The organism is Acinetobacter calcoaceticus DSM 30006 = CIP 81.8, assembly GCF_000368965.1.
Classification (GTDB): domain Bacteria; phylum Pseudomonadota; class Gammaproteobacteria; order Pseudomonadales; family Moraxellaceae; genus Acinetobacter; species Acinetobacter calcoaceticus.
Genome location: NZ_KB849784.1, coordinates 175,655 through 269,824, shown reverse-complemented (window position 1 = coordinate 269,824; position 94,170 = coordinate 175,655). Strand labels below are relative to the sequence as shown.

Below are 94,170 nucleotides of genomic sequence, written 5' to 3'. Positions count from 1 at the left end.
AAGATCATTAAGAGATTATGAAGAACAACTTGTGTGGATTTTTACTGATTGATTGATCGAAATATTATCATTGATTGATTGGTTTAAATTACTCGAAGTTTATTTGAGCGAAATTTAAGTCAGAAAATTGATGAGCCAGAATTGGCACCTTGTCTTTAATAAGGTGCAAAATGATTTTTAACTGAAGAGTTTGATCATGGCTCAGATTGAACGCTGGCGGCAGGCTTAACACATGCAAGTCGAGCGGAGTGATGGTGCTTGCACTATCACTTAGCGGCGGACGGGTGAGTAATGCTTAGGAATCTGCCTATTAGTGGGGGACAACATTTCGAAAGGAATGCTAATACCGCATACGTCCTACGGGAGAAAGCAGGGGATCTTCGGACCTTGCGCTAATAGATGAGCCTAAGTCGGATTAGCTAGTTGGTGGGGTAAAGGCCTACCAAGGCGACGATCTGTAGCGGGTCTGAGAGGATGATCCGCCACACTGGGACTGAGACACGGCCCAGACTCCTACGGGAGGCAGCAGTGGGGAATATTGGACAATGGGCGCAAGCCTGATCCAGCCATGCCGCGTGTGTGAAGAAGGCCTTATGGTTGTAAAGCACTTTAAGCGAGGAGGAGGCTACTGAAGTTAATACCTTCAGATAGTGGACGTTACTCGCAGAATAAGCACCGGCTAACTCTGTGCCAGCAGCCGCGGTAATACAGAGGGTGCAAGCGTTAATCGGATTTACTGGGCGTAAAGCGCGCGTAGGCGGCTAATTAAGTCAAATGTGAAATCCCCGAGCTTAACTTGGGAATTGCATTCGATACTGGTTAGCTAGAGTGTGGGAGAGGATGGTAGAATTCCAGGTGTAGCGGTGAAATGCGTAGAGATCTGGAGGAATACCGATGGCGAAGGCAGCCATCTGGCCTAACACTGACGCTGAGGTGCGAAAGCATGGGGAGCAAACAGGATTAGATACCCTGGTAGTCCATGCCGTAAACGATGTCTACTAGCCGTTGGGGCCTTTGAGGCTTTAGTGGCGCAGCTAACGCGATAAGTAGACCGCCTGGGGAGTACGGTCGCAAGACTAAAACTCAAATGAATTGACGGGGGCCCGCACAAGCGGTGGAGCATGTGGTTTAATTCGATGCAACGCGAAGAACCTTACCTGGCCTTGACATAGTAAGAACTTTCCAGAGATGGATTGGTGCCTTCGGGAACTTACATACAGGTGCTGCATGGCTGTCGTCAGCTCGTGTCGTGAGATGTTGGGTTAAGTCCCGCAACGAGCGCAACCCTTTTCCTTATTTGCCAGCGAGTAATGTCGGGAACTTTAAGGATACTGCCAGTGACAAACTGGAGGAAGGCGGGGACGACGTCAAGTCATCATGGCCCTTACGGCCAGGGCTACACACGTGCTACAATGGTCGGTACAAAGGGTTGCTACCTAGCGATAGGATGCTAATCTCAAAAAGCCGATCGTAGTCCGGATTGGAGTCTGCAACTCGACTCCATGAAGTCGGAATCGCTAGTAATCGCGGATCAGAATGCCGCGGTGAATACGTTCCCGGGCCTTGTACACACCGCCCGTCACACCATGGGAGTTTGTTGCACCAGAAGTAGGTAGTCTAACCGCAAGGAGGACGCTTACCACGGTGTGGCCGATGACTGGGGTGAAGTCGTAACAAGGTAGCCGTAGGGGAACCTGCGGCTGGATCACCTCCTTAACGAAAGATTGACGATTGGTAAGAATCCACAACAAGTTGTTCTTCATAGATGTATCTGAGGGTCTGTAGCTCAGTTGGTTAGAGCACACGCTTGATAAGCGTGGGGTCACAAGTTCAAGTCTTGTCAGACCCACCATGACTTTGACTGGTTGAAGTTATAGAAAAGAAGATACATAACTGATGATGTAAGCTGGGGACTTAGCTTAGTTGGTAGAGCGCCTGCTTTGCACGCAGGAGGTCAGGAGTTCGACTCTCCTAGTCTCCACCAGAACTTAAGAGAAGTTCGGATTACAGAAATTAGTAAATAAAGATTTAAATCTTGGTTTATTAACTTCTGTGATTTAAGTATCACGGTATTAAGCATGACCTGACGAAGGCATGTTTATTCATTAACAGATTGGCAAAATTGAGTCTGAAATAAATTGTTCACTCAATAATGAAGAGAGAGGAAGTAATTCTGATCTTGGAATTAATTGAGAACTAGCAAATTAACTGAATCAAGCGTTTTGGTATATGAATTAGATTGAAGCTGTACAGTGTTTAAATACACAGTACTTCAAACTGTAAGAGATTGATGAGAAATCATTGATCATGTCTTATTACTCCTTGTAGGTAATAACGACTGTTTGGGGTTGTATAGTCAAGTAATTAAGTGCATGTGGTGGATGCCTTGGCAGTCAGAGGCGATGAAAGACGTAATAGCCTGCGATAAGCTCCGGGGAGGCGGCAAATATCCTTTGATCCGGAGATTTCTGAATGGGGGAACCCACCTACTTTAAGGTAGGTATTGCAACATGAATACATAGTGTTGCAAGGCGAACGAGGGGAAGTGAAACATCTCAGTACCCTTAGGAAAAGAAATCAATTGAGATTCCCTTAGTAGCGGCGAGCGAACGGGGATCAGCCCATTAAGTTATGTGTGTTTTAGTGGAACGCTCTGGGAAGTGCGAACGTAGAGGGTGATATTCCCGTACACGAAAGGGCACACATAATGATGACGAGTAGGGCGAGGCACGTGAAACCTTGTCTGAATATGGGGGGACCATCCTCCAAGGCTAAATACTCCTGACTGACCGATAGTGAACCAGTACCGTGAGGGAAAGGCGAAAAGAACCCCTGTGAGGGGAGTGAAATAGATCCTGAAACCGCATGCATACAAGCAGTGGGAGCCGACTTGTTCGGTGACTGCGTACCTTTTGTATAATGGGTCAGCGACTTATATTCAGTAGCGAGGTTAACCGTATAGGGGAGCCGTAGAGAAATCGAGTCTTAATAGGGCGTTTAGTTGCTGGGTATAGACCCGAAACCAGGCGATCTATCCATGAGCAGGTTGAAGGTTGGGTAACACTAACTGGAGGACCGAACCCACTGTCGTTGAAAAGCCAGGGGATGACTTGTGGATAGGGGTGAAAGGCTAATCAAGCCTGGTGATAGCTGGTTCTCCCCGAAAGCTATTTAGGTAGCGCCTCGGACGAATACCATAGGGGGTAGAGCACTGTTTCGGCTAGGGGGTCATCCCGACTTACCAAACCGATGCAAACTCCGAATACCTATGAGTACTATCCGGGAGACAGACTGCGGGTGCTAACGTCCGTAGTCAAGAGGAAAACAATCCAGACCGCCAGCTAAGGCCCCAAAATCATAGTTAAGTGGGAAACGATGTGGGAAGGCATAGACAGCTAGGAGGTTGGCTTAGAAGCAGCCACCCTTTAAAGAAAGCGTAATAGCTCACTAGTCGAGTCGGCCTGCGCGGAAGATGTAACGGGGCTAAAACTATGTGCCGAAGCTGCGGATTTGACTTTTAAGTCAAGTGGTAGGGGAGCGTTCTGTAAGCCGATGAAGGTGTATTGAGAAGTATGCTGGAGGTATCAGAAGTGCGAATGCTGACGTGAGTAACGACAAAACGGGTGAAAAACCCGTTCGCCGAAAGACCAAGGGTTCCAGTCCAACGTTAATCGGGGCTGGGTGAGTCGACCCCTAAGGCGAGGCCGAAAGGCGTAGTCGATGGGAAATTGGTTAATATTCCAATACTTCTGTGTAATGCGATGAGAGGACGGAGAAGGTTAAGTCAGCCTGGCGTTGGTTGTCCAGGTGAAAGGAAGTAGGCATGCATCTTAGGCAAATCCGGGGTGCTCTATGCTGAGATCTGATAGCAAGCTGTACTTGTACAGCGAAGTGGCTGATACCATGCTTCCAGGAAAAGTCTCTAAGCTTCAGTTACACAGGAATCGTACCCTAAACCGACACAGGTGGTCAGGTCGAGTAGACCAAGGCGCTTGAGAGAACTCTGCTGAAGGAACTAGGCAAAATGGTACCGTAACTTCGGGAGAAGGTACGCTGTTGTTGGTGATGGAACTTGCTTCCTGAGCTGATGACAGCCACAGAAACCAGGCCGCTGCAACTGTTTATTAAAAACATAGCACTCTGCAAACACGAAAGTGGACGTATAGGGTGTGATGCCTGCCCGGTGCTGGAAGGTTAATTGATGGGGTTAGCGTAAGCGAAGCTCTTGATCGAAGCCCCAGTAAACGGCGGCCGTAACTATAACGGTCCTAAGGTAGCGAAATTCCTTGTCGGGTAAGTTCCGACCTGCACGAATGGCATAATGATGGCGGCGCTGTCTCCAGCAGAGGCTCAGTGAAATCGAAATCGCTGTGAAGATGCAGTGTACCCGCGGCTAGACGGAAAGACCCCGTGAACCTTTACTGCAGCTTGACATTGAACTTTGACCTTACTTGTGTAGGATAGGTGGGAGGCTTTGAAGTTGGAACGCTAGTTCCAATGGAGCCGTCCTTGAAATACCACCCTGGTAATGTTGAGGTTCTAACTCTGCCCCGTAATCCGGGGCGAGGACCATGTCTGGTGGGTAGTTTGACTGGGGCGGTCTCCTCCTAAAGAGTAACGGAGGAGTACGAAGGTGCGCTCAGCGTGGTCGGAAATCACGCGTAGAGTATAAAGGCAAAAGCGCGCTTAACTGCGAGACCCACAAGTCGAGCAGGTACGAAAGTAGGTCTTAGTGATCCGGTGGTTCTGTATGGAAGGGCCATCGCTCAACGGATAAAAGGTACTCTGGGGATAACAGGCTGATACCGCCCAAGAGTTCATATCGACGGCGGTGTTTGGCACCTCGATGTCGGCTCATCTCATCCTGGGGCTGAAGCAGGTCCCAAGGGTATGGCTGTTCGCCATTTAAAGAGGTACGCGAGCTGGGTTTAGAACGTCGTGAGACAGTTCGGTCCCTATCTACCGTGGGCGCTGGAAATTTGAGAGGATCTGCTCCTAGTACGAGAGGACCAGAGTGGACGAACCTCTGGTGTACCGGTTGTGACGCCAGTCGCATCGCCGGGTAGCTATGTTCGGAAGGGATAACCGCTGAAAGCATCTAAGCGGGAAGCCTACCTCAAGATAAGATTTCCCTAGGACTTTATGTCCTCTAAAGAGCCGTTCGAGACTAGGACGTTGATAGGTTGGATGTGGAAGCATAGTGATATGTGAAGCTGACCAATACTAATTGCTCGTGAGGCTTGACTATACAACACCCAAGCAGTTGTATATAAAGCATCAATCGATTCATTAATATGCAAAGCAACTTGATTTAGTTATACGCTTAGCTAAAATGAACAAAATATAGTAAGACTCAATCAGCCCATCTGTAAAGATTTGGAAAACGCATCGGCAACCAATAAGACCAATGCAAGTATCCATACCAGTTGTGCTGGCGACCATAGCAAGAGTGAACCACCTGATCCCTTCCCGAACTCAGAAGTGAAACCTCTTAGCGCTGATGGTAGTGTGGGGTTTCCCATGTGAGAGTAAGTCATCGCCAGCTCATTATTCAAACACCCTCAACTTAACAGTTGAGGGTGTTTTTTTATGCCAGGAAAATTCAAAATGTTAGAATATTTTGGAATGAATTATGATATAAACCAAATACCTTAAAATGATAACAAGAGTATGAATAATGAAATTTGTAGGATTAAAAATATTTGTCTGTATGCTCGCTATAACACTGGGTAGTAAATCTATCTATGCTAATGAAGCTGTAGAAAGTTTATTCAGCACAAAAGCTTTTTTAAATATTTGTGTTAGTTCGAGAGGAAATCCAGAAATAATAAATAAACAAGCAAAAAATATGGGTTTTATTCAAATGCCTAAAGAGTATGCTGTACATTTTTTAAAAGATTATAATGGGAACGCTTGGATGATAAACTCTTCAGAAGGAAAGTTTGTTATTACTCAACTCGATAATGGCGTATGTTCATTATTTATAAATAAAGGAGACTCAACTGAAATTCAGAAGAGTTTAGAAAGTTGGTTGCCCCCCAAATCTACTGGTTTAACTTATAAAAAGGAAATATCTAAAGATAAAAAATTGACTACAACAAATTATATTATTTCTAAAGGTGGAAAGGCTTTAGAGACATGGATATATACTAGTTCATCTGAAAAAAATGCTTCACTAGTTGCTGTTATTTCCCATCAAATGAATTAATTAAAACAATTTAATGTATAGAAGAGCCAACTTTTATTAAAAGAGCTCTTCTAAAATTGATTATTTCAACTGTCTACGTGCATGTTTTAAAGCAGTGCGAAGACCTTCTTCTAGAGTTGGGTGATAAAAGGGTTTCTCTAAAATATCATTTAAAGTTAAACCTTCACCTATTATCCAGCTTAATAGGTGAGCCATATGTTCTGTTGCTTCTGTAAATAACTCAGCACCGAGAAGCTTCTGACTTTCTTTCTCTATATAAACCTCAATGCCTCCTTTGTTTTTTCCAAGGACGATAGCTCTACCTTGCCGTTCATAAGAAGCTTCGCCTGTAATAAAGTCTATACCAGTGTCTTTTAGTTGTTTATAGCTTTGTCCAACAATAGCCATTTCTGGATCACTAAATACAATTCCTAATGGGGTAAGAGTCTTAACTGAATTGACTTGAGGGTAGTTTAAACAGTTATGAACAACTTTTTTCCCCTCATGTGCTGCTTCATGTTGTAATGGTGTTGAGGTATAAGCATCACCGACAATAAAAATTGGATAGGTCTCTAATTGCTTGGTTGTTGCATTTATAGGTAATGACTTAATATCTTTAAAAGAATCATCAATATTTTCTAGTTTTAAAGTATCAAGCAAACTTGAACGGCCTGTTGCAACTAGAACATATTCAACTTTAAGAATTTTCTCTTTTTCTTCAAGTTTATAATTTAATATGACACCTTCAGAATTACACTTGACTTCATTTGGTAAAGTCTCGAATAGAATTTTTAACTCTTTCCCTAGCTCTTTTTGTGCAAGTTGTTGAAGTTTTGAGCTAGTCAGTATTCCAATTCGTTTACTGCGAGCAAATATAGTGGTTTCTACCCCTAAACGATGTAAGGCTTGTGCGATCTCGAGGGCAATTACACCACTACCAATGATAGCAATAGATTTAGGTAGTGTTTTTAATTCGAATATTTGATCTGTTGTTATAAGTTGATCACCGAGTTCTTGCTTCCAAGTTTGATCATAATTAGGAGTTGAACCAACCGCCAGAATAAAACTTTTTGATTGGTACTGTTTCCCGTTAACTTCTACAGTCTGTGCATCAATAAAATGTGCTTTACCAGAAACTTTATGCTCAGTCGGCCATTGATCTACATCTTTTAATGTTGCACCTGTAAAGCGATCACGTAGTGTTTGTACATGTTGCATAACCTGATCAGTATTAATTTTTGCAGATATATCTAAAGCAACTTCTTGAGCATTTTGAATGTCAAACATACGGTTTGCTATAGAGATGAGGACTTTACTTGGCATACAGCCTACACGAGCACATGTCGTATCCCATGGCCCATCATTTATTATTAAAAGATTATTAGTGTGTTTAGCTGCTTCTTTATATGCGCTAATACCAGCGGTACCTGCACCAATGATAATAATATCGAACATTTTTCATTCAGCTATTTTTAATAGATAAATAGAATATATAGAAAAACCCTCATCAATAGAGGGTTTGGTTCTAATTATTTAGCTTTAAAATGTAAAGGTTTGCTCAAAAGGTTTTTTTAATTTAGTTGATACGGTGCCATTTTGATTGGTAGATTGACCTTCAATACTTATGCCATTAATTAAATGTTTAAAGTTCAAAGTGGTTCCGTTCATACTTTGTTTAAAGGTAAATATATCTTTTCCTTCTAGATAAATACTGCCATTAAATTTTTGTGTATTAGTCGTTGGAGCTTCATTCTCAACGCGACTTCCTTCAAGGCTACTAATATTAGGTAAGCTTAGGATTTGATTGCCAGATTGACTCACCTTATATGTCGCATTATTTGTGTTTCCTGCTGTTGAGTTCACGATAAATGAGATTGGTTCTGCAAAAGGAACATTAGAGTTATCATTGATAAGTACGTTGAAACCAGAACCACCCTGAACTACATAGAGATCACCATCTGTTGAGGTATTATCTTTATATACACTCATTGCGCCGGTAGTAACTTCTTTTTCAGTTGGTTGGCCTGTTTCTGGATCTTGAACAAGAGTAGTTGTAGTAATTTTATAATCACTTGTTGTTGAATTAATTAATACAAATCTTTTTTGCTTGGTTTGTTCCAGTCCCCATGACTGTTGGAATGGATATGCAAAGGCTCCAGTAATTGTTACATCCTGGAAGTTTTTATCATTATTTTCATTTTCAAAAATATAAATTCTGGTATTTGATTGATAATCCTCTAAATTTGGAGATGTATTATCGCTTGCCAGTTTAATATTCTTTAAATCATCTGCTGTAATATCAAAGTCCCAATCATTATAACCAGAGAGCAAGGTTTTAATTTCTTCACCTTTAAATACATAGCAGGCGCGGTAGTCTGTAGTACTCTTAATAAAGCATTTATCACGATAGTGGTCGGAGTACTTGGTAAGATCTACTTTTCGAATATCTAATGTTAACTTGAGTGGACCTTGTGCGAAGGTATCTAATGCGTGATCAATATAACCTTTTGATAATTTTTCATCATTAAGATCATATGCACCAAATAAATATTTCCCTTCTTGCTTTACGCTATTTAAAACAGAAGTCGCCAACTCTTGATCTGTTGATGGTGTGGTTGGTGTTGTCGTAGAACCAGAGTTTGAATTTTGGTTATAGTAGCCATCACTGCCACCCCCACCACAAGCTGTCAAAAAAGCAGCTAAAGTAACCCCACATACCCCATGAGTAAGTTTCATCATTATCCCCAATTAAAATGATAAGTTATTTAAAATAATTTTTTAGATTTATAAAATAACATATATTTCATGAGGTTGCTCATTATATTTGTGGGAAAGCTATCCGATCAAATTCGTGTACCCATAGTTACTCCAACTGTAGGCTTTACTTGCATTGATGAGCATGCTGTAAGAATTAAACAGGTTAAAAGAGCAAATATAAATTTATTCATGAAAATTAATAAATGATTCAAAAAGATTTAAACACTTTAGATCAATATTATTTTTAGTTCTGTTGAATTCGTGCAGAGATATGCAAAATAAGTTATCAAAAAACCCTACCTTAAAGAAAAAAAATAGGGTTTTATAAAATATTAATTTCTTAAAATTAATCGTCTAGCAAATCCATTTGTTTTGCTAATTGATATAGATTGTTTGAACGGTTTCCTGTACGGCAGAACATAAGTACAGGTTTTGGCAACTCATTGTAATGATTTGCGAAAGTACGTACATCGAGTTCTGTAATCTGTCCAGCTACAACAGGTTGATAAACGTAGTCTAGACCTACTTGACGTGCTGCTTCTTCAATTTGAGCACTTGTAGGTTGTTCTGGGCCGCCTTCCATATCTGGTCGATTATTAATAATCGATTTAAATCCTTTTTCTACAACTTGGCCAACATGCTCTGGACCAATTTGACCTGCGAAACCAACATTCTCTGACATTTCGTCACTCCAAAATTTAACAAAACCTCTTATGCTGTATCATAGCATTAAGCTTAACCTGAGATACAAGACACTCGTGTGTTGTTCTGACTGAGAAAGTTATGCCTTATAGCTAAGTTATAAATTTTAAAAATGATCATCAAGCTATTTTAAAATTGGTTATTCATATTCTATTTCAACGGAGCACATATGCACGCTTATACGGTTGAGCCTTTATATGTTCCATGTGGTCAGGAAACGATCGCAGCTGATTTTTATATTCCTAAAACAAATAAAAAATCTGCCGTAATTATTATGGCCCATGGTTTTGCTGCGTTGCGTCAATTTAAATTAATCCAATATGCTCAGCGGTTCGCTCAAGCAGGTTATGCTGTTATTTTGTTTGATTATCGATATTGGGGTGGGAGCACTGGCAAGCCAAGAGAAATGGTCTCTATTAATTCGCAGTTAGAAGATTGGAAGACAGTAATTCAATATGCTTCTACCTGTAAGCTTGTGGATAATCGAAGGATCGTGTTGTGGGGGACTTCATTAAGTGGAGGATATGCGCTAAGTCTGGCTTCTGAATTAAAAAATATTCAGGCAATTTTAGTACAAATTCCTTATGTCGATGGTGCTGAAACTGCCAAGCTTTATCCTTTGCAACGCTATCCTCAAGCATTGAAGTTATCGAGTCAGGATTATATGGGATCAAAAATGGGGCTTAATCCCAAAAGATTGCCTGTCGTCGATCAACATAATTTATGCTTTATGCCTACAGCTGATAGTTATTATGGTTATTTATCGATCGTAAATTCTGACTATTATTGGAGTGGGGAAGTCCCAGCCCGTGTCTTTTTTAATTTGATGCGATACCGTCCAATTCAAGTTGTACGCCAGATTAATATTCCAGTTTTATTTATTGCGGCCCAAAAAGATTCCCTTATTCCTATTGAATCAAGCCGCGAAGCTGCCACAAATATTGCGCCTTTTGTGAGTTATCATGAGTGGGATATGAAACATTTTGATATTTATCACGGTTCATGGTTTGAAAAAGCAGTGATAACCCAATTAGAATTTTTACATCAGCATATAGGAGTGGTGTAAATGATTATTGTATGTGCATCGTGCGGTGCAAAAAACCGAGTTCCTGAAGAAAAACTTCCTGAGCAACCAAGCTGTGGGCAATGTCATCAACCATTACTACCGCTTGCACCTATTGAGTTAAATGAGCAAAATTTTAGTAACTACATCACGAATAGTGATTTACCTATTCTCATAGACTTATGGGCAGAATGGTGCGGACCTTGTAAAATGATGGCGCCACATTTTGCGCAGGTCGCAAAACAGAATCCAGGCGTTATTTTTGCCAAGATTAATACCGAAGAATCTCCTCGCTTGAGCCAAGCTTTTCATGTGAGAAGTATTCCGACACTTGTCTTAATGAACAAAACGACAGAGGTTGCGCGTATTAGCGGCGCATTACGTGCGCCTGAATTGCAGCAGTGGCTTGATCAACAACTTCAAACGAATTTCGGGAGCTAAGGTGTCAGAAGCTTATACCAAACCAGAAGGGGTTTTATCCTTACAAACGATTGCCATGCCAGCCGATACAAACTGGAGTGGTGATGTCTTTGGTGGATGGATTGTGTCACAAATGGACTTGGCTGGAGCAATTCACGCAGAACGTTTCAGTCGTGGCCGCTGTGCTACGATTTCCATTAATCAAATGACCTTTTTGGTTCCGGTAAAGGTTGGCTTTGTCATTAGCTGCTATACGAAAATCTTAAAAGTTGGAAATACTTCTATTCAAATGCAAATTGAAGTTTGGGATAGTCATGATGACTCTCGTGAACCAATACGCATTACTGAAGGAGTCTTTACCTTTGTGGCAGTTGATGTAAAAGGTAATAAGCGTCAGATTCCCGAAGAAGCGAGACAAAAGTTTTTAGTATCTTGTGAATAATAAAAAAGCCCAAATTCAAATTTGGGCTTTTTTATATTTTTATTTCTTACGTTTAGGTAACCATGCCCACAGCATTTGGCACTGGATTGGTTCATTGCCTGCATCATCAATGACAGTAACTGGAATTACAAGTTCACCTTTCTCATTATCTGCAATAAACTTTTGCTGTTCAGCAGATAACGTTGCTGTGGCAGTCAAACCGCCTTCAACCACTTTTAAATAATCTACATGCAATGATTTGATTAATAAAATGCGGTTATCAGGAATGTGTAAACCCGTTAGGAAACCAGTCGCAGTTTCTGCTAAAAGAGCCATAGCAGCAGCATGGACTCCTTTAATATGATTCTGCATATTTTTTTGGTTTTCTAAACGGACAGTAACGTGGTTTGAGTCTACTTCCAGATAGCGAATATTTGCTGTACCCACCATTGGCACGATACGACCAAACGCCTTGCTCCAAAGTGTACTCCGAATACCTTTAGGGAATTTTGAAGTCGCTTTTACCAGTTTTGATAGACGATTGGATTGAGACATGGAATTACCTTAGCTTTGAATGTCACGACAAGAGATTAATCTTTAAAGTTATTAAACTGTAATGGCACACCAAATTGTTGTTCACGTAAAAAATTCATCACTTGTTGTAAAGTGTCGCGCTTTTTATCCGTTACACGAATTTTGTCGCCTTGGATAGAAGATTGCACTTTAACGCCACTTTCTTTAATGGCTTTATTAATTTTTTTTGCAGTATCTGAGTCAAGACCGTCTTTAAGTTTAATTACTTGTACAAAATTTTTGCCTGAAGCAGCGGCTTTTTGCGGGTCTAGAGCTTGTACATCAATTTTACGTTTGTAAAAATGATTTTCTAACATGTTGTAAACTTGTTCACACTGGAAATCACTTTCGGTACTGATTTTAATTTCTTTATTTTTTTCGTTTATTTCGACTGAAACATCATGACCACGAAAGTCAAAACGTGTTGCAATCTCTTTTTGTGTGTTCTGTACAGCATGATTAACTTCAAAAATCTCTAATTCAGAGACAATATCGAAAGAAGGCATAGTTTAGACCTTTACAAAGGGAAAGAATATTTGAGATGCTAAGAGGGTTTTCTTCATTTGCCAAGTGTTGTTTACATCAAAGGAGTGCACAATGATCCGTAAACAAGAAATTACAACATTTGAATTCCCAGAAAATGCTGTTATCTGGGATGTCCGTGATACAAATGCTTATGCAGAAGGGCATGTTAAAGGTGCGGTAAATCGCCCGATTAATGATTTGAATGCTGATATTTTGAACCAGGTCTCTGCGGGTCAGCCGATTTATATTTTATGTGGTGGTGGTAGCAAAGCTCCTCGTGCAGCTGAGACACTAGAAGGATTCGATGCCTCGCGTGAATATGTCGTGCTGATGGGGGGGACACGTGCAGCTCGTGATGCCGGCTTGCCTCTAGAGCAGGGCGCATAAAAAAAAGCACCTTCGGGTGCTTTTTTATGGAATTGAACTATTGTGGTTTGAAATAAGGCTTTTTAGGTTTTACTTTTTTTTGGAATCGTTGCGGATTCAATTTTTGTAATAAGCGGTCCGGTACTGGACAAGCTTCTCCTAACATTTGGGCAACTAAGATCTCACTGCATAGCGGAGCAAATAAGAAGCCCTTAGAACCAAGACCAGCAAAAGTAGCAATTCGGCTATTCTCCTGCATTTTCCCAACGAGAGGAAAATAATCTAAGCTTTGTGCGCGGATAGATGCTCGGCCTTGCCAAGTGGTCGTAGAAGGCAGTTGTTGTGCATATTCAGGGAATACGCTGTGGATTAATTCAAAGTTATGCACATGGTCTTCTGGCACTACTTCTTGATCCTCACGATTTGGGTAGAAAGATGCACCTAAAATCATCTGTGAAGCATTAAGTTGCATACAGTAGCCGCTATAACTATAAGCTTCCTGTATAGGTAGGGGAGCAAAAGTATTGTCAACCCAGCTTACTTGCCCACGTATTGGTTTTAACTGTGGATAGCTTTCAAAAAAAGTCGCGCTTTGACGTGCACAGCATACGATCACATGGTCGCTTTCATCGATAGTTTTATTCTCGCTTATGATTTGTACTTTATTTTCACAAGATACAAGCTCTGTAATATTGAGAATTTTTAAATCGATCAAAGGATGTTGCAAAATTTCATCACGTAGTTGATGTGGTGAAACAGAACCCGCTTCGGTAAGAAAAACACTTGAATATGCAGTTTCAAGTGAGTTCGTTGAGTGGGTAACAACCTGAGCTGGATATTGATTTACAAGATCGAGAAGTTCGTCTGCATTTTTTAAGGCGATTTGTTGTATTTGAAGTGGACGAAATGCTTGAAAATTTTTATAAAAATTCAAGGCATGTTGCCAACTTAAGGTCATTAGATGTTCATGACTTTGCTCAATTGGGCATAGCTTTGGATTAAGCAGGGCTAAAGGGTTTCCAGAAGCGCCAGATAATGCCTCTGTTCGCTCATATAGGGTGACTTGATGTCCACGTGCTGCACATGCCCACGCTGTAGTTAAACCTGCTATACCGGCCCCAATAATCGCAATATGCTGTTGTCCCTTACCCAATGAGTGAACTAGGTCTAATGGGGAGGGCTCATCATCAGATTGAGGTGGGTTCCAGATTGCTTTGAGCATTTCACGTTTATGCCGAAAACCACGTGGACGAGAAATATTAATACCATGTGCTTTTAGCCCCCGTTTTAAAACACCAGCGACACTAAAAGAGGAAAATGTACTGCCATAGTCAGAAAGACGAACAATATGGTTTAAAACATTTTGTTCCCACATGTCTGGATTGCAAGAGGGTGCAAAGCCATCTAAAAACCAAGCATTTACTGCTTTAGTTTTAGCCATGCTTGGGAAAATATCTTGTGCATCTCCTAGCCATAAGTCGATGCTAAAACGTTCTTCAGGGAAACTTAAACGATGACATCCAGCAATAGGTAGTGGATATTGTTCAATTAGCTGATCTGCAAGTGGTTTAAGCTCATCCCATACATTTAAAGCACGAATGAGGTCGGCTTTACTTAATGGAAATTTTTCAACACTAATGGCATGTAAATGGCTTTGATTATTAGGACGGACTTGTTGCCAAAGTTGCCAGAGTGCAAGAATGTTTAAACCCGTACCAAAACCGGTTTCTCCTACACTAAAATATTCAAAATCTTTTAGATTGGCTAAGCGTTCTGATAAGTCGTTACCATTTAGAAAAACATGCCGTGTTTCAAGTAGGCCATTATCTTTAGAGAAATAGACATCACCAAATTGTTTGGAAATGGGAACCTCGATACCATCGATTAATTCCCAGTCCAGTTCTGCTGTTTGTATACGGTTTGATACGTTCATTTAGTTTAATAGATCGCTTGGATTTACCACTGGCGTCGACGTTTTGTATGGATATAACTAGAGATAAAGAAACCCAGCAATACGCCACCAGCTAAGGTAACCGCACCATATAAAAACATTTGCGCACTACGTTCGCTTTGTAAGACTTGAACCTGAACAGAGAGGCTATCATTTTTTAACTGTAACTCTTGGTTCTGGGAGAGTGCTTCAAGATTGGCATGTTCTAACTGTTTTAAACGAGATGCCTGATCTTGAACTAAAGCTTTGATTTTCGCATCTTGCTGTTGTTTATTCTTTGCAAGTTGCTCAGCCGTGAGTGGTTTTGTTGCGGTCGACGCCGTTGTAGCAGCTATTGGAACTGGTTTATTCGCAGCCTGAGTTGAAGGCGCACTTGGTGGAGTCGTTGCTGGTGTGGCAGCAGGTTCAACTGCATTAGCAGTTGAACAGATCAAACACAAGCCGAGAAAGCTTTTGATTGCAGGGTGCATATGATTACCCTTTTGGAAATGCTTTATTAAACGGTTTTACATCAATATGAGCGTAAATGCCTTCTTTGAGAAATGGTTCTTCTTTTAACCATTCGTCTAATGCTTCGCGACTGTCGAATTCAACAATCATGGTGCTGCCATAAAAACCTGCTTGAGGATCATTAGGGTCTTTTGGCATAGCTCCCGCTGTAACAAGGCGGCCTTCATTATCAAGTTTTTGCAAACGTTCGATATGCTGCGGGCGTACTGCCAAGCGTTTTTCTAAAGTTCCTTCGTTATCGGTACAGCTTAGAACAAAAAAAGGCATGTAATCGTATCTCTGTAATCAATCAGGAATCATTTTAAGCTTCAGGTGACTTAAAATGTTTACGTAAAATAATGAACTGAATAATGATAAATGAAAACATGACAATCATGTCACCAAATGCAGTGAATTCACCCCAATATTTTCCGCCGTGAAATAAAAACGCGAAGAAGATATGTAAACAAGACATCACCACAAACATGACTGCCCAAGCGAAATTTAGATTTTTCCAACCTTTTTCACTTAAGTCTAAAATAGGATCAAATAAACGTCGTATGAGTGGCTTACGATCTTTACCAAACCAAGGTGAAACTAAGAATGCACCTGCAAAAACCAAATTCAAAATTGCAGCTTTTAGACGAATATAGAAATCATCACTTAACATGAGGGTGATGCCACCAAAAATGACAGTCATAAACAATACAAACCACTGTTGTTTATCTAGACGGAATTTTTGGAAAACAAATAGGGCACCATATACCACAAGCATTGAAATAATTAAGCCAGTAGTTGCTACAAGAATATTATTATTATCGACACCACCAGCAGACCCGATCAGTTTAAGTAAAGGATGCTGTGTGTCGGTTGGATCAACTGTTTTATATAAATAGAAGAAAATAATTAATGGAACAAAGTCCAGAAGTGCTTTCATGTTAGAGTATCTGATCAGGTTTGGTGAATGGCATAGTATAAAAGATGCAAGGCATAGATTTACATACACATAGCAATATTTCTGATGGAACTTTGTCTCCGGAATTACTGGTGCAAGCTGCTATAGATGTGAATTTGCATACTTTGGCTTTAACTGACCACGATACAATGGATGGGTTGCAGCGAGCTAGAATTGCTGCACAAGGTCATGATTTAAAAATCATTTCTGGTACAGAGATTTCAAGTCAGTGGTCACGTCCAACAACGAAGAAGAGTTATGGTGTACATATTGTTGCTTTAAACATGCAAAATGAAGCACCAATTTTAGAAGCATTAGAACAACAAAAAAGAGTACGAGCGCAAAGAGCTAAAGTAATTTGCGATTTATTAGAAAAATGTATTGGTTTTCAGATTTATGAGGATGTTCTTGCCAAAGTAGAAGATCAGGCAGACCGCATCACCAGAACACACATTGCTAAAACACTGGTCGAAAAGAAAGTTGTAACTCGTCCTCAACAAGCATTTGATCGTTTCTTAAAAGAAGGAAGACGTGCTTTTGTAAAGTTTGAAGGATTAGGGTTAAAAGAAACAATTGACATGATTCACGAAAGTAAAGGGTTGGCAGTTTTAGCACATCCGACTCGTTATGATTTATCTGCAACTAATGTTCGATATTTAATTGAATTGTTCGCAACTTCAGGTGGAGATGCAATTGAGTTACCTCCACCGATGGAAACTTTATCTACTCGCCAGATGATTGATCGGATGATTGAGCAATATCAGTTAGCTGTATCGATTGGCAGTGATTTTCATGGTGAAAATATGCCATGGATTAAACTGGGAAATACACCTAAGCCAACGGCTAATCAGCAAGGTGTTTGGGAACGTTTTCTCTAAGCCATTACAACAAGTTATTATCTTGAGCTTGAATTGGTGGTGGGGTAGGTTTCCCCAAAGTCCCTAAAAGTTCAATTTCGATACTACGTACCATGGCATCTAAAGGTAAATCATTACTTTGAGTACCGAAAGGCTCTTCAATTTCCGAGCTGAGTGCATCAAGTCCTAAGAATGTATATGCCAAAATTCCCACCAGTAAAGGTGTTGCTAATCCAAGCAATGAACCAAGACTGAACGGCAACATAAAACAGAAAAAATAGACAGTGCGATTAAGCAAAACTGAATAGGCAAATGGAATAGGTGTATTGGCGATTCGGTCACAGCCAGTTTGCACGACACTTAAATCTGCAACATTTCTATTCATCTGTGCATAGATGATGTCTGAGATTTCACCTTCTTTAAGCGCTTGCAATAATTCCCAGTGAATGAGGCTAAGTGTGTACTGAGGAGCATTATTTTGCTGATAGAGCTGGGTGAGTGCTTGCTGGCTCATACCGCTGGTTTGTATTAACTCAGTTGGGTTCGCCGTCTGACGACGTAAACGATCACGTAACACGTTAGCAAAAACAATCACATGCTGAATAACACGTTCACGGCGGGCTTGAGTCAAGATTCTGCAGTCACGGTCAAAATGGCGTGAAGTTGCAATTAAAACGCCCCATAATTTTCGGGCTTCCCACCAACGGTCATAACATGCAGTATTTTTAAATCCTAAGAAAATAGAAAGTACGACGCCAATAAGGGTAAAGCCAACCAAAGGAATCTCTGGAAAGCGATAAAGATTGATATATTCTACGCCCCCAATGATTGCCGAAATCAGCATAACGACCCCTAGAGAGGGTAAAATTTTGGGTAAAATTGTCCCTCGCCAAGAGAATAATACTTTGAAAATACTAGGCTGCTCACGAACAATCATTTTGTTTTTAACGTCACTATTTTTGCTTTGATCTTCTAGGCTTAGTGACCCTTTGTCAATATCATTGAACTGATATTATTGCTGGGTTGAGCAGTTGTTGTTCAGCAAATGAAAAGCTTCCTTCTGGTGAGATAATAAAATGATCCAAGAGGCGTATTTCGACAAGCTGACAGGCATGTTCCAGTTGTTGAGTTAAGGCAATATCTTCGGCAGAAGGCTGCGCTGAACCAAATGGATGATTGTGTGCAATAACGAGCTGGCAAGCATGTTGTTGTAGGGCGTAGCGTAGGGTTTGATTGACTGAAACCGCACAATGTTGAACTGACCCAAAAAATAACTTTTTAAAGTGAAGTTTTCTTAATTCAGGGTCTAGACAAAGCACTGCAAAGACTTCTTGTTTTTCGCCTTTTAATTCGTAGCGCAAATAATCCAAGACTAAATCAGAAGTGTGAAGGCTGAGATTATTTTTCTGAAAGTGATGATCGAGATAACGCCGCCCGAGCTCTTTAACTGCCAATAATTGTGAATATTTTGTTGCTCCAATTCCATTAAATTGAGTTAACTCACTTAACGATGAATCAAATACTGCATTTAGGCTACCAAAGTGCTGAATGAGTAACCGTGATAATTCGACTGCTGAATGTTGTCGTGAACCTGAGCGAAGAAAAATCGCCAGTAGCTCTGCATCTGAAAGACTTTGAGGGCCTTGTTGCAATAACCGTTCTCTTGGCCGCTCTTGTTCGGGCCAATTTTTAATAGAAGTATTCATATTCCCCAGCATAATTCGCTTAAAATTTTATTTTGTTTGCCCAATCAATCTTGGGTCTGCGCGTATTTAATGCTATTGTGAGCGCCACTGCAACAGTAAGGTATCCTGTTCGTGAGCTTTGATCTAAGTGTTATTCCTCATAAAAACATTGTTTTAGCTGTCACTGGCGGAATTGCTGCCTATAAAAGTGCCATTTTAGTCCGTCGCCTTAAAGATTATGGCTTTGACGTGCGTGTGGTCATGACACATGGTGCTCAGGCATTTATTACCCCACTAACGTTTCAGGCTCTTTCTGGTAATCCCGTTCATACTGAACTTTTAGATCCTGCGGCTGAAGCTGGGATGGGACATATTGAATTAGCACGTTGGGCTGATTTATTACTGGTTGCGCCTGCAAGTTGCGATACTTTGGCAAAATTTGCACATGGTTTAGCAGATGACTTGCTCAGTACAGTGTTTTTGGCAACAAAATCTCCTGTGTGGGTTGCACCTGCCATGAACCAGCAAATGTGGGCGGCCAAAGCAACGCAACGAAATTTACAAACCTTGGTCGAAGATGGCGTGCATGTGATTATGCCGGATGCGGGTGAGCAAGCGTGTGGTGATGTCGGTTTAGGCCGTATGCCAGAGCCAGAAGAAATTGCAAGGCAAGTCGCTGGCTATTTCCATCAGGCTCAACGTGCAATCGCTGAAAAATTTGGCTTGTTGGCTGGAAAGCGAGTTGTGATTACCGCTGGGCCAACGCGTGAAGCGATTGACCCTGTTCGTTATATCTCGAACCACAGTACCGGTAAAATGGGCTTTGCTTTAGCTGCTGCTTGTTACGCGGCTGGCGCACAAGTGACGCTAATTGCTGGACCTGTAAGTTTAGATACACCGAATGGTGTAAAAAGAGTAAATGTTGCCTCTGCAAGACAAATGTTAGATATCAGTATGGACTCGTTAGAAACAGGCTGTGATATCTTCATTGCAACTGCCGCAGTCGCAGACTATCGCGTAGCAGAAGTTGCCGAGCATAAAATTAAGAAGGCAGGGGATGAGTTGAATGTTTCCCTTGTGAAAAATCCAGATATTGTGGCAACCATTGCGGGTCAGGAAAAACGTCCATTTATGGTGGGCTTTGCTGCTGAAACACAAAATGTTGAAGAGTATGCAGCAGGAAAACTGGTCGCTAAAAAACTAGATATGATTGCATGTAACGATGTGTCTCGTGCAGATATTGGTTTTGCTTCTGATGAAAATGCCATGACAGTTTTCTTTGCTGAAAACTATCACATGAAAAAGCGTGAGTTAGAGAAAGCATCTAAACAAGAAATTTCTCAACAGTTAGTTGAAGCAATTTCGGATGCATTGCGCCGTAAATAATATGTTTTAAATAAAAAAACCGCGAATGAATCGCGGTTTTTTTTATATGTCTTACTTTATACAACTTAAGGAATTTCATCCTCAAATTCAGGTTTAACCTGAACGATGAAGTCCTGACGGTTAAGTCCACGCCATAAGGCAAAAGCTGTACCGATATAAATTGAAGAGTAAGTACCTACAAAGACACCAACAAACATTGCAACAGCGAACCAGTGTAGACCATCACCACCTAAGAACATCATTGCCAGAACGACAAGCAATAAGGTCATTGATGTATGAATGGTACGACGTAAAGTTTCAGTTAAAGCAATATCGATGATTTCACGAGGAGTCGCACCGCGAATTTTACGGAAATTTTCACGGATACGGTCTGACACTACGATGTTATCGTTAAGCGAGAAGCCAATGACAGCAAGTACCGCAGCTAGAACTGTAAGGTCAAACGGCCACTGGAATAATGCAAAAGCACCAATAATAATGATGATGTCGTGGAATAAAGACATTACGGCACCCATCGCGAGTTTAAACTCGAAACGGATGGTTACGTAGATCAACATTAAGATAAGCGCAAGTGCAACCGCACCAGCAGAACGAACATAAAGCTCATTACCTACTTGACCACCTACAGAGTCCACTTTATGAACTTCTGCGGCATTGTTTGGTAACTGTACAGCTTTGGTGATGGCATTACTTAGGTCTTCAACCTTAACTTCTTGTACTGGCATGCGTACAAGTAGGTCTTTATTACTACCTAAGGTTTGCACTACAGCATCTTTAAAGCCAGCTTTATCGAGTGCCTGAATGACTTCAGACTGATTTGCTGGTTGAGCGTAGTTAAGCTCAGCTGAAACACCACCTGTAAAGTCCAAACCGAGGTTAAGACCTTTAGTTACAATAAAGAAAATACTCGCCAAAGTAATAAGGATCGAGAAGATTGCCGCAGGTTTGGCAATCTTCATGAACGGGATGATTTTTGCATCATCCGGACGTCCATATTGTTTTGAATCTTGTTGAGTCACTTTAGTCATCATCGATCTCCTTAAATGCTCAACTTTTTCAAATTACGGCGTTTACCATAAATGATTTGTACAATTGCGCGAGTCACTGTAATTGCAGTAAACATCGAACACACGATACCAATCATTAATGTTACGGCAAAACCTTTGATCGGGCCTGTACCAATTGCAAACAAAATGAAAGCAACGAGGAACGTCGTTAAGTTCGAGTCAAAAATGGTGTTGTAGGCTCGATCATAACCGGCCACAATGGCCTGTTTGGGCGATGCACCCCAGAGCATTTCTTCTCGAATACGCTCACATATCAATACGTTCGCATCGACGGCCATACCAATGGTAATAACGATACCCGCAATACCTGGTAAGGTGAGGGAAGCCCCAATCCATGACATAACCGTTAAAATCATTGCCAAGTTAACAACGAGTGCAAAGTTAGCGATTAAACCGAATAGACGGAAGAAAACCACCATCCAGATTGCAACAAGCAAGAAGCCGATTTGAGTTGATAATACGCCCTTATCAATGTTTTCTTGACCAAGGCTTGGACCAACTACACGTTCTTCAACAAAATACATTGGCGCAGCCAAAGCACCTGCACGTAGCATTAATGCAAGTTCTGATGCTTCTTGAGGAGAACTTAAACCGGTAATACGGAAAGTTGAACCTAAAACGGCCTGAACTGTTGCAGCATTGATGACTACAGATTCAGTGTATGGAGTACGAACTTCTGTTTGTGCACCAGTTTTAGGATCTGTGACATAAGTAATTTTTTGCTTATTTTCGATGAACAATACCGCCATGCGTTTACCAACAGCATTACGAGTTGCATCGGACATAAGCTTACCGCCAGCACTGTCGAGGGTAATATTTACCTCGGCACCACCAGAGTCTTGGCTAAAGCCAGAACTTGCATTTTGAACACGCTCACCCGTCAAGATACGGTTACGTTGCAACAAAAGTTGACGGCCGCTGTCTAAAGACTCATAAGCAAAAACTTCTGTGCCCGGAGGTAAAGGTTGACCATTATATTTACCTGTGTATGGGTCAATATATTGATCATTTGCGTCAGAAACCAAACGGAATTCGAGGTTTGCAGTACGGCCTAAAACACGTTTCGCTTCAGCTGTATCTTGAACACCCGGTAATTCAACGACAATACGGTTGCTACCCTGACTTTGTACCAATGCTTCTGCAACACCAAGTTCGTTAATACGATTACGTAATGTTGTTAAGTTTTGATTCACCGCATATGACTGAATTTCTTGGCGACGTACATCAGTATAAGTAAGCTTTAAAGTAGAACCTGTAGAGCTTGCTAATGCCTGTTGGGTATATTCATTCCCATTACGACGTAAAAAATCCATTGCTGCATCACGGTCAGCATTGTCAGCAAATTGAACAGTGATCACATTATTAGTTAATGCAAGACTGTTAAATTTGATCTTGTTTTCACGGAACTGACGACGCAAATCGGTGGCAGAGGTTTCCATACGTTGGGCAACGGCTTTGTCCATATCTACTTCAAGCAAGAAGTGGACACCACCACGTAAGTCCAAACCAAGTTTCATTGGTTTAGCCCCAATCTTTTGCAACCATTCCGGTGTGGTTGGTGCAAGGTTTAGGGCAACAACATATTGATCACCTAAGTCACGGCGTAATACTTCTTTTGCTTTCAACTGCGCTTCAGAAGAGCTGACACGCAATAGGGCAGCATTATTTGTAAAAGTATTATCGTGACTTGCAATATTTGCTGTTTTTAAAATTTGCTCTGCTTTTTGCACCACACTTTGATCAATTTGGGTGCCAGCTTTGGCACCGGAAATTTGAACGGCGGGCTCATCCGGATATAGACTAGGCAGTGCGTATAATGTACTGATTACCAGAACAACCAGAATCAGTAAATATTTCCATGCAGGGTAACGCATTCGCTTTCTTCTTAAATGAAAAAGCCGTGCTAAAGCACGACTGTTTTATGATTAAAGGTTATTTAGAGTGCCTTCAGGTAATACTGAAATTACGCTGGCACGCTGAATTTTTACTTCTACACCACGGCTAAGTTCAACAACTGCATAGTCACCTTCAATTTTGGTCACTTTGCCCATTAAACCACCAGCGAACACAACTTCACTGCCTACACCTAAGCTCTCGATTAAAGAACGGTGTTCTTTAGCACGTTTTGCTTGAGGGCGCCAAATTAAGAAATAAAAGATTGCAACGAATACGACAATCATCAAGATGTTTGGCAAAATACCTGTAGTTGGGCCAGCTGCCGGTGCTGCATGTGCAGCAGAAATTAAAAAGCTCATTTTGATTTCCTTAAAGTTAAAAAATATGAGTCAGATACCTGACATAATCCTAATTCGTTTTGCAATTTACCTTGTCTTGAGGTTGAGCGCAAATCGGGCTTATTCATCGACCGGACATGGTGGAACTTCTAAACCACGGCGGGCATAAAAGTCCTGAACAAATTCGTCAAATGTGCCATTTTCTAATGCATCACGCATACCTTCAGTTAAACGTTGGTAATAACGTAAGTTATGAATGGTACCGAGCATAGACGCTAACATCTCTCCACATTTTTCAAGATGGAATAGATAAGCACGGGTAAAGTTTTTACAAGTGTAGCAATCGCAATGTGGATCGAGCGGGCTCTGGTCATGGCGATATTTACTATTACGAATACGTACCAGACCATCAGTGACAAAATAATGACCGTTTCGCGCATTACGGGTTGGCATTACACAGTCGAACATATCGACACCGCGGCGCACCGCTTCAACGATATCTTCAGGTTTACCAACGCCCATCAAGTAACGCGGTTTATCTTGTGGCATTTTGCTAGGTAGATAATCTAAAACTTTGATCATCTCGTCTTTAGGTTCACCTACAGATAAGCCGCCAATCGCATAACCATCAAATCCGATTTCAAGAAGACCATTTAAAGACTCATCACGTAAGTCTTCATACATACCGCCTTGAATAATGCCAAATAACGCATTCTTATTTTTGAGCTCATCATGATGATGGGTTTTACAACGTTTTGCCCAGCGTAAAGAAAGCTGCAATGATTTTTGTGCTTCTTCATGAGTTGCAGGATAAGGTGTACATTCATCAAAAATCATGACGATGTCAGAGTTCAAAACCTGCTGAATTTCCATAGAAATTTCAGGCGATAAAAATACTTTTGAACCATCAATCGGTGAGCGGAAAGTAACACCTTCCTCTTTGATTTTGCGCATTGCGCCAAGACTAAAAACCTGGAAACCGCCAGAGTCAGTCAAAATTGGCTTATTCCATTTAATAAAGTCATGTAAACCGCCGTGTTCTTTAATCACTTCAAGACCTGGACGCAAATATAAATGGAATGTATTTCCTAAAATAATTTGTGCCTGAATGTCTTCGATATCACGCAGTAACATACCTTTGACTGTGCCGTAAGTCCCCACTGGCATAAAAACAGGTGTCTCAACAACACCATGCTCTAAAGTTAAACGACCACGACGGGCGCGCCCCGACTGACCTAATTTTTCAAACTTCATCTAAAAATCCTGAACACGAGCAGAGGCGAAGAAACAGTTCGCTGCTAAAAAGAGAGCTATTTTCCTTGATTCTGCGATGTAGTTCTACTACTAAATGTAGCTGGCTATAAAATAGATAAAATTTCCGACAGGTTAGGGGCTGTTTTTTTCCTATTAAAAATTAGGTTTATAGTCAAAATTTTCATTAACAAGATTATCCTTAAAAGGACGAATCGCTTTCTTAGATAAAGTTAATGTATTGATGAGATTGTTAGGGAATACTTCAATCTGGTTGTTGAACAGCTCGACATTACGGTTAAAAATGGTAATAGCCGCGCCCACATTTTCGTTTTGTTCCTGAATATCATCCATCATCTTGCTATAGAGTGAGTCGGCTTTAAGCTCAGGATAGTTTTCAACAACAACATTTAAGCTTCGAATCAGTTCTTGGCTCATTTTCTCGATGTGCTGTAGCTGAGAAATATCAGTGTTATTCACATTTAAATTAAGAATTTGCTGACGTAGTTCGATGACTTTTTCTAATGTCGATTTTTCAAACTGAGTATATTGATTCAGTGTTGTCTCAAGCGCTTCTAAAGTTTTGACTTTTTGACGCTCGAAATTGGCAACCTCTGCCCAGGCACGTTTGGTCGCATTAAAATAACGTACGATGGTATTGCGGATATGAATGCCCAAGACGATCAGTACAACAAAAATCCCCAAGAAAATAAATAAACCAGTCATGGTCGGTCCTCTTATTGTTATTCCCTCAGTACACTTTGGGATATCTCATTTTTTAATGAGTCGCCAATGAAGTAATACGAGAGATTTATTTAATTAAGTTCAACATTACTTGCTGAAATTTTTCATATTGCGGCATGGTCATGGTACGCAAGTGCCCACGTAATGCTGAAACATCATGAATTTCACTTTGCTTACTGGTGGTCTGGAAAAGATTTTTCTCACCCAGATAACACAAAATTTGTTCTTCGTGATGATAAATTAAATCACCTGTAAAGTGCTGAAAAAAATCATATAATTTTAAAGTTAAGCTTGGGCTGACTTCTTTGGCTAACTGATGTTGATTAACCCCATAAATATTAAGTTCTTGGTTAATTAAAATATCACTACTTTGCCATTTACTGCTGTAGGGTGCAAAAAACCGAGAGCGCTGATTGCTGACAGCAATACCCAGAGCAGGCATTTCAAATATAAAAGCGCCCCATAAGTCTTTATGAATTTCTTTTATAATTTTTTTATCGCTACTTTGATCTTGAATAATCGGTATTTCATTAACGTAATGGTATTGAAACAGCAAGACTTGATGATCGGTTACGCCATCGTTCCATGTAACAGAAGCATATTGGGTAATTTCGTTAGATTCAGTCCCTCGGTTAAACAATGGGAAATACTGTTTTAATTTACTCAGAACTAAAACTGGCTGCACATGAATGGGAAGATAGGCTGGCAACTTCTGAAATTGTAAACCATAACGCAATATCACCATACGCTGTTCTAGATAACGAATGACTTGCGTTAAGGGTTCTTCAGATTGATAGAGTAAATACGCCAGAAACCCTGTTAAAAATGCGCCTAAAAAGCTCAAAAGATATTGAATATGCGGATGAAGAAAATAGCTAAAAGCTAATATTGTGATGCTGCAAATTGCGAGTAAGTAGGGGAGTACATTAAAAAAGCGAAGGTTGTGATCTTCACGCCACGGATGTAAAGCATCTAAAAGATCTTGGACTGAATGAGATTTTTGTCCAGCATCCCAAAGTCGAGCAATGTTGCGAAAAACCTGTGTATTTTTTTTACGTCTTATATGAAGAGCTTCTTGTACGGTATCGATTGGCATGGAGGTAATGAATTGATTATCATAAAAAAGTGCTATCTAAGATTATCTTTTAAATTGAAAGAGATAAATACTAAATGCTTTTAAATTAAGAAATTGTCTTCAAAAAATTGATGCTTGAGTTTTATCTATAAATTTCTGAAACACACAGGATTAAATTCATTATTTTTTATTGTAAATATCTGGGCTGGGTTAAACCTTTTAATTCACCAGTATGGTTTAACCCAACCTTAATTTTTTAAACTTCTAATTTATCAATCAGCATTGCATCGCCATAACTAAAGAAACGATAGCGGTTTTTAACCGCATGTTCATAGGCAGCTAAAATGTTGTCTCGATTTGAAAGAGCTGACACCAACATGAGCAGGGTAGATTCTGGTAAATGGAAGTTTGTAATTAAACGGTCTACGATGCAGAACTGGTAGCCCGGATAGATAAAGATTTGTGTGTCGCCAGTCCAAGCCGCAATTTTACCGCTATGGGCTTGAGCTGCACTTTCCAAAGCACGTGTTGCTGTTGTACCTATGGCAATCACTTTATTTCCGCGTGCTTTAGTCGCCAAAATTAGGTCAATTGTTTCTTGAGGAACATCACACCATTCACTGTGCATGATATGGTTGGTAATGTCATCAGTACGAACTGGCATAAATGTGCCAGCCCCCACGTGTAAAGTCACAAAAGTTTTTTGAACATTTTTTTGTTCTAACTTTGCTAATAATTCTTCATCAAAATGTAAGCTTGCAGTGGGTGCGGCAACACTGGCAATTTTTTCAGGATTATGAAAAACCGTTTGATAACGTTCGGTGTCAATTTCTTCTGCCTCACGGTTAAAGTAAGGCGGAATAGGTAACTGACCATATTGCTCAAGGACAGGCAAGATTGGCTGTGAAAACTCAACCACAAATAAATTTTCGTGACGACCACGTACAATCACAGGAATGTTATCTGCACCAACAAAAAGCTCAGCACCCGCTTTAGGTGAGTTGCTTGATTTAATATGACAATACGCTGTGGTGTGGTTCAGCATACGCTCAACCAAAATCTCGATAGCACCACCTGTAGAACGTTTTCCTTTAAGTCGAGCTTTCATGACCTTGGTGTCATTGAGCACTAGCAGATCACCTTCTTCGAACAGATCGATAATGTCTGTGAACATGTGATCGTGATATTGACCCTTTGAGTCTAAGTGCAACAACCGTGAAGCACTACGTGATTCAAGAGGGTAACGGGCAATAAGTTCATCAGGTAATTCAAAGGAAAAGTCAGACAGTTGCATATTTAGAAAAAAACACCGCAAAAATTGCGCCTAGTATAAACTTTTTCGCTTTTTTATGGCTGTGCTTCTGGCTTAAATCATGAAAAATGTTTAAGTGATCTAAAAGTGAACGATAATATTCACTTAGGGTTTGACAAGTTTTACAAACGCGCTAATATACGCAACACAAACATACTTCCTCTCCCGAGGTGGTGAAATTGGTAGACGCGGCGGACTCAAAATCCGCTGTCAGAGATGACGTGTCGGTTCGAGTCCGACCCTCGGGACCATATTCAGAATCGTAAGATTCTAGAAAAACCCCTAAGCTAACGGCTTAGGGGTTTTTTGTTTTAGAAATTTTTTACGGAATTTTGATAATATATGATGAAACAAAGCTGATTCAGTTGTACCGTCAAACACGTGAAGAAATGCGTTCGGGTTTAGTCTCTATAGCTGAGACTGATGCAAATCAATTTAAATAAATTATTTCAAAATGAACTTAACTGACTTACAAAAAAAACTCATATGGGGTGTAGGAATTATTTCTATTCTATCTTTATGGATAGCATTCCCTCTGATTTTTAGACTTTTAATTGAATCATACAAACTTCCAACCGACTTTAATGAGTTTGGCCCTTTTGGTGATATTTATGGAAGCTTAAATACCTTATTCACATCGCTCACAGTTGTTTTATTAATTTACTCTGCTTTACAGCAAAGAAAAGCTAATAAAGATGCACGTGAAGCAATGACTACTCAGCTTAATCAGGCAAAAAATACTTCTAAAAATCAATTGCATTTCGCTCGATTGGCTCATAATACGCAAATGAAAGAGATACAAAAATCAAATTTTGATAATAAATTTTATTCTCTTTTGAATTATAAAATGCAACTATTTAATAGTATTAAGGCTTCAAATAATGAGGATGGGGAAATTAGTGGTGCACAAATATTTGATAGAATTAATACTTTTTTCACAAAAAAGATATTAAGCGCTAGATATCAAACAGAAGAAGAGTTGAATCAATTAAGAAATGATTATCATGTTTTTTTATCAGAGTTAAATAATAATACTCCCTTAACTAGTGTTTATTCATATATTTTGATTTATGACAGTCTTTTTATATTAATTGATTCTGCTGACTATCTTGATGAAAATGAAAAAGAAATATATTTACAATTAATTCGTAATTCTTGTCTTAATTCTGAGCAAATAACAATATTTTTTATAGCTCCCTTGTATTGGGAATTTAAAGAGATTTTCCAAGGCAAGGAATTGTTTCATAGTTTTAATCCACGTGGCTATCATATTTATGCACGAGATAATTTTGATGAAACATACTTTTTTTGGGCTATGCATAAAGATTTATTTAATAATAAGTAATTCAAAACCCGGCCTAAGCCGGGTTTGTTTTTATTCATTTGGCATGAATCGCGCGGTTAATATTAACCACTTGGTGATGTAGTGTGTTGATGATGGCGCTAAATTCTTGTTCTTTTAAACCATCATTGACTTTCATTTTTGAAAAGGCAAAAATTAAGTTTTGAAGGTTCTCAAGTGGATATTCAATTTCTTCCAGCATTTCTTCAGCCGTCATTTTCTTTTGGCTATTAACGTCTAGTGTTGAGTGCATTTCTACCTTTGTCTATTGATCATGAGGCTATTTTATGAACTCGTATTTCTAACATCTTACAATTCTCTACCTTCAAACATTTGTTGTATTTTCCTCAAACATACCCACTTTATGTATCTAAAAACCTTTAATTGAAACTTCACATTTCTATTTTGAAAAGAAAGTTGCTCTTTTAATGTACTGTGTTAAAGTTTGTAGTAGATCATAATGATTATAAGTACATTTCTTTTAAGAGCGGTTCCGACCAAAAACGACAAAATCTGTGAGGCGGGCAATGACATTCCAACATTTAGAACTAAACCAGATTGAGCAGTTAAGTGCTTGTAGAATATCGCTTTTGCTTGGATTAAATGCCGAGCAGAACTATATTGAGCAATTTTTCCGGTTTAGTCTTCGCCTTTTGAAGTGTAAAAAAGCCTTATTGACTTTTAATCAAGAACCTTACTTTTGGCATCGTTGCCCAGATGGTATGACCGCCATTTCGTTTAAACCTTCAAAACATTTAAAACAGTGCTTTGCTAAACAACAGATCATTAATCACTCACATCCTTCTTATCAAAACTTAACCAACTATTTAAAAGAACTAAACATCGAGTGCAGCAGGGCGTTAGCGGTACATCTTTTACACCCTGATAAAACCTCTATGGGCTTTGCCGTTTTTTTTGATGACGATGCAGCAACATTTGAAGATGAAGACATCCAGTTATTGCTCGATTACTGTTCTACTTTTATGCAGCAGGTCGAGTTGAAGTTTAACTATGAAGAGTTAAACGAACTCTACGAGCAACAGGTTGCGATTAATTCAAGTAAAACAAAATTCTTTTCAATCATTTCACATGATCTCCGAGCACCATTTCATGGTCTGCTAGGTTTTTCAGAAGTACTCGCCAAAGAGCGTGAAACTTTAGATGAGTCGAGCATTCAAAACATTGCAGACTATCTATACGACACTTCGCAATCGACCTATAACTTGCTCGAAAGCTTACTAACATGGGCAATGGCTGAGGGTGGGCGTTTTGTTTATCACCCGATTAACTTTAACCTTAGACAAGTCAGTAATATCGTTTTTGATGTTTTATATACCTTAGCTTTAAAGAAAAATATTGAATTGGTGAATGCTGTACCAGAAGATTTAAAAATCTATGCTGATATCAATATGATGACCTCAGTGATTCAAAACTTGGTGTCAAACGCGCTGAAATTTACAGATGTTGATGGCTCGGGCAAAGTCTTTATTGAAGCCAAACAAACTGGCGAAAATATTGAAATAACAGTGCGAGACACTGGTCTCGGTATGACCAAGCAACAAATGACGAATTTGTTCCATCCACGTATTACTGCCAGCTTTAAAGGTACCGCAGGTGAAAAAGGCGCGGGTTTAGGTCTGAGCTTATGTAAACGTTTTGTCGAGATTAATCAGGGGAAAATTAATGTCAGTTCCAAAGAAGGTGTTGGAACCACATTTAAAGTTTTATTACCTTCGGCTCAAGACAGTCATGATCCTCATATCGAATATCAATCATCATCGGAAGCAAAATTAGTCTAATCCCTTTTCCTACCACTACTCGAACTGCTATAACTAAAAACAGAGTACGAGGAAAAGAGCTTTTTATATGAATGCGGAGCAGTTACAAAAAACATTGCGTGCTAGTCAGTATGCGGAACAAGTTTTAGGCCTGCATCAGGCTGTTTTAGAACAAGATTACCAAATAGATCAATTTACTGCACCGCTCTCAACTGATCAAATTTACCAATTTGTACAAACCACATTAGATGGAATTGGTGACGAAACATCTTGGATGCGCGCACTTCGTATTTTGCGTGGTCGTTTAATGTTTCGCTGGATCTGGCAAGATGCCAATCAGCTTACCGATGTTGTCACACTTACTCGTGAACTTTCTGATTTTGCTGATGCCAGCATTTGTGCGGCAAAGGCTTTTGCACGTGTGGCACTCGTAGCGAAACACGGTGAACCTGTGGGTTACTCTGGCAAAGTTCAAGATTTGATTGTAGTTACCATGGGTAAGCTTGGTGCACAAGAGCTTAATCTCTCGAGCGATATTGATCTAATTTTTGCCTTTGATGAACAAGGCGAAACCAATGGTCGTAAATGCATTGATGTACAGCAGTTTTGTATTTTATGGGGACAAAAACTCATTTATTTGCTTGAGCACATTACCGCAGATGGTTTTGTGTTTCGAGTAGACATGCGCTTGCGTCCTTGGGGGGATGGCTCGGCATTGGCGATTAGTCATGCAGCTTTGGAAAAATATTTAAGTCAGCATGGGCGTGAATGGGAACGCTATGCATGGATTAAGGCACGTGTTGTAACTGGGGGTAAAGAAGGGCAAGACTTGTTAGAAATGACACATCCTTTTGTATTCCGTCGTTATGTCGATTACACCGCCTTTGCTGCTATGCGCGATATGAAAGCGATGATTGAGCGTGAAGTTCTACGCCGTCATATCGAGGATGATATTAAACTCGGCGCGGGTGGTATTCGCGAAATTGAATTTATTGTTCAGGTGTTCCAGCTTATTTATGGCGGGTCTAAACGTGAGTTACAAGACCGCCAATGTTTAGTTAGCCTTGAGCACATTGGCGAAGCAGGTTTGTTAGAAAAACAAGCCGTTTTAGAATTAGAAGATGCTTATCTGTTTTTACGCCGTGTTGAACATGCAATTCAAGCCCTCAACGATCAGCAAACTCAGCTATTGCCAGAAGAAATTGACCTAAGACAACGCATTATAGATACCTTGGGTTTTGTGAGCTGGAATGAATTTATTGATCTTTTAAACGAGAAACGCCAGAAAGTTAAAGTTCAATTTAAGCAATTGATTGAAGATACAAGTTCAAATGCCGCAACTGAAAACTTTGGACAGTTAGAGCAGCAGTTAGATGAAGTGTTGGATGACAATGCGAAAAATCTGATTCATGAATTCTGGCACGGTCATGCACTCAAAAAATTACCTTCAAATGCTGTCCAGCGTTTAAAAACATTCTGGCCTCATTTAATTGAAGTGATCTTACAGTCCGAACAACCTCAAACTGCACTTTTACGTTTAATGCCGCTGATTGAATCGGTCATGCGCCGAACCGTGTACTTAGTCATGCTGATTGAAAGTAAAGGGGCATTACAACGCTTAGTGAAAATGGCGACCGTAAGTCCTTGGATTTGTGAAGAGCTAACGCAATATCCAGTACTGCTTGATGAATTTTTATCGATGGATTTCGAGTTGCCAAAACGCAAGGACTTAGAAGACTCATTGCGTCAGCAGTTACTTCGCATTGAAATTGATCAGGTTGAAGATCAAATGCGAGCACTTCGCCTGTTTAAAAAGAGCAATGTACTCACTGTCGCTGCAAGCGATGTGTTAGCTGAAAGCCCGCTAATGAAAGTATCCGATGCGTTAACTGATATTGCTGAAGTGAGTGTAAACGCAACCCTCCATTTAGCTTATCAGACTGTAGCAAAGCGTCATGGTTATCCATGTGATGTCGATGGGAAACGTTGCTCACTCGACTACAAAGCCTTTGCTGTCATTGGTTATGGCAAGGTAGGTGGAATTGAGCTGGGTTATGGTTCAGATTTAGATCTTGTCTTTATTCATTATCTGGATGAACAAGCCGATACGGATGGGACTAAGTCTATTACTGGCTTTGAGTTTGCGATGCGTGTTGCTCAAAAATTTATGTCGCTCATGACCACTCAAACACTTGATGGCCGTGTCTATGAAATTGATACACGTTTAAGACCGTCAGGTGAGGCTGGTTTATTGGTGACGAGTCTTAAGGCCTACGAACACTATCAGTTGAAAAGTGCATGGCTTTGGGAGCATCAGGCATTAGTTCGAGCACGTTCTATTGCTGGCGATAAGGTGCTTTGCCAGAAATTTGAAATATTTCGCCGTGAGATATTGACTCAATCTAGAGATGAGGCTTATGTTCGTGAAGAAGTGTTGAAAATGCGTCAGAAAATGAAAGACCACCTAGGTTCATCTTCTGAACAAAAAAAACATGGTATTTTTCATTTAAAACAGGATGCAGGTGGTATCGTCGATATCGAATTTATGGCACAGTATGCTGTACTTGCATGGAGCGGGACGAACCCTGATCTCGCCCATTATTCTGATAATGTAAGAATTTTAGAAGATGCTGCTAAAGCAGACTGCTTATCCAGTGAAGATGCCACAGCATTAATTCGAGCCTATCTTAGTGAACGTGCCGAAAGCCACCGCTTAGCCCTTGCAAATCAATCCATGCAAGTAAGCGCAGCGGACTGGCGTAGTACCCGTGCGGTCGTTTGCAATTTATGGCAAAGATTAATAGACCCAACCGCCTCGGTTGAGTTGGATAGTGAATGATTTTATAACAATTTGGAGTGTTCCATGAATTTGGCTGATCGTGATGGTTTTATTTGGCAAGATGGACAATTAATTGATTGGCGTGATGCAAAGATTCACGTTTTAACACATACTTTACACTACAGTATGGGCGTATTTGAGGGTGTTCGTGCTTATGAAACGCCTAAAGGTACTGCCATTTTCCGTCTTCAAGACCACACAAAACGTTTGTTAAATTCAGCAAAAATTTATCAAATGAAAGTACCGTATGACCAAGCAACGCTTGAACAAGCACAAATTGATGTTGTACGTGAAAATAAATTAGCTTCTTGCTATTTACGTCCCCTCATCTGGATCGGTTCAGAAAAACTTGGTATTGCAGCAACAAATAACACGATTCATGCCGCAGTTGCAGCATGGGCGTGGGGCGCATACCTTGGTGATGAAGCAATGGCGAATGGTATTCGCGTTAAAACTTCATCGTTTACTCACCATCATCCAAACGTGACCATGTGTAAAGCAAAAGCATCTGGTAACTATACGTTGTCAATTCTTGCTCACCAAGAAGTTGCGCATTCTGGTTACGATGAAGCTATGTTAATGGACCCACAAGGTTATGTGTGCCAAGGTTCTGGTGAAAACGTATTCTTAATTAAAGATGGCGTTTTACATACTCCAGATATCGCTGGTGGTGCGCTTGATGGTATTACACGCCAAACTGTCATGACGATTGCTAGAGATCTTGGTTATCAAGTTGTTGAACGTCGTATTACACGTGACGAATTCTACATTGCAGATGAAGCATTCTTCACTGGTACTGCTGCGGAAGTAACACCAATTCGTGAATACGATGACCGTCAAATCGGTGCAGGTGGCCGTGGCCCAATTACTACTGAAATTCAAAAGACTTACTTTGATGCAGTTCAAGGTAGAAATCCGAAATATGAACACTGGTTAACTTACGTAAAATAAGTTAATCCGTTAACATAAAAAGGCGAACTTTGGTTTCGCCTTTTTATTTTTGGCTTATGGAGCTTTTATGCATATTGTCTATGTCTCTGATGGTAAGGCAGGACATCGCTCACAAGCATTAGGCTTGTTTCAGGCGATGCAAAGACAACGGGCTGATACAACTTTTGAAGAGATTCTCATTTCTGATTTACCTATTATTTCTTTAATTCAGGTACTTTTCTCTTCAAAAAACTCCTTATTTCAACAAGCTCCCGATTTTATATTTGGAGTGGGAAGTCACACTCATTTTCGGGTCTGGTTACTCGGTAAGATTTTTAGAAAAGCTAAAACTATTATTTTGATGAAGCCTAACTTACCTGTGGTTTGCTTTGATTATGCAGTTATTCCAGAGCATGACGGCATTCATGCCGATAGCCATGTGATTGTCACGCGTGGCGCACTCAATCCAATTCGTAATGAAAATCGCCATCAAGCAGCCAGAATTTTAATCGCTTTAGGTGGCTCATCTAAACGACATCAATGGAACCAAGATAAAGTATTAAGTAGTGTTCAAAAAATTGTTGAGAATAATCCAGACGCTGAAATTATTCTGACGACTTCACGCCGAACGCCAGCAGGATTTATCGATATTTTAAAACAACAAAACTTTGCCGAACATTTGCAAATATTTCCGGTTGAACAAACACCTCAAGGCTGGATTTTTGAAGAAATGCAAAAAGCAGAAGCTGTTTGGGTGACAGAAGATAGCGTATCTATGATTTTTGAGGCGCTTACTGCGGGTTGTCGAGTAGGGGTAATGGCAATGGACCGTTTGAAAGACGACCGCATTACTCACTCAGTTGATCAAATGTTAGAATCAAAATTAATTTCACAGCAGACTTGTGTTGTACATTTACCACAACCTTATGCTTTTAAAGAAGCAGACCGTGTGGCAACATATCTTTTAGCGAAAAATTGAGTTTGGTACTGTGATTTATATTCTAATTTTACTGGTTTTACTTATTGTAATGTTTAGTTATAAATATGCGTGGTGGAAACCTGCGGTAGATTGGAATAAGCCACGTATATTGATGTATCATATGGTTAGAGACCATATAGATGGTGCTAAATTTAATAAGCTGCGTGTAAAACCTATTGAGTTTGAAAAGCAGATTGCATGGATGAAATCACAAGGTTTTCATTTTGTGACAATGCATGAATTACAAGAGAATTGGGGACAACATCCTGCAAAGACTGTAGCTATTACATTTGATGATGGATATTTAGATAATCTAGAAAATGCCTATCCAGTTTTAGAGAAATATCAAGCTAAAGCGACCATTTATGTAGTGGTTGATCGACATGATCGAGATTGGTCAACTTATAAAAAAGCACACCATAATAGTGGTGAACTCATGCGTGAACCAAAATTGAATGATGCACAGGTTAAGCAATTAGCAGATAGTGGGCTGATTGAAATTGGTTCGCATACGCTCACACACGCTAATTTAAATGAACTGGATGATGCAGATTGTTTACGTGAACTGGTTGATGCAAAACAGCAACTTGAACAACTGATAGCTCAACCAGTCACCAGTTTTGCTTACCCATTTGGGATTTATTCAGATAGAGACGTGAAACTGGCTCGGCAGGCTGGGTATAGTAATGCGGTCACGACTGTAGAAGGTATTGATGGTTTACAACCAGACTTTATGCAACTGCAACGCATCAAAATTAGTGGTAAGGATTCTTTATTTGCAGTCAAACTTCGTTTTAAAATAGGTCAAAGAAGCTAAAAATTGATGATGAACCTCTCATTCGAAGTTAATATTAATGCTGCTCAGGAATGGATTAATCATGAATTTATCGCCTAAAAAGGTCGCTATATTATATATAGCAACAGGACGTTATACCGTATTTTGGGATTATTTTTATCAATCTGCGGAAAGTAATCTTCTACGGGAATGTAAAAAGCATTATTTTGTTTTTACCGATAATGAAGAGTTATTAAAGAAAAAGACAGATCAGAATGTATCTTATATTTCACAAGATAAACTTGGTTGGCCTTATGATACTTTGATGAGGTTTGATATCTTCCTAAGTATTGAAGATAGGTTGAATACTTTCGATTATATATATTTTTTTAATGCTAATACTGAAATATTAAAACCGATTGATGCACAAGATATTTTGCCAATAGATCAACAAAATCTAGCATTCGCTATTCAACCGCATGCATTTCACAGAAATAAAAAGAAATATACCTATGATCGTAACCCTAATTCGACAGCTTATATTGCAATGAATGAAGGGAAATACTATTTTACAGGTGCTTTAAATGGTGGTCGGGCACAGGCTTACCTTGAAATGTGTCGGCAGTTGAGCAGTAATACCCATGTAGATTTAAGCAATGAGCAAATTGCTTTATGGCATGATGAAAGTCATTTGAATAAATATGCATTAAATCGAAAGGATATTAAGGTTTTACCTCCATTTTTCACTCGAGGTGAAAATGAAATATGGAAGAAAAAAGCTAAAGTTATGTTTTCAGATAAATCACATTTTAGATTTGGTGGACATGCTTATTTAAGAGGTGAAACTGACGAAAAAATTAGTGAAAAGCAATGGGAAGTTTCTAAGAATGCAAAGCACAAAGGCTGGGGATTCCGAATTAAACAGCGCATCTCATCTTGGTTTTTGTAAAAAAATTATTCATCTGCAACTCAAATGGCGTTGTTCTTGAATTCTAAAAGAACAACGCAAATTAAAATAAGCCTATTGAGTTTTTCTTTTAAAAACTTTGCGTGGATGTAAAATATATAACCATAATTTATAAAGTATCTGGTTAAATGTGTTGAGTTTAACCACAGGGTTGATTTGTAGGCGATAGTGATTTTTATTGACTACTGTTGTATCGGCATTGATATAAATCAGCCCAAACTGACTTGCAAAACGCTCATAACGATATTGATGTTGTTGGCTTTGAATAATTTTTTCAATAGCAATAGAATATGGAACAGGACCTGTAGTATTCAGTACACCTTTGCGCCCTACATGATATTTCATAGGGGTATAGTCATGAATACGAAAACTGACTTCATCTATGACTGCTTTTAAAAATGGTGAATGTGGCTTTGCAATAATATTCCACTGTTGATATTCACCATATTTTAAAAATTTTAGATGTTTGTTAATGCCATAACCTTGATATTGTTGTCCTACTTCATTCTCCCAACCGCAAATAATAAATTCATCATCTTCACGTAAAATGTCATCAAAAGGCACAGCACACGAGCTTTTTAAATCAAGATAAACCCCACCTTCTTGATACATGAGTAAGTAACGGAAAAAATCAGAACGAGCAGCAGCATAATTCTCTTGGATCAATAAATAGGTATCTAATGTTTTTTGATCATAATATTGTTGAATATAGTCCAAAATCTGTGCTTCATCATATAAACGATAGTCCCAATTAGGATTACGTTGACGCAATTCAGCCACTGATTTTTTAATATTTTCGGGAATATTGGCTTCACCTTGTAAATAAATTTGGTGAATGATTTTAGGAATTGGCATACCGAATGCTCAGATCAAGATTGAGAAAAATAAAGCAATCATTTATTGCGGGTGTCGGACATGATCCAATTGGGTAAAATAAGTTTTAAGTGCCTCTGCACGATTTGCCCACCATTTTTCAGGATGACGCTTGGCAAGGACATAATAAAAAAACTCTTTTAAGCTTTTTTGATCACGGGATTTTAAGCTTTTCCAATAGGTGGAAAGTGCTTTTTTCTTAAGTAAGTTTTGCTGCGTTTGATTTAAATCATGTGTATTTAAAAAGTCATAAAGAGTCAGAAACATATCATGATGTTGCTGATTTAGATTTTGTGATAAACGGTTATCACCACGTTTGGTTTTGGTTTCTTCAGCATCTAAAATCACAAAAACGGTGGCGGTTTCGGTAAATAATAATTTCTGTGCAACCACACCTAATTCTAAAGCCAATGATTCATCTTGAATAAATAAACTTGAATTACAACCTTGAGATTTTTGCCAAAGTTCTTTTGAACACATCACACACATTTCCATAATGTTGTGCTGAATCATGTAGGTCAGTGGCTGTTCAATTGTAGAGGTATCCATCGTTGGATATTGTTGAATTTCAGCTAAATCACGAATTTTAACTTTATTGCCATAAAATAAATCGCAGTTTTCTGTTTGCATCAATTCGACAATTTGTTTTAGACGATTGGGTGCGAGTACATCATCGGCATCCATAAAAAATAGATAATCACCTTGTGCTGCGTTACCCCCTTGATTTAGACGGTTCGCAGGACCTTTATTATCTATATTGTGAATAATTTTAACTTTTGAATATTGTTGTTCTAATTGTTGAGAAAAAATTTTCCAATTTGGATCAGTCGAAGCATCATCCACCACCATAATTTCTAAAAGTTCTGGCAAGTCAGGTTGTAAAGACTCAATTGTCCGTTGTAATAGAGGGCCTTTATTAAAATGGGTTAAGACAACTGAGATGGAAATTGTCGCCATATCTAGTTCACTTGCTTGTATTTAAGGGTTTTATTTAACCATAAAAAAAATGTTTTTAAAGGCCCCGAAAAACTGTTGGTTGCTAAAAATTGTACTTGTATATAAGGAATATTGTATTTTCGGCAAAAAAACATCCGATGGTGTCCCTGATGCAATTTATCTTTCACACCTAAACCACGACATAACATAATTGCCATGGGGTGATTTTTATCGTAACCATGTTCTTTAAATGACATATCAATATCATGGAAACGGCTTTGCCGTTGATCTTTAGGCACTCCCCATTTATTACGATCACTATAATTATAAGCAGTTTCTTCGGTTTTTAAATTACGTTCGAGATGATTATCAATAATATCGCTAAGTGCAATTTCATAACTTTGCGTTGAAAAATCAAGATATTTTTTACGAATCGGTTTGAGTAATGCCAATATGCCTAATTGTGGCGCACGTTGTTCAAACATGATCAATGTTGGAAAATGGGTTAAGCCTTGCTTTTGGGCTTGGAGTAAGATGTCACGCCCTTGAAATAGATTGTCTGCAATATTTTTAGAATCTTTACCGATAAATAAAATCACATCATCTGCTTGGATATGTGGATATTCATTTTTCAGTTGCAGATCAAGTTTTGAATCACTGAGTTGAAGCAGTTCTTCAATCTTTACATGGTAATACTCAGAAGAAAAACCAAGTGCAGTCATCTCAAGCGATCATCTCAGTAAAAACGACCATCATAATCATGTTACTACAAAAAATCTATTCATCAATCACACGGGAAAAATACTATTTGAATGCCGAATAAAATATAATGGTTTTTTCCAAGTAGGTGTTTCAGGTTCGTGCAGTGAAAAAATATTTAATCAGTATTGAAAAGGAAGGCAGCGCAAGATTGACAAGCTTCTTCTCACAACCGACATTTGGAAAATATCATAGTGAATTTACCAAAATGGGCGTGATTGGAGCGCTACTGCCGACGGCTGAATATTTTAAACTTGCAGTCGCAGGACGTAAAAAAGCACTCAGCCCTGCTGAGCTTGGTTGTACCTTGTCACATGTTAATGCATTTAAAGATTTTTTAGCATCAGATGAACAGTATGCCTGTATTTTTGAAGATGATGCCATTTGTTTAAATGATATTGATTTAAATCACTTAGAAGCACAAGTTAGTGGTTTAAATTTACAGGAGTGCTTTTTTCTGAGTATGGGTGGCATTCAACTGAGAAGTAGCAAGACTGTACGTGGTACATTTTTAGAAAATAAGATCAATCAAACACCTGTACTTAAGCTTCATCCTGTGTATTTTGGGCGCTTATTTTATACTTATGCTTATATTATTGACCGAAAAATGGCTGAATTATTAATCCGTTATCATGAGATTCCAAAAGGCTGTGATCATTGGTCTCAGATGCGTGATTATGATCCAAACTGTCAGTTTTATGCGACTTTTTTATTTGATCATCCTGAACTTGATGAAATGGGTACAGGACAGAGTTATATTGAGCAAGAGCGCAAATTGTTAAATAAAGAAGAAAAATTTAAAAAATCAATTTTTGATAAATGGAAAATTTCTCTTTTAAAAAGAATTTTTAAAATCATGTTAAGTCAATATCCAAAATAGGTTCGTAAAATGTCGATTACAATTATTACAGCATTCTTCGATATTGGACGTGGGGAATGGAGTGTAGAAAATGGACATCCATGCTATTTACAACGTTCTAATGAAAAAACCAATGGTAATTTTTCAAATCGTTTTAAAAAGTTGATAGGATATTTTTAATGTCAATGCAGGTACAAAATCAACCAGAAAATACTGAAGTAATGTCACAAATGATGGATTTATTTTCTCAAGATGAAGCACAAACTGTCCGGTTAAAACGTTTGAAAAAACAGCCTTGGCGTACTTTTTATTCGTTATTTGTACCCAAAGCTCAGCGTAAACGAGAAGCACAACAAGCCAATGTTTTACAAAAAAAGCATGTTGCTAAATTATGGAATATTTTTTTAGATCAATATTTTGCTGGTAAGCTAGAAAATTTCCAACTTAAAGCGAAAAAACAATTTTCAGATCAAAAAATTATTTGGCAGTATTGGGGACAAGGCTTTGCTGCCGCACAGCAAAATGACACGGTTAAATTATGTTTTGCCTCTGTCGATCGTTTTAAAGGTGATTATCAAGTTATACGGCTTGATGAAGAAAGTGTAAAAGAATATCTAGATCTGCCAGATTTTGTTTGGGAAACTAAGAAAAATAAAAACTTTAAACCAGCCTTTTTTGCTGATCTTATCCGACTTGCTTTACTTGATATATATGGGGGAATTTGGATTGATGCCACAATTTTATTAACTGAAGAAATCAACCCTTTAATTCTTGAACAAGATTTTTTTATGTTCCAGCGCGATTCTGAAGCTGAAAATAAAAATAAATGGATTGATTTTAATGATGATTATTTTGGCTGGCATGATGAGCATTTTGTTAATGTTTTAAATAGTTTTATTGTGTCGCAAAAGCATAATGAAATTACACATATTTGTTTAGATATTATGCTTAATTATTGGAAAACGCAAAATAATATCCCGCATTATTTTATTTTTCAGATTATGTTTAATGAGTTAATGACAACACATTTACTGCATAATTCAATGTTATTATTAGATGATACCTTGGTACATCTATTACAAGTAAAACAAGTTAAAGTATTTGATGTAACAGATTACAATGAAATTTTATCAAAAATAGCAATTCATAAACTGAATTATATTAAGGAAGTACAAACAGGTTCTTATAATGAATATTTGTTAAAAGAATATGGTTTACTATAGTTCTTCTAGATAGTTTGATCAAATCTAATGAAAATCTTCTTTGGAAAGATATTCATTTGGATTGTTGATATTGCTAAATTTATAAAGGTGAGTGTGGGATTAATTTTTATAATAGTTATAAAGTTGATTATATCAAATAAAACTGAGAGATATTTATATTATAGTTGAGAGTTAAGCTTAATGAGTTAAAATTAATTGATTGAAAAAACTATAAAATAGCTTGAAGTATTGGTGATCATTTAATTAAGGGCGATATCTATTAATATTTCCATAGCAATTTCTGAAACGCTTATATGACCAAATATACTGTTCAGGTCCGACATTAATCATATTTTCTAAATCTTTATTTAAGTGATCAACAGATATTTGTAAATCTTTCGATAAAATATACTCAGATAATGGAGTACATTGGATATCAAATTGAGTATCTGAATTGCGAATACAACTGATTCCAATCACATTAGATTGAGTTTTATTGGCAAGTTTTGAAACCAATGAGGTTAAAAGTCTTGATAACAAAATAAATAAAAAATTAAGCCACCAGTCAAATCATATCAGTTAAAACCAGTGGCGAGTAGTGTCGTTAAGCTTGGTCGGCATTACCTTTTAATACCATATAAATCAAACTCACAAAAATGAGTAGAGCACCACCTAAGCTACTTACGCAAAAATATAAAATACGTTGATTGGTATCTATATTAAATAAACCATTGGCTAAAATGTAACGCATAAATAACCACTGTGCTATAGCGAAGATTATTAATACAAGTGTACGACGACGGACAGCAGGGCGCATAGCCATAAGTTTTGCTCACACCAAAGGGAGGAATAAGGCGCTATTATGCCATTCTCACAGTGCGATCTCAACGCAATAAAAAAAGCCTTACATAAAGTAAGGCTTTTTTGTGAATCGTATAGAAAATTATGCTTGTTTTTCTTCAGCTTTTGGCTTTTCACGTAAGCGGATGCCCAAGTCACGAAGCTGATTTGCTTCAACAGGAGCAGGTGCTTGAGTAAGTGGACATTCAGCAGTCTTAGTTTTCGGGAATGCAATAACGTCACGAATAGAAGTCGCGCCAGTCATTAACATCACTAAACGGTCAAGACCAAATGCCAAACCACCGTGAGGAGGAGCACCGTAACGAAGCGCATTTAATAAGAAGCTGAATTTCTCTTCTGCTTCTTCATCAGAAATACCAAGCGCTTCAAAAATCGCTTTTTGCATTTCTAATGTATAAATACGAAGTGAACCACCACCAACTTCAGTACCGTTCAATACCATGTCGTAAGCAACAGAAAGTGCTTCACCTGGATTGCTCTTCACTTCTTCTACGCTTGATTTTGGTAGCGTGAATGGATGGTGAACAGAAGTCCATTTGCCATCGTCAGTTTCTTCAAACATTGGGAAGTCAACAACCCAAAGTGGAGCCCACTCACAAGTTGCAAGATTCAAATCATGGCCAATCTTCACACGAAGAGCACCCATTGCATCATTTACAACTTTAGCTTTATCTGCACCGAAGAATACGATATCGCCATCTTGCGCACCAACACGTGCCAACAGTTCAAGTACGATCGGCTCAATGAATTTCACGATTGGAGATTGAAGACCTTCAATTCCTTTAGCGAGTTCATTAACTTTGATATAAGCCAAACCTTTTGCACCATAGATGCCAACGAATTTGGTGTATTCATCGATTGCACTACGTGGCAATGATGCTGCACCTGGAACACGTAAGGCAACAATACGACCTTTAGGATCTTTTGCAGGGCCCGCAAATACTTTGAACTCTACTTCTTGCATTAAGTCTGCAACATCGACGAGTTTCAACGGAATACGCATGTCAGGTTTGTCTGATGCATAGTCACGCATTGCATCTGCATACGTCATACGTTGGAATTTATCGAATTTAACGCCAAGAAGTTCATCGAACATCTTCACAGTAAGGACTTCCATTAAGTCCATAATGTCATCGTCACTCATGAACGATGTTTCAACGTCGATTTGAGTAAATTCTGGTTGACGATCAGCACGTAAGTCTTCGTCACGGAAACATTTCGCGATTTGGTAGTAACGATCAATACCACCCACCATCAACAATTGTTTGAATAATTGTGGTGATTGTGGAAGTGCATAGAAACTGCCATTTTGTACACGACTTGGTACTAAGTAGTCACGCGCACCTTCAGGTGTTGCACGTGTCAAAATAGGTGTTTCAACGTCTAAGAAACCATTGTCTTCGAAATAATTACGAATAAGATTAGTCAATTTAGAACGGAAGCGTAAACGATCCAACATTTCAGGACGACGAATATCTAAGAAACGATATTTCAAACGAATTTCTTCAGAAATATTGGTATTTTCATCATTTAACGGGAATGGAGGTGTTTCTGAAGCAGCAAGAACTTCGATGTCTTTACCTAAAACTTCAATTTGACCACTCACCATGTTGGCATTTTCAGTACCTTCATAACGGCGACGAACACGACCTGTAATTTTTAATACATATTCAGAACGTGCTTTATCTGCAGTTGCAAATGCTTCTGGAGTATCTGGGTCAATAACCACTTGAACGAGACCATCACGGTCACGCATATCAAGGAAAATAACACCACCATGGTCACGGCGACGATGTACCCAACCGCATAGTGTAACGGTTTGGTCGATTTGGGCTTCAGTTAAAGAGCCACAGTAATGAGTTCGCATCATAATGAAGATTATCCAAACTATATTGGCTGAAAAGACGGATGCGTAAACCGCGCACCGTCAAAAAAATAAGTTTTCGATTATGCCTTGTTGCATGGTTTGTCACAAGAAGTAGATCAAAAAACCGCAGAAATTAACCTGAAAATGAGCAATTTGGCAGCAAGTTTCCTGATTCATCCCATTCTTTGTTGCCGATCTAAAAACAAGAATAATAAGCATCCTAAGCTAAAGGTACTTAACCAGCCCTGCATAAACTCATTAATCGAACGGCCTGTAAAATAATAGGTATCAGCATGCCAAACCTCATGAGGAATGTAGCGAGCATAATCCCAAAAAGAAAATAAACCTAAGAGTGTAGATAGTATAAAAAGAGTCCACGCGAAAACTTTAATTTTTATACTGACCTTCCAATGTTGTTTATAGCGCTGGTAATAGTGAAGGCACATCCAAGCGAGAAAAGGCAAAGCAAGAGCAGAAGAGCCAAGTTGTAAAAGACGATGTAATGGATATGGATGTCCAAAAAGATGAACTGTTGTCGCTAATACATCTTTAAATACAAAGGTTCGAAAGTCTGCATGCGTTAGACCATCCCAGATTAAATGAGTTGCAATGCCTAACGTTAGTGCAAGCAATGTTCCAATAAAAAATATAGAAATACGTTTTAAAGAATTGAGCGCAAGATCATGTTGCACACCCAAAAAACGGTAAATCACTGGGCGGTAAAGAAAATACCAAACAGCACAAAACAGCAAGCCTAATGCAAGATTGGGATAGATCAGGCCTTTCCATTGGTGAGTCAGCATGTTGGAATGAACTGTAAATAAGCGGTAAAGATCGGGTGTCATACTCCCAATTGCTAAAGCAGCAATCGGTAAAGTATTTTGGCTAAGCTTAGATAAGGGAGGAGCTATAACGGCATGAGAGATGGTAAAAGGCATTAGAAATCAAAAATTACTCACATCATTTAGTTGACCAGTCTAACGAATCGTCTAATTAAAAATGTTTTTTATTGCAAAACAAATGAAATGTTATAGTATAACAAAAATAAAACATATCGTGATTCGGGACACATCCAATGCAGTTTTATAAAAATATTTTGACCTTATCCATTTTAGCTGTCATATCCGTTCCTTCGTTTGCAGCAGAAAGTGAAAATGTTGAAAAGTTAGAAACCATTCGAATTAAGGCTCATCCACTTGAGCAAACTTCACAAGATTTTGCAGTTGCAGATGCTGTTGTTGATCAAAAGCATTTATCGCAAGGTGCTGCCACCATTGGGGATGCGCTGAGTAGTGAAGTAGGAATTTACGCTAATCAGTTTGGGGCTGGTTCGAGTCGTCCAGTCATCCGTGGACAAGATGGGCCACGCGTTAAAGTACTTCAAAATTCATCAGAAAATATTGATGTCTCGACGTTGTCTCCTGACCATGCGGTAACTGTAGATCCTGTGCTTGCAAAACAAGTCGAAGTGATTCGAGGTCCTTCAACTTTACTGTTTGGTGCTGGAAATGTCGGCGGCTTAGTTAACGTTATTGATAACAAGATCCCTACGCAAATGCCTGAAAACGGCTATGAAGGACAAGTTGGCTTACGTTACAACACTGGAAGTGATGAAAAACTGGCGAGTGCTGGTGTAACTGTAGGTTTGGGTAGTCAAGTGGCTTTACGTGTTGAGGGGTTAACACGTGATGCGAATAACTACATTGCGCCAAATTATCTTAATGAAGGTGAAAAAGAGCGCCGTGTAGACAATACTTTTGCTCAGGGTGATTCAGTTAACGTCGGGTTATCTTGGATTTATGACCGTGGTTATACAGGCATTTCTTATAGCAACCGTCGAGACCAATATGGTTTACCTGGGCATAGCCATGAATATGAAAGTTGCAGTGCTCATCTAACGGGAATACCGCATTTACATTGTGGCGATCATGAACATGAAGATGGTGAAGAAGCTCATGACCATGGAAATGAAGAACATGATCACGAACATGGCGGCCCATGGATTGATTTAAAATCTGAGCGTTATGATTTTAAAACTGAGTTAAATGATCCATTTGCAGGCTTTCAAAAGTTACGCGCACAAGCAAGCTATACCGACTATCAGCATGATGAAATTGAAGAAGGGGCAATTGCAACCCGATTCCAAAACAAAGGCTATGACGGGCGTATTGAGTTAGTACACAACCCTATTGCAAGTTGGGAAGGGGTCATTGGCGCGCAGTTAGGCCAGCAAAAATTAGATTTGACTGGCGAAGAAGCCTTCATGGCACCGACCACCACCAAAAAGTGGAGCGTGTTTGCTTTAGAACATAAGCAATGGAAAGACGTACATTTTGAGCTTTCTGCACGTGCAGATCAGCAAGAAATTGATGTAGACGACAACTCTAAACAAGATTTTGATGGTTCTGCCTTTTCTTATGCTGGTGCTGCGAACTGGGAGTTTGCACCAAACTATAAACTTTCTTTTGTAGCCTCTCATCAAGAACGTTTACCTTTAGCTCAAGAGTTATATGCAAATGGTGGGCATTTTGCGACAAATACTTATGAGTTAGGGAACGATCAGCTCAGTAAGGAAAAATCGAATAATGTTGAGTTAGGTTTGCATTTTGATAATGACAAACTCGATTATCATCTTCATGTTTACCATAACTGGTTTGATGACTACATCTATGCGCAAACCCTTGACCGCTATAAAGACTTCCGTTTAGTTCAATACACCCAAGATAAAGCACGTTTCTATGGTGCAGAGGGTGAAATTGGTTATCAAATTAACCCAATGTATAAGATCAGTGCTTTTGGTGACTATGTGCGCGGTAAAATTGATGCCGAAGGAAATGCACCACGCATTCCAGCAGGGCGCTTAGGGACTAAAGTCGATGCAGATTTCGGTGATGGATTTAGTGGTTCTGCTGAGTATTATCATGTCTTTAACCAAGACAAAATCGCGGCCTACGAGACCGAAACTGAAGGCTATAATATGCTAAACCTTGGTGTGGCATATTCAGGGCAATATGGTGCAAAAACGGATTATCGTGTGTACTTAAAAGCGAACAATTTGTTAGATGACACCGTTTATCAACATGCTTCGTTCTTATCCAATATTCCACAAGTTGGACGCAATTTTACAGTAGGTGTTGATTTTAGATTTTAAGGGTTTAACACGAAACTAAACTTGAAAAATCAAACCAAAAGACCTAACTTGAAACTATCAAGTTAGGTCTTTTTTATGCGTATTTTTCAACGAATTCATCAAAAAATAAATTGGTCAGGGCGTCGTTATATGGCGATATTACTTTGCGTTGTTGCTATTGCATATCTTGCATCGGCAATTTACCACACAGTAAAACCATTGCCGCAAGGGATTAACTTTAGTGGCAAGCTTAGACATGCCGATGTCAAATTTTTAGCAGATAAAACCTACCTTGATGCAAAAGGGCAACAACAGGTTGATCAGCATATCTTTGATGAAATCTTGAAAATGATTGATGAGGCCAAAACCACGATTGTGGTGGATATGTTTTTGTTTAATTCAGAAGTTGGCGATTCAAAAATAAAGCAAAGACCTCTCATGCAAGAGTTAACTGATGCATTGGTAAGTAAAAAAAGACAAAATCGCCAAATTCAGATTGTAATGATTACTGACCCGATTAACTCGGTCTATGGGGGCTTAAAACCTGAAAATTACCGTCAGTTACGTCAAGCAGGTGTTGATGTGATTGAAACCAATTTAGGCCCATTACGTGCGTCTAACCCATTCTGGTCCGGCTTATGGTACATCTGCTGCCAGAATGTTGGAAATAATCCTGAAAAAGGCTGGTTACCAAATCCGTTCGGTGATGAAAAAATTACACTGCGTAGCTATTTAAACTTATTTAACTTTAAGGCAAATCACCGTAAAACCGTGGTCGTCGATACCGATGCGGGCTGGAAATCACTCGTAACTTCTGCAAACCCACATGATGGTAGTTCTAGACACTCAAATGTTGCATTGGTTGTAACGGGAGCCACAGCAGCTGATGTTCTACAAACTGAAGCAGCGGTTGCACGAATGTCGGGAAGTAGTGCACCCTCGCTCATTTTAGGTGATTTTGAAAAAGACGTAACCAAACCTCAAGTCCAAGTCTTAACTGAAGGGGCGATTTATCAATCTGTATTAAAATTGATTAACTCGGCTAAGCCTAAAGAACACCTTGATTTAAGTATGTTCTATCTATCTGAACGCAAGATTATTCAGGCTCTAAAAAGTGCTAAAGCAAGAGGTGTTATTGTCCGAGTTCTACTTGACCCAAATAAAGATGCTTTTGGCCGACAAAAGAATGGTATTCCAAACCGTCAGGTTGCCTCAGAATTACATACTGTTGGCATTCCAATCCGTTGGTGTGATACGCATGGCGAGCAAAACCATAGCAAAATGATCTTAAAATATAACGCTCAGCAAGCTGAGTTGATTGTAGGGTCGGCTAATTTTACAGCCCGTAATTTAAAAAATTATAACCTTGAAACTGACATGCTGGTGATTGGTAAAGTTCAAGATCAAGTCTTTAAAGACGCTCAAAATTACTTCAATACATCGTGGTCAAACCTGCAAGGCAGACAGATGAGCGTGGATTACGCGAAGTATGCAGATGAGTCTAAAGTGAAATACTGGATTTATCGTTTTATGGAATGGTCAGGGTTGTCGACTTTTTAATTTTCCAATTTTTAATATTTGGTCTCGTATAGATTTGGCAAGAGGTTTGGCGACATGGATGTCGCCGTTTCACTGTGTTGCAGGGAAGCAACATCAGTGAAACAAAGGTTTTTGTCACTTTTGACCTTTCAAAAGTGAGGCATTAGCCTATACAAAAGAAATTAGAACATCACTGTAAGTAAAGGCTGTGCCACAAGAGCGATAAAATTAAATAAGATGATTTTTAAGGTGCTGGCGGAATCAACTGATCCAAAGTCTTATCATCTAACTTTTCCAATTCACTCAAATCAGTCTTAATTTTCCATTGAGTTTCATCATCTACAGGATTTGGTAAACGTGCCTCAAGCCAGTCACAGACCACATCTGGAGAAAACTCAGGATGATTACACTGAATAATCCACGATAAAAAATCTTTTGCTTCACCATTCATATACGGAGGTGGAGAAACAGGAAAGAATAAGGTTGGTAGGCGTTCGTTTGTTGATAGGTAGTTTAAAACATGCCCTAACTCTTGAACTGTTTGCCATGCAAGTGGGTGTTCTACATCAATACTGAACTTAAACCACCAAGCGTGTTCGCCATCTGCTCCATTCGCCATGATACGTGCTTCTTGCACACTTGGAACTTTGCAGAAAAACTGATGAAGACGTTCAAAACTGATTTCAGACACAGCAATTGACCTAGCTAGAAAAAAGCTAATGTTAGCATAGATACAGATTCTTCATATTTTCTTTATAGTCATTACAAACCTTAGCAATGTTATCTGTTTTATTCATGGTTTCTCCTTGGCTGTCTTCTAATCTAGCTTCATATCAAGATTAAAAGGAAATAGGGCATGAAAAAGCCAATCGTTCTTGTACTTTCGACGTTAATGTTAGGTATATCTGCTACCGCGATGGCCGATACAAATCATCGTTGGGATAATAATCATGGTAGAGACCATGACCGATATGAACATCGTGATCGTGATGACCGTCGCCACGATTATCGTAATGATCATCGGGCTCCAAACTGGTCAAATGCCGATCGTGGAAAGCACTATGGCCGTTATGTTGCATTCAAGCGTGGTGAACGTATTCCTACTCAATACCGCAATAACCGTTACTATGTTTCAGACTGGAGATCGCATCGTTTGTATGAGCCGCCACGTGGATACCGTTGGGTTAAAACGCCTAACCAATATTTACTCGTAGACTCGAAACATCAAATTTATCGTGTTCGTTAATTTTGAAATATAGAATATATAAATGGCCTCAATCTTGAGGCCATTTTTTATGCTAATTCATCATCTTGAGGTTGAGGGGGCTTTAAGGTTGTGGGTGTTTTTGCATGCTTTTCTTTCATCACTGAAGGATAATTCCAAGATGCAAAACGAACAACTAAGATAGAAAGGGCTAAAATAAGAATTGAGCCTGTAATAATGACTTGGTCCATATCCGCTTTATGGTCATGTTGGATATCTGAAATGAGTAGCCGGGTTAATGCCGTAATCGCAACATAAATAAGAAAGCGTACAGGCATATGATTGGTTTTAAAGTAAATCCCAACCATTGCTCCAAGTTCTAAGTATATAAATAATAATAAAATATCATCGATTGAAGCATATTTTTTGATTGTTAGGATTTCAAAAACAGTATTGGCTGCAGACCAAGCCACCATACAGCCAATAATGAATAAGGCTAAATAATGGAATGCTTCTACGGCGTAATGACCGAAACGGTCAAGTAGTCGCTCGTATTTTTTTGGATCAGGCATAGTGGGATCTTTATTTGCTTCAGAATGTTTAGAAATTAAAACAAATTCCATGCCAATGGAAATAGTAAATACAAAATAAAAAAACGCCTGAAAGATCAGGCGTTTTTTATAAAGAACTTAATTAAGCTTGGTTCGTAAAGTAATCTTCACTAAAGCCCATAATTAAGTCAGAACCTGCTTTGATTTTAGCAATACGCGCATCAATATCTGGCAAGATACGTTCAGCAAAGTATTGAGCTAAAGCAAGTTTGTTTTGGTAGAAATCACCAGATTTATCTTTAGCAGCAGCTGCAATCTTCGCAAACATATAAGCGAAGCTGAGTAAACCAACTGCATGTAAGTAATCAACAGCAGCAGAGTTCGGGAAGTCTACATTTTCAGCAGCTTGTTCAATAATAAACTGAGTGATTGCTTCAATTTCAGTTGCAGCATCTAAAGTTGCATCTTTAATAAAGTTCAAGTCTGTGTCTAAGTCATTTGCAAAGTCACGGATTTCAGTAATGTATTCAGCAATGAACGCACCGCCGCACTTAATAGTTTTACGACCAATTAAATCTTGAGATTGAACGCCGTTTGTTCCTTCGTAAATTTGAGCAATACGAAGGTCACGGATACATTGTTCCATACCCCATTCACGAATATAACCATGCCCACCGAATACCATTTGAGCATCTAAAGTTGCTTGGAATGCTGTATCTGTAAGGTAAGCTTTAGCAATCGGCGTTAAAAGCGCAACGCGATTATTGGCTTTTTTCACTGCTTCGGCATCAGTTGAGAATTTAGTGATATCGAGCTGTTGACCTACATACACTGCAAATGCACGCGATGCTTCATTGTTTGCGCGTACGTTTAACAACATACGACGCACGTCACCATGTACCAAAATGCTATCTGCTGGTTTGTTTGGTGATTGAACACCTAATGCACTACGGCCTTGTAAGCGGTCAGTCGCATATTGTGCTGCATTTTGATATGCAAACTCAGATGCACCTAAACCTTGAATACCCATAGATAAACGTTCGTAGTTCATCATCACAAACATGGCAGCAAGACCTTCGTTTTCTTTACCAACGAGGTAACCTTTTGCTCCATCAAAGTTCATCACACAAGTTGCAGATGCTTTAATCCCCATTTTATGTTCGATAGAACCTGGACCAACTAGGTTGCGTTCACCTAATGAACCATCTTCATTCACAAAGTACTTAGGTACGATAAAGAGCGAGATACCACGTGAACCAGCAGGGGCATCTGGAGTTTTAGCAAGTACCAAGTGAATGATGTTTTCTGCTAAGTCGTTGTCACCACCAGTGATGAAGATTTTAGTACCTGTAATGTTATAAGTACCATCTTCATTAGGTTCAGCTTTAGTTTTAATAATACCTAAGTCAGTACCTGCATGTGGTTCTGTCAAACACATCGTGCCCGACCATTCGCCTGAATAAATCTTAGGTAAGTAAGTTTCTTTTTGTTCTTGAGATGCATAGCTGCTTAAAGCCATACCTGCACCCACAGAAAGAAGCGGGTAGAGCATAAATGATGGGTTAGTTGCAAATAACATTTCATCAGAAAGAACGGTGAGCATTTTTGGCATGCCTTGACCGCCCCATTCTTCGTCGGCCCCTAAGCCAATCCAACCGCCTTCTGCATATTGACGAAATGCATCTTTAAAACCTGCTGGAGTGAACACCTCGCCGTTTTCATAGCGAGCGCCTTCTTCATCACCGGTACGGTTTAATGGATGAGTCACGTTCTGAGCAAATTTAGCCATTTCTTCTAAAATTGCTTCAGCAGTTGCAGCATCTACATGAGCGAGTTTCTCATTAGACTGCCAAAATTGTTCTGCTTTGAATACATCATTTAAGATGAATTTCATATCAGCTAAAGGAGCATTGTAAATTGGCATAATCGTTCACCTTTTTTGTGCACATTGGCCTGTGCTAGATATCCTGTAAAACGAAATGGATATGGAATTTAAAGTGTAAATTTATCATTGATTTTATAAAAAAAGGACCGTCAAAACTGAGCAGTCCTTTTTCGTTTTTTAACATTGCATATCGCAACTAACTATGGTTAGAAAGCGAAATGTTCAGCATCTAATGACATTAATGGATCTAAGCCACCAGCAATAACATCTACATGTGAGCGAACGCGTGGCAAGATTTTTTTGAAGTAGAATCGAGCAGTGGTTACTTTTGCATTGTAGAAGTCAACTTCGCTAGTACCTTCTGCTAATTTCTCTTGTGCAACAAGTGCCATACGAGCCCATAGGTACGCTAAAGTGATATAACCTGAGAAGTAGAGGTAATCTACAGCAGCAGCACCTACTTCATCTGGGTTTTGCATTGCGCGCATACCGATTTGCATGGTGAGATCGCCCCATTCTTTGTTAAGCGCTGCAAGCGGCTCAACAAATTCTTTCATGGCAGCGTTGTCTTTGTTTGCTTCAACAAATTTGTGAACCATTTTGGTAAAGTCTTTTAGCATTGCACCTTGAGTTTGCAATACTTTACGACCTAACAAATCAAGTGCTTGAATTTCAGTTGTACCTTCATACAAACAAGCAATACGTGTATCACGTACGATTTGTTCCATGCCATGTTCAGAAATGAAACCATGACCACCAAAGACTTGTACACCGTGCTTAGCAGACTCAGAACCAGTTTCAGTTAAGAAAGCTTTTGCAATTGGAGTCAATAAAGACAAGATGTTGTCAGCAAACTTACGCTCTTCTTCAGTTTCGCCTTTTTCAACGATGTCAGCGTATTGAGCAAGTAAGTAAACAAGTGCACGGCCGCCTTCAGCAAATGCTTTTTGAGTTAAAAGCATATTACGTACAGCAGGGTGAACGATAATCGGGTCTGCATCTTTTTCTGGAGCTTTAGGACCAGAAAGTGAACGCATTGCTAAACGTTCTTTCGCGTAAGTTAACGCACCTTGGAAAGACGATTCAGATGCTGCTAAACCTTGAACAGCAGTACCAATACGTGCTGTGTTCATGAAGGTAAACATACAGTTCAAACCACGGTTTTCAGGTCCAATCAAGTAACCTTTAGCTTGGTCAAAGTTAATGACACAAGTCGCGTTACCATGAATACCCATTTTGTGTTCGATAGAACCACAACGTACCGCATTACGCTCGCCAATAGTTCCATCTGCATTTACATGGAATTTAGGAACGATGAATAATGAGATACCTTTAGTACCTTTCGGTGCACCCGGTAAACGTGCAAGAACGATATGGATGATGTTTTCAGCCATGTCGTGTTCACCAGCAGAGATAAAGATTTTCTCGCCAGAGATTGCATAGCTACCATCAGCATTTGGTTCTGCTTTAGAGCGGATAATACCTAAGTCCGAACCTGCATGAGATTCAGTTAAGCACATCGTACCTGTCCAAACACCTGAAACAAGGTTTGGTAAATAAGTATCTTTCTGTTCATCAGAACCATGATGTTCTAATGTACGTACAGCTCCGTGAGACAAGCCAGGGTACATACCTCAAGACCAGTTTGCTGTACCAACCATTTCAGAAATTGCAATACCTAGAGAGTTAGGTAAAGCCTGACCACCGTATTGTTCTTCTGCTGATAAAGACGGGAAGCCAAGTTCAATATATTTTTGATAAGCTTCTTTAAAGCCTGTTGGAGTGGTAACTACGCCATCATTCCAAGTACAACCTTCGCGGTCGCCAACTTGGTTTAAAGGAGAAAGTTCATTTTCACAAAAGTCTGCCGCAGCTTCTAAATATTGATCAACCAATTCACGGCTTACGTTACCTTGGAAATCAGGTAATTTTGCATAGTGTTCTTCAGCATTTAATAATTCATGCAAAACGAATTGCATATCACGTAAGGGCGCTTTGTATTGTGGCATATCGGGTTCCTCAATACTGGTGAAACCAGAGTTATAATCTTAATCTATGAGAATGTGCCATGAGGCACCTTGGACTATTACATCGTGCAACAACTTGCATAACTGCACAAGCACCTCGGGACCTTTACTTTGTGACTGCAAAGTCAAGAAAAAAATGCTTAAACTAGCTAAGTGCTTTGAGTGTAAACACTTTTGGTTATGTTTATATGATACAAATAGTCAAAATCGTAAATAGTTATGTATAAACAAAAGGCGCCTATTGGCGCCTTTTGTTACATGTTTTTTAGAATTATTTTGCTTGAGTTGGTGCAGGAGCAGGGGCGTTAACTGGTGGTTGAGGGCGTTTTGGTTCAAAACGAAGGTTACAAGTACCTTCAATTGTTTTATCGCCAACTTGGACATTCACTGCTTGTCCATTTGCTTTACCATCACAAGCTTTTTGGATTTGTTCAAAGCGAGCTTTACGTTCTTCACGATGTTGTTCCCACTTTGCTTTTTGTTCTGGTGTGAATTCACGGTGCTTCATACGATGGTGACCTTCACGTGGGCCATCTTGCATCATGTGATGTTCTGGTTTTTGTGGCTGAGACGTTGATTGACAAGCTGCTAAACTGCCCATAGTTACAATTGCCGCACTGAATAATGCAATTTTTGCCGTCATTTTCATAATTAAAGCCTTTTAATGTTGTGTTTACTGATGGCTTAAAGATTAGATAATAAAGATGTAGAAACAATGGAGAGTTTTTCTTTTCGTTGTTGGTTACAATGTTAGGGTCTGTTGGTAGTTCATTTTATGAATTGTGTTATAGGCTAAAACCACATAAACGAGGCATGAAGCACAGGCAATGATATGTCCTTGGCAAGCTTCATAACGAAGATTATGGCAGTTTTAGCCATAACCTTTCAGGACGGGACTATTTTTCAGCATTTCGTCGTTAAGAGTTACTTGCTTAGATCACTAAGCTGCGTATCTCTTGCCTAGAAATACAAGAAAAATAGCCTTCGTCACAATTATCAAATGAAGTACCAGCAGACCCCCTTTAGCGTAAAAATGAGAGAGTGCTTTTGAACGTTCTACGTGTTCCCATTGCATTACGGTTGTTTTTGACAGTCTTGCTCACCACATTGCTTATTGCGACTGCAAGCTTGAGCGTTTTGCACTGGACAATGCAAAAGAACTTTGCCAAATATGTGGCCGACGTTGAAATGCAAAAGCTCGACCGTCTCATTACCAATCTTGGCAATGTCTATACGGTGTACCATGATTGGGGAAATGCGATTCAGGCACAAATTTTACAAATCGAAGGGACTGCGGCTCCCGATGATTATGATCGCCTCTCGCAGTGGTGGCTTCGTCGCCAATATGATATTGCCATACAACAGCACTCTTTCGATGAACATGCCCTCATCAATATTTCACCCGAAGTTACGCCGACAAATAAAAATACTATTTTTAGCGATGAAGAGTTAAAAACGCTTGAGCAAAATTTACCTTCTCAATATCAACCGTTTGAAGGGCTACGTTTCCCTTTAAGTGCAAACCAGTTTCGCCCAAGTGATGATAAAAATAAGTCAAAGAAGGGGAGCTTAAAAGATATTGAAACTCAAAATGGTAAGAAGCGTTTTATTGCTTTACCTGACCGTTTGGGTTTAAGTTCTCGTTTATCTTTATATGATGCAAATCACCAGTTTGTCGTTGGTGAACCGCCTTCTTCAGATCAGATGTCATTTCGCCCGATTATCTTAAACAATCAAGTCGTGGGATATTTGGGCTTAAAACCCGTTTTAGATAAAGAAGATGCTTTAAGTATTAATTTCTTTAGTAATCAAAAACGTTACTTACTCTTAATTTATGCTTTAACCTTGCTCTCAAGTTTAGTTGCAGCGCTATTGATGGCGACTTATTTTAAGAAACCGATTCAGCGTTTATTAAATGCGACAAATGAATTAACGAAAGGAAATTATCAGCATCAAGTTGTTATTAAGCGAAATGATGAATTAGGTGATCTATCCACCCAATTGAACCATTTGGCAGAAATTTTACATCGGCATGAAGAATCACGTCGTCAATGGGTAGCGGATACTTCCCATGAATTAAAAACGCCATTGGCTGTATTGCAAGCACAAATTGAAGCGATGCAAGACGGTATTCGAAAGGCAACCCCTGAACATCTTGATGCGATGATGCGTCAGGTTTCAAGCCTGAAAAAATTAACACAAGACCTTGCAGACTTGGCGCAGGCAGATGCCCAGCAGCTTAAGTGTTATTTGAGTTCTGTAAATCCGTGGGAAGTTGTATTACAAGAGGTTGAGAACTTTAAACCGAAACTTGAGCAGGCTGGTCTCGAAATTCAAGTTGAAGGAACAAGTTCTCCGTTATTATTAGATCGTGATCGGTTTAAACAGATTATTGTTAATTTAATTAGTAATAGTATTCGTTACACAGAAACAGGTGGCAAAATTCATATTCATACAGCTCAAACTCAACAGGAGTGGACTTTGTATGTTGATGACAGTCCATTTGGTTTAAATGATGAGCAGTTATCTCGTTTAGGTGAACGATTCTATCGCGTAGATGATTCGCGTACGCGTAGTACAGGTGGAACAGGACTAGGCTTGGCTTTGTCTTGTAAAATTGCGCAGGCGCTCGGTGGTACACTCAGTTTTGAACATTCACCATTAGGTGGTTTACGTTGTGTACTCACTTTTAAAAAGCAGAGTTAAATATAAAAGGAAAAATATCTCATGAAACATGTGATGTTGGTTGAAGATGAAGTCGAATTGGCGCATTTGGTGCGTGATTATCTTGAAGCTGCCGGTTTTGAAGTAAGTATGTTTCATGATGGTCAAGATGCCTATGCGAGTTTCCAGCAACGTAAACCTAATTTAATGGTTCTGGACTTAATGGTTCCACGAATGGATGGTTTGACCATTTGCCGTAAGGTTCGTGAACAGTCAGATTTGCCGATTATTATGGTGACTGCTCGTACCGAAGAAATCGACCGCGTCTTGGGTCTGAATATGGGCGCTGATGATTATGTATGTAAACCGTTTAGTCCAAAAGAGTTGGTTGCTCGCGTACAGGCAGTTTTACGCCGTTTAGAACGTAAGGCAGAACCTGAACAAAATGATTCTTTCCGAATTGATAAAGCACAGCAAAGAATTTGGTATCAACAAAAATCGTTGAGCTTAACGCCAACCGAATTTCGTTTACTTGAGCTATTTTTAGAGCATGTTGGACAAGTCTATTCACGAGCACAATTATTGGATCATATTAATCCAGATAGTTTTGACGTTGCCGATCGTGTGATTGACAGTCATATCAAAAACTTGCGCCGAAAAATTAGTGAAGCGGCTGAAACTGGTAACCGCCATGAGTGGATTCAAGCAGTTTACGGTGTAGGTTACCGCTTCGAATATCCTGAAGAGTAAAACACTAGCGAAAGTTATTCTGTGGATAACCACAATGTTATCCACAGAAAATGTGGATAATTTTAAAGATTTTATGGATAAATTATAATCTTTGTATGATTCGGCACGAATTGCCAAATCTCGTCTATATCTACATTTCTAACGGCGATACATCCTAAAGTCCAATCTTTATGGGGCATATAAGTTGAGCTAAAAGGCATCGATAGTAAGGATTTTGGAACAGATCCATGAATCATGATATCTCCACCGGTTGGTTGATTATGTTGCTTAGCATAGGCAATATCTTTCACATCGGGATAGGAGATATGCAAAGATTTATAGTACGCACTTTGTGAGTTTCGCCAATCTATAGAATAAACACCTTCAGGTGTTTTACCATCATTTTCAAAGTGTTTATGTCCTTCAGGGTTAAAGCCTAGACGAATAGGATAACGACGAATCACCTCATTATTATTTTTGAGTAGAAGTACGCGTTGATTTTTAAATACTTCAATTGATGTGATGGGCTTAGTCTTAATTAGTTCTAAGATCTCTTCGGTTGAAAGAGCCTTGTGGGATGATGTAAAAGTCGGTAAATATTTTTCATAATTATAAAAAGCGATTCCCAATGGAATCATGAGAAGTGTACAAATAATGATAGGTCTAATTTTCATATATTATTCTTTAATGTTTAAGAAACTCTCTAAGCTACCACTAAAGCGGCTTAAGAGAGTTTTAGTCTTTTAAAATATTAAGAAGAACAGCTTACCGCTACATCTGGTACGTCACTGGGTAAAGGACCTAAATCTTGTGGCTGTTCAAGTTCTGGTTGTCTTGTATACGGCTGATCAAGCAGCTTAAACAAACGGTCTACTTCGCTAAAATCATCTCGTTCAGCTGCTTCAATAGCACGTTGAGCCATGTGATTCCGTAATATATAAACTGGATTAGCTTTTTGCATATTCGCATCAAGCTCATCTGTATCTTGATGTTCACGAATGCTTTGATATTGGTTAAGAAACTCATCAAACTGTCGAATATCAAGGCAATCATCTCGTAGAGTTTTATATTCTTTATTTTGAAGTCGGATAAAGCTCTGAGTGTAGTCGAGTTGTTCAGTTTGTAAGATTTTTAAAAAACTAAAACTACAATCAAGGCTGTCTTTATGAAAATGAGGTAATCCCATTTTTTTACATAAACCAGTTGTGTAATGTTCCATGAAGGTTGGTTCAAATTGTTCTAAGCAACGCGCTAACTCTTCTTTGAACTGATCCTTTTGTTCAGGTTCAGCAAGTGGAATCAAATTGTTTAACCACGTCCATAAATTCCAATGACCTATACTTGGTTGATTTTGGTAAGTATAACGGCCTTGATAATCCGAGTGGTTATTAATCCAGTTCGGGCGGAAACGCTCCATAAAGCCATATGGACCAAAATCGAGTGTAGAACCAGTAATGTTAAGATTGTCTGTATTCATCACACCATGAGCAAATCCAACCAACTGCCATTTAGCAATCATGATTGCAGTACGTTCAACCACTTTTTTGGCAAAAGATAAAATAGGGTTCTCAGTTTCTAGGCACTCAGGATAATGCCACTCAATACATTTTTGAGTGAATTCTGAAAGCAACTCTGGAGCGTATTGATTAATCCATTCAAAATGCCCTAAACGGATATGACATTCAGATGTTCTTAGTAACATTGCTCCCAATTCTAGTTTTTCGCGCTGTACCCCTTGAGTGGAGGTTGTAAAACCTACCGCGTGACTAGAAGCGACTCCTAAAGCATTTAAAGCATGCCCAGCTAAATATTCACGAACCACAGAACGCAACACTGCGCGTCCGTCTCCCATTCTTGAATAGGGTGTCGGGCCTGCACCTTTTAGATGTAAATCTATGGTTTGACCCTTTGTATTAAGTATTTGCGCAATCAGTAAGCCACGACCATCACCGAGTTGTCCCGCCCATTGTCCGAATTGGTGACCAGCATAGACCATAGCAAGAGAAGGAAATTGAGTAAAAGTACGCTGTCCGCTACAGATTTCAACCCATGCATTTTTTTCGTCTTCTGACCATTGCAGTTCATCTGCCAAAGCAGTATTGAAATGACCTGCTTTTGCACCACGTAAAGGTGATGGGTGCTGAACATGGAATAATTTAGACGGAAGTGAAGGATAGAGCGGATTAAATTGCATGGGCTTGGCAAAATAGAGAAAGCAGATTTCACTATACCATAGTTAAAAAGCGGGCATAAAAATAGCTCCCGAAAGAGCTATTTTAGATAAGAACTTATTTTAGTCTGATACTACATTAGTGTTCTTTTTAATGTTACGCATTAAAGTTTCTAAACACTCACGATGATGACTTAAACGGTGTTCAAGCAATTGAAAATCAACTTTAAGCTTGTGATCCATTCTATGAATCTTTTCAGCCATTGCTGCTTTTTTCGCTTGTAGTTCTTGTTCTTTTAGCTTTGCCCAGTCATTTAATGTATGGGTAAAAGCTTCGTATTCCTGAGCAATACGTTGTTTCATCTGAGTCATATCAGCATTTACATTGTGACCATAAATAGCAAGGTCTTGTTCAGCGTATTTAAATTTCATCGCTAATTCTGCTTTTTTAATATTAAAGCTTGGAATACGACGTAAATTTTTAGCTAAACCAAGTTTAGAACATGACCAGATCAACCATTTTGTTGGATCATATTGCCACCATTTCACACCATTACGATAATCGTATTGGAAGATGTGATGGTAGTTATGGTAACCCTCGCCCCAAGTAGCAATGGCTAACCAGAAATTATCACGTGCAGTGTTTTCGTCTGTATAAGGACGGTTACCCCACATGTGGCAAAGCGAGTTGATGAAGAAAGTCACTTGATGGCTAATGATTAAACGCAATAGACCACCTATAAGGACTACACCCCACAAATCGCCAGTTGCCCAACCAATTAAGCCTAAAATTCCAACATGAACTGCAACTACGAGTAAACCATAGTATTTATGTTGGAACATCACCAGTTTATCGTTTAATAAGTCTGGTGCGTTTTTAAAATCTGGCTCAGATGGTGAATGATCGCGGATCATCCAACCCATATGGGCATACCAAAAACCACGTTTAATTGAATATGGATCTTCATCAACATGATCAACATGTCGATGGTGTGTACGGTGACCAGATGCCCAGAACAAAATACTATTTTGCACGGCAAATGTACCACCAATCATTAAAAGAATTTTAAGTGGTAACGACGCTTCATAAGCTCGGTGAGCCCACAGGCGGTGATAACCAGCAGTAATCCCCATACTACTTAGAGCTAAAAGAAAAAATAAGCTTACCCATGCACTTACACTAAAATCATAATAATACGCATAAATCGGGATTATGATTGCAGCAAGAACTGGTAAACCAATTAAGGTAATGCTAGCGGTCCAGTTAATTGGGGCTTTGAGTGGGGCGGAAGTCATATCCGGCAGCGCTCCTAGAAACCTTGTCAGACAAGGTACAAAGACAAAACGACATAGCAAAACCAATCATCAAGATATATTGCTATTCTATCCTTCATATTAGCACGTGCTTAGTGAGAATCACTAACATTATTGTACAGATGTATTGAAAGAACGGTAACAGATTTAAACCATGTCACAGAGTTTTTCAAGTAGGAGAAGTTGTTTAATGAACGTACAACGATTGAAAAAAAAGAACAGCATTGATATTGCAAGAAAATTATCATTGAAGTGTGTCTTGGTCACGATCAGTCTTGTATTAGCTGCATGTCAAAGTACCCCACAACAAAATATTCAGAAAGGCCAGAAAGCTCAAGTAAAACCAGTCCATCGCGTACAACCTCCTGTAGTAAAAAAGAGAGTAAGTCCTGATGGGATTCAAGATATTGATTGGCAAATTACCCAGATTAATGGTCACAAGGCCAAGTTTTTTAATCAATGGCCAGTTCTTTCTTTAAATTCTGCTGTCAAAACAGTCTCAGGTCATACGGGTTGTAATGGCGTTTTTGGTCGATATACTTTTGATTTCAGTCAACAGAAACTTGATATGCAGGTTAATGCAGGACATTCAAGTTGTGATGGTGCGTTGGCTCAAGAGGCAGAGTTGATTGATTCTTTACAGCGTATTCAAAAATTTCAGTTGGTAGGGAATACACTCTATTTGCTTGATCAGAGTGGGCAACGTCTCATTCAGGCACAAAAGAAATAATAAAAGGTGGTTTTACCACCTTTTTTATATTTACAGAGCTTGTAACATCGTAGTTGGAATATCTGTAATTAGCCCCTGTACATCTAAATCCCGTAAAGATTTAGCTCGTTCAATGTCATTTACTGTCCAAACACTAATATTTAGGTTTGCTTGTTGTGAAAGCTGAATCATTTCATCTGTTGCGAGTTGATCATGCCAGCCAATATGACAGCAACCATATTGATGAGCGAGTTCAATTGCGATTGCACCCACTGGAAGTTCAACTAACAACCCACGTTTAAATTGAGAATTCATCTCACGTAAGGCAGTTAAAATTTGAAGGTCAAAACTTGTGATGGTCACGACTTTCTCATAACCCTGCAATTCAGTCTCAAGCTTTTGAACGAGTCTTTCTGCTAAAGCCATGTCTCTTACAGCTTTTACTTCAACTTCAATATGATCGAAATTATCAAGTAAGTTTAAAACGCCTGTAAGTGTAGGTGTTGGTTCAGAGTTTGGCCAATTGGGCCAGTTTTGACGATGATCAAATGATAATGCTTGAGACAAATTAGATTGCTCAACAATTTGATCTATTCCTGCGGTACGTAAAAAGTTGTCATCATGGATCACAACTAATTCTTGATCTTGAAGCTGATGAATATCAAATTCGACACCACGAATACCTAGATTTTTTAAGTGCTGAAAACCACCTAGTGTATTTTCAGGAGCTTCTTTGCGTGCACCACGATGACCAATAATGCGCATAATTTTCTTCTATCAACTATTTTTAATGATGGTCTCTTCAAAAGAGCAGAGACCATGTTTAATCTAATCTACTTTTAAATAATCTCATTAATATTTTTTTGCCAAAGCACTTCTTGTCCACCTTCAGCACGTTGTAAAGCACGAGAAGCAACAAACAACCAGTCAGACAGGCGGTTTAAAAGTTGGAGTGCCGTGGTTTGAATATTCTGATCGCGTGTTTGTACTGAGAGTAGAGATCGTTCTGCACGGCGGCAAACAGCACGTGCCTGATGGGCATAACTGCAAGTTAAAGAGCCTGATGGTAGAATAAACTCTTTCAACATCGGTAAGTCTTCATTCATACGGTCAATTTCTTTTTCAAGAAATTCAATGCAAACAGGCTGAAGTAAATTGTAGTTTGGAATACAAACCTCGCCGCCTAAGTCAAAAAGCCAGTGTTGAACTAAGCTCAGACTCTTATCCCAATTTGCTTTGTCTATTACTTGACTTTCAGTGATTTGAGCTCGAAGAACGCCAATAATGGCATTTAGTTCATCGACATCACCAAGTGCTGCAATCCGTAAATCATCTTTGGCAACACGAGAACCATCGCCTAAACCTGTTGTACCTGAGTCGCCTGTGCGTGTATAGATTTTGCTTAAACGGTGTCCCATGATGGATATCCTGAACATAAAAAAGGGGATAATGTCGGTCAGAACATTACCCCGAAACTGGAGTTAAGAAAATATTTTTATAATAAAGTTTTGCTTAGTAGCTTAAGGTCACACCAGCTGATGCAAGGCGGCCGCCGTTAATATAATAGCTTCCACTACCATATGCGGTGCGATATTTAGAGTCACTTATGTTTTGAATATTAGCAAAAACATTTATATTCTTATTGATCTTATATTGGCCATGCATATCTACACGGAAATGTCCTGGAATTTGGACATCGTCAAAGGCACTATTGTCGTAATCGCCATTTGCAAGCATCGTAGTTGAGAAGGTATAACGTTCATCTGTCCAACCTGCTGTTAGAGCAATATTTTGACGTGGACGACGGCTTAAATCATCATTATTAGTCTTATTTTTAGCACGGACATAGTTATAGCTTAAATTTGTAAATAGGTTTTCACCTTGCCATTTTATATAAAGTTCACTGCCTTCCATTTTAGCTTTATCAAGATTTCTCATTTGATTAAGAACACCATCAAAATCAATGAGATTATCGACTTCAGTTGTATATAGCGATAGACCAGTTGAAATATTATAGGCTAGTTTCTGGTCTAGACCAATTTCATATGAAAAGCTTTCTTCTGGTTTTAAGTCCGGATTGCCACCATAAGCATACATGTCATTAAGTGTCGGTGCTTTAAAGGCTGAACCAATATTTGCATAAATACTAGTTAATGGTAGAACTTGATAGCGGACAGAGCCTTGAGCAACGGTGTGCGTGCCGAATTTTTCATTGTCTTCCACACGAAGACCAACCTGTGTATTTAACCCTGCCTGATCATATTTATGTTGAATATAATAGCCTGTTGAATCAATATCTTCCTGATATGGCGTACCGTATGAGATAACGTCACCATCAATATTTCGATGTGTTACACCTAATAATAATTTTTGATTTGGTGTAAAGCCCCATTGGCCATAAATTTCAGCTTCTTGGGTTTTGCTATGTACATAATCTGGCGAATTATTTTGATCGATATCATCTTTAAATTGAGAGACACGTGCGTGTAACGCTAAATTCTCAAGAATATTTACACGTCCTTTGACGTTAATGATTTCATTTTTAAAATCTTGAGAAATGAGGTTGCCATTATTGTCATAATCGCTATAGCCTTCATTTTCACTATAATCAACAGAAGCAGCATAATTCTCTTTATCAACGCCTACCTTTGCACTATAACCTTTTTGATCAAATGAGGCATTGGGAGCATTTTTTATATCTTTTACAGGTGTCCCATCGGTTTCTAGGCGTTGGCCACGAATTTGTGCATAAAAACCATCCTCTGCTAAATCAGCACCGATAACAGATTTATAAGTTTTATCTTCACCAATCTCACCTGTAACAAAAGCTGAGGTTTTTTCAGGTGTTTTTGAAATTAGCTGTACAACACCAGAAATTGCATCAGTGCCATACAAAACAGAGGCAGGACCCTTAAGTATTTCAATTTGCTTAATATCAGTTGTATCAATAAATGCGAGTGATGCTGTGCCGGACGTTGCTGAATTTAGACGGACACCATCTCTTAATATAAGAGCTTGTTCCGATTTGCCGCCACGCAAGAAAATTGAAGCTATTTGTCCATAACCACCACTTTGCACCATATTAATGGATGCATCTGTTTGTAATAATTGTGGTAAAGATGCGATAGGTGATTGTTCGAGAACTTTTGGCTCAATAATATTGATTCGAGCCGGAACTTCACTCGCTTTTTCAGCACTTTTTGAAGCAGTCACTACAATTGGATCAAGCTGAGTTGCGTTGGTTGTATCTTCAGCAAAAATAACAGGTGAAAACCCCATCGCAATAGCGATAGCCCCTACCAGACGAGTAGGTTGAAAAGACTTAGACATAACATGCTCCATACATTCACCCCACGTGAATGATCGGGTAGATAGATGAAACAAGTAGGTCTCCGGACTTCAACGCCATATTTAAGTTATGGACATATTCACCTTCCCACATCATTGCAGTGGTGTAAGTCGAGAACGACTTAAAAAATATGCTTTACATTGTTACCGTTGCGGGGGCAGTGCCGGACTTTCACCAGCTTCCCTAAAGCATTAATTGCTTACACTTGCTTCCAATTTTACGCAGTATAAAGTGGCGATTTATTTCATACAATGTCATTTGGACCAATTCCCAGAGAACTTTTACGCAAGGGGCAAAAATTGCATTACAATGGCGCTTATTTTAAGAAATGGTTGTAGTTTAGGCAGATCATGAGCCCTTCAAACCAAAAACGTACACGAGCGAAAATCTGTGGAATTACTCGCCCTCAAGATGTTCAGTCAGTAGTTGCGGCTGGAGCAGATGCAATTGGTTTTGTATTTTTTCCGCCAAGTCCAAGACATGTCACACTCGAGCAGGCACAAGAACTAGTTAAACTTATTCCTCCTTATGTACAACTTGTTGGTTTGTTTGTGAATGCAGGTGCTACTGAGATTCAGTCAGTACTTGATTGTGTTCCCCTAGATGTATTACAACTACATGGCGACGAAACTCCAGAACAATGTCAGGAGATAGCTCGCCATTGTAAGCGTCGCTGGTATAAAGCGATTCAGGTTAAGCCTGACCTTGATGTTATTGCTGAAATTCAAAAATATCAGGCGGCTGGAGCCAGTGCTGTCTTGCTCGATGCGTGGCATCCTGAGCTTAAAGGGGGCACAGGACATCAGTTTGACTGGTCTAAATTTCCAAAACTTGATATTCCATTAATCTTGGCAGGTGGTTTAACCCCTGACAATGTCATTGACGCTATTCATACTACCGGTGCTTTTGCAGTAGATGTGAGCGGAGGCGTAGAGTCCGCAAAAGGTATAAAAGACCAACAACTCATTGAACGATTTATGCAAGGAGTCCAACGTGGATCAGCAAAACAATGTGATTGACTATACACAGTACCCAGATGCTGCAGGGCATTTCGGTATCCATGGCGGACGTTTTGTGTCAGAAACACTCATGGCGGCATTAGAAGATTTAGAAAATCTATATTCCCGCATGAAAAATGATGAACAGTTTCTGGCAGAATTCGACCGCGATCTTGCCTACTATGTAGGTCGTCCTAGTCCACTTTATTATGCTGAGCGATGGTCAAAAGAGTTAGGTGGTGCGCAAATTTACCTGAAACGTGAAGACTTGAACCATACAGGCTCACATAAGGTAAACAACACGATTGGTCAGGCGCTATTGGCAAAGCTTTCTGGTAAAAAACGTATTATTGCCGAGACTGGTGCAGGGCAGCACGGTGTAGCAACTGCAACAATTGCAGCGCGTTTGGGCCTTGAATGTGTTGTTTATATGGGTGCTGAAGACGTTAAGCGTCAAGCTATGAACGTTTATCGTATGCGTTTGTTGGGTGCGACTGTTGTGCCGGTGCAAAGTGGTTCAAAAACACTTAAAGATGCCATGAACGAAGCTATGCGTGACTGGGTGACCAACGTTGATAGTACTTACTATGTGATTGGTACGGTGGCAGGTCCACATCCATATCCTCAACTCGTTCGTGACTTCCAGTCAATTATTGGTCGTGAAGCACGTAAACAGATTTTGGAACAAGCGGGCCGCTTACCAGATGCATTGGTTGCTTGTGTGGGCGGTGGTTCAAATGCAATGGGTTTATTCTACCCATTCTTAAACGATGCCAATGTGAAAATGTACGGTGTTGAAGCTGCTGGTTTTGGTATTGAAACTGGTAAACACTCTGCGCCGTTAAATGCAGGTCACGTTGGCGTGTTACATGGTAACCGTACTTACTTGATGAGTGATGAGCAAGGCCAGATTATCGAAACACACAGTATCTCTGCTGGGTTAGATTATCCGGGTGTTGGTCCTGAACACAGCTTCTTGAAAGATATGAAGCGTGTTGAGTATGTGCCGATTAATGATACAGAGGCTCTACAAGGCTTCCGTGATTTAACCAAAATTGAAGGGATTATTCCTGCTCTTGAAAGCTCACATGCCATGGCTTATGTCTCTAAGCTTGCACCGACTATGTCTAAAGATCAGATTATTATTGCGACTGTTTCTGGCCGTGGTGATAAAGATTTAATGACTGTTGCACGCATTGATGGCGTAGAAATGGTTGAGATGTAAGCGAGAATAAAAATGCCAAGTCTGTTTATGGTAATGTTGGGTGGGCGTCATGCACGCGCAAATACAGAAGTTCATGATATTGTCATGGCTGTAGGAGATACTTTGGAAGAAGTTTATCCTCAACTTAAACAGGCTTGGTTTGGTGAGGCTCAAGGATTACATATTGATGCTTGGGCTAAGCTTTCTGGTGTGGCTTCACAAGGTGAAAATTATCAAATTCACTTCACTGATGCAGCACCAAAACCAGATGACTTAAAGTTATATTTAATTAATCTCGGCGGATATAATGCTCATGAGTTCGGTGAGCTCCATCGTTATGAGTTTGTTGTTGCACCCAATGCTGTTATTGCAAAACAATTGGGTAAACAATTTATAGATCAACAGTGGCAAAAAGCGCATACAGATCGAGTCATTGATATTGATGACTGCTTAGCGATAGATTGTGTAGCAGGGCGCTATATTCATTTAATAAAAGGCGATTTTGCTGCAACAATTTGGGAAAATACGTATTTGACCGTGGTATAGGTCATTTGAAATCTAATATTCATATGGAAGTGGGTAAATGGATTTAATTCAAGAAAATGGACAGCCTCGTTATGGGCGTTTTGAATCTGTACCGTCAACCATTCATGTACAACATTATATTTATAAAACCCCTTATGGTAAGGTCTTAAAAGGCTGGCGTAAGCAATTAAAATACAAGAAATTTAAATTCTGTGGCATTCAGCATAAACATTATAGTATTGGTCTGGCCATTGCGGATATTGGCTGGGTCGGCCACGGTTTTTTCTATATTTATGATCATGAAACCCAGCAGGTAATTGAATGGAATGCGATTCAGCCTTTAGGGCATAAAACCTATCTTGATGAACAGCCGTTGTTTAATCAAAGCTATTTTTCTAAATCGCCTTATCAATTTGATATTCAGCATGCGAATGGTGTACGGTATATTCGAGTCACTAAATATGGTGAGATTAAACTCAGTGCTCGGATTTTTTGTGCTGGCACCGATATATTAAGTTTATGTACACCGACAGGAATTAATGGTTGGACCTATACTCAAAAGCAGACGACGCTGGGTGTAGAAGGGATGTTTATTAATAAACAAAACCAAGTTGTACAATTTGATGAAAAGACTTTTGCATCTTTAGATGATACCTGTGGGTTTTTGCGACCTGAAACAGCTTGGTTCTGGCTTTCATGTAATTTCTGGGATGAACAAGGCAGACGTATTGGTCTAAATTTAGCTTCTGGCGTTAATGAAAGTTTTGGTAATGAAAACTGTTTATGGATTAATGGGGTTTTATTTCCCCTGACAGATGTTCTATTTGAAAAAGTAAATGATGAACTTTGGCAAATTAGTTCTCTAGATCAAAAGCTTAATCTACAAATCCATATTGGTTGGTGTAGATACGAAAATATTAATTTAAGAATGATTGGAAGTCAGTTCAATCAGTGGCAAGCTAAAATTAGTGGCACGATTGAGCATGAGACGAATGATGTCATCACTTGCAATGAGCAATATGGTTTATTAGAACAACACTACGCAAAATGGTAACAAGCAGGTTATAAACCTGCTTGCCAGAATGCCTCACCAGCTGCAATAGGGTCATTTGTCTTTTCGAGTGTTTCAATCCAAACAGGATATTGACGAATGACCGGATGCTGACTTGGATGAAAATCTTTTTTAAACCAGTCTAGATATTGGCTTTTCATGGCTGTTAATGTGCCATTTTTACCGAAAAACCAAGGCAAACCTTTAAGTGTCATCAACAGTCTTTCTCTAGAACTAAAACCATCACATTTCAACATGACATTGGTGCGATAAAGCGTAAAACCAAACATCAATACTGTTGTAGCAACTAATACAAAGCGACGAGTTGACTCTGGTACTTCACCGACTTGTTTCATTACATCAAATGCAACATCTCGATGCTCCATCTCTTCAATGGCATGCCATGCAAACAGTGCTCGAACATACGGATGTGCATTTTCCAATGTTTTTTTGTTGCTATAAAACGTCTCTGCCATTAAAGCTGTTAAATGTTCTGCCGCGGCTGTCATGGCAATGTTGTATTGAGGTGAGCGTTTTGTCAGTTCAAAACGGAAAATCCTTTTGAGGGTGGTTGTGAACTGGTCAACGGGCATGCCTTGCTCTTTCATGATCTGATTCATTTTGTCATGAGCAATACCGTGTTGAGCTTCTTGTTTAATAAAGTCCACAACTCGTCTTTGTAGTTCTGGATCATCAATTTTGTCACGGAACATACGAACACATTCAATAAAATAACGCTCTCCATCTGGAAAGGTTAAGCTGAGTGCATCGAACATACGAGTCAAAAAAGGATCATTATTAAACCAAAAGCGAGGTGCTTCGTTTAAATGAAAATCTAGATCTTTACGAACCACTGGATCGACCTGATAAGAAACATGTGCGTTCATATTTTTATTTCTCGCATCTAACTTGTTCACTAGTATGTCGCGACTGGTCGGCTTTGTTTTGACAGTTATTGCCAATTTTTATACAGTTTACGACAAGGTGGCAGTAAAAAAAGGATGCGCCATGCAGGAGTTTACGATTTCAAATGGTTATTTTTACCTTTGGAATACTTACTTAAAAGAAAAGGGGATGGACTGGCAGGCATTAAATCTAACAGATGTTCAGGTTCGCCAAGTTCAAAACATTTTATCTGCATCTATCGATGCTCAATCACCTTTAACTTTTTTTCTTGAGCTTTTAGAGCTGACCGAATCTCGATTACAAGTTTCCAATTTAGCTTTGGAAATGGCGACTTGTATTACACCTGCCAATTTTGGTGTATTGGGATATATGGCATCCCGAAGTGGTAGCTTTGCAGAGGTTCTTGAATATATCATGAAGTTTCACCGTCTGGTGATTGACGGTGAGCAAGTCGTGCCTATGCAAATCGAGCAAGATGCTTCTAAAATTCGTTTGTATTGGCCGTTGGTTGATGACAGTAATATCATACTCTGTGAATTGACCTTGGCAGCTATGGTACAACTTGCTAAACAAATAGCCCCACTGCATGATTTTCTCTTGCAACAAGTTGAGTTTGTGCACAGCGCACGTGGTCCGTTAGTGCACTATCAGCGCTTCTTTCAATGCAAATTATCATTTGGGAAACCTTACTATGCATTAACTTTTGCAAGTGAGGGACTAAGTATTCGCCCTCAACATGCAGACCCGACCTTAATGCAACTTTTAGTGAAACAGGCAGAAGAGGCGTTAGCTCAGCGTAAAATACATACAGATTTAGCTCAGCAAATCCATTGGATCGTACATGAATATTTTAAGCAAAGGCAGCAAGCCCCTAAAATAGAAGATATTGCCATCGAGTTGAATATTTCAGTGCGAAGCTTGCAGCGTCAGCTACAGTCATTAAACACTTCATTTAAATTAATTTTAGATGCAGAGCGCATGAGACGTTGTGAAATACTCCTCAACCAAAATGCAAGCCTCACTTTAATTGCTGAACAATTGGGATATTCGGACCAGTCGGCACTTGCACGGGCCCATAAAAATTTGACAGGGCAAACTTTACTCACAAGAAAAAGGCAATTACAGCTAACCCATAAAAATGCAGAGAAATAGCCTTTTTGTGGCGATTTTCTATTTAGATGACGATCTAATAATGGTTCGAAAATAGGAAGCTTTGATCATTGAGAAAAGTTTCAAAATATTGATAAATGTACGCCATGGGTTGTATGAATCATACAATCGAATATCGCCATAACGTTAGAGCTGTTCAATGGACAAAAAATAGCGTTAAAATGCGATGTTCTTGTATTTCTACAAACAACTCCTCAATTTTAAATAATTCAAGGAAAGCACAACCCTATGTCACGTCTTGCCACCCGTTTTGAAAAGCTTAAGTCCCAACAACGTAAAGCGCTTGTATCTTATGTTATGGCGGGTGATCCACAACCGCAAGTAACAGTTCCGTTACTGCATAAAATGGTTGCGGCAGGAGTAGATGTCATTGAGCTTGGTTTACCATTTTCAGATCCAATGGCTGATGGTCCGGTAATTGCGCTTGCAGCTGAACGTGCGCTTGCAGCAGGGACTAACACATTAGATGCTCTCAATATGGTAAAGGAGTTCCGTGAACAGGATCAGGATACACCTGTTGTTTTAATGGGTTATTTGAATCCGGTTGAAGTGATTGGTTACGAGAAGTTTATTTCTCATGCGAAACAGTGTGGTGTAGATGGCTTATTGCTGGTGGATTTACCGCCAGAAGAGTCAAAAGAGTTTGCTGCTGTGTTGAAGCAACATGACATGGATCAAATCTTCTTGCTCGCGCCAACTTCTACAGACCAACGCATTCAACATGTGGCAAATCAGGCAAGTGGATTTATCTACTATGTTTCACTCAAGGGTGTAACAGGAGCAGCAACACTAGATACGGCAGAAGCTGCTGCACGTATTCAGAAAATCAAAAATGCCACTGATATTCCAGTGGGTGTTGGTTTTGGTATTAGTGATGCCGCTTCAGCAAAAGCAATGGGTAGTGTTGCTGATGCTGTGATTGTGGGTAGTGCTTTCGTTAAAAATTTTGCAACGTTGGCAGCGGATGACGCTGTTGAACAGACGGTGAATAAAGTCAAGGAGCTTCGAGCAGCGCTCGATGAGTTAGTATGAATCAAGAAGTGAAATCAGGGAAAGTTCTTAGCCCTGCGACCCCATGGACACAACGTCCGGTTCCAGGTATTGAAGTCGCAAATGAGCAACAAATTCTCAAAGCAACATTTACTGAGCCAACGATTGAATGCCCTGAATGTCATGCTCTAGTGACACGTACAGCAATCTCTTTCAATGCGTATGTTTGTCCGCAGTGTGATGAACACTTACGAATGAAAGCTCGTGATCGTTTAAATTGGTTCTTCGACAATGTAGTAACTGAATTGGGTCAAGAGTTTAGCGCGAAAGACCCGTTAAAGTTTGTCGACACCAAGCCATATCCAGATCGTATGCGTGAAGCACAAAGCAAAACTGGTGAAACAGAAGCTTTAATTGCAATGCAAGGCAATTTAAATGGCGTTGATTTGATTGCATGTGCTTTTGAGTTCGACTTTATGGGCGGCTCTATGGGTACTGTAGTGGGTGACCGTTTTGTTCAGGCTGCCGAACTTGCTATTGCAAAACGTCAACCATTAGTCTGTTTCGCAGCTTCTGGTGGCGCACGTATGCAAGAAGGCATGTTGTCTCTTATGCAAATGGCGCGTACTTCAGCGGCGATCCAAAAATTAAAAGATGCAGGTTTACCTTATATCGTGGTGTTAACACATCCGGTGTATGGCGGTGTTACAGCTTCTTTAGCAATGTTAGGTGATATTCATATTGCTGAACCGAAAGCGATGATCGGCTTTGCAGGTAAACGTGTAATTGAACAAACTGTACGTGAAACATTGGAAGAACCATTCCAACGTGCAGAATATTTGCTTGATCATGGCGTAATCGATCAGATTGTTCATCGTCATGCTTTACGTGATACTGTATCTCGACTTGTATCGAAATTGATGAACTTACCTTGAATCAACAAGCTCCACTTTCAATAGACTCTTTAGATACATGGCTCAATTATTGGAGCCATGTTCACGTTACAGGGATAGATCTTGGTCTGGAACGTGTAATTCCTGTGGCAGAAAAGCTGGGCGTAACCCAGCCTGCTGCCAAAGTTTTTACAGTAGCCGGAACGAATGGTAAAGGCTCAACTACAACTACACTAGCTGCTATATTAAATGAGCAGGGCTACAAAGTTGGGTTATATCAGTCACCCCATATCTATCGCTTTAATGAGCGAGTCAAATTAGGTGGAGTCGAAGTCGATGATCAAAGTCTGATTGATGCTTTTGTTCAAGTCGATCAGGCTCGTCGCGATTGTGATTTAAGCTTATCTTTTTTTGAAGCAACCACTTTGGCTGCTTTTGTCATTTTTAAACAACAGCAATGCGATGTATGGGTGCTCGAAGTCGGTTTGGGCGGGCGCTTAGATGTTGTTAATGTAATTGATCCCAATGTTGCGATTATTACTAATATTGGCCTAGATCATACCGATTGGTTAGGCGATACCATTGAAAAAATTGCTTTTGAAAAAGCAGGCATTATTCGTCCACAAATTCCGGTTGTCTTTGCTGGCGAACAACTTCTACCTCAAGCAATTCAAGATAAAGCAGAAAGCACACAAGCAATTTTATATACCGTTAATCGTGATTATTTTTATAAACTCGCTGATGATGGGCAAAACTGGTACTTTGCTTCAGAAGGAACCACTTTAAAGCTTCCTTTAGGTGGTTTAGCCATCGAAAATATTGCGGGAGCGGTTGCAGCCATTTTAAATAGCGGACTTGAAATTTCTCAGTCTGCTTTAGAAAAAGGTATTCAAGCTGCACGTTTAGCAGGGCGTTTTGAACAGCGTCAAGTGGAAGGGAAAACGGTAATTTTTGATGCCGGACACAATCCACATGGTGTTGAATTTTTGTTAAAGCAATTGCGAAATTTCTTAGAATACAATAAACAGTACACAGAAGTTGTCGCAGTATTTTCAATGCTGGCAGATAAAGATATAAAATCAGTAGTCGATTTATTGAAACCTACTGTTTTACATTGGAAAATTGCTGAGTTGAATGTGCCGCGTGCTGCATCGATTCAGCAACTCAATGATGCCTTGCAAGGTCAGACAGTACAACAATATGGCAATATCAAAGAGGCATTTAAATCAGCGCTTGAGCAAACAAATAACAATCAGCTGATTTTGGCCTGTGGTTCGTTTCATACTTTAGAAGCGATTTGGGAGTATTTGGAAGAATGTCAATGAATAACAAACAACGCTGGATGGGTGGTGTTGTTTTACTGGGTGGTGGTGTTTTATTGGCAGCATTACTTCTAAAAGGAAATGAAGAAATAAAGCAGGTTGAAGTTCAGCCAGACGCATCCACAGCGCCAAAAACTCAAACTAAGCCAAAGCAAGCAACCGAAGGACAAATGGTACAACTACAACCTCTAGCGGTTGATGTTGAAACAGAAAAGCGTTTGCTAGAAGAACAGCGTCGTTCTCGTGAAAAAGCTGTTGCAGAACAAGAAGCACGTGCGGCTGAGTTTTTAGCAATGCAACAGCAAGCTGAAGCCGATGCTGCTCGTAAAGCGGCTGCCGAATATGCTGCGATTAATGCACGTCGTACAGCAGCTCAAGAAAGTTCAGATAATATTCCACCAGAGTTAGTGGGTGAGGCGAAAGCTAAAAACCAGCAAACTAACGTGGCTAATAAAACAACTGATACTTTAAAAATAGAAGCTGATAAAAAAGCAGCTGAAGCAAAACGACAAGCAGAAGCAGCTAAAAAAGCAGCCGAAGCAAAACGCCAAGCAGAAGTAGACAAAAAAGCATCAGATACTAAACGACAAGCGGAAGCCGATAAGAAAGCGGCAGATGCTAAGCGACAAGCAGAAGCTGATAAGAAAGCAGCTGAAGCAAAACGTCAGGCAGAAGCTGATAAGAAAGCAACTGAAGCAAAACGTCAGGCAGAAGCAGATAAGAAAGCATCAGATGCTAAACGCAAAGCAGAAGCTGATAAAAAAGCTGATGCTGAAAAAGCGCGAGAGCTACTTGAAAATGGCGATAAAAAGTGGATGGTGCAAGTTGCATTGGCTGCTAACCAAGCAAATGCAGATGCAGTTGTTTCTAAATTACGAGCTAAAGGCTACAAGGTAACTACGAGCCAAACCAGCAAGGGAGTCCGTATTATGGTTGGACCAGCGAAAGACCGTGATACAGCAGATGCAGCCCGTAAGAAAATTACTTCTGATTCAAGTTTAAATATGAAATCGGCTTGGGTAATTGACTGGGTGCCGCTTGATCAGCGATAACGGCTGATCATCCCCTAAATCAAATCAGGAACACTTCAAATGCTTTATTCTTGTGAGGAGTGTTCCATTCAATAGGGGGGGCTTGAAGATGAATACAACGATCAAAATATTAGAACGATTTGTTTTTGCACAAGATTCAGTGATTAGTGCACTGTCTGGAGTTGCTTGTGTGGGGGATGATGTTTATTTTGTTGGTGATAATCTCCCTTATTTATTAAGAATCAATCGAACCCAGAACATGGCCGATGCAACGGTCTTTGAAAAAATTCCATTATTTGATCCTTCAGAGCAAATACCGCTAAGTGCATTAAGCAAAGAACAGAAGCCTGATTTTGAAGCTTTAACCTCCATAAGTTGGAACGGACAATCACAGCTTTTGGTGGTGGGCTCGGGTTCTACAGAAAATCGAAAACGAGCATTACTCTATAACCCTGCCAATGATCAGGTCAGAACTTTCTTGGATGCGGTTGATTATGATTTTTTGCAGCATCAGGTTGAATTAACAGGCGGGGCTGATCTCAATATAGAAGCCATATGTTCAGATCATCGTTATTTCTATATCTTTCAACGTGGTAACATAAATCTCCATCATGGGGTTTTAGTCTTTGATTTAATCAAAATTCAAGCAGGAAAATCCTTAGAAAATGCACTTATACATTCGCTCAAACTAAGCTTAGCTGAGCTTGATGGTTCAGCAAGTGGCATTTCAGATGCTTGTTTTTTAGCGGATAAAAATTTGATTGTTGCTACAGCTGCGGTCGAACAAACACTCAATACCTATGATGACGGTGCTGTCTTAGGAAGTTTTATTTTGGTGTTTTCGCCTGATGGTAAAGCTTTAGTGACTCATTTGATTCAAGATGCGAAAGGACAGACGCTGCCAATCAAGGTTGAAGGGATTACTTGGTTAGAGTCGAGATCCGATGGCGAAGTCTTTTTATTAGTGACAGACAGTGATGGTGGTGATTCTGAAATTTTGAAGGTATTACTTAGCAACGCCGCTTTGGGAAAATCATAAAGTTAAATCATATTTTTGATGATCATTTATCTTTAAGTATATGTTTTTATATGTAATTGATAAGAATGAAAACAATAAATAAGTTGGTGATTGAGCCAACTTATTTGCCTAATAATCGAGTTTGCATACAAAAGCAATCCAGTCTTTAGCTGTTGGAATTCGACAGTTGTTGTTGAGTCCATTTTACATTTTCAGGTGTAAATAGGCGGTCAATGTTCTTCCAGATAATATGATAGCCATAACCGCCTTGTTTCATTTCTTTAACCGCATCATCAATTGCCCAATTCTCAAAAATAATACGATACATGGCAACACTGGCTCCTGTACGGTCTGAACCATGGTAACAGTGCAATAAAACACGTTGATTATTCTGTTTGGCAATCTTAATTTGTTGCATGACTTCTAACAGATCTTGTCGGTCAATTGCCCAAGTGTTGATAGGAATATGTGCAAGGTTAAAATTTTCATTTTTAAAAACTAAATCATCTGCTGCTTTGGCTCTTAGGTTAATAATAGTTCCAATTTGATGATGTTTTAACTCGGGAATCATCGTTACATCTGGTTGTTCACTGCGAAAAACAGTATCACTAATCTGATAAAAGTTATGATTCTGAGAGACTAAAGTGCCCCAGTCTTTTGGTCGTTGCTCATGGGCAATACTTTCATGCTGCATACATCCCTGTAAATTTATACAGATGGCAAGTGTGATGAGTGATAATTTTTTCATGTTTGATACCGGTTAAGCTCATAAGGATCATGAGCACAAATTATTTCAATCGTTGGCTCATGTTGAGCTAAATGCTGTAAGCGTTTGAGGTTAACAAGACGTTGCTCATTATCTTCTGCAAATGTTTTTTCCAGCAAATTAAGTGATCTTAATTTATTTTTAGGGTTTAACTCTAGGTGTGAGTAGTACGCATCCCCACAAAATAATAACCATTGATTTTGTTGCTTTATGGCAATGCCACAATGACCAGCTGAGTGACCCAATAAAGGCACCATTAAAATTTCATCTTGAAAAAGAGGAAAGCCTTTTACCTTTTCAAGGTTAAACCATGCTTCACCTTGCTGATATTCAACAAAGTTCCAGTAACGATGGTCTTTATATTGATTGGTTCTATAGCGAAGTTTGCCCTTAAGATTTGGAAGTTGGGCCGCGTTATATTCTGCCGCTAAAACATGAACTGTGGCATGTGGAAAATCTGAAATTCCACCTGCATGATCAAAATCAAGATGAGTAACAAATATATGTTGTACATCCTTAGGACTAAATCCGAGCTTTTGGATTTGCTGGATGGCACTAAACTCGAGGTTAGTCTCAATTTTGCCTAAACGTTGGACTAATGAACCTAGTCGCTGCTTCATATGTAGGTAATCTTGCAGCCCAAAGCCTGTATCAATAAGCACTAGACCTCGATCGGTTTCAACCAGAAGGCAATGGCAGACAACTTCAGCCCGGAAGCCTTTTTGTCCAAAGAGTGGGGCACAAACTGGGCACATGCTGCCGCACTTTAAATGATGAATTTTATAGATCATGATTTTTATTTTTTATACCGAATCGCTTCGAGTTATAACTGATCTGGGCAGTAAAAACCATGTGTATTCAATACATAAATAAAAAGCCATCACGTTGGATGACTTTTTAGGGTGTGATATTTACTTAAGATTTTCTAAAAATTTGGTACTTATTTTCGATGCTCTGTTATGAACTTTTTAACTGGTTACGTATGTGCTGCTGACAGTTTTTATTCGAAAAGTTTCGAATGTTTGCCTACGCACTTCGTTTGTCTTGTAGCGAACTTTTCAAATGCTTGCCTACGCACTTCGTTTGTCTTGTAGCCAACTTTTCGAATGCTTGCCTACGCACTTCGTTTGTCTTGCACTTCGATTAAAGCCTTTTTTAAAGGCTTTTAAAATCACTACATAACTGTTGGCTTTATTAGGAAACTTTCAAATGTTTGCCTACGCGCTTCGCTTGTCTTGCAAGCAATAAAAACCTTTAGTCGGTTTTATTGCTTTCAGGCTGTGGTGTTAAGCGTAAATAAGGTTTAACCGCTGTATAGCCTTTAGGGAAGCGCTGTTTAATTTCTTCTTCATCTTTAAGTGATGGCACAATAACGACATCTTCGCCTTGTTGCCAGTTCGCTGGCGTCGCTACTTTATGCTTGTCAGTTAATTGTAATGAGTCAACAACACGTAAGACTTCATTAAAATTTCGGCCTGTTGAAGCAGGGTAGGTAATGATTAAGCGAACTTTTTTATTCGGATCAATAATCACTAATGAACGTACTGTCAGTGTTTCACTGGCATTTGGATGAATGAAACCATATAGCTCAGAGACTTTACGATCTTTATCTGCAATGATTGGAAAATTTACAGTTGTATTTTGTGTTTCGTTAATGTCATTGATCCATCCCTTATGAGACTCTACATCATCTACTGACAAAGCAATCGCTTTAACATTACGCTTCGTAAATTCATCTTTTAATTTTGCTGTATAACCTAACTCTGTTGTACATACGGGCGTATAGTCGGCTGGATGTGAAAATAAAATTCCCCAACTATCCCCTAGAAAATCATAAAAATTAATTGTGCCTTCACTCGATTCTTGTTGAAAATCGGGGGCTGTATCTCCTAATCGTAGTGTCATGATCGTTCCTCAATTGCTCATAATTTGTTATTCGATCCAATGAATATGCAGCATTATCTTTATGATTAAAATTATTGTTTTTGTATTTTATTATGAGTTTTTTATATAAGTGTAAATATATATGACTAAAACTCACTATTTTATGTGCTTAATCAATGTAACTTTAAGGTAAATTTGCTAAATTAGATTTCTCGGAAGTTATGCTTAATAGATGAGCGTTAATGTTACGTTTTTAGGTGCAAGGTACATTACGGGGGACTAGGCGAATGATAAAACCATTCGTCTAACTATCAGATTTTTTTTAGGGGTTTTGTGCAAAACCCTTGTACTTCAAATTTCTGGCACCATAATAAACGACTGAGAAAAAGTTTATTCATTTGACCAAGCAAGATTTAGAGAGTTTATCCATGTTGGCAAGTCTGATCGGAGGTATCTTCGGTACAAAAAATGAGCGCGAACTCAAACGCATGCGCAAAATTGTTGAGCAAATCAATGCGCTCGAGCCGACGATATCAGCTTTAAGCGATGCAGACTTATCTGCAAAAACTCCAGAATTCAAACAACGTTATAATAATGGCGAAAGTTTAGATAAATTACTTCCAGAAGCGTTTGCAGTGTGTCGTGAAGCTGCCAAACGTGTAATGGGCATGCGTCACTATGACGTTCAGCTTATTGGTGGTATTACCTTACATGAAGGTAAGATTGCCGAAATGCGTACCGGTGAAGGTAAAACCCTTATGGGTACTTTGGCGTGTTATTTAAACGCATTAAGTGGCGAAGGCGTTCATGTCATTACTGTGAACGATTATTTGGCACAGCGTGATGCTGAGTTGAACCGCCCATTATTTGAATTTTTGGGTTTATCTATTGGTACGATCTATTCAATGCAAGGTCCGTCTGAAAAAGCGGAAGCTTATCTTGCTGATATTACTTATGGTACCAATAACGAATTCGGTTTTGACTACTTACGTGACAACATGGTGTTTTCTTTAGCAGAAAAGAAACAACGTGGCTTGCACTATGCCATTATCGATGAAGTTGACTCAATCTTGATTGATGAAGCACGTACACCATTAATTATTTCTGGTCAAAGTGAAGACTCTTCACATCTTTATGCTGCAATCAATACGATTCCCCCTAGATTACGTCCGCAAAAAGAAGAAAAAGTTGCAGATGGTGGACATTTCTGGATCGATGAAAAACAGCGTTCAGTTGAAATGACTGAAATTGGTTATGAAACTGTTGAACAAGAACTCATTCAGATGGGCTTGTTGGCTGAAGGTGAAAGCTTATATTCAGCAACAAATCTAAGCCTTGTTCATCATGTGTCTGCTGCTATCCGTGCACATTTCTTATTCCAACGCGATGTTCACTATATTATTCACGATGGCGAAGTCGTGATTGTTGATGAACATACTGGCCGTACAATGCCGGGCCGTCGTTGGTCAGAAGGTTTGCATCAAGCAGTTGAAGCGAAAGAAGGTTTAGAAATTCAGCCTGAAAACCAGACTTTAGCGACCACAACATTCCAGAACTATTTCCGTCTATATAAAAAGCTTTCAGGTATGACAGGTACTGCTGATACTGAAGCTGCGGAAATGAAAGAAATTTATGGCCTTGATGTTGTGATTATTCCAACTCACCGCCCAATGGTACGTAATGACCAAAACGATTTAATTTATTTAAACCGTAATGGTAAATATGACGCGATTATTCAGGAAATTACGAATATTCGTGAGCAAGGTGTGGCACCGATTCTTATTGGTACAGCGACCATTGAAGCCAGTGAAATTTTATCTTCTAAGTTAATGCAAGCTGGTATTCATCACGAAGTGTTGAATGCAAAACAACATGAGCGTGAAGCTGACATTATTGCTCAAGCGGGTAGCCCGAATGCAGTAACGATTGCAACGAACATGGCGGGTCGTGGTACAGACATTATCTTGGGTGGTAACTGGAAAGCGAAACTTGCCAAACTTGAAAACCCTACTGCTGAAGATGAAGCACGTCTGAAAGCACAATGGGAACAAGACCATGAAGATGTATTGCAATCAGGTGGTTTGCATATCATTGGTTCTGAACGCCATGAATCACGTCGTATTGATAACCAGTTACGTGGTCGTGCGGGTCGTCAAGGTGACCCTGGTGTTTCTCGTTTCTATTTGTCTCTTGAAGATGACCTTATGCGTATTTTCGCAGGTGACCGCGTAGTTGGAATGATGCGCGCGATGGGTCTACAAGAAAATGAAGCGATTGAACACAAAATGGTGAGTCGTTCAATTGAGAACGCTCAGCGTAAAGTTGAAGCTCGTAACTTTGATATTCGTAAAAACTTATTGAAATACGATGATGTGAATAATGAACAACGTAAGATCATTTATTCACAACGTGATGAAGTTTTAGCTGAAAATACCTTAAAAGAATACGTCGAAGAAATGCATCATGAAGTGATGAAAGGCGTGATTGCTAACTTTATTCCACCTGAGTCAATTCATGACCAGTGGGATGTTGAAGGTTTAGAGAATGCTTTACGTATCGATTTGGGCATTGAGCTGCCAATTCAGGAATGGTTAGACCAAGATCGCCGTCTGGATGAAGAAGGTTTAGTTGAACGAATCAGTGATGAAGTGATTGAACGTTATCGTCAACGCCGTGCTCAAATGGGTGCTGAATCAGCAGCAATGCTTGAACGCCACTTCGTTTTAAACTCTCTTGATCGTCATTGGAAAGATCACTTAGCTGCAATGGATTACTTGCGTCAAGGTATTCACTTACGTGGCTATGCGCAAAAAAATCCTGAACAGGAATACAAGAAAGAAGCTTTCAACTTGTTTGTAAATATGCTCGGTATTATCAAAACTGATGTTGTGACTGATTTGTCTCGTGTACATATCCCAACACCAGAAGAACTTGCAGAAATGGAAGCCCAACAGCAGCAGCAAGCTGAATCGATGAAGCTTTCTTTCGAGCATGATGATGTTGATGGTTTAACTGGAGAAGTTACTGTTTCTCAAGAAACCATGAACGAGTCTGCCGATCAGCAAGCTTTCCCTGTTCCAGAAAGCCGCAATGCGCCATGCCCATGTGGATCTGGATTAAAATATAAGCAGTGTCACGGTAAGATCTAATCTGCCTTCACAAAAAAAGCAGAACAACTGTTCTGCTTTTTTTATGTTTGTAGTAAGCCTGTGAATAATGTTTGCAGTTTTAAGCATTAAATGCTATTTACTTCTCATCCAGAGTGTATGTTGGAAAGACAATGAAAAAAGTATTACAACCTTTATTTTTAACTGTTCTTGCTGTGCCTAGTTTTGTTTTCGCAGCAGAAGCAGCTTCAGCCCCTCAAACGACAACGGTTGATAAAGTACTTGCAGCAAAAGGGCCAACTTCGGCTCAAGCTGTAGTGAAGCAAGAAAATACAACAGTGATTAGCCCGCGTACAGGTATTCGCTATACGTTAGGTAACACAGCTAATCGCCCAATTATTTTACAAACCACTGCGATTGCTCCGGCAAACTCAGCAAACATTAATCGTATTGTGGCAACTAACCCTGCTTTATCTGCGAAGAGCCAAGAAAAAGCAAAAGTGGCTTTAATTGGTGAAGCAGCTGTAGCAGGAGCAGCCGCCGTTGCAGCAAGCAATGTAGCAGCTCCAGCATCAATAAATTAAGCTGTATCTATAAAAAAAGCCGGTCAATCATGAACCGGCTTTTTTATATAAGAATTTCTAGTTTTTAGATCTGATTATTCACATCATCATTTTTTGTTTCACGAATGAATAAAAAAGCGATGAGTGATAGAAGTGATGCCGCAGTAAGATAATAACCAACTGCATATAAACCATAAGTTTCAGCAAGTTTAGTGGCAATGAGTGGAGCAAAAGATGCACCAAAAATACCTGCCAAGTTAAACGTTAATGCTGAACCCGTATAACGAACTGAAGTTGGGAAAAGTTCCGAAAGAACTGTACCAATCGGACCATAGGTCAAGCCCATAATCGACAAGCCTGTACATAAGAAGAGAAAGACGATTAACGTATTTCCAGACTCTAACATGCTAGAGAAGAACAAACCGAAAATCGCAGCAGCAATACAAACACAAATAGAAGTGGCTTTACGTCCAAATTTTTCTGCAAAAATAGCTGATAAAGGAATGAATGCAGCGAAGCACAGTGTGGCAAAGAGTTGAAGTTCTAAGAACTCACCACGCGCATAGCCTAATTTGGTAGTTCCCCAGTTTAAGGCAAATACGGTTGTAAGATAGAACACCACAAAAGTACAGATTGCTGCAATCGTACCAAGTACAAGTTTACCTGTATGTTTGGTTACGACTTCTTTAAATGGAATATTGACTTCTTTTTGCTTATCCAAAACTTTTTGGAATGCTGGAGTCTCATGGAGTTTCAAACGGATATATAAGCCAACAATCACTAATACAGCACTTGCAATAAAGGGAATACGCCAGCCCCATTGCATGAATGCCTGCTCAGGAATGGCTGCACCCAATAATAAAAATGAACCTGTTGCTAAAATAAAGCCAATTGGAGCCCCAAGCTGTGGGAACATGCCATACCATGCGCGTTTACCCTCAGGTGCATTCTCTGTCGCAAGTAATACAGCACCGCTCCATTCACCACCTAAACCTAAGCCTTGCCCTAGACGGCATACAGCTAATAGTAATGGAGCGACAATTCCAATCTGTGCATATGTTGGAAGTAAACCAATACAGACTGTTGAAATACCCATGGTGAGCAAAGCTGCAACTAGAGTGGCTTTACGACCAATACGGTCTCCTAAATGACCGAATAATGCTGCACCGATAGGACGGGCAATAAAGGCAATGGCGAAGGTTGCTAAAGATTGTAATACTGCGGCACTGCCACTACTAGCAGGGAAAAACAGGTGAGGAAAAATAATAACGGCAGCTGTTGCATAGATATAAAAGTCGAAGAACTCAATGGTTGTACCGACTAAGCTTGCAAACAAAACCCGCGCTTTTGAATTAGTGGCTACTGCCGGAGCAGCAGTCGCAGAAGTTGACTCCATATAAGACCTTATATCAGTTAAAATTTATTTTTAATTTACTATTCTTTTTAAAGACATATTTTTCTCAAAGAATAGCGTGAAAGAACATCATCCATGACTCTTTCAGGATCACTGAATAAGAGTGAAAAATGAACTAAACAATGTACCAATAGATCGCAAGAAAGTGTGCTCCTGCACCTAAAAGCACAAAAATGTGCCAGATCGCATGGGTATATCTTACCTTTTTTAACGCGTAAAACAATGCTCCAACCGTATAAGCTAACCCGCCAATAATCAAGAAAATCAATGCGTCTTTACTTAAATAAGTACGCATATCATCCATTACAAAAACGGCAAGCCATCCCATTACAATATAGGCCAGCAAAGAAATTTTTTGAAAACGATGAATAAAAACTAACTTGAAAAGTGTACCAATTGCAGCAATGCTCCAGAGTGCAATAAGCAGAATATGGGCTTTTTGTGTAGGAATCGCGATGCTTAAGAAAGGGGTATATGTTCCAGCAATTAAATAATAAATAGCAGTGTGGTCTAGTTTCTTATACCAGTAACGTAGATTTTGTGTTTGAGCAAAGTGATAGAGAGTTGAACTCGTGAAAACCAGAATTAGACTAAATGAGTATACCCATAAACCCACCCATTGAGCAGTTGGAAGATAAGATCCCTTCATAATTAAAAAGATAGAAGCAATAACTGCCATAACGACACCAGCTCCATGGCTGTAAGCGTTAAGTAGTTCCTCTTTAGGATCGTAAGTTTCCACCACAGATTTACTCATGAGTTTAATTTTTTTGATTAAAAATACAAATGTATAGAAATACAAAACAGTCGTAAAGTTATTTTATTTTTAATCCTAGACCCTTTAAACTTCTATTTTATATGAGTCTTCATTTTTTAGGTATATCCGTGTCGGTTTTCTCCTTTGAGCAAGAACAGCAATTCTTTTATGAAATCAAACAAATGCTTGATGAGCAGACTTTTGAGCGTTTGATTTTGAGCCAATATAAAGGAGAGTTGGAACAACTGGAAAAAATCACTTTCCGTGTTGTAGAGTTACATGGACAAAAGCAGCTTTCGGCTTTATATCACTATACGACCCAAGATGTGACCAAAAATTATTCATTTGAAGAGGGCTTAGAACAGATTGCAGCACTTTTAGTGCAGTGTAAGCAAGCGAACTTATTTTCAACTACTCAAGAAATTCAACTTAAAAAAAATAAGAAAAAAGCCCTATTAAATATGGGTAAAAAGCTGGCTGTAAATGCGCCACAAACGGTTCAGGCGCATGATCGTGAAAAGCAACGCTATGTACAGCAAGGCAATGCATTTCTAAAAGAGCTTGGTATTACCGATGAAAAAGGCCAAATCATTCCAAGCATGGCCCGTAAATGGAAACAGATAAATAAATTTATTGAAATTTTTGCGAGCGCCTATGAACAGATTGACGCATCTCAGCAAGAGTTACGGATTGTCGATTTCGGTTCGGGTAAAGGCTATTTAACTTTTGCTTTATATGATTATTTGCAAGAACAACAAAAAACACCTCTGATTACCGGCGTTGAATTACGCCCAAATCTGGTTGAATTTTGCCAAAAAGTTGCAGATAAAGTTGATTTCAATCATTTAGATTTTTTTGAAGGTGATGTACGTAGTTATCAACCGGAAAAGTTAGATGTCATGATTGCCTTGCATGCTTGTGACATTGCTACCGATTTTGCGATTCATACTGGCATTCGTTTAAATGCATCAATGATTATGTGTGCTCCATGTTGCCATAAAGAGTTGCGCCCACAATTACATAGCCCAGAAGTGTTACAACCCATGCTACAGTTTGGTATTCATGCTGGTCAGCAAGCTGAAATGTTAACCGATACATTACGTGCATTACTTTTAAAAGCTTATGGCTATGAAACCAAAGTTTTTGAGTTTGTATCGCTTGAACATACCAGTAAAAACAAAATGATTCTGGCGACGAAGCGTAAGGATGTTACTCAGCCTGATGCCAAGATCATGGCTCAAATTCAAGCCTTGAAAGACATGTATGGTATTAAAAAACAAACTCTAGAATTGTTATTACAAGACCAGTTGCCTATCGAGAATATTGGTTGTAAGTGTTAAGCAGGTTAACCCATGTATAAAATTATAGCGGGTGGGTGGGAGCAGCTTGAGAAAGATGCCAAGCTCATTCGTGAGCAGGTTTTTATTCAAGAACAGGGAATTGCCCCTGAAGATGAATGGGATGATTTGGATGCCATGGTTTTACACTTTATTGTGTATGACCGTGAGCAACCAATTGCTACAGCGCGATTGTTGCCACAGCATAGTGTAGGACGTGTTGCTGTTTTAATGCCTTATCGAAAGCAGGGTATAGGTAAAATTTTAATGCAGCATATTATTGAATATGCGCGTCATCATAAATTACCTTTCCTAAAGCTTTCAGCTCAAACTTATGTGACCGCGTTTTATGAAGCATTGGGCTTTGTAGTTCAAGGCGAGGAATATCTAGATTGTGGTATCCCACATATTGATATGACTTTAGAGTTAAATTGAGACTTCTTTTTAGAAATCTCAATTTGGCATTATTTCATTGCATTCCAGCTTTCAATGGCTTGTAAGCCTGTCTCTAAACCGACTTCATAGCTATAGCGAAGCTTTTTCGGATTGGTGCTTAAACGACCTGCCATATTCTTAAGGGGTGGCGGGCAAATTTCTAAAATTTGCTGGTCTGGGTTAGAACCACGGACAAAATCTACTGAAGCATTATATCGAGCACAACGGCTACGTAAGCTGTTTGCAAAACCATAATGATGTTTAAACGCATATTTCGCGAGGAATTGATCCCCTCTACTACTGGCTTTAAAGTAATTTTTTGGGCGAGTGCGTAAAACTAACAGTTTTTTGACATCACTTTGCTGAGCCGTCCAGCGAACAGGTAGGGCATCTGCAACGCCACCATCAAAGTATGGTTCACCCATAATGTCGACTGGGTGGCGAGTTAAAACTGGAATCGAGCTAGACGCACGAAGCGCATTCAACAAGTTGTCTTTACCCGCACGAAGATATTCAGCATGACCTGTTTTGGCATGCGTCAACACCATATAAAAATCAGGATTTTTGGCAAAAAGACTTTGCTGATCAAGTGGATGTTCTTTTTCACCAACTTCCCACATCCATTCTAAATCAAGTAAATCGCCGCCTTTAAAAAAGCGTTTGTAATCGATAAATTCAGGACGGAGGGAGTGATCAATATAAAACGTTAACGTGCGGCCTTGTTGACCTGCTAAGTAGTTTGCAACGTTGGTGGAACCAGATGATACTCCAACGTATAGATCGAAAGGATTGAACTGTTGCTGTAAAAAAGCATCAAGTACGCCACTGGTAAAGGCACCACGCATGCCTCCACCCTCTACAACAAGTGCATTACGGGAAAAATCTGTCATTTGATATCTAATTACTGAGTTGAGTTCTGATGTTCTTTCATATCCATTTCAGACATGTTGTCACTATGTTGAGCGTGTTGCTCTGTGGCATTTTCAGCTTTTTGCTGCATTTGCTCTTGTTGTGCTTTGCGCTGAGCCCCTGGCATATAGTCAGGTTCATTACTCATCGCTAAATAGAAAAAGCCAAGGAAAATCGCACTCAAAACACCAACGATCAGAACAAATTTCCAACCTAAAATTGCTGACTCGGAAGAATTTTTATCGGACATAAGGATTTCTCGAATGTGCTTTAGAAGCACAAAAATGAAGTCTATTTATAGCATATTTAGGCAGGAGGCTGAAATCTTAAAGGTCATAAAGAAAAACCCATATAAATAAAATATATTTATATGGGCAATGTTTATGCAGTTTTTAAATATCCAATAAGTCTAAATTATTGAATATTTTGTTTCTGCTCAGCTTTGGTTTTTAGCAAAGTTGGAGGTGTAAAACGTTCACCATATTTGACAGCTAATTCTTCAGCTCGTTTTTGTGCTTTATCAGTACCATATTGGTTGAGGAACTGGATCGCACCTCCCGTCCAAGGAGCGTAACCAATACCAAAGATAGAGCCAACATTGGCATCAATAACCGACTCCAAAACACCTTCTTCATAACAACGAAGGGTATCTAAGGCCTGTACAAACAGAATGCGATCGATTATATCTTGTTCAGAAATGTCGTGATCTTTTTGCCAGCGGTTTAAACCTTCCCATAAATGCTTTTTACCATTTTCTGGATATTCATAGAAACCTGCTCCAGCCGCCTTACCTTTACGGTTTAACTCATGAATCATGGTATGAACGACCTCATCGACAGAGGTCTTAGGCAAATCTTTCCCTTCAGCTTGCAAAGCTTTACGTGCTTCACTGGCAACATGTTCGGTTAAAGTTAAAGATACTTCATCTTGAATAGCGAGGGGACCTACAGGCATGCCTGCTTTAAGCGCTGCCATTTCAATACGCGCTGGATGAACGCCTTCGGCAAGTAAGCGCATACCTTCTTGAATAAAAGTACCAAACACACGACTGGTAAAGAAGCCACGACTATCATTGACAACAATAGGCGTTTTTCCAATTTGTTGTACAAAGTCGTAGGCTTTAGCAAGTGTGTCGCTTGAAGTGTTTTTACCTTTAATAATCTCAACCAACTGCATTTTGTCGACTGGGCTAAAGAAATGTAGTCCAATAAACTTTTGGTCATCTTTACTCGCTGTCGCCAAACCTGTGATTGGTAGGGTGGAAGTATTCGATGCAAAGATTCCACTTTCAGCTAAATATTGTTCAGCTTCTTGAGTGACTTTGGCTTTGAGCTCTTGGTTTTCAAATACTGCTTCAATAATGAGATCACAGCCTTGTAAGTCTTGTGCTGAGGCAGTTGCTGTAATGAGGGATAATACTTGGTCACGTTTTTCTGCGGTCATACGGCCTTGAGAAACGCGTTTATCAAGGAGTTTCTGTGAATAGGCTTTGCCTTTTTCAGCATTTTCAACAGATACATCTTTTAGTACAACAGGAATGCCTTTAATTGCGGTTGAATATGCAATACCAGCACCCATCATGCCTGCACCTAACACACCAACTTTGGTGGCTTGCCATTTTGCAACATCGGCAGGGCGGCTAGCACCAGACTTAATTGCATTTAGACCGTGCCAGAAAGTGCCGATCATATTTTTAGAGATCTGACCCGTGGTGAGTTGGGTGAAGTAACGAGATTCGATGCGTAAAGCGGTATCTACATCGACCTGAGCGCCTTCGACTGCTGCTGCCATAATTGCTTCAGGAGCAGGGTAACAACCTTTGGTTTTGTCTCTTAACATGGCTGGGGCAATAGCAAGAACTTGTGCAACTGCTGGAGTCTTTGGATCGCCACCCGGAATTTTATAACCCTTCACATCAAAAGGTTGTTGAGACTTGGGATAGGCTTTTACCCATGCGATCGCTTTATCTAAAAGCTCTTGTTCGTTTTCAGCAGTGTCATGTATCAGACCTAAAGATTTTGCTTTATCGACACCAAATTGCTTGCCTTCCATTAAGAAAGGAAATGCATTTTGTAAGCCAAGTAGGCGTACCATGCGGACAATACCACCGCCACCTGGTAACAGGCCTAAAGTGACTTCAGGTAGGCCGAACTTACTTTTTGGGTCATTAATGGCAATGCGGTGATGGCAACTTAATGCTATTTCCCAACCGCCACCAAGCGCTGTGCCATTTAAGGCTGCAACTACGGGAATACCTAATGTTTCAATGGTACGTAAATGGCCTTTTAACTTTTCAACCATGTTGAAAAAATCAGTGGCATGTTCAGGCTGAACCTGAATAAGCTCATCTAAGTCGCCGCCTGCAAAGAAAGTTTTTTTGGCTGAGCGGAAAATAACGCCCGCAAGTGCTGTTTCTGCTTTTAGTTTTTGGGTTGCTTCATCAAGCGAGTCACGAAACTCGGCATTCATGGTATTTGCAGATTGACCTGTTGAATCAAGCGTTAAAATGACAATGTTATCGGCATTTTTTTCGTATTGGATTGCACTCATCTTTAATATCCCTAATCTTTATACGCGTTCAATAATGGTGGCAATACCCATACCACCGCCAACACAGAGCGTCGCTAAACCGCGCTTTTTATTTTGACGTTCAAGCTCATCAAGTAGCGTGCCTAAAATCATGGCACCCGTTGCACCTAATGGATGGCCTAAAGCAATCGCACCGCCATTTACGTTAACTTTTTCTGGTGGAACATTGAGTTCATTGATAAAACGCATTACAACTGCTGCAAAGGCTTCATTGACTTCAAACAAATCAATATCATCAATGGTAAGACCAGCTTTTTCTAAGGCTTTACGTGCAGCAGGAGCAGGGCCAGTAAGCATGATCGTTGGGTCTGTCCCTACGAGTGCAGTCGCCAAAACTTTAGCGCGTGGTTTTAAGTTTTGTTCTTTCACGGCTTTTTCTGAGGCCAATAAAACAACAGCAGCTCCATCGACAATGCCAGATGAGTTACCTGCATGATGAACATGATTGATTTTTTGTGCTTCAGGGTATTTTTGTAAGGCGATGGCATCAAAACCCATTTGTCCCATCATTTCAAAACTTGGGTTGAGTTTAGTCAGTCCTTCAACTGTCGTATTTCCTTTAATAAATTCATCTTTTTCTAAAATCACCACACCCGAGTGATCTTTTACTGGAACCACTGATTGATCGAAATAGCCATTTGCCTGAGCTGCTGCAGCTTTTTGCTGAGAATTTACTGCAAATGTGTCTACATCTTCGCGAGTATAACCATCTAAGGTTGCAATGAGGTCAGCCCCCACACCTTGTGGAACAAATGATGATTTAAGGTTTGTTTCAGGGTCTAACGCCCACGGCCCGCCATCTGAGCCCATTGGAATGCGTGACATTGACTCGACGCCACCAGCAACCACTAAATCTTCCCAGCCTGAGCGAACTTTCATTGCTGCCATGTTAACTGCTTCTAAACCTGAAGCACAAAAACGATTGATTTGCACCCCAGCAACATCATCATTCCAACCTGCTGCAATGGCGGCTGTTTTTGCAATATCACCGCCTTGGTCACCAATTGGCGTTACACAGCCCAGAACAATATCGTCGACTTTAGACGTATCGAGTTGATGACGCTGCTGTAATTCGTTTAATAAAGTGGTAAGTAAGGTAATTGGTTTTACTTCGTAAAGAGAGCCGTCTTTTTTTCCTTTTCCGCGTGGTGTGCGAATGGCATCAATAATATAAGCCTCGCTCATAACAGTTCCTTTTTTATTGCTTAAAATTTATTTGTGTTTTGAGTGTACTGGTTTTAATAGCGAGTGCAATGACGATAAGCGCACCAGTCAGGTGATGATTTTTGCCAATAGAGATACAAAAAAGCCCAAGTTGAACTTGGGCTAAATGTGAAACTTAAATAGATTAAAGAATTAATGGTAACCGTGTAGCTGGCGATATAAGCCAGGAGTCACACCAGTCCACTTTTTAAATGCGCGGTGGAAAGTACTGGTTTCACTAAAGCCAACTTGTTGTGCAACATCTTCAAGTGTTAATTCTGGGTTGAGTAACAAATGAATAGCAGCATCTCGGCGTAGGGCATCTTTCACGCCTTGGTAGCTTTTACCTTCAGCAGCCAAGCGGCGGCGTAAGGTTTGAGGAGATAAGTACAGCATTGATGCAACGTCATTAAGCGTTGGCATTTCTTCACCAATCTGGCTTTTGAGTACGTCACGAATACGAGAAGTCAGCGAGTTGGTGTTTTTGAATTTTACTAAAAGCTGAGCAGGAGCTGCTTTTAAGAACTCTTCTAGCGTTTTTTCATCTTGGCGGATTGGTAAGTCAAGATAATCGGCTGCAAAGGTAATTTCAGTACGCGGTGCATCAAACTGCATGACCGGCGCAAAAAATAATGCATCATATTCATCTGCATGGGCAGGACGTGGATAGCTAAAATGAACACGTTCTAACGGTAAGCGACGTTCAATCAGCCACGATGCCAAACCATGCCAAATCATTAACATACTTTCAGTAATGAAATGGTCCGGATCTAATGTTTTTGGAATGAGTGGAACTAAACGTGCTTCATGTTTGTCACGCTCTAGGCTTACAGACCATTCATCACCGAATAATTTGTAAAATTGAGATGAGAGTTCAAGGGCTTGGCCCAAGGTTTTTGCATGAATAATCAACTGACACATAATGGCAAAAGTGCCCAAACGACGTGGCTGTACATCAAAACCGACGTGTTCATCTTGTGTGACCATCCACAACATTTTTATAAAACGAGTGTATTGTTCTGGCGAGATTCGAGCTTTAGGTTGACGTAATAGTTCCGCTTCGATACCCACATGTGAAAGTAACGTCTCGACATCCATGCCAAGGCGTTTTACGCCTGTCAAAGCCGCATTCACGAAGTGGATGCTAATCGTATCGCGACTCATATTGAATCCTTCAGTCTCTTTGATGTTCACTTTAAATTGACCTAAATGACCGTCTAAAAAAATAAATTGGCGATTTACAACAGAGTAAAAGCACTTTTTACATGTTAAATTGCCGAAATGATCAAGGTAAATGGCTGAACATGACATTGTTTTAGAATATTTGCTTAACTAATATAAAAGAAAATATGAATAATAGTGGTTAAAAAACGATGACGACAGCATTAAATGGACTTAAAGTTCTCGATTTCTCGACACTCTTACCTGGACCTTTTGCCACAATGTATTTAGCCGATATGGGTGCAGAAGTCATCCATATTGAATCTCCATCACGTCCAGATTTAATTCGCATTATGCCGCCTTATGCAAATGGACAAGCAACGGCACATAGTTATTTAAATCGAAATAAACAGTCGATTGTTCTCGATTTAAAAGATCCGGCGAGTATTGAGCTGATTAAAGCCAAGATTTCCGAATTTGATATTGTCATCGAGCAGTTTCGACCTGATGTGATGCGCCGTCTAGGATTAGACTACTCAACGCTTGCAGAAATTAATCCACGTTTAATTTATTGTTCAATTACCGGATATGGACAGACTGGAATCTATAAAGACCGAGCAGGGCATGACATTAACTATTTAGCTTTAGCTGGTATTGCTGGGTATAGCGGCCGACAAGA

Annotated in this window: 85 protein-coding genes, 3 tRNA genes, 3 rRNA genes, 2 pseudogenes and 1 riboswitch (1 of these 94 running past the window's edge); of the genes and pseudogenes, 45 read left to right on the top strand and 48 right to left on the bottom strand. The window is 39.5% G+C overall.

The genetic code is table 11. The features are described 5' to 3' along the window. Positions 1–178 precede the first annotated feature (178 nt). From F936_RS18525 to F936_RS19680, 6 genes are all read left to right on the top strand, one after another. Positions 179–1,716: ribosomal RNA gene (locus F936_RS18525) — 16S ribosomal RNA — on the top strand. 59 nt (positions 1,717–1,775) lie between these two features. After that, a tRNA-Ile gene (locus tag F936_RS18520) sits at positions 1,776–1,852 on the top strand. A gap of 56 nt (positions 1,853–1,908) precedes the next feature. Then, a tRNA-Ala gene (locus tag F936_RS18515) sits at positions 1,909–1,984 on the top strand. A 370-nt stretch (positions 1,985–2,354) separates the two neighbouring features. After that, positions 2,355–5,248, top strand: a 23S ribosomal RNA gene (locus F936_RS18510). A gap of 182 nt (positions 5,249–5,430) precedes the next feature. Continuing rightward, a 5S ribosomal RNA gene (rrf, locus tag F936_RS18505) occupies positions 5,431–5,545 on the top strand. Together the 16S, 23S and 5S rRNA genes with 2 tRNA genes alongside form the textbook arrangement of a ribosomal RNA operon. Positions 5,546–5,677: 132 nt before the next feature. Continuing rightward, positions 5,678–6,208, top strand: coding sequence for an NMCC_0638 family (lipo)protein (locus tag F936_RS19680; protein ID WP_005050220.1), 531 nt, complete (start codon positions 5,678–5,680; stop codon positions 6,206–6,208). 60 nt (positions 6,209–6,268) lie between these two features. Here F936_RS19680 and F936_RS18495 read toward each other — a convergent pair whose 3' ends face one another. The 3 genes from F936_RS18495 to F936_RS18485 form a co-directional block, all read right to left on the bottom strand. Then, entirely contained in the window at positions 6,269–7,642 is a 1,374-nt protein-coding gene (locus tag F936_RS18495) for a dihydrolipoyl dehydrogenase (RefSeq protein WP_003655107.1), read from the bottom strand. 84 nt (positions 7,643–7,726) lie between these two features. Beyond that, on the bottom strand, positions 7,727–8,923 hold the full coding sequence (locus F936_RS18490; protein ID WP_005050217.1) for a hypothetical protein: 1,197 nt from the start codon (positions 8,921–8,923) through the stop codon (positions 7,727–7,729). Positions 8,924–9,290: 367 nt separating this feature from the next. Beyond that, positions 9,291–9,626: a protein tyrosine phosphatase family protein gene (locus F936_RS18485; RefSeq protein ID WP_005036085.1), complete on the bottom strand. Its 336-nt coding sequence runs from the start codon at positions 9,624–9,626 to the stop codon at positions 9,291–9,293. A 189-nt stretch (positions 9,627–9,815) separates the two neighbouring features. On the opposite strand from F936_RS18485, the gene F936_RS18480 reads away from it, so the two are divergent. The 3 genes from F936_RS18480 to F936_RS18470 are packed head-to-tail and all read left to right on the top strand — an operon-like array spanning position 9,816 to position 11,571. Next, positions 9,816–10,712, top strand: a complete 897-nt coding sequence (locus F936_RS18480; protein WP_005050214.1) for an alpha/beta hydrolase — start codon at positions 9,816–9,818, stop codon at positions 10,710–10,712. Then, positions 10,713–11,150, top strand: coding sequence for a thioredoxin TrxC (gene trxC / locus F936_RS18475; RefSeq protein ID WP_005050212.1), 438 nt, complete (start codon positions 10,713–10,715; stop codon positions 11,148–11,150). Between the two features lies 1 nt (position 11,151). Continuing rightward, positions 11,152–11,571 (top strand): acyl-CoA thioesterase, encoded by a 420-nt coding sequence (locus F936_RS18470; RefSeq protein WP_004638741.1) that lies wholly within the window; start codon positions 11,152–11,154, stop codon positions 11,569–11,571. Positions 11,572–11,610: 39 nt separating this feature from the next. Here F936_RS18470 and F936_RS18465 read toward each other — a convergent pair whose 3' ends face one another. After that, positions 11,611–12,105, bottom strand: coding sequence for a DUF4442 domain-containing protein (locus F936_RS18465; RefSeq protein ID WP_005036088.1), 495 nt, complete (start codon positions 12,103–12,105; stop codon positions 11,611–11,613). Between the two features lie 35 nt (positions 12,106–12,140). Beyond that, on the bottom strand, positions 12,141–12,629 hold the full coding sequence (locus tag F936_RS18460; RefSeq protein ID WP_004638746.1) for a YajQ family cyclic di-GMP-binding protein: 489 nt from the start codon (positions 12,627–12,629) through the stop codon (positions 12,141–12,143). Between the two features lie 91 nt (positions 12,630–12,720). Between F936_RS18460 and F936_RS18455 the strand changes: the two genes are divergently transcribed. After that, positions 12,721–13,035: a rhodanese-like domain-containing protein gene (locus F936_RS18455; RefSeq protein WP_004638747.1), complete on the top strand. Its 315-nt coding sequence runs from the start codon at positions 12,721–12,723 to the stop codon at positions 13,033–13,035. Positions 13,036–13,072: 37 nt separating this feature from the next. Here the strand turns inward: F936_RS18455 and mnmC are convergent, their stop codons facing one another. Genes mnmC through F936_RS18435 form a run of 4 tightly spaced genes read right to left on the bottom strand, consistent with a single transcriptional unit; the run spans position 13,073 to position 16,391 of the window. Next, positions 13,073–14,947 carry a bifunctional tRNA (5-methylaminomethyl-2-thiouridine)(34)-methyltransferase MnmC2/FAD-dependent 5-carboxymethylaminomethyl-2-thiouridine(34) oxidoreductase MnmC1 gene (gene mnmC, locus F936_RS18450; RefSeq protein WP_005050207.1) on the bottom strand — a complete coding sequence of 625 codons (1,875 nt, stop codon included), beginning with the start codon at positions 14,945–14,947 and terminating at the stop codon, positions 13,073–13,075. Positions 14,948–14,970: 23 nt separating this feature from the next. Next, positions 14,971–15,435 (bottom strand): SH3 domain-containing protein, encoded by a 465-nt coding sequence (locus F936_RS18445; RefSeq protein ID WP_005050204.1) that lies wholly within the window; start codon positions 15,433–15,435, stop codon positions 14,971–14,973. 4 nt (positions 15,436–15,439) lie between these two features. After that, positions 15,440–15,742, bottom strand: coding sequence for a YciI family protein (locus tag F936_RS18440; RefSeq protein WP_003655119.1), 303 nt, complete (start codon positions 15,740–15,742; stop codon positions 15,440–15,442). 34 nt (positions 15,743–15,776) lie between these two features. Then, positions 15,777–16,391, bottom strand: coding sequence for a septation protein IspZ (locus F936_RS18435; RefSeq protein ID WP_005050202.1), 615 nt, complete (start codon positions 16,389–16,391; stop codon positions 15,777–15,779). Between the two features lie 44 nt (positions 16,392–16,435). On the opposite strand from F936_RS18435, the gene F936_RS18430 reads away from it, so the two are divergent. After that, entirely contained in the window at positions 16,436–17,287 is an 852-nt protein-coding gene (locus F936_RS18430; protein ID WP_004638753.1) for a PHP domain-containing protein, read from the top strand. A gap of 4 nt (positions 17,288–17,291) precedes the next feature. Here F936_RS18430 and F936_RS18425 read toward each other — a convergent pair whose 3' ends face one another. Together F936_RS18425 and radC are read right to left on the bottom strand one after the other, a co-directional pair. Next, positions 17,292–18,203 (bottom strand): bestrophin family protein, encoded by a 912-nt coding sequence (locus F936_RS18425; RefSeq protein WP_003655126.1) that lies wholly within the window; start codon positions 18,201–18,203, stop codon positions 17,292–17,294. 61 nt (positions 18,204–18,264) lie between these two features. After that, complete coding sequence (gene radC, locus F936_RS18420; RefSeq protein ID WP_080595481.1) at positions 18,265–18,984, bottom strand: RadC family protein; 720 nt, start codon at positions 18,982–18,984, stop codon at positions 18,265–18,267. 99 nt (positions 18,985–19,083) lie between these two features. On the opposite strand from radC, the gene coaBC reads away from it, so the two are divergent. Further along, positions 19,084–20,337 (top strand): bifunctional phosphopantothenoylcysteine decarboxylase/phosphopantothenate--cysteine ligase CoaBC, encoded by a 1,254-nt coding sequence (gene coaBC, locus F936_RS18415; protein ID WP_005050195.1) that lies wholly within the window; start codon positions 19,084–19,086, stop codon positions 20,335–20,337. A gap of 65 nt (positions 20,338–20,402) precedes the next feature. Here the strand turns inward: coaBC and secF are convergent, their stop codons facing one another. From secF to queA, 7 genes are all read right to left on the bottom strand, one after another. Then, complete coding sequence (gene secF, locus F936_RS18410) at positions 20,403–21,368, bottom strand: protein translocase subunit SecF (RefSeq protein ID WP_016802085.1); 966 nt, start codon at positions 21,366–21,368, stop codon at positions 20,403–20,405. 8 nt (positions 21,369–21,376) lie between these two features. Further along, positions 21,377–23,278 (bottom strand): protein translocase subunit SecD, encoded by a 1,902-nt coding sequence (gene secD / locus F936_RS18405; protein WP_005050189.1) that lies wholly within the window; start codon positions 23,276–23,278, stop codon positions 21,377–21,379. Between the two features lie 51 nt (positions 23,279–23,329). Continuing rightward, positions 23,330–23,659 carry a preprotein translocase subunit YajC gene (gene yajC, locus F936_RS18400; protein WP_003655131.1) on the bottom strand — a complete coding sequence of 110 codons (330 nt, stop codon included), beginning with the start codon at positions 23,657–23,659 and terminating at the stop codon, positions 23,330–23,332. Positions 23,660–23,758: 99 nt separating this feature from the next. Beyond that, the gene (gene tgt, locus F936_RS18395; RefSeq protein ID WP_005050186.1) at positions 23,759–24,892 is read right to left on the bottom strand and encodes a tRNA guanosine(34) transglycosylase Tgt; all 1,134 of its coding nucleotides are present in this window, start codon (positions 24,890–24,892) and stop codon (positions 23,759–23,761) included. Positions 24,893–25,045: 153 nt separating this feature from the next. Further along, a complete protein-coding gene (locus F936_RS18390; protein ID WP_005050184.1) occupies positions 25,046–25,615 on the bottom strand; it encodes a LemA family protein in 570 nt (189 codons plus the stop codon). An 85-nt stretch (positions 25,616–25,700) separates the two neighbouring features. Beyond that, on the bottom strand, positions 25,701–26,729 hold the full coding sequence (locus F936_RS18385; RefSeq protein ID WP_005050181.1) for a hypothetical protein: 1,029 nt from the start codon (positions 26,727–26,729) through the stop codon (positions 25,701–25,703). Between the two features lie 235 nt (positions 26,730–26,964). Continuing rightward, positions 26,965–28,002, bottom strand: coding sequence for a tRNA preQ1(34) S-adenosylmethionine ribosyltransferase-isomerase QueA (queA, locus tag F936_RS18380; RefSeq protein WP_005050179.1), 1,038 nt, complete (start codon positions 28,000–28,002; stop codon positions 26,965–26,967). 182 nt (positions 28,003–28,184) lie between these two features. On the opposite strand from queA, the gene F936_RS18375 reads away from it, so the two are divergent. The 3 genes and pseudogenes from F936_RS18375 (at position 28,185) to F936_RS18370 (ending at position 29,365) form a co-directional block, all read left to right on the top strand. Beyond that, positions 28,185–28,271, top strand: a tRNA-Leu gene (locus F936_RS18375). 93 nt (positions 28,272–28,364) lie between these two features. Then, a pseudogene (locus tag F936_RS19675) lies at positions 28,365–28,463 on the top strand (helix-turn-helix domain-containing protein); the annotation flags it as partial. 11 nt (positions 28,464–28,474) lie between these two features. Next, the gene (locus tag F936_RS18370; protein ID WP_005050177.1) at positions 28,475–29,365 is read left to right on the top strand and encodes a hypothetical protein; all 891 of its coding nucleotides are present in this window, start codon (positions 28,475–28,477) and stop codon (positions 29,363–29,365) included. A gap of 34 nt (positions 29,366–29,399) precedes the next feature. On the opposite strand, the gene F936_RS18365 is transcribed toward F936_RS18370, so the two are convergent. Next, complete coding sequence (locus F936_RS18365) at positions 29,400–29,615, bottom strand: hypothetical protein (protein ID WP_005050175.1); 216 nt, start codon at positions 29,613–29,615, stop codon at positions 29,400–29,402. A gap of 274 nt (positions 29,616–29,889) precedes the next feature. Between F936_RS18365 and F936_RS18360 the strand changes: the two genes are divergently transcribed. The 6 genes from F936_RS18360 to F936_RS18335 all read left to right on the top strand — a co-directional run bounded on the left by F936_RS18360 (position 29,890) and on the right by F936_RS18335 (position 37,612). Then, positions 29,890–31,161 (top strand): sensor histidine kinase, encoded by a 1,272-nt coding sequence (locus F936_RS18360; protein ID WP_005050173.1) that lies wholly within the window; start codon positions 29,890–29,892, stop codon positions 31,159–31,161. Between the two features lie 67 nt (positions 31,162–31,228). Beyond that, positions 31,229–33,979, top strand: a complete 2,751-nt coding sequence (gene glnE, locus F936_RS18355) for a bifunctional [glutamate--ammonia ligase]-adenylyl-L-tyrosine phosphorylase/[glutamate--ammonia-ligase] adenylyltransferase (RefSeq protein ID WP_005050171.1) — start codon at positions 31,229–31,231, stop codon at positions 33,977–33,979. Between the two features lie 24 nt (positions 33,980–34,003). Then, positions 34,004–34,930, top strand: a complete 927-nt coding sequence (locus tag F936_RS18350) for a branched-chain amino acid transaminase (RefSeq protein WP_005050169.1) — start codon at positions 34,004–34,006, stop codon at positions 34,928–34,930. Positions 34,931–34,997: 67 nt separating this feature from the next. Beyond that, positions 34,998–35,888: a mitochondrial fission ELM1 family protein gene (locus tag F936_RS18345; RefSeq protein ID WP_005050167.1), complete on the top strand. Its 891-nt coding sequence runs from the start codon at positions 34,998–35,000 to the stop codon at positions 35,886–35,888. 10 nt (positions 35,889–35,898) lie between these two features. After that, entirely contained in the window at positions 35,899–36,705 is an 807-nt protein-coding gene (locus tag F936_RS18340; RefSeq protein ID WP_005050164.1) for a polysaccharide deacetylase family protein, read from the top strand. A gap of 61 nt (positions 36,706–36,766) precedes the next feature. Beyond that, positions 36,767–37,612: a family 6 glucosyltransferase gene (locus tag F936_RS18335; protein ID WP_004638862.1), complete on the top strand. Its 846-nt coding sequence runs from the start codon at positions 36,767–36,769 to the stop codon at positions 37,610–37,612. Positions 37,613–37,684: 72 nt separating this feature from the next. Here the strand turns inward: F936_RS18335 and F936_RS18330 are convergent, their stop codons facing one another. Genes F936_RS18330 through F936_RS18320 form a run of 3 tightly spaced genes read right to left on the bottom strand, consistent with a single transcriptional unit; the run spans position 37,685 to position 40,161 of the window. Beyond that, positions 37,685–38,485, bottom strand: a complete 801-nt coding sequence (locus F936_RS18330; RefSeq protein WP_003655148.1) for a glycosyltransferase family 32 protein — start codon at positions 38,483–38,485, stop codon at positions 37,685–37,687. 42 nt (positions 38,486–38,527) lie between these two features. Continuing rightward, positions 38,528–39,460 carry a glycosyltransferase family 2 protein gene (locus tag F936_RS18325; protein WP_005050162.1) on the bottom strand — a complete coding sequence of 311 codons (933 nt, stop codon included), beginning with the start codon at positions 39,458–39,460 and terminating at the stop codon, positions 38,528–38,530. 2 nt (positions 39,461–39,462) lie between these two features. Then, positions 39,463–40,161 carry a hypothetical protein gene (locus F936_RS18320; RefSeq protein ID WP_003655152.1) on the bottom strand — a complete coding sequence of 233 codons (699 nt, stop codon included), beginning with the start codon at positions 40,159–40,161 and terminating at the stop codon, positions 39,463–39,465. Positions 40,162–40,304: 143 nt separating this feature from the next. On the opposite strand from F936_RS18320, the gene F936_RS18315 reads away from it, so the two are divergent. The 3 genes from F936_RS18315 to F936_RS18310 are packed head-to-tail and all read left to right on the top strand — an operon-like array spanning position 40,305 to position 42,280. Beyond that, positions 40,305–41,078, top strand: a complete 774-nt coding sequence (locus F936_RS18315) for a glycosyltransferase family 25 protein (protein WP_004638869.1) — start codon at positions 40,305–40,307, stop codon at positions 41,076–41,078. 9 nt (positions 41,079–41,087) lie between these two features. Continuing rightward, positions 41,088–41,237 carry a WlaTC/HtrL family glycosyltransferase gene (locus F936_RS19140; RefSeq protein WP_005050159.1) on the top strand — a complete coding sequence of 50 codons (150 nt, stop codon included), beginning with the start codon at positions 41,088–41,090 and terminating at the stop codon, positions 41,235–41,237. Then, positions 41,237–42,280: a capsular polysaccharide synthesis protein gene (locus F936_RS18310; protein ID WP_005050157.1), complete on the top strand. Its 1,044-nt coding sequence runs from the start codon at positions 41,237–41,239 to the stop codon at positions 42,278–42,280. Before F936_RS19140 ends, F936_RS18310 begins: the two co-directional genes overlap by 1 nt. A gap of 243 nt (positions 42,281–42,523) precedes the next feature. Here F936_RS18310 and F936_RS19135 read toward each other — a convergent pair whose 3' ends face one another. The 4 genes from F936_RS19135 to F936_RS18295 all read right to left on the bottom strand — a co-directional run bounded on the left by F936_RS19135 (position 42,524) and on the right by F936_RS18295 (position 45,925). Then, positions 42,524–42,775 (bottom strand): LpxL/LpxP family acyltransferase, encoded by a 252-nt coding sequence (locus tag F936_RS19135; protein ID WP_080595484.1) that lies wholly within the window; start codon positions 42,773–42,775, stop codon positions 42,524–42,526. Positions 42,776–42,863: 88 nt separating this feature from the next. Continuing rightward, positions 42,864–43,082: a hypothetical protein gene (locus F936_RS18305; protein WP_005050155.1), complete on the bottom strand. Its 219-nt coding sequence runs from the start codon at positions 43,080–43,082 to the stop codon at positions 42,864–42,866. Positions 43,083–43,202: 120 nt separating this feature from the next. Then, complete coding sequence (gene aspS, locus F936_RS18300) at positions 43,203–44,990, bottom strand: aspartate--tRNA ligase (RefSeq protein WP_005050153.1); 1,788 nt, start codon at positions 44,988–44,990, stop codon at positions 43,203–43,205. Between the two features lie 170 nt (positions 44,991–45,160). Then, the gene (locus F936_RS18295) at positions 45,161–45,925 is read right to left on the bottom strand and encodes a DUF4184 family protein (RefSeq protein WP_005050150.1); all 765 of its coding nucleotides are present in this window, start codon (positions 45,923–45,925) and stop codon (positions 45,161–45,163) included. Between the two features lie 137 nt (positions 45,926–46,062). On the opposite strand from F936_RS18295, the gene znuD reads away from it, so the two are divergent. Both znuD and F936_RS18285 read left to right on the top strand, forming a co-directional pair. Further along, positions 46,063–48,138, top strand: coding sequence for a zinc piracy TonB-dependent receptor ZnuD (gene znuD, locus F936_RS18290; RefSeq protein WP_005050148.1), 2,076 nt, complete (start codon positions 46,063–46,065; stop codon positions 48,136–48,138). 75 nt (positions 48,139–48,213) lie between these two features. Then, positions 48,214–49,677, top strand: coding sequence for a phospholipase D family protein (locus F936_RS18285; RefSeq protein ID WP_005050145.1), 1,464 nt, complete (start codon positions 48,214–48,216; stop codon positions 49,675–49,677). A 223-nt stretch (positions 49,678–49,900) separates the two neighbouring features. Here F936_RS18285 and F936_RS18280 read toward each other — a convergent pair whose 3' ends face one another. After that, complete coding sequence (locus F936_RS18280) at positions 49,901–50,347, bottom strand: hypothetical protein (protein ID WP_003655170.1); 447 nt, start codon at positions 50,345–50,347, stop codon at positions 49,901–49,903. A gap of 165 nt (positions 50,348–50,512) precedes the next feature. Between F936_RS18280 and F936_RS18275 the strand changes: the two genes are divergently transcribed. Then, positions 50,513–50,902: an RcnB family protein gene (locus F936_RS18275; protein WP_005050141.1), complete on the top strand. Its 390-nt coding sequence runs from the start codon at positions 50,513–50,515 to the stop codon at positions 50,900–50,902. Positions 50,903–50,949: 47 nt separating this feature from the next. Here the strand turns inward: F936_RS18275 and F936_RS18270 are convergent, their stop codons facing one another. From F936_RS18270 to F936_RS18255, 4 genes and pseudogenes are all read right to left on the bottom strand, one after another. After that, entirely contained in the window at positions 50,950–51,432 is a 483-nt protein-coding gene (locus tag F936_RS18270; RefSeq protein WP_003655172.1) for a phosphate-starvation-inducible protein PsiE, read from the bottom strand. A 121-nt stretch (positions 51,433–51,553) separates the two neighbouring features. After that, a complete protein-coding gene (locus tag F936_RS18265) occupies positions 51,554–53,335 on the bottom strand; it encodes an acyl-CoA dehydrogenase C-terminal domain-containing protein (protein ID WP_005050138.1) in 1,782 nt (593 codons plus the stop codon). A gap of 167 nt (positions 53,336–53,502) precedes the next feature. Next, a pseudogene (locus F936_RS18260) lies at positions 53,503–55,305 on the bottom strand (acyl-CoA dehydrogenase C-terminal domain-containing protein). A gap of 289 nt (positions 55,306–55,594) precedes the next feature. After that, a complete protein-coding gene (locus F936_RS18255) occupies positions 55,595–55,972 on the bottom strand; it encodes a hypothetical protein (protein WP_005050132.1) in 378 nt (125 codons plus the stop codon). A gap of 398 nt (positions 55,973–56,370) precedes the next feature. Here F936_RS18255 and baeS point away from each other — a divergent pair, with 398 nt between their 5' ends. Next, on the top strand, positions 56,371–58,029 hold the full coding sequence (gene baeS / locus F936_RS18250) for a sensor histidine kinase efflux regulator BaeS (RefSeq protein WP_005050129.1): 1,659 nt from the start codon (positions 56,371–56,373) through the stop codon (positions 58,027–58,029). 21 nt (positions 58,030–58,050) lie between these two features. After that, entirely contained in the window at positions 58,051–58,737 is a 687-nt protein-coding gene (locus tag F936_RS18245) for a response regulator (RefSeq protein WP_003655179.1), read from the top strand. A gap of 71 nt (positions 58,738–58,808) precedes the next feature. Here F936_RS18245 and F936_RS18240 read toward each other — a convergent pair whose 3' ends face one another. The 3 genes from F936_RS18240 to F936_RS18230 all read right to left on the bottom strand — a co-directional run bounded on the left by F936_RS18240 (position 58,809) and on the right by F936_RS18230 (position 62,182). Next, entirely contained in the window at positions 58,809–59,390 is a 582-nt protein-coding gene (locus F936_RS18240; RefSeq protein WP_016801734.1) for a L,D-transpeptidase family protein, read from the bottom strand. Positions 59,391–59,467: 77 nt separating this feature from the next. Continuing rightward, the gene (locus tag F936_RS18235) at positions 59,468–60,910 is read right to left on the bottom strand and encodes a protein adenylyltransferase SelO (RefSeq protein WP_005050123.1); all 1,443 of its coding nucleotides are present in this window, start codon (positions 60,908–60,910) and stop codon (positions 59,468–59,470) included. A 99-nt stretch (positions 60,911–61,009) separates the two neighbouring features. Continuing rightward, positions 61,010–62,182, bottom strand: coding sequence for an acyl-CoA desaturase (locus F936_RS18230; RefSeq protein WP_005050121.1), 1,173 nt, complete (start codon positions 62,180–62,182; stop codon positions 61,010–61,012). A 208-nt stretch (positions 62,183–62,390) separates the two neighbouring features. On the opposite strand from F936_RS18230, the gene F936_RS18225 reads away from it, so the two are divergent. Then, positions 62,391–62,930 (top strand): META domain-containing protein, encoded by a 540-nt coding sequence (locus F936_RS18225; RefSeq protein WP_005050118.1) that lies wholly within the window; start codon positions 62,391–62,393, stop codon positions 62,928–62,930. A 30-nt stretch (positions 62,931–62,960) separates the two neighbouring features. Here F936_RS18225 and F936_RS18220 read toward each other — a convergent pair whose 3' ends face one another. The 3 genes from F936_RS18220 to F936_RS18210 all read right to left on the bottom strand — a co-directional run bounded on the left by F936_RS18220 (position 62,961) and on the right by F936_RS18210 (position 66,239). Then, complete coding sequence (locus tag F936_RS18220) at positions 62,961–63,674, bottom strand: glycerophosphodiester phosphodiesterase (RefSeq protein ID WP_005050116.1); 714 nt, start codon at positions 63,672–63,674, stop codon at positions 62,961–62,963. 74 nt (positions 63,675–63,748) lie between these two features. After that, the gene (locus F936_RS18215; protein ID WP_005050113.1) at positions 63,749–64,327 is read right to left on the bottom strand and encodes a cob(I)yrinic acid a,c-diamide adenosyltransferase; all 579 of its coding nucleotides are present in this window, start codon (positions 64,325–64,327) and stop codon (positions 63,749–63,751) included. 94 nt (positions 64,328–64,421) lie between these two features. After that, entirely contained in the window at positions 64,422–66,239 is a 1,818-nt protein-coding gene (locus tag F936_RS18210) for a TonB-dependent receptor plug domain-containing protein (RefSeq protein ID WP_005050111.1), read from the bottom strand. Between the two features lie 36 nt (positions 66,240–66,275). Next, positions 66,276–66,482: riboswitch (cobalamin riboswitch) on the bottom strand. Between the two features lie 126 nt (positions 66,483–66,608). Between F936_RS18210 and F936_RS18205 the strand changes: the two genes are divergently transcribed. From F936_RS18205 to F936_RS18190, 4 genes are read left to right on the top strand one after another with little or no spacing between them, the layout of a single operon-like run. Continuing rightward, positions 66,609–67,277 (top strand): phosphoribosylanthranilate isomerase, encoded by a 669-nt coding sequence (locus F936_RS18205; protein ID WP_005050109.1) that lies wholly within the window; start codon positions 66,609–66,611, stop codon positions 67,275–67,277. Then, complete coding sequence (gene trpB, locus F936_RS18200) at positions 67,252–68,481, top strand: tryptophan synthase subunit beta (protein WP_003655197.1); 1,230 nt, start codon at positions 67,252–67,254, stop codon at positions 68,479–68,481. Before F936_RS18205 ends, trpB begins: the two co-directional genes overlap by 26 nt. Positions 68,482–68,493: 12 nt before the next feature. Continuing rightward, entirely contained in the window at positions 68,494–69,006 is a 513-nt protein-coding gene (locus F936_RS18195) for a DUF1543 domain-containing protein (protein ID WP_005050106.1), read from the top strand. 37 nt (positions 69,007–69,043) lie between these two features. Then, positions 69,044–70,039 carry a DUF2804 domain-containing protein gene (locus F936_RS18190; protein WP_005050104.1) on the top strand — a complete coding sequence of 332 codons (996 nt, stop codon included), beginning with the start codon at positions 69,044–69,046 and terminating at the stop codon, positions 70,037–70,039. Between the two features lie 8 nt (positions 70,040–70,047). Here the strand turns inward: F936_RS18190 and F936_RS18185 are convergent, their stop codons facing one another. Then, complete coding sequence (locus tag F936_RS18185; RefSeq protein ID WP_005050101.1) at positions 70,048–70,923, bottom strand: metal-dependent hydrolase; 876 nt, start codon at positions 70,921–70,923, stop codon at positions 70,048–70,050. Positions 70,924–71,044: 121 nt separating this feature from the next. Here F936_RS18185 and F936_RS18180 point away from each other — a divergent pair, with 121 nt between their 5' ends. The 6 genes from F936_RS18180 to F936_RS18155 all read left to right on the top strand — a co-directional run bounded on the left by F936_RS18180 (position 71,045) and on the right by F936_RS18155 (position 77,387). Beyond that, positions 71,045–72,094, top strand: coding sequence for an AraC family transcriptional regulator (locus F936_RS18180; RefSeq protein ID WP_005050099.1), 1,050 nt, complete (start codon positions 71,045–71,047; stop codon positions 72,092–72,094). Between the two features lie 246 nt (positions 72,095–72,340). Next, on the top strand, positions 72,341–73,144 hold the full coding sequence (gene trpA / locus F936_RS18175; RefSeq protein ID WP_004638922.1) for a tryptophan synthase subunit alpha: 804 nt from the start codon (positions 72,341–72,343) through the stop codon (positions 73,142–73,144). Next, on the top strand, positions 73,141–74,037 hold the full coding sequence (accD, locus tag F936_RS18170) for an acetyl-CoA carboxylase, carboxyltransferase subunit beta (protein ID WP_004638923.1): 897 nt from the start codon (positions 73,141–73,143) through the stop codon (positions 74,035–74,037). The genes trpA and accD overlap by 4 nt, the downstream gene beginning before the upstream one ends. After that, positions 74,034–75,320 carry a bifunctional tetrahydrofolate synthase/dihydrofolate synthase gene (gene folC / locus F936_RS18165; protein ID WP_005050096.1) on the top strand — a complete coding sequence of 429 codons (1,287 nt, stop codon included), beginning with the start codon at positions 74,034–74,036 and terminating at the stop codon, positions 75,318–75,320. The genes accD and folC overlap by 4 nt, the downstream gene beginning before the upstream one ends. Continuing rightward, the gene (locus tag F936_RS18160; RefSeq protein WP_005050092.1) at positions 75,311–76,369 is read left to right on the top strand and encodes an SPOR domain-containing protein; all 1,059 of its coding nucleotides are present in this window, start codon (positions 75,311–75,313) and stop codon (positions 76,367–76,369) included. The genes folC and F936_RS18160 overlap by 10 nt, the downstream gene beginning before the upstream one ends. 88 nt (positions 76,370–76,457) lie before the next feature. Then, the gene (locus F936_RS18155; protein ID WP_005050090.1) at positions 76,458–77,387 is read left to right on the top strand and encodes a DUF6929 family protein; all 930 of its coding nucleotides are present in this window, start codon (positions 76,458–76,460) and stop codon (positions 77,385–77,387) included. 145 nt (positions 77,388–77,532) lie between these two features. Here F936_RS18155 and F936_RS18150 read toward each other — a convergent pair whose 3' ends face one another. From F936_RS18150 to F936_RS18140, 3 genes are all read right to left on the bottom strand, one after another. Then, positions 77,533–78,114 (bottom strand): dual specificity protein phosphatase family protein, encoded by a 582-nt coding sequence (locus F936_RS18150; protein WP_016801731.1) that lies wholly within the window; start codon positions 78,112–78,114, stop codon positions 77,533–77,535. Further along, positions 78,111–78,923, bottom strand: coding sequence for an MBL fold metallo-hydrolase (locus F936_RS18145; RefSeq protein ID WP_176580073.1), 813 nt, complete (start codon positions 78,921–78,923; stop codon positions 78,111–78,113). The genes F936_RS18150 and F936_RS18145 overlap by 4 nt, the downstream gene beginning before the upstream one ends. A 463-nt stretch (positions 78,924–79,386) precedes the next feature. Further along, complete coding sequence (locus F936_RS18140) at positions 79,387–80,037, bottom strand: peroxiredoxin (protein WP_005050084.1); 651 nt, start codon at positions 80,035–80,037, stop codon at positions 79,387–79,389. 407 nt (positions 80,038–80,444) lie between these two features. On the opposite strand from F936_RS18140, the gene secA reads away from it, so the two are divergent. Both secA and F936_RS18130 read left to right on the top strand, forming a co-directional pair. Then, complete coding sequence (secA, locus tag F936_RS18135; protein WP_005050081.1) at positions 80,445–83,165, top strand: preprotein translocase subunit SecA; 2,721 nt, start codon at positions 80,445–80,447, stop codon at positions 83,163–83,165. Between the two features lie 131 nt (positions 83,166–83,296). Continuing rightward, complete coding sequence (locus F936_RS18130; protein ID WP_005050079.1) at positions 83,297–83,707, top strand: hypothetical protein; 411 nt, start codon at positions 83,297–83,299, stop codon at positions 83,705–83,707. Positions 83,708–83,771: 64 nt separating this feature from the next. On the opposite strand, the gene F936_RS18125 is transcribed toward F936_RS18130, so the two are convergent. Then, positions 83,772–85,082, bottom strand: coding sequence for an MFS transporter (locus F936_RS18125; protein ID WP_005050077.1), 1,311 nt, complete (start codon positions 85,080–85,082; stop codon positions 83,772–83,774). 133 nt (positions 85,083–85,215) lie between these two features. Beyond that, positions 85,216–85,857 carry a PAQR family membrane homeostasis protein TrhA gene (gene trhA / locus F936_RS18120; protein WP_035359563.1) on the bottom strand — a complete coding sequence of 214 codons (642 nt, stop codon included), beginning with the start codon at positions 85,855–85,857 and terminating at the stop codon, positions 85,216–85,218. Positions 85,858–85,985: 128 nt separating this feature from the next. Between trhA and F936_RS18115 the strand changes: the two genes are divergently transcribed. Both F936_RS18115 and F936_RS18110 read left to right on the top strand, forming a co-directional pair. Beyond that, positions 85,986–87,197: a class I SAM-dependent methyltransferase gene (locus F936_RS18115; RefSeq protein ID WP_005050073.1), complete on the top strand. Its 1,212-nt coding sequence runs from the start codon at positions 85,986–85,988 to the stop codon at positions 87,195–87,197. A gap of 12 nt (positions 87,198–87,209) precedes the next feature. Next, positions 87,210–87,629 carry a GNAT family N-acetyltransferase gene (locus F936_RS18110; protein ID WP_005050071.1) on the top strand — a complete coding sequence of 140 codons (420 nt, stop codon included), beginning with the start codon at positions 87,210–87,212 and terminating at the stop codon, positions 87,627–87,629. Between the two features lie 29 nt (positions 87,630–87,658). Here F936_RS18110 and F936_RS18105 read toward each other — a convergent pair whose 3' ends face one another. The 5 genes from F936_RS18105 to F936_RS18085 form a co-directional block, all read right to left on the bottom strand. Next, a complete protein-coding gene (locus F936_RS18105; RefSeq protein WP_005050068.1) occupies positions 87,659–88,519 on the bottom strand; it encodes a patatin-like phospholipase family protein in 861 nt (286 codons plus the stop codon). Positions 88,520–88,530: 11 nt separating this feature from the next. After that, positions 88,531–88,788, bottom strand: coding sequence for a hypothetical protein (locus tag F936_RS18100; protein WP_005050066.1), 258 nt, complete (start codon positions 88,786–88,788; stop codon positions 88,531–88,533). A 164-nt stretch (positions 88,789–88,952) separates the two neighbouring features. Then, positions 88,953–91,088 carry a 3-hydroxyacyl-CoA dehydrogenase NAD-binding domain-containing protein gene (locus F936_RS18095; RefSeq protein ID WP_005050065.1) on the bottom strand — a complete coding sequence of 712 codons (2,136 nt, stop codon included), beginning with the start codon at positions 91,086–91,088 and terminating at the stop codon, positions 88,953–88,955. 18 nt (positions 91,089–91,106) lie between these two features. Then, on the bottom strand, positions 91,107–92,312 hold the full coding sequence (locus F936_RS18090; protein ID WP_003655241.1) for an acetyl-CoA C-acetyltransferase: 1,206 nt from the start codon (positions 92,310–92,312) through the stop codon (positions 91,107–91,109). Between the two features lie 171 nt (positions 92,313–92,483). Beyond that, complete coding sequence (locus F936_RS18085; RefSeq protein WP_004638954.1) at positions 92,484–93,494, bottom strand: AraC family transcriptional regulator; 1,011 nt, start codon at positions 93,492–93,494, stop codon at positions 92,484–92,486. A 209-nt stretch (positions 93,495–93,703) separates the two neighbouring features. Here F936_RS18085 and F936_RS18080 point away from each other — a divergent pair, with 209 nt between their 5' ends. Next, positions 93,704–94,170 carry the start of a CaiB/BaiF CoA transferase family protein gene (locus F936_RS18080; protein WP_005050062.1) on the top strand. 652 nt of this gene lie beyond the right edge of the window, so the window shows 467 of its 1,119 coding nt (coding positions 1–467); it begins with the start codon at positions 93,704–93,706; the stop codon falls past the right edge of the window.

What these genes read in the sequence shown, in the direction of transcription:
- F936_RS18495 (WP_003655107.1), bottom strand. Translation starts at nt 7,642, where the DNA reads ATGTTCGATATTATTATCATTGGTGCAGGTACCGCTGGTATTAGCGCA.
- F936_RS18140 (WP_005050084.1), bottom strand. Translation starts at nt 80,037, where the DNA reads ATGACACTACGATTAGGAGATACAGCCCCCGATTTTCAACAAGAATCG.
- secD (WP_005050189.1), bottom strand. Translation starts at nt 23,278, where the DNA reads ATGCGTTACCCTGCATGGAAATATTTACTGATTCTGGTTGTTCTGGTA.
- F936_RS18270 (WP_003655172.1), bottom strand. Translation starts at nt 51,432, where the DNA reads ATGCCTGATCCAAAAAAATACGAGCGACTACTTGACCGTTTCGGTCAT.
- F936_RS18195 (WP_005050106.1), top strand. Translation starts at nt 68,494, where the DNA reads ATGCCAAGTCTGTTTATGGTAATGTTGGGTGGGCGTCATGCACGCGCA.
- F936_RS18485 (WP_005036085.1), bottom strand. Translation starts at nt 9,626, where the DNA reads ATGTCAGAGAATGTTGGTTTCGCAGGTCAAATTGGTCCAGAGCATGTT.
- F936_RS18220 (WP_005050116.1), bottom strand. Translation starts at nt 63,674, where the DNA reads ATGCGCATTATTGGTCATCGTGGTGCACGCAAAGAAGCTCCTGAAAAT.
- F936_RS18455 (WP_004638747.1), top strand. Translation starts at nt 12,721, where the DNA reads ATGATCCGTAAACAAGAAATTACAACATTTGAATTCCCAGAAAATGCT.
- glnE (WP_005050171.1), top strand. Translation starts at nt 31,229, where the DNA reads ATGAATGCGGAGCAGTTACAAAAAACATTGCGTGCTAGTCAGTATGCG.
- F936_RS18390 (WP_005050184.1), bottom strand. Translation starts at nt 25,615, where the DNA reads ATGACTGGTTTATTTATTTTCTTGGGGATTTTTGTTGTACTGATCGTC.
- F936_RS18095 (WP_005050065.1), bottom strand. Translation starts at nt 91,088, where the DNA reads ATGAGTGCAATCCAATACGAAAAAAATGCCGATAACATTGTCATTTTA.
- F936_RS18110 (WP_005050071.1), top strand. Translation starts at nt 87,210, where the DNA reads ATGTATAAAATTATAGCGGGTGGGTGGGAGCAGCTTGAGAAAGATGCC.
- znuD (WP_005050148.1), top strand. Translation starts at nt 46,063, where the DNA reads ATGCAGTTTTATAAAAATATTTTGACCTTATCCATTTTAGCTGTCATA.
- F936_RS18480 (WP_005050214.1), top strand. Translation starts at nt 9,816, where the DNA reads ATGCACGCTTATACGGTTGAGCCTTTATATGTTCCATGTGGTCAGGAA.
- F936_RS18215 (WP_005050113.1), bottom strand. Translation starts at nt 64,327, where the DNA reads ATGGGACACCGTTTAAGCAAAATCTATACACGCACAGGCGACTCAGGT.
- F936_RS18255 (WP_005050132.1), bottom strand. Translation starts at nt 55,972, where the DNA reads ATGAAAATGACGGCAAAAATTGCATTATTCAGTGCGGCAATTGTAACT.
- F936_RS18265 (WP_005050138.1), bottom strand. Translation starts at nt 53,335, where the DNA reads ATGCCAATTTACAATGCTCCTTTAGCTGATATGAAATTCATCTTAAAT.
- secF (WP_016802085.1), bottom strand. Translation starts at nt 21,368, where the DNA reads ATGATGACTAAAGTGACTCAACAAGATTCAAAACAATATGGACGTCCG.
- F936_RS18105 (WP_005050068.1), bottom strand. Translation starts at nt 88,519, where the DNA reads ATGACAGATTTTTCCCGTAATGCACTTGTTGTAGAGGGTGGAGGCATG.
- secA (WP_005050081.1), top strand. Translation starts at nt 80,445, where the DNA reads ATGTTGGCAAGTCTGATCGGAGGTATCTTCGGTACAAAAAATGAGCGC.
- aspS (WP_005050153.1), bottom strand. Translation starts at nt 44,990, where the DNA reads ATGATGCGAACTCATTACTGTGGCTCTTTAACTGAAGCCCAAATCGAC.
- F936_RS18150 (WP_016801731.1), bottom strand. Translation starts at nt 78,114, where the DNA reads ATGAAAAAATTATCACTCATCACACTTGCCATCTGTATAAATTTACAG.
- mnmC (WP_005050207.1), bottom strand. Translation starts at nt 14,947, where the DNA reads ATGAACGTATCAAACCGTATACAAACAGCAGAACTGGACTGGGAATTA.
- F936_RS18385 (WP_005050181.1), bottom strand. Translation starts at nt 26,729, where the DNA reads ATGCCAATCGATACCGTACAAGAAGCTCTTCATATAAGACGTAAAAAA.
- trpA (WP_004638922.1), top strand. Translation starts at nt 72,341, where the DNA reads ATGTCACGTCTTGCCACCCGTTTTGAAAAGCTTAAGTCCCAACAACGT.
- F936_RS18225 (WP_005050118.1), top strand. Translation starts at nt 62,391, where the DNA reads ATGAACGTACAACGATTGAAAAAAAAGAACAGCATTGATATTGCAAGA.
- F936_RS18440 (WP_003655119.1), bottom strand. Translation starts at nt 15,742, where the DNA reads ATGCCTTTTTTTGTTCTAAGCTGTACCGATAACGAAGGAACTTTAGAA.
- F936_RS19140 (WP_005050159.1), top strand. Translation starts at nt 41,088, where the DNA reads ATGTCGATTACAATTATTACAGCATTCTTCGATATTGGACGTGGGGAA.
- F936_RS18360 (WP_005050173.1), top strand. Translation starts at nt 29,890, where the DNA reads ATGACATTCCAACATTTAGAACTAAACCAGATTGAGCAGTTAAGTGCT.
- F936_RS18160 (WP_005050092.1), top strand. Translation starts at nt 75,311, where the DNA reads ATGTCAATGAATAACAAACAACGCTGGATGGGTGGTGTTGTTTTACTG.
- tgt (WP_005050186.1), bottom strand. Translation starts at nt 24,892, where the DNA reads ATGAAGTTTGAAAAATTAGGTCAGTCGGGGCGCGCCCGTCGTGGTCGT.
- F936_RS18285 (WP_005050145.1), top strand. Translation starts at nt 48,214, where the DNA reads ATGCGTATTTTTCAACGAATTCATCAAAAAATAAATTGGTCAGGGCGT.
- F936_RS18370 (WP_005050177.1), top strand. Translation starts at nt 28,475, where the DNA reads ATGAACTTAACTGACTTACAAAAAAAACTCATATGGGGTGTAGGAATT.
- F936_RS18365 (WP_005050175.1), bottom strand. Translation starts at nt 29,615, where the DNA reads ATGCACTCAACACTAGACGTTAATAGCCAAAAGAAAATGACGGCTGAA.
- F936_RS18490 (WP_005050217.1), bottom strand. Translation starts at nt 8,923, where the DNA reads ATGAAACTTACTCATGGGGTATGTGGGGTTACTTTAGCTGCTTTTTTG.
- yajC (WP_003655131.1), bottom strand. Translation starts at nt 23,659, where the DNA reads ATGAGCTTTTTAATTTCTGCTGCACATGCAGCACCGGCAGCTGGCCCA.
- F936_RS18085 (WP_004638954.1), bottom strand. Translation starts at nt 93,494, where the DNA reads ATGAGTCGCGATACGATTAGCATCCACTTCGTGAATGCGGCTTTGACA.
- F936_RS18350 (WP_005050169.1), top strand. Translation starts at nt 34,004, where the DNA reads ATGAATTTGGCTGATCGTGATGGTTTTATTTGGCAAGATGGACAATTA.
- F936_RS18190 (WP_005050104.1), top strand. Translation starts at nt 69,044, where the DNA reads ATGGATTTAATTCAAGAAAATGGACAGCCTCGTTATGGGCGTTTTGAA.
- F936_RS18305 (WP_005050155.1), bottom strand. Translation starts at nt 43,082, where the DNA reads ATGGCTATGCGCCCTGCTGTCCGTCGTCGTACACTTGTATTAATAATC.
- F936_RS18100 (WP_005050066.1), bottom strand. Translation starts at nt 88,788, where the DNA reads ATGTCCGATAAAAATTCTTCCGAGTCAGCAATTTTAGGTTGGAAATTT.
- F936_RS18435 (WP_005050202.1), bottom strand. Translation starts at nt 16,391, where the DNA reads ATGAAAGCACTTCTGGACTTTGTTCCATTAATTATTTTCTTCTATTTA.
- F936_RS18275 (WP_005050141.1), top strand. Translation starts at nt 50,513, where the DNA reads ATGAAAAAGCCAATCGTTCTTGTACTTTCGACGTTAATGTTAGGTATA.
- F936_RS19680 (WP_005050220.1), top strand. Translation starts at nt 5,678, where the DNA reads ATGAAATTTGTAGGATTAAAAATATTTGTCTGTATGCTCGCTATAACA.
- F936_RS18240 (WP_016801734.1), bottom strand. Translation starts at nt 59,390, where the DNA reads ATGAAAATTAGACCTATCATTATTTGTACACTTCTCATGATTCCATTG.
- F936_RS18245 (WP_003655179.1), top strand. Translation starts at nt 58,051, where the DNA reads ATGAAACATGTGATGTTGGTTGAAGATGAAGTCGAATTGGCGCATTTG.
- F936_RS18180 (WP_005050099.1), top strand. Translation starts at nt 71,045, where the DNA reads ATGCAGGAGTTTACGATTTCAAATGGTTATTTTTACCTTTGGAATACT.
- F936_RS18185 (WP_005050101.1), bottom strand. Translation starts at nt 70,923, where the DNA reads ATGAACGCACATGTTTCTTATCAGGTCGATCCAGTGGTTCGTAAAGAT.
- queA (WP_005050179.1), bottom strand. Translation starts at nt 28,002, where the DNA reads ATGCAACTGTCTGACTTTTCCTTTGAATTACCTGATGAACTTATTGCC.
- accD (WP_004638923.1), top strand. Translation starts at nt 73,141, where the DNA reads ATGAATCAAGAAGTGAAATCAGGGAAAGTTCTTAGCCCTGCGACCCCA.
- F936_RS18345 (WP_005050167.1), top strand. Translation starts at nt 34,998, where the DNA reads ATGCATATTGTCTATGTCTCTGATGGTAAGGCAGGACATCGCTCACAA.
- trxC (WP_005050212.1), top strand. Translation starts at nt 10,713, where the DNA reads ATGATTATTGTATGTGCATCGTGCGGTGCAAAAAACCGAGTTCCTGAA.
- F936_RS18090 (WP_003655241.1), bottom strand. Translation starts at nt 92,312, where the DNA reads ATGAGCGAGGCTTATATTATTGATGCCATTCGCACACCACGCGGAAAA.
- F936_RS18445 (WP_005050204.1), bottom strand. Translation starts at nt 15,435, where the DNA reads ATGCACCCTGCAATCAAAAGCTTTCTCGGCTTGTGTTTGATCTGTTCA.
- F936_RS18145 (WP_176580073.1), bottom strand. Translation starts at nt 78,923, where the DNA reads ATGATCTATAAAATTCATCATTTAAAGTGCGGCAGCATGTGCCCAGTT.
- F936_RS18465 (WP_005036088.1), bottom strand. Translation starts at nt 12,105, where the DNA reads ATGTCTCAATCCAATCGTCTATCAAAACTGGTAAAAGCGACTTCAAAA.
- F936_RS18320 (WP_003655152.1), bottom strand. Translation starts at nt 40,161, where the DNA reads ATGACTGCACTTGGTTTTTCTTCTGAGTATTACCATGTAAAGATTGAA.
- F936_RS18295 (WP_005050150.1), bottom strand. Translation starts at nt 45,925, where the DNA reads ATGCCTTTTACCATCTCTCATGCCGTTATAGCTCCTCCCTTATCTAAG.
- F936_RS18335 (WP_004638862.1), top strand. Translation starts at nt 36,767, where the DNA reads ATGAATTTATCGCCTAAAAAGGTCGCTATATTATATATAGCAACAGGA.
- F936_RS18330 (WP_003655148.1), bottom strand. Translation starts at nt 38,485, where the DNA reads ATGCCAATTCCTAAAATCATTCACCAAATTTATTTACAAGGTGAAGCC.
- F936_RS18125 (WP_005050077.1), bottom strand. Translation starts at nt 85,082, where the DNA reads ATGGAGTCAACTTCTGCGACTGCTGCTCCGGCAGTAGCCACTAATTCA.
- F936_RS18310 (WP_005050157.1), top strand. Translation starts at nt 41,237, where the DNA reads ATGTCAATGCAGGTACAAAATCAACCAGAAAATACTGAAGTAATGTCA.
- F936_RS18205 (WP_005050109.1), top strand. Translation starts at nt 66,609, where the DNA reads ATGAGCCCTTCAAACCAAAAACGTACACGAGCGAAAATCTGTGGAATT.
- F936_RS18325 (WP_005050162.1), bottom strand. Translation starts at nt 39,460, where the DNA reads ATGGCGACAATTTCCATCTCAGTTGTCTTAACCCATTTTAATAAAGGC.
- F936_RS18130 (WP_005050079.1), top strand. Translation starts at nt 83,297, where the DNA reads ATGAAAAAAGTATTACAACCTTTATTTTTAACTGTTCTTGCTGTGCCT.
- F936_RS18425 (WP_003655126.1), bottom strand. Translation starts at nt 18,203, where the DNA reads ATGATTGTTCGTGAGCAGCCTAGTATTTTCAAAGTATTATTCTCTTGG.
- F936_RS18230 (WP_005050121.1), bottom strand. Translation starts at nt 62,182, where the DNA reads ATGACTTCCGCCCCACTCAAAGCCCCAATTAACTGGACCGCTAGCATT.
- trhA (WP_035359563.1), bottom strand. Translation starts at nt 85,857, where the DNA reads ATGAGTAAATCTGTGGTGGAAACTTACGATCCTAAAGAGGAACTACTT.
- F936_RS18210 (WP_005050111.1), bottom strand. Translation starts at nt 66,239, where the DNA reads ATGTCTAAGTCTTTTCAACCTACTCGTCTGGTAGGGGCTATCGCTATT.
- radC (WP_080595481.1), bottom strand. Translation starts at nt 18,984, where the DNA reads ATGCTGGGGAATATGAATACTTCTATTAAAAATTGGCCCGAACAAGAG.
- F936_RS18155 (WP_005050090.1), top strand. Translation starts at nt 76,458, where the DNA reads ATGAATACAACGATCAAAATATTAGAACGATTTGTTTTTGCACAAGAT.
- F936_RS18430 (WP_004638753.1), top strand. Translation starts at nt 16,436, where the DNA reads ATGCAAGGCATAGATTTACATACACATAGCAATATTTCTGATGGAACT.
- F936_RS18235 (WP_005050123.1), bottom strand. Translation starts at nt 60,910, where the DNA reads ATGCAATTTAATCCGCTCTATCCTTCACTTCCGTCTAAATTATTCCAT.
- F936_RS18460 (WP_004638746.1), bottom strand. Translation starts at nt 12,629, where the DNA reads ATGCCTTCTTTCGATATTGTCTCTGAATTAGAGATTTTTGAAGTTAAT.